Source organism: Rathayibacter sp. AY1E3 (genome assembly GCF_002932235.1).
GTDB lineage: Bacteria > Actinomycetota > Actinomycetes > Actinomycetales > Microbacteriaceae > Rathayibacter.
This window is the reverse complement of the sequence record NZ_PSVN01000001.1, coordinates 54,906-166,854: the sequence shown is the minus strand read 5'-3', so window position 1 is coordinate 166,854 and position 111,949 is coordinate 54,906. Positions and strand designations below refer to the sequence as shown.

The window sequence follows — 111,949 nt, the reverse complement described above, 5'->3', positions numbered from 1 at the left end:
CGCGCTTCTCCTCCAGCTTGGCCACCTTGATGCCCAGCCCGCCTCGTCCCTGGAGGCGGTACTGGTCGACCGCGGTGCGCTTGGCGTAGCCGCCCTCGGTGACCACGAACACGAAGCCCTCGTCGCTGACGACGTTGGCGTCGAGGAGGCGGTCCTCCCCGCGGAACGACATGCCGCGGACTCCGGAGGTCGAGCGGCCCATCGGGCGCAGCGCCTCGTCGGACGCGGTGAAGCGGATCGACATGCCCTTGCGGGAGACCAGCAGCACGTCGCTGTCCTCCTCGACCAGGAGCGCCGAGACGAGCTCGTCGCCGTCGCGCAGCTTGATCGCGATGATGCCGCCGGAGCGGTTCGTGTCGTACTCCGAGAGGGCCGTCTTCTTCACGAGGCCGTCGCGCGTGGCGAGCACCAGGTAGCGGGCCGCCTCGTAGTCGCGGATGTCGAGGATCTGCGCGATCTGCTCCCCCGGCTCGAGCGCGAGCAGGTTCGCGATGTGCTGGCCCTTGGCGTCGCGGCCGGCCTCCTGCAGCTCGTAGGTCTTGGCGCGGTACACGCGGCCGGTGTTCGTGAAGAACAGCAGCCAGTGGTGCGTGGTGGTGACGAAGAAGTGCTCGACGATGTCGTCGGCCTTCAGCTGCGCGCCGCGCACGCCGCGGCCGCCGCGGTGCTGGGCCCGGTAGGAGTCGCTCCGGGTGCGCTTGAGGTAGCCGCCTCGGGTGACGGTGACGACCATCTCCTCCTCGGGGATCAGGTCCTCGACGCTCATGTCGCCATCGAACCCGAAGAGGATCTCGGTGCGGCGGTCGTCGCCGAAGCGGTCGACGATCTCGTCGAGCTCGTCCGAGATGATCGTGCGCTGGCGCTCGGGGCTCGCGAGGATCGACTTGTAGTCCTCGATCTCGGCCTGGATCCGGTCGTGCTCGTCGATGATCTTCTGGCGCTCGAGGGCCGCGAGGCGGCGCAGCTGCATGTCGAGGATGGCGCGGGACTGCACCTCGTCGATGTCGAGCAGTTCCATCAGGCCGTCGCGCGCCTCCTCCACGGTGGGGGAGCGGCGGATGAGGGCGATGACCTCGTCGAGCGCGTCGAGCGCCTTGAGGTAGCCGCGCAGGATGTGGATCCGCGCCTCCGCCTCGTCGAGGAGGTACTGGGTTCGGCGCACGATGACCTCGACCTGGTGGTCGACCCACGCGCGGATGAAGCCGTCGAGCGAGAGCGTGCGCGGGATGCCGTCGACGATCGCGAGCATGTTCGCGCCGAAGTTCTCCTGCAGCGGGGTGTGCTTGTAGAGGTTGTTCAGCACCACCTTCGCCACGGCGTCGCGCTTGAGGACGACGACGAGGCGCTGGCCGGTGCGACCGGAGGTCTCGTCGCGGATGTCGGCGATGCCCGAGACGCGCCCGTCCTTGACCAGCTCGGCGATCTTGATCGCCAGGTTGTCCGGGTTCACCTGGTACGGCAGCTCGGTGACCACGAGGCAGGTGCGGCCCTGGATCTCCTCGATGGAGACGACGGCGCGCATCGTGATCGAGCCGCGGCCGGTGCGGTACGCGTCCTGGATGCCGCGGACGCCGAGGATCTGCGCACCGGTGGGGAAGTCGGGTCCCTTGATCCGCTGCAGCAGCGCCTCGAGGAGCTCCTCGCGCGTCGCGTCGGGGTTCTCGAGCGCCCACTTGGCGCCGGCGGCGACCTCGCGCAGGTTGTGCGGCGGGATGTTGGTCGCCATGCCGACCGCGATGCCGACGGAGCCGTTGACGAGCAGGTTCGGGAACCGCGCCGGCAGGATCGCCGGCTCTCGGGTGCGGCCGTCGTAGTTGTCCTGGAAGTCGACGGTGTTCTTGTCGATGTCGCGGACCATCTCGAGCGCGAGCGGCGCCATCTTGGTCTCGGTGTACCGGGGGGCGGCCGCGCCGTCGTTGCCGGGGGAGCCGAAGTTGCCCTGCCCGAGCGCGAGCGGGTAGCGGAGGCTCCACGGCTGCACCAGGCGGACCAGCGCGTCGTAGATCGCGGAGTCGCCGTGCGGGTGGAACTGGCCCATCACGTCGCCGACGACGCGCGAGCACTTCGAGAACGCCTTGTCGGGGCGGTAGCCGCCGTCGTACATGGCGTAGATCACGCGGCGGTGCACGGGCTTCAGGCCGTCGCGCACCTCCGGCAGGGCTCGCCCGACGATGACGCTCATCGCGTAGTCGAGGTAGGAGCGCTGCATCTCGAGCTGCAGGTCGACCGGCTCGATCTTGTCGTGACCGTGGATCACCACACCGGTCTCGGTGACGATGTCGTCGCTCTCGTCCGGGCCGGTGGGGGTGGTGGGTTCTTCTGCCATGATCTCTGGTCTCTCAGGTGGGTCCGTGCCCCGGAGAAGCGGGGGCGGCGGTCGCGCTGGGTGTCAGGTGTGTCGTCGGTGGGCGGGCCGGTGAGGGCCTCTGTCGTGTTCTGGTCGAGGATGCGGCCCATCGAGGGCCGCCGTCACGTGTTCGAGGTGGTCGCGAGGACGGTCCACTGGACCGCCCGGCCGCCGTCTTTCGAAGGACGTCCGCTTCCTCGACCACTAGATGTCGAGGAAGCGCACGTCCTTCGCATTCTTCTGGATGAAGGAACGGCGGGACTCGACGTCCTCGCCCATGAGAGTGGAGAAGATCTCGTCGGCCGCGGCCGCGTCGTCGAGCGTGACCTGGAGGAGGGTCCGCGTGGCGGGGTCCATCGTGGTCTCCCACAGCTCCTTGTAGTCCATCTCGCCGAGGCCCTTGTAGCGCTGGATGCCGTTCTCCTTGGGCATGCGCTTGTTGGTCGCCGAGCCGTGCGCGATCAGGGCGTCGCGCTCGCGGTCGCTGTAGACGTACTCGTGCGGGGAGTTCGACCACTTGAGGCGGTACAGCGGCGGCTGCGCGAGGTACACGTAGCCGAGGTCGATCAGCGGGCGCATGTAGCGGAAGAGGAGCGTCAGCAGCAGCGTCGTGATGTGCTGGCCGTCGACGTCGGCGTCGGCCATCAGGATGATCTTGTGGTACCGCGCCTTGTCGGGGTTGAAGTCCTCGCCGATGCCGGCGCCGAACGCCGTGATCATCGCCTGGACCTCGTTGTTGCCGAGAGCGCGGTCGAGCCGCGCCTTCTCGACGTTGAGGATCTTGCCGCGGAGGGGGAGGATCGCCTGCGTCTCGGGATTGCGGCCCTGCACCGCGGATCCTCCCGCCGAGTCGCCCTCGACGATGAAGATCTCGGAGATCGACGGGTCCTTGGACTGGCAGTCCTTGAGCTTGCCCGGCATGCCGCCGCCCTCGAGCAGGCCCTTGCGGCGGGCGGTCTCGCGCGCCTTGCGCGCCGCCATGCGGGCGGAGGCCGCCTGGATCGCCTTGCGGATGATGTCCTTGGCCTGGCTCGGGTTGCGGTCGAACCAGTCGGCCAGCTGCTCGCCGGCCACGCGCTGCACGAATGCCTTCGCCTCGGTGTTGCCGAGCTTCGTCTTGGTCTGGCCCTCGAACTGCGGCTCGCCGAGCTTGATCGACACGACGGCGGTGAGGCCCTCGCGGATGTCGTCGCCCGAGAGGTTCTCGTCCTTCTCCTTGAGCAGGTTGTTCGCGCGCGCGTAGCGGTTGACCAGAGTGGTCAGCGCGGCGCGGAAGCCCTCCTCGTGGGTGCCGCCCTCGTGGGTGTTGATGGTGTTCGCGTAGGTGTGGACGCTCTCGGTGTAGGCCGTGGTCCACTGCATGGCGACCTCGAGCGAGATGCGGCGCTCGGTGTCCTCGGACTCGAAGTCGATGATCTCGGAGTGCACGAGGTCCGACTTCTTCAGCGAGTTGATGTACTCGACGTAGTCGACGAGGCCCTTCTCGTAGTGGAAGACGTCGGTCCGGTCGCCCTCGGTCTCGTTCTCGCCCTCCCCCTCGAACTCGACCTCGTTCTGGTCGGTCAGCGCGATGCGCAGGCCCTTGTTGAGGAACGCCATCTGCTGGAAGCGCGCGCGCAGGGTCTCGTAGTCGAACTCGACCGTCTCGAAGATGCCGGCGTTGGGCCAGAAGGTGATCGTCGTGCCGGTCTCGTCGCTGGCCTCGCCCTTCTCGAGCGGGGCGTCCGGCACTCCGTCGGTGAAGCTCATCCGGTACACGGCGCCCTGGCGCTTGACCTCGACGTCGAGTCGCGTCGACAGCGCGTTGACCACGGAGGAGCCGACGCCGTGCAGGCCGCCGGAGACCGCGTAGCCGCCGCCGCCGAACTTGCCGCCGGCGTGCAGCACGGTGAGGACCAGCTCGACCGTGGAGATGCCCTCGGTCGGGTGCATGTCGACCGGGATGCCGCGGCCGTTGTCGGAGACGGTGACGCCTCCGTCGGCTCGCATCAGGATCTCGATGTTGTCGCAGTAGCCCGCGAGCGCCTCGTCGACGGCGTTGTCGACGATCTCGTAGACCAGGTGATGCAGACCGCGCGGACCCGTGGATCCGATGTACATGCCGGGGCGCTTGCGGACCGCCTCGAGGCCCTCGAGGACCTGGATCTGGTTCGCGCCGTAGTCACCGGACGACTTGGTCGACATGCTCTCGTGCGGAGCGGAGGGGGCTGCTGAGCCGTTCGCGTCCAGGTCGTTCGCTGCGGGTGACGTGGAGTCGTTCGGCTCGTGAGTCATAGCTGTGGAGTTCTCCTCTGACGGTCCGTCGCGACGCGCACGGTGATCTGGAGATCGCCCGCGCGGCGGCGTCACTGCGGTTCGGCGGCCCTCCATTCTACCGCGTGCCGGGTCGATCCGAAGCGCTGGACGGCGATCTGAGGCGCGAAAGATCGGCGGTCGACCGAAAATGCGTCCTCAGCCGTAGGTGTCGCGCGGACCACGCCCTGGAATCGACCTGGGACCCTTTTTCCAGTTCGGGACGTCCGGGCCCTGGAAACGGATCGACGCGATGCCCGCGTCGGGGAAGTTCACGGCGATGTGGTTCATGATCTCGATCCGCATCAGCCGGAGCTGCGTCGACCACGCCGTGGACTCGCACGCGACCGTCAGCACGCCGTCGACGACGCCCACCGGAGTCGAGTGCTTCGCGGTCTCCTCGCCGGCGATCGCCGTCCACGACGACATCAGGTCGCCCTGCGCCAGCGGCGCCGTCCAGCCGAGCTTCACGGTGAGGGAGTCGAGGACGTCGCCGAGGTCGTGCGGGTCGCGGCCCTTGCCGAACGGGATCGCGTCGCCCTTGGGCTCGGCGCGCTCGACGGTCTTCCGGATGCGGCGCGGGCCGTCGGCGCCGAACACCTCCTTGAGGTGGCGGTAGACGCGGGCGGCCTCGGAGTCGGGTGCGGGGGCTCCGCGGCGGGGGGAGTCAGCCATCGGCCGGCTCCGACGGGGCGGGCGGCTCCGGGGACGCGGGATCTGTGGACGCCGGCGCTGGGGACGCGGGCTCCGAGGAGGAGGCCGCGGCGGAGGAGACGGCACCAGGAGAAGGGGAATCGGCCGAGACCGGATCGGGAGGAGCGGAGTCGGAGGACACCGGGTCGGACGAGGCGGAGTCGGGTGCGGTCGGCTCCGGCACGGCGATCGGCGCGGCGGCGGCGCCCGTGCCGACGATCCGGCCGGCCTCGATCCGCACGGTGTGCGCGGCCAGCGCCTCCGGGACGTCGTCGAAGACGGCCGCGGTGATCAGGACCTGCTCGTAGTCGGCGACCACCGAGGCGAGGCGCTCGCGCCGGCGCGCGTCCAGCTCGGCGAAGACGTCGTCGAGCATCAGCACCGGATCGCCCATGGGGGAGTCGCGCCGGAGCAGCTCCGCGGCGCCCAGCTTCAGCGCCAGGGCGAACGACCAGCTCTCGCCGTGGCTGGCGTAGCCCTTGGCCGGCAGCGCGTTCAGCTCGAACTGCACGTCATCGCGGTGCGGGCCGACGAGGGAGACGCCCCGGTCGAGCTCGCGGCGGCGCACCCCGGCCAGCGCGGACGCGAACGCCTCCGCCAGTCCCTCGCCCGCCGCCGGTGACGCGGCGCCCGGCTGCTCCACGGGCTCGCCGTCGTCGTCGACCGCGCCCTCGATGCTCAGGCGGGAGCGGAGCACCGGACGCTGGTCGGCACCGGCGACCGCCTCGTAGGCGGCGCGCACCGGTCCGCTCAGCTCCTCCACCAGGGTGAGGCGCGACTGCATGATCTCGGTCCCGAGCGCGATCAGGCGCTCGTCCCAGATGTCGAGGGTCCCGAGCTTCGAGGGGTCGCGGACGCCGCTCGCCCGTGCGGACTTGAGCAGCGAGTTGCGCTGGCGCAGCACCCGCTCGTAGTCGGCCTGGACGGCGCTCATCCGCGGGGAGCGGAGGATCACCAGCTGGTCGAGGAAGCGGCGGCGGGCCGACGGGTCGCCGCGGATGAGGAGGAGGTCCTCCGGCGCGAAGAGGACGCTGGAGAAGAAGCGGGGGAGCTCGCGCGGTTTGATCCCGCCGCGGTTGATCTGCGCGCGGTTGGGGGAGGAGCGGTTGATCTGCACCTCGGCCAGCAGGTCGCGCTCGCCGTTGCGGAGGCGGGCGCGCACCACGGCGCTGTCCCGGCCGGCGCGGATGAGCGCCTGGTCGCTCGACACGCGGTGCGAGCCCAGGGTGGAGAGGTAGCCGAGAGATTCGACGAGGTTCGTCTTGCCCTGGCCGTTGCGGCCGACGAAGAGGTTCGGTCCGGGCACGAGCTCGACATCGACCGACTCGTAGTTCCGGAAGTCGCTGAGCGCCAGCTGCGTCACCTGCACGTCGCGCTCCTCTCCTCCACCCGTCGTCGCGGGCCTTCACTGCACCCCTGCGGGCTCCTGGCCCGTCTCGCTCGGCCGATCCACCCGCTCCGGCGCCTGCGGCCCGCTGTCCCACGGTCGGCCAGGCCTTCGCCCCCGGTCTCGACACACCCCTGCGGGCTACTCGACCAGCACGGCGGCGGAACCGTCCGGGACGCGGATCCCGATACGCCCGTCCGGGGCCACTACTCGCTCACCATGATCGGCCGAGCCCCGTCCCCGCCCGTGAAGGCGGCCGAAGGCTCGCCGCCCGACGTCGGTAGCGAGGTGGAGGCGGCCGGAGGCCCGCCGCCCCCGTGAGAGCATCCCTGCCTCACGGGGGCGGCGGGCCGCAGTCCGCCGTCCGTCACCGGCCCTGCGGAACGCGCCCCCCTCCGGAAGCGGACCGCCGTGAGGACTGCCGGAGGCAGTCCTCACCAGCCGACTCAGTCGACGGCTTTGACGGAGTGCCCGCCGAACTGGTTGCGGAGCGCTGCGACGGCCTTCATCGCGGGGGAGTCCTCCTGGCGGGAGACGAAGCGGGCGAAGATCGAGGCGCTGATCGTGGGCACCGGGACGGCGTTGTTGATGGCCTCCTCGATGGTCCAGCGGCCCTCGCCCGAGTCCTGCACGTAGCCCTCGATGTTCTTGAAGTCCGGGTCCTGCTCGAGGGCGCGGACGAGGAGCTCGAGCAGCCAGGAGCGCACGACCGTGCCGCGCTGCCACGCCTTGAAGGTGCCGGTGACGTCCTTGATGATGTCGCTGCGGGTCTCGAGCAGCTCGTAGCCCTCGGCGAACGCCTGCATCAGGGCGTACTCGATGCCGTTGTGGACCATCTTCGCGTAGTGGCCGGCGCCGACCTCGCCGACGTGGACGAAGCCCTCCTCGCGGGGGCCCTCCGGGCGCAGCGCGTCGAAGACGGGCATGGCGTACTCGACGAGCTCCTTCGGGCCGCCGACCATCAGGCCGTAGCCGTTCTGGAGTCCCCAGACGCCGCCGGAGACTCCCGCGTCGATGTAGTGGATGCCCTTGGGCTTCAGCAGCGCGTCGTGCTTGAAGTCCTCGGTGAAGCGGGAGTTGCCGCCGTCGATGACGAGGTCGCCCTCGCTGAGCTTCTCCGACAGGTCCTTGACGACCGCGTCGGTGATCTCGCCGGCCGGCACCATCACCCAGACGATGCGGGGCGAGGGGAGTGCGGCGATCATCTCGTCGAGAGAGGCCGCGTCCGAGACGTCGGGATTGCGGTCGTAGCCGGTGACCTCGAGCCCCTTGGAGCGGAGGCGGGAGCGCATGTTGTCGCCCATCTTGCCGAGGCCGACGAGTCCGATGTGCATGGTGAACCTTCCTGGATTCGTTGTCCGGCGGGCGGGCGCTCGTCGGGAGCGGGGCGGTCGCGGCTCTGCGATCCGGCGAGTGGTCAGCGCAGCAGCAGGTTGGGCTGGAGCAGGTAGCGGTAGCTGTCGCTGCCGGGCTGCTCCCGCGAGGTCTGCGCGGTGATCAGGACGGGGCCGGGCTTGTTGGGGTTCTCGGTCTTCGTGAACGCGATGCGCACGAACTCCGAGTGGACGGCGGCGAGGCCGTCGAGCAGGAACTGCGGCTTGAGCGAGACGACCACGTCGTCGCCGGTCACGATCGCGTCGATGCTCTCGGACGCCTGCGCCTGCTCGGAGCCGATGGCCTCGAGGGTGAGGCCGTCGCTGCTGAAGCTGAAGCGGAGGGCCGCCTCTCGCTCGAGCACGAGCGAGACGCGGCGGGTGGCCTCGATGAGGTCGCTGGTCGACATGACCGCGTAGTTCTCGACGGAGGCGGGGAAGAGGCGCTTCACGGGCGGGAAGTTGCCCTTGATCAGCAGCGACGTGACGGTCTTGCGGTCCGCGGTGAAGGCGATCAGCTCGCGCTCGTCGCGGTTGGTGATCGCGACGGAGACGGTGCCGGAGTGGCCGAAGGTCTTGCCGACCTCCTGCAGCGTGCGCGCGGGCACGAGGGCGGTGAGCGGCTGGGTGGGCGCGGGGTTGTCCCCGTTGTCCCAGTCGATCTCGCGGACGGCGACGCGGTAGCGGTCCGTCGCGACGAGGCCGATCGTGTTCTCGGTGATCTCGAGCTGCACGCCGGTGATGACGGGGGTCACGTCGTCGCGGGAGGCGGCGACCGCCACCTGCGAGACGGCGGCCGCGAAGGCGTCGGCCGGGACGAGGCCGGTGGAGGCATCGATCTCGGGGATGCTCGGGTACTCCTCCACGGGCATCTGCAGGAGCGTGAAGTGCGCCGAGCCGGCCGAGACCGAGACGCGCGACTCCTCCGTGGCGATGCGCACGGGAGCGTTGGGGAGGCGGTTCGCGATGTCGGCGAGCAGACGGCCCGAGACGAGCACGGTCCCCGCCTCCTCCACGTCGGCCGCGATCTGCGTCTGCGCGGACACCTCGTAGTCGAAGGAGGACAGCGTCAGACCCTCGGAGGTCGCCTCGATGAGGACTCCGGAGAGGATCGGCAGGGTCGTGCGCTGCGGAAGCAGCTTGACCGCGAAGGACACCGCCTCGCTGAAGACATCGCGGTTGGCTTGGAACCTCACGAGTACACCCCTGACGAGTCGCGGACGAAGACCGTCGCCCATCGTACCCGCCGGGCTCGACGAGCTCGGAAGGGGGTGGACCGCCGAGCACTCCCGAGCCGCTGTGGAGAGGTTGCCGGTCGAGGCTTCATTAAAGAGAGAACTGCGTTAACAGTGTTAACACGTGTGGAAACTGTGGAAAACGCTTCGGACCCCTACTCCTGGGTGGGATCGGAGGGACCCGCCCCTGTGGAGGGAGTGTGAGCGGGCCCGTGGACGCCCTGTGGAGGGATCCGAGCCGACCGGTCGCCCTCCACAGGCGGGCTCTCCCGGCGCACAGTCCCGAGGCGGTTGTCCACAGTTATCCACAGGTTCCTCACACTGTGGAAATCGGCCCTCCGGGATGCGCGAGGCGGCGTGTCCGAGGCGCGCGCGGAAGGTCCGAGGAGTCCGTCGACGACTTCTCCGGTCACGACGGAGACCGTCGAGGGCAGCTGCCGCCGTCCGAGCGGCCCGGAAGACAGTGCGCGCTCCCTCTCCCCCGCGTTGCCCTCCGGGCCGCCGCACGGCGGATCGACACCGTCCGATCGCACGCCGGCCGCTCAGCCGCTCACCCGGACCCCTTGAGCACGTGCGGTTCATGCTGGTCGAGTAGCCGCAGCGCCGCGTATCGAGACCCCCGCCGGCTCCTTCGCCCGATCTCGACGCGCGCCGACACCGACGTCCTGCTGCTCGCGCCGCGACCCCCGTCGCCTCCGCCTCCCCTCACGCGAGGAAGGAGAGCGACTACCCGACCACCGGGCACGTACGCCGATGGACCCCGGGGCACGCCACTCGCGACAGGCGGTCCCGGGGACCGCACGACTGCCGGCTAGCGGTTCGTCTTGATGCGGGTGGTCAGCTCGGTGACCTGGTTGTAGATGCTGCGGCGCTCCTTCATGAGCTCCGAGATCTTCTTGTTCGCGTACATGACCGTGGTGTGGTCGCGGTTGCCGAACAGCTGGCCGATCTTGGGCAGCGAGAGGTTCGTCAGCTCGCGGCACAGGTACATGGCGATCTGGCGCGCCGTGGCGACGGCCTGCGAGCGGGACGAGCCGTAGAGGTCGTCGACCGTGAGCTTGAAGTAGTCCGCGGTGTGGTTGATGATGTCGACCGGCGAGATGACGTTGTCCTCGTCGAGCGTGATCAGGTCCTTCAGCACCGTCTGCACGAGCGACATGTCGACCGGCGTGCGGTTCAGGCTCGCGAACGCGGTGACGCGGATGAGCGTCCCCTCGAGCTCGCGGATGTTGCTCGACACCTTCGACGCCATGAACTCGAGGATGTCGTCGGGCACGAGCAGCTTCTCGCTGACCGCCTTCTTGCGGAGGATCGCGATGCGGGTCTCGAGGTCGGGAGCCTGCACATCGGTGATGAGGCCCCACTCGAAGCGCGAGCGCATCCGGTCCTCGAAGCCCGTCAGGGCCTTCGGCGGCAGATCGGACGTGATCACGACCTGCTTGTTGTGGTCGTGCAGCTGGTTGAAGGTGTGGAAGAACGCCTCCTGCGTCTCCGCCTTCCCCTGCAGGAACTGGATGTCGTCGATCAGGAGGATGTCGACGTTGCGGTAGCGGCCGTGGAAGGCGTTGCCCCGGTTGTTCGCGATCGAGTTGATGAAGTCGTTCGTGAACTCCTCGCTCGAGACGTACCGCACGCGGATCCCCGGGTAGAGGCTCATCGCGTAGTGGCCGATGGCGTGGAGGAGGTGCGTCTTGCCGAGCCCGGAGTCGCCGTAGACGAAGAGCGGGTTGTAGGCCTTGGCGGGAGCCTCGGCGACGGCGACGGCCGCGGCGTGCGCGAACCGGTTGGAGCCTCCGATGACGAAGTTGTCGAAGCTGTACTTCGGGTTCAGCCGGGTGTCGGTCGCCGGCACGGTCCGCAGCTCCTCGACCCCGCGGGTCGGCGCGACCGTCGCCGAGGAGGCGGTGATCGGCTCGAACGGGTTCATCGACTCCTGCGACGACGGGGAGCTGAGGGGCTCGTGCTCGATGTCGGGGTTCACCACGAAGGCGAACGTCGTGACGCCGAAGGAGTCGTCGAGTGTCCCGATCGCGCTGAGCAGGGGCACGCGCACGCGCTGCTCGAGCATCCCGCGGGTGAACTCGTTCGGGACCTCCAGGTAGAAGGTGCCCGCCATGATGCCCTTGGGCTCCACGAGCGAGACGAACCCGTAGAGGGGAGCGGTGATCCGCTCGTCCTGGGACAGTGCGCCGAGGATCACGTTCCACGCGTCGACCATCGACGTGTCGTCTGCCATCTGTCTCCGGTCCTGGGTGCTGTCGCTGTGAAGTCGCTGCGGGATCGCCGTCTCCGCCGGACCCGTCACCGCCCGCTGCAGGGGCGTCGCGGACCGGGCGCGGAGCCGGGTCTCGGGTGCCGCTTTCTCCACAGGGTTGTCCACCGGCCTCGAGCGATGCCTGTGCGGGCGCGGGAGGACGCGGATCCCACCTGTGGATAACTGCGGCTCAACACCGTAACGAACGGAGCCGACGGGAGACAAATCCACCACAGCGACACCCGCGTGTCAATGCGCGGAACCCCGTGTCGCGTGTGCATGATCGAGGTTTCGCGCCGTCCACATTTGACCGGTGGCGGAACAGGCCGTAGTTTAAATCAGTTGACGCCTGCCCGGTGTCGTCCGTGCGGCCCTCGCAGGCCGAGCGGATTCCGCAGCCGGGCACCCCTTCTTCCCGGAGGATCCGAGTCTCCGCCCGAGCGGGTGGTGCCGGTTCGCGCCGCGGAACACGTACGTGGAGATCTGATTATGAGCAAGCGAACCTTCCAGCCGAACAACCGTCGTCGCGCCAAGGTGCACGGCTTCCGTCTGCGCATGCGCACCCGTGCCGGCCGCGGCATCCTCAGCGCGCGCCGCGCCAAGGGGCGCACCGAGCTCTCCGCCTAGCAGCGAGCGGTACCGACCAGCGGTGCTGGCCAGAGCCAATCGCATCGTCCACGGAGGCGAGTACCGGACAGTCGTCCGTCGCGGTGTGCGGTCCACCGGACCGCACACCGTCACGTATGTCCGCCGGTCCTCCGCGGGCGATCCGGCGCGGTTCGGGTTCATCGTCGCCAAGACGGTCGGCACCGCGGTGACGCGCAACACCGTCCGCCGCCGGCTCAAGGCCGTGGCGTTCGAGCTCGTCCCCGAGATCGACCCCGGCACCCAGGTCGTCGTCCGCGCGCTGCCCGGCAGCGCCGACGCCCCCTGGTCGGAGCTGCGCTCCGAGGTGTGGTCCGCGATGGCGCGAGCCGCGCGGAAGAGCGGGGCGTCCTCGTGACCGCCGTGCTCCCCCGCCGCGAGGCGCCGCTCGCCCGGCTCGGGTGGGCGATCCTCCTGCTGCCGCGGAACATCGGCGTCCTGCTCCTGATCGTCTACCGGGCGGTCGTGTCCCCTCTCTACGGGGACGTCTGCCGTTACTACCCCTCGTGCTCCGCGTACGCGCTCCAGGCGGTCCAGCTCCACGGGCTCGTCCTCGGCTCCGTCCTCGCGGCCCGCCGTCTGCTCCGCTGCCACCCGTGGGCGGCCGGCGGCATCGACGACGTCCCGACCTCGATCCCCCTGCACCGACCGGCTTCCGGCCGGACCCGCTTCGCCGTGACGCGAGCCGGGTTCGTCGTGGGCCCTCGAAAGGACTGACCCCACTCCATGGACCTCCTCGGCACGATCCTCTGGCCCCTCAAGTGGGTGGTCGAGCTGCTCCTCGTCGCCTTCCACCAGCTGCTGACCTTCACCGGCATGGAGGCGGCCGCGGGAATCACCTGGGTCCTCTCGATCGTCGGCCTGGTCATCGTCATCCGCGCCGCGCTCATCCCGATCTTCGTCAAGCAGATCAAGAGCCAGCGCCGGATGCTCGAGGTCGCACCCCAGCTCAAGAAGATCCAGGACAAGTACAAGGGCAAGCGCGACCAGCTGTCCCGCGAGGCGATGTCCCGCGAGACCATGGAGCTCTACAAGAAGACGGGCACCAACCCGCTCGCCTCCTGCCTGCCCCTGCTGATCCAGATGCCGATCTTCTTCAGCCTGTTCTCGGTGCTGAACGCGGCGCAGCACAGCCAGAAGGGCGTGGGCCCGCTCGACGAGACGCTCGCCCGCCAGTTCGGCGAGGCGAACCTCTTCGGCGTCGCACCGCTGCACCAGTCGATCCAGGGCGCACTCGCCGAGGGCGGCCAGGAGCCGGTCATCATCATCGCGGTGATCATGGTCGTCCTGATGACCGCGTCGCAGTTCATCACGCAGCTGCAGATCGTCTCGAAGAACATGTCGCCCGAGGCGAAGGCCTCGCCGACGTTCAAGCAGCAGCGGATCCTGCTCTACATCCTCCCCCTGGTCTTCGCCTTCTCGGGCTTCGCCTTCCCCCTCGGCGTCATGTTCTACTGGCTGACCTCGAACATCTGGACGATGATCCAGCAGTTCATCGTCATCCGGAACATGCCGACCCCGGGCAGCGAGGCCGCCAAGGCCCGCGAGGAGCGCCTGCGCCGCAAGGGCAAGCTGGTCGAGGAGACCACGGCCGCCGGCGACGTCACCCTCGTCGAGAAGAAGGCCGTGCAGCGCACGCAGCCCGTGAGCAAGAACCGCTCCAAGAAGCAAGCCGGAAAGAAGTAGAGCCGCCATGACCGATCCGATGCAGACCATCACCGACGACGCGTCCGCACCCGTGGACGTGGACGCGTCCGCCGTCGACGAGGCGCCCGAGTCCACGCTCTCTCAGCTCGAGGACGAGGGGGACGTCGCCGCCGACTACATCGAGGAGTTCCTCGACATCTGCGACCTCGACGGCGACATCGACATCGAGGTCCGCAACGGCCGCGCCTACCTCTCGGTCACCGCCTCCGGCGACACGAACCTCCGGGTGCTCTCCCGCCCCGACGCCGTCCAGGCACTGCAGGAGCTGACGCGACTCGCGGTCCAGACGAAGACCGGCGCGTTCTCCCGCCTCATCCTCGACATCGGCGGCTCCCGCGACGCCCGCGAGGCGGAGCTGGCCCAGCTGGTCGACCGCGCGATCGAGCGGATCGAGGACGGCGCGACGTCGGCCTCGCTCCCGCCCATGTCGTCGTACGAGCGCAAGCTGGTCCACGACATGGTGGGCGAGCGCGGCTTCGTGTCGGAGTCGCGCGGCGAGGCGCGCGAGCGCCACACCGTCATCACCCGCGGCTGAGCGGCGTGGAGTCGACCCTCGAGGCCGAGCCCTCAGCCGCTGCGGCGATCGCCGGCGACCGCCTGCCCCTTCTGCGGCGCTTCACGGAGGCTCTCGCCGACCAGGGTGAGGAGCGCGGCCTGATCGGTCCCTTGGAGCTCCCCCGGCTCTGGACGCGGCACGTGCTCAACAGCGCCCTGGTGGCCCCTCTCCTGCGTCCGGGACTAGTGGGTGATGTCGGCAGTGGCGCGGGCCTTCCCGGGCTCGTCCTGGCCATCGTGCGGCCGGATGTCCGCTTCGTGCTCATCGAGCCGATGGAGCGTCGCGTCGTCTGGCTTCAGGAGCAGGTGGACGGACTCGGACTCGAGAATGTCTCAGTTCTTCGTGCCCGTGCTGAAGAGGCGGAGCTCCCGGAGCCTCTCGACCAGGTGACCGCTCGGGCGGTCAGCGCCCTCTCGAAGCTGATCCCGCTGACCGCGCCGCTGCTGCGGCCTGGAGGCGAGGTGGTCCTGCTGAAGGGCATCAACGCCGAGAAGGAGATCGAGGCGGCGGCCAGGCAGATCCGTCGTTTCCGGCTCTCCCCACCCGAGGTCGTCGTGCTCGGCGACGGCGTGCTCTCCGAGGTGACGAGGGTCGTCCGGGCTACAGTGGGTTGATCGCCACGACGCCGCAGTGAGCCCCCGACTCCTCGTCCGTCGACTCCTCGGTGCTGCTGTCCGTCCCACTCGCTGAGCGAAGGTTTCACGTGAAACAAACCGATTCCGCCGGTCTGACCGGAGGCTTCGATTCCTCGACTCCCCTGGCCCGGGAGATCGCGGACATGACCCGCCGGCGCGCACTGCTGAACGCCCAGCCGCTGCCCAAGCCCGAGTCGACGCGCGTCATCACGATCTCGAACCAGAAGGGCGGCGTCGGCAAGACGACGACGACCGTCAACCTCGCCGCCGGGCTCGCCCGCGGTGAGGCGAAGGTGCTCGTCATCGACCTCGATCCGCAGGGCAACGCGTCGACGGCCCTGGGCATCGAGCACCGCGCCGAGACGGCCAGCGTGTACGACGTGATCGTCAACGACACTCCCCTCGCGGACGTCGTGCAGAAGAGCCCGGAGTTCGCCTCGCTCTACGGTGTGCCGGCGACCATCCACCTGGCCGGCGCCGAGATCGAGCTGGTCTCGCTCGTCGCACGCGAGCAGCGTCTCCGCCGTGCGCTCGACCGCATGCTCGACACCATGGACGAGCCGTTCGACTACGTCTTCATCGACTGCCCGCCGTCGCTCGGTCTGCTGACCATCAACGCGTTCGTCGCCGCTCGCGAGGTGCTCATCCCGATCCAGTGCGAGTACTACGCGCTCGAGGGGCTCAGCCAGCTGCTCAAGAACATCGACCTGATCGAGCGGCACCTCAATCCGAACCTCGGTGTCTCGACGATCCTCCTGACGATGTACGACGGCCGCACCAACCTCTCCCAGCAGGTGGCAGCGGATGTCCGAGAGCACTTCCCGAAGGAGGTGCTGCGCGCGGTGATCCCGCGCAACGTGAGGATCTCGGAGGCGCCGAGCTACGGACAGAGCGTGATCAGCTACGACCCGCAGTCGTCCGGTTCGCTGGCGTATCTGGAGGCGGCCGCCGAGATCGCACGACGCGGAGCCCGGAAGACACCCGAGACGGCACACGAAGGAGAGGCACGCTGATGGCGACCAAGCGCACGGGACTCGGCCGGGGGATCGGCTCGCTCATCCCGACCAGCGACGAGTCGCGCTCCCGGCCCGTCGACGTCTTCTTCCCTGATCAGGTCGGCGATTCGGCCCGTGCCGAGGAGCTCCTCGAGGTCCCCGGAGCGCGCTTGGCGCGACTCCCCCTCGCCGACATCGCCCCGAACACGGCGCAGCCGCGGTCGGTGTTCGACGAGGACGACCTCGCGGAACTCGTCCACAGCATCCGCGAGTTCGGAGTGCTGCAGCCGATCGTCGTCCGGCCCGTGACAGCTCGGGGCGGAGCGAAGTACGAGCTCGTCATGGGTGAGCGCCGGTTCCGCGCCTCGAAGGCCGCGGGACTGACCACCATCCCCGCGGTCGTCAAGGACACGGCCGATGAGAACATGCTCCGCGACGCGCTGCTCGAGAATCTGCACCGCGCCGACCTCAACCCGCTCGAGGAGGCGTCCGCCTACCAGCAGCTCCTCAGCGACTTCGGGATCACCCAGGAGGCCCTGGCCACGCGGCTCGGACGGTCGCGGCCGCAGATCTCGAACACACTCCGTCTTCTGCGCCTCCCGGCTGACGTGCAGGCCCGTGTCGCTGCCGGCGTCCTGACCGCGGGACACGCGCGTGCGGTTCTGTCGCTCGACGACGTCGAGATGATGCGCCGCCTGGCCGACAAGATCGTCAACGAGGACCTGTCCGTCCGCGCCGCCGAGGCTGCCGCCGCGCAGATGAAGGCGCCGCGGACGACCACGCGTCCCGTGGTGGAGGAGCAGGGCGGGCACTCCGGACACCTCTTGTCGATCGCGGATCACCTCGGCGACCGGTTGAACACGCGCGTCAAGGTCACCCTGGGCGCACGTAAGGGCCAGATGGTCATCGACTTCGCCACCATCCAGGACTTGAACCGCATCCTCGCCGAGATCGGGGAGCCGACCGAGGTGTCGCTCGCTCCGTAGAGGGTCGGCCTAGTGGCCGCCACTGATTCGCCGTGCGGCTGGCGTGCGCGGCCTCGCGCTGCGTTCTTGGCCGCAATCGCCGATGTGGCGGTATCCGCTCCCCCCGTCGGCACCGCGATCGCAGATCAGCACGCTTGGGGCGATCTTCGAGATGCCTTGTGAGCTGAGGATTCTCGGTTGTCGTCCTCTCTCTGATTGATAGGCCCTTCTGACCGGTACAGTCCGATGAAGTGGTTCCGGGTTCTGCGGGGCCCTGTTTACTCCGGTCCTGGTCGAGAATATGGCTGGTATTGCCGAACGGTGACGATCGCCGGGTATCTGGGGCATTGATCTCTGGATAGAGCAGCTCACGATGCGCCTATATGGCGGTTGAGTAGGCGTGGAGCGCCGGATCTAGGGTTGGCTGAGTTCAGACCTCGTGGACCTCCGGAGTTCATGTCGCTTTCGGTGACTCGCTGGCGGGCGCAGGACGGGTGCCTGGGCGGGACGTACTCGGTGGCGCTCTCCGCTGCCCAGGGCGACGTCATGGTCGCCGATAGTCGCGTGCGCAATGTTTCACGTGAAACATTCCTACGTTGGCCGCTGAGATGAGGATCACCTCGGCTGTCCGCGCATCCCAAGTCGCCGGCGAGGAGTGCTTCTTGGACCTCCAGAAATTGGCCGGCGGGGGGCAAGCTTAGACGAAATGCAGTATCGCTTCGTTTTCGCGGATCGATGCAGATGTGATGAGTGGGTTCGCGGAGGTTTGACGGAGGACCCCGTCGGCGGTCGCCCCCAGAGAGCACTGAAAGAGACGATGGAAAGGCCGTTTCACGTGAAACGGTCCGCTCTAGGGCGGCCTAGTCATTGAAGAGCTACGAGCTTGTCATGTAGGAGAGGAGGCCCTCGTCGGCTCGACTCGCTCCGACGGGCGCAACATTTCGAATCGAAGTTGCTCAACGGCTGCGGAAGCGTTTCACGTGAAACGCCCCTGCCGAGAACATTGGACGCCCATGCGGATCATCGTGGGACCGACTTCGACCGCAATGCTCGAAAGAGATTGCTCGCCTGACCAGCGGAATAGAGACACCACGTCCCCGAGGCGAAGTTGAGGTCGGAGAATCAAGCTAAAGGGGTCCCTTCGGGCCGTGGGTCTCGGTACGTCGCGTAGTGGCTACTCGACCAGCATGGCGACGGGTGCCTGGTGTCGATCAGCGAAGATCGACCATGTTGTGTCTCCCCAGAGATGGCGCGGGTGGCGATCGTGGTGAGCCTCGATTCGACGCACTACTGCTCTTCACCGGTATGTCTGCGGATATGGCCAGACAGTGGGCGTGGATACATTGCTCCAGGCAACGCCCGCCAGGTACCCACTGGGGGTGGCCGGGTCTCGATACGCGGCAATGCGTCTACTCGACCAGCATGACGACGAGAACCAGGTGGCGATGGATGCCCGTGGGCCTGGTGAAAAGGTGGCGGCGGGGGCGGGATGTACCACGCTGATATGCGGATAATCGGCCGGCGCGGCGACAGATGTCTAACGTTGGTGGGAGTCGATACGCGGCCTCGGGTTCTTCCCCGAGTTGGCACTACTGGTCTGCTGATGAAGACGTGGACCCGTTATTGAGCGGCTACTCGACCCGCATTGTAGGGAGAAGGCGGCGATAGAGGGTCCTAATCGGCCGCGACGCAACTACTCGTCTGGCATGGATTCGAGCACTCGTTCAGAACTCAGCAGCCATGTGATCAGGAGCGTACGCGCAGCGGACCGTTTCACGTGAAACGGCATGGAGTCAGGAGGCGGCGAGCTTCGCGAGGGTGGAGTAGACGTCGCCGAGGTAGCGGCCGGATGCCTCGATGGCCTGGGGAACGAGTGAGGTCTCGGTCATTCCGGGAAGGACGTTCGCGTCGAAGAACCAGGGGAGTCCGGCGTCGTCGATGATGAAGTCGAGCCGCGACAGGTGGCGGAGTCCCAGCAGTTCGTGGATCGCAACGGCCACGCGGGACACCTCCTCCGTGATCTCCGGCGAGATCCGTGCCGGCGTGTAGAAGTGCGTCTCCCCCGCGTTGTAGCGAGCCTCGAAGGTGTACTGGCCCGCGACGGGTGCGATCTCGACAGGCGGCAGGGCGAAGGGACCGTCACCGAGATCGAGAACGCCGACGGAGACCTCGGTCCCCTTTATCTGCTGTTCGATGAGCACGACGTCGCCGTAGGTGTACGCCTCGACCATCGCTCGCGGGAGCTGCGACGACTCCGTCACGACGCTGACGCCCTGGGCCGAACCGCCCTGAGCGGGCTTCACCACGAGGGAGCCGGGCAGGTGCGCTTCGACCTGCTCCAGGATCCCGGTGGCTCCGAGCTCGCGGAAGGTCTCGCGGGGGAGGGTGACGGAGCGCGGGGTCGAGAAGCCCGCGCGAGCGACGAGCGTCTTCGCGGTCGGCTTGAACCAGGCCAGGCGCGCCGCGTCCGTCCGCGAGCCGACGTAGGCGAAGCCCGCCGCCTCGAGGAGCCCGAGGAGCGCACCGTCCTCACCGCTCGCCCCGTGCACCGCGGGCCAGACGACGTCGGGACGCTTCTGCAGGAGCGTCGAGAGGAGGCCGGCGTCCGGTTCGTGCAGGGAGACGCGGTGGCCCATGGCGGACAGACGGTCCGCCACGCGACGGCCCGACCGCAGGGAGACGTCGCGCTCGTGGCTGATGCCACCGCTGATGACGACGATGTCGAGTGTACGGTCGAGCACAGAGAAATCGGTCATGACCAGGGCTTTCTTATCGAAGGAGCGGTGTCAGGAGACGTTCGGCGGCAGGACGGCGTCACGCTTGCTCGCGTCGGCGTTGCTCAGTCGGCCCGTGCCCGCGAAGGTCGACAGCAGATCGAGCTCTCCGTTGATGACCGTGGCGAGGCGGCGGATGCCGTCACCGATGCGCTCCGGCGTCGGGTAGCAGAACGAGAGGCGGATGTTCTGACGTCCGTCTCCGTTGCCGTAGAACGCGGTACCCGGCGTGTACGCGACGAGCTCCTTCACTGCGCGCGGCAGCATCGCCTTGGAGTCGAGCTCCTCGGGCAGCGTGACCCAGACGTAGAAGCCGCCGTTCGGGTTCGTCCAGCTGAGGCCGGGCAGATGGGTCTGCAGGCCCTTCAGCATCGCCTCTTTCCGCTCGCGGTAGACGCCCCGGAAGGTGTCGATCTGTCCGCGCCAGTCGGCCGTCTCGAGGTACTTCGAGATGACCAGCTGGCTGAAGGACGACGGACTGAGGACGGCCGCCTCGTTGGCGAGGATCAGCCGCTCGCGGATCGCATGCGGAGCGAGAGCCCAGCCCACTCGGAAGCCGGGAGCGAGCGTCTTCGAGAACGTGCCGAGGTAGATCACCCCGTCCTCCTCCAGCGAGCGCATCGCCTTCGGCGGGACGTCCTCGAAGTAGAGGAGGCCGTACGGGTTGTCCTCGAGCACGAGGATTCCCTCGGACTTGCAGATCTCGAGGATCTCGACGCGGCGCTCCCAGCTGAGGGTCACGCCCGCGGGGTTGTGGAAGGTGGGGATCGTGTACAGGAACTTGATCGTCTTGCCGGCGGCGCGCACGCGGGCGATGTGCTCGCGGAGGGCGGCGGGGATGAGCCCGTGCTCGTCCATCGGGACGTGCTCGACCTCGGCCTGGTACGACCGGAAGATGACCATCGCCGTGACGTAGCTGGGGCCCTCGGAGAGGACGACGTCCCCCGGGTCCAGGAACAGCTTCGAAACGAGCTCCAGGGCGTGCTGAGAGCCCGTGGTGACCACGATGTCGTCCGCGCTGGCGGAGATGCCCTCAAGAGCCATGACGTCGAGGATCTGCTCGCGCAGGACGGGGACGCCCTGCCCCGACCCGTACTGCAGCGCGACGGGTCCCTGCTCCCGCATCACGGTGTCGATGGCGCCGGTCACCAGGTCCTGGGGGAGCGCGGACACGAACGGCATGCCGCCGGCGAGCGAGACCACTTCGGGGCGTGACGCGACGGCGAACAGGGCTCGGACCTCGCTGGCGGCCAGACCGGCCGTGCGCTCCGCGTAGGAGTTGTACCAGGGGTCGAGGTTGGTGCCGCGGTTGGTCACGATGGTTCCGCTTCGCTCGGTGGACAGGGTCTCTCCGGCCGGAGCCGGGTGGATCCACAGTACCGGCCGGTCCTGTGCTGCGGCGGGGCGGTCGGGCGCCACTGCAGGGATCGTGGCCTGCGCCAAAGCAGGGCTGTTTCACGTGAAACAGCCCTGCACGAGGAGAGCCCCCGTCACGACGTGACAGGGGCTCTCGGAGACCGCAGGGCGGTCAGGAGTGCGAACTCAGAGGAACGCGGCCAGGTCGGCCTCGAGGGCCGGCTTCGGCTTGGCGCCGATGACGGTCTTCACGACCTCACCCTTCTGGTACACCTTCATCGCCGGGATCGACGTGATCTGGTACTTCGCGGCGGTCTGCGGGTTCTCGTCGACGTTCAGCTTGACGATCTCGATCTTGTCGCCGTGCTCGGCCGAGATCTGGTCGAGGATCGGCGCGACCATGCGGCAGGGGCCGCACCACTCGGCCCAGAAGTCGACCAGGACGGTCTTCTCGGAGTCGAGGACGTCGGACTGGAACGATGCGTCGGTGACGCTCTTCGCGGTGGACATGGTGTTCTCTCCTTCACGAGTCGGCGGGCTGCCGGCTCCGATGTGCGATGACCGGACGGTCAGCGGGTGATGAGCTCGGCCCGGGGTGAGCCTTCGGTGTGGGCGGTGCCATCGGCGAGCGAAGCGAGGTAGTGCTCCGCGTCGAGGGCGGCGACCGTTCCGGATGCCGCGGCGGTGACGGCCTGACGGTAGGTCGGGTCGATCACGTCGCCGGCGGCGAAGACGCCGGGAACGGAGGTCTGGGAGGAGCGGCCGACCACCGAGATGGTGCCCTCGGTGGTGAGGTCGAGCTTGCCGTGCACGACGTGCGTGCGCGGGTCGTTGCCGATCGCGATGAACAGGCCGTCGAGGTCGAGGTGGGACTCGGTGCCGTCGACCGTGTCGCGCAGCTTCACGCCGTCGACGTGGTTCTCGCCGGTGATGCCGGTGACCTCGGCGTTCCAGATGAACTCGATCCTGTCGTTGTCGAAGGCGCGCTTCTGCATGACCTTCGAGGCGCGGAGCGAGTCCTTGCGGTGGATCACATAGACCTTCGCGGCGTGCTTCGTGAGGAAGGTCGCCTCCTCCATGGCGGAGTCGCCCCCGCCGACGACGGCGATGGTCTTGCCCTTGAAGAAGAAGCCGTCGCAGGTGGCGCACCACGAGACACCATGTCCCGACAGGCGGTCCTCATCGTGGAGGCCCAGCTTGCGGTAAGCGGATCCGGTCGCGACGACGACGGTCTTCGCCTCGATGCTCTCGCCGGAGCCGAGGTGGACGGTCTTGACCTCGCCCTCGAGATCGAGGGAGGTGACGTCGTCGTAGAAGGTCTCGGCGCCGAACTTCTCGGCCTGCGCCTGCATCGAGGTCATCAGCTCGGGGCCGAGGACGCCGTTGGGGAAGCCGGGGAAGTTCTCGACGTCCGTCGTGTTCATCAGGTCGCCGCCGATCTCGACCGACGAGGCCACGACCACCGGGTGCAGTTCGGCGCGCGCCGCGTAGATGGCGGCGGTCCAGCCGGCGGGGCCGGATCCGATGATGACGATGTCGCGCACGGCAACTCCTCGGGGTCTGTACGAGCGGTGACGGGTGGGGCGGGAGCCGAGCACCCGGAGCCGGTCGCTCGAATCGTTCCGCGGCTCCGTGGGCTACAACACATCCTAGGCGGGCACTATTCCGCGAGCCCGGGAGTGCCGGTCGCGCCACGCGCCGCTCGATGCAGCAGCCCAGGAAATGCGATCTGACCTGGCTTTTACCGGAGCAGCATCAGCGGCCGAGTCGGCGGATCACCGGAGCGAGGACGGCGCGCAGCTCCGGTACCCGGAGGAACCAGAGGACCGCGAAGTAGACGAGCGCCATCACGGTGCCGATCGCGGCCATCGAGAGCAGCGGCTCCACGTAGTTCGAGACGGCGAAACCGCCCGCGCGCGTGCCGCCGAGGGCGACCAGGACGCCGTAGCCGGCGGCGGCGGAGGGCACCGCGGCGAGGACGAACTGCGCGAGCCTGACGAGGATCCGCCTGCCTCCGCGGCCGCCGAGCCGGCGGCGCAGGAGGAGGGCCGCCACGAGGGCCTGCACGCAGATGCCGAGCGAGGTCGCAGCGGCGATGCCGACAGCGGTGCGGTCAGCCGGGAGCCGGAGCACGATCAGGTACCCGGCGACCGCCACGACGACCTGCACCAGGGTGAACAGGAACGGCCGCGCTCCGTCGCTCAGGGCGTAGAACGCGCGCTGCATGATGGCGATCGAGGAGAACAGCGGCAGGGCGATCACGTACGCCACGGCGATCGCTCCGATGGCCTGCGCGTCCGCGAACGAGTCGGTGAAGACGGAGCCGAACGGCACCGCGACCACGACGATCGCGGCGGCGGCGAAGACGAGCATCATCAGCACCAGGCGGAGCGAGGCGGAGACGTCCGAGCGGAACTCCTTCATCTCCCCCCGTGCGGTGTGGCCGCTCATCTTGGTGAAGTACGCCATGGCGATCGAGATCGCGATGACCGAGTGGGGCAGCATGAAGATCAGCCACGCCTTCTGCAGCGCCGCGGCCGAGGGCCCCTCGCCGGACGCGGTGGAGGAGACCTGGCTCTCGACGATGCCGGCGACGATGGTCAGCAGCACCGTGGCGAACGACCACAGCGACATCCGCCCGGCCGTGCCGAGGCCGACGCCCCGGAAGCGGAAGTCGGGGCGGTAGCTGAGGCCGACCCTCCGCCAGAAGAGCATCAGGAACAGCGACTGGACGACGATGCCCAGCGTCGCGCTCCCGCCGAGGAGGGTGACCATCGCCGGGGACCACGAGTCGACCGGCCGGTTCCCCTCCGGATCGGCGCCGAACAGCACCATGAAGGCGACGAGCCCGGCGATCACCACGACGTTGTTCAGCACGGGCGCCCAGGTGAAGGGGCCGAACGAGCCGCGGGCGTTGAGCACCTCGCCGAGGATCGTGAACAGGCCGTAGAAGAAGACCTGCGGCAGGCACCAGAACGCGAAGGCGACGGCCAGCTGGTACTGCTCCGGTCCGTAGCCGGGCGCGTAGAGGCGCACGAGCAGGGGAGCGAGGACCGTGGCGGCGATCGTGGTCACCAGGAGCAGGCCGAGCGCCAGGGTCAGCAGGCGGTTGATGTAGCCGCGGCCGCCGTCGGCGTCGAGGCCCGCCCGCACGATCTGCGGGACGAGGACGGCGTTCAGAGCGCCGCCCGCGATGATCGAGTAGATCGTGTTGGGCAGCAGGTTCGCCGTCGTGAAGGCGTCCGCGCCCGGCGCGACCGCGGCTCCGATCGTGTTCGCCATGACGATCGACATGATGAAGCCGAGGATCCGCGAGACCATCGTGCCGGAGGCGAGGACGGCGCTCGCGCGTCCGAGGGAGAAGCTAGCCACGCGGGTCCGATCGCTGGTCGTCGAGATCGGGCTGGACCTCGAGCACGGCGTTCGGGTCCTCCTCGTCCTCAGGGGTGTCGCCTCGACGGCGACGGCGGATGTTGCGGAGGATGCCGGCTCCGAAGACGACGACGAGCGCGATCCCGATGACCAGGGTGCCGACGGTCTCCCAGTCGGCGCGGACGCTGGTCGTCATGCCCGTGGGGGTGCCGATGGGGACGCCCTGCGCCGAGGTCAGCTGCAGGCCGAGGCTCGTCTCGCCGTTGCCGACCCGGGCCTTCACGGGGATGAGGACGCGGCCCTGCGAGCGGGCGTCGATCTCGGTGGTCTCGATCGCCTCCTCGTCGATGTCGAGGACGGCGTTCGAGGTCGAGGCCTGGATGCGGACGGCGATCGGCCAGGGGAGCTCGTTGCGGACGTACACGGGGATGCTCGAGTCGCGGGAGACCTGCAGGATGCTGCCGGTCGCGTCGATCGACACCAGCGAGAGCGTCCGGTCGGCCTCGGTCATGGCCGCGCCGACGGCGTCGCCCCAGCCGCTGCCGTCTCCGCGCCAGGTCACCGAGAGCAGCGCCAGCACGTCGTTGCGGCTCTTGCCCGACAGCAGCTCCGGCTCCTGCAGCACGGAGGAGAACGCCTCGACCTCGGAGCCGGCGTCGAGCAGGTCGCGCACCCGGTCGAGCCGCGACTCCGACTCCGGCGAGTCGACGACGCTCGCGCCCTCGGTCGAGGGGACGGCGAGGGCGGTGGAGAGGGCGACTCCGCGGGCCCAGGGCAGCGACTCGATCGCGTCGAGGGTCTCGGAGAGGCGCGCGGCGCCGATCGCCGAGCCGCGGCCGAGGGTGAGCACGACGTCCGGCGCGGTCCCCTCCTCCTGCACCTCGGCGAGATCGGTGGCGATCTCGGACATGCGGGCGCGCCACTCGGTGTCGTCGGTGGCGGTGGCGGCCGCGTCGAACGCCTCGGTGAGGCGCGAGTCGGCCACGACCAGGTCCGAGTCGCCGACGGTGGCGCGCGAGGTCGTGGTCACCTCCTCCGGCAGCAGGAGACCGGAGGAGGGGACGACCGTGCGGTTCACGCCGCTGGCCGCGTAGACGTCGAGGTCCGACCCGCGGAGGGTGCCCTCGTCGGGCCAGGCGACGCTGCCGAGGGAGGTGCTCCAGTCGGAGGCGAGCAGCGACTCGGTGCTCGGACGCGCCGGCAGGTCCTCGGCCGGCTGGTCGGAGTCGACGGCGACCGTGGGCGCCGGGCTGGCGGTGCCGGGGACCGCGGCGAAGCGGGTGTCGTCGATCGCGTACTCGAAGGAGGTGGGAGAGAGGAGCGCGGAGAGCCCGGCCTGCGCCTGGGCCGAGACGTCGGCGTCGGCGTACGGCAGGGCGAAGCGCTCGTTCGGCACGGACTGCAGCCGGTCGAGCCAGTCGAGGGCCGACTCCGGAGCGGCGCTGCCGAGGATCCGGATCGAGGCGAGGATGCGCGGGTCGACCCCGATCGTGACGCCCTTCCCCGCGACCGCGTCGAGCTGCCGGGTGAGGGTCCCCGTGCCGTCGGTGTAGTCGGCGAGGGCCTCGGCCGAGAGCAGGCCGTCGGCCGTGTCCGGGACGGTGAGCGGAACGAGGACGCTGACCCCGGTCTCTCGCTTCGGGACCGCCGCGTCGTCGGTCAGCTCGACGGCCGTGCGGGCGGTCGAGACGACACCACCCGGACCGGTGACCGTGACGAGGACGGCGTGGGTGCCGAGCGCGGTCCGGTCGTTGGAGAAGGGGATCTGGTCGACCGGCACGGTGAGGCCGGCCTCGGCGGTGCTGGAGGGCAGCAGGCGCAGCTGGGCGGTCGCACGGACCGGGTCGGTGTCGTTGTCGGCCTCGGCGTCGAGCCAGTCGTGCAGCTCCGCGCGGGTGTCGAGGGTGGCGTAGGAGAGGGCGACCGTCACGTCGGCGCTGTCGATCGCCTCGGTGGTGCCGTTGCGCACGGCGATCGAGAGCTCGAGGTCCTGGCCGGGCCGCAGGACGCCGTCACTGCCGGCCCCGGCGGTCGTGGTGACGGTGCCGGGAGCGGGCGTCGAGGTCGCCGTCGCGGCGGTGACCGGGGCCGCGAGGGCGGGGGAGGCCACGCCGGTCAGGCCGAGCGCGAGGGCGGCAGCACCTGCCGAGCGGAGCAGGAGGAGGGCCGCCCGCGAGCGGCGGGAGCGGAGGGAGGGGTCGCGCCGATGCATCGGACTCACTCGGCCTCCATGCGGGTGATTCTACGGGCAGCCCTCCTCGGGGCAGGCGGTGCGTCCGCTGTGCAGGCGGTTCCCCCGCGTAACCCCCTGGCACGGTCACCCGCTGCCGGGACACCCCCCGCCACTAGGATCGTGCGAATGCACAGCGTCCAGACCGCTCTCGAGACCCTCCGCGCGCTCGCGGGGACGCCCACGGTGGCGCGGCTGGCGGAGGCGTTCGCAGCCCAGGGCCACGAGCTCGCGCTGGTCGGCGGCCCGGTCCGCGACGCCTTCCTCGGCCACGGCGTGCACGACCTCGACTTCACCACCTCCGCACGCCCCGACGACATCGTGCGGATCGTCGCTCCGATCGCCGAGGCGCACTGGGACATCGGCCGGGCCTTCGGCACGATCGGCGCTCGCGTGGCCGGCGAGACGGTCGAGATCACGACCTACCGCAGCGACAGCTACGACGGGGTGAGCCGCAAGCCCGAGGTCGAGTTCGGCGACTCGCTCGAGGGCGACCTGGTGCGGCGCGACTTCACGGTCAACGCGATGGCGCTGCGGCTCCCGGAGGTCGTCCTCGTCGATCCCTCGGGAGGAGTGGAGGACCTGCTCGCCGGCCGGCTGCGCACCCCCTCCCCCGCCGACCTCTCCTTCGGCGACGATCCGCTCCGGATGCTCCGCGGCGCGCGCTTCACCTCGCAGCTCGGCTTCCGCACCACCGACGAGGTCGAGTGGGCGATGGCCGAGCTCGCCGGCCGGATCGACGACGTCTCGGCGGAGCGCGTGCAGGAGGAGCTGCGGAAGCTCCTCGCGACCGCCTCGCCCCGAGCCGGCCTGGAGCTGCTCGTCGACACCGGTCTGGCCGGTCGCTTCCTCCCGGAGCTGCCCGCGCTGCGCCTGGAGCAGGACGAGCACCACCACCACAAGGACGTCTACACCCACAGCCTCACCGTGCTGGAGCAGGCGATCGCGCTGGAGGAGTCGCGGCACCCCGGAGCCGCGCCCGACGTCGTGCTGCGGCTCGCCGCCCTCCTGCACGACATCGGCAAGCCGGCCACGCGGCGGCTCGAGCCGGCCGGAGCGGTGAGCTTCCACCACCACGACCTGGTCGGCTCCAAGCTCGCGATCAAGCGGATGCGCGCCCTGAAGTTCGACAACCAGACGACGAAGGACGTGGCCCGCCTCATCGAGCTGCACCTGCGCTTCTTCGGGTACACGGACGGCGCGTGGACCGACTCCGCGGTGCGCCGCTACGTGACCGACGCCGGGCCCCTGCTCGAGCGGCTGCACATCCTCACCCGGGCCGACGTGACCACGCGCAACCGTCGCAAAGCCGACCGGCTCGCGCACGCCTACGACGACCTCGAGGCGCGCATCGCGGAGCTCGCCGAGAAGGAGGAGCTCGCCTCCAAGCGCCCCGACCTCGACGGCACGCGGATCATGGAGATCCTCGGCCTCGCCCCGGGCCCCGAGGTCGGGCAGGCGTACCGGTTCCTGCTGGAGCTGCGGCTCGAGGAGGGTCCGCTCGGCGAGGAGGTCGCGACGCAGCGGCTCCGCGAATGGTGGGCGTCGCGCTGAGGCGCTGAGCCGGGCCCCGTGCTCGCCCCGCCCTGCGCCCGGGATGGTGCGCCTCGAGCGGATCCGTCCGGCGCGTCGCGGCGGTCCTGTTGTAGTCTGTACAGGTTGTCCACGACCAGACGCACTCGCGTCCGCGGGAGTGGGCAGATGCTACATACCCTCCTGTCACGGAAATACCGTGGCCGTTCAGTCCGAAGGAGGTGGGTTAGTGACGCATCAGTACGAGATCATGGTCATCCTGGACCCCGAGATCGATGAGCGCACCGTCGCTCCGAGTCTCGACAAGTTCCTCAACGTCATCCGCACCGATGGTGGATCCATCGACAAGGTCGACGTCTGGGGCCGCCGTCGTCTGGCGTACGAGATCAACAAGAAGTCCGAGGGCATCTACGCCGTCGTCGACTTCACGTCGACCTCCGCCGCAGCGAACGAGCTCGACCGTCAGCTGAAGCTGTCCGAGGCCGTCATGCGCACCAAGGTGCTGCGGGCCGAAGAGGGCATCGCCCAGGTCGCGGCCGCCGCGAAGCTCGCCGACGAGAAGGCCGCCCGCAAGGCCGCCAAGGCCTCGGCCGCTCCCAAGGCGTAGCGCTCATGGCCGGCGAGACGATCATCACCGTGGTGGGGAACCTCACCGCCGACCCCGAGCTGCGCTACACGCAGGGCGGGCTCGCGGTCGCGAACTTCACCATCGCCTCCACGCCGCGCACCTTCGACCGTCAGGCGAACGACTGGAAGGACGGCGAAGCGCTGTTCCTCCGCGCCTCCGTCTGGCGCGAGTTCGCCGAGAACGTCGCAGGAACGCTGACCAAGGGCAGCCGCGTCATCGCGACCGGCCGCCTGAAGCAGCGCTCCTACGAGACGAAGGAAGGCGAGAAGCGCACCAGCATCGAGCTCGAGATCGACGAGATCGGGCCCTCGCTGCGCTACGCGACCGCGCAGGTCACGCGCGCCTCCGGTGGAGGCGGACGCGGCCAGGCCGGTGGCGGCCAGGGCAACGGCGGTCAGATCGGCGGCGGCCAGGGCGGCTTCGGCGGCGGCGGTCAGGGGGGCTCCGGCAACGCCGGCGGCAACCGTGGCGGTCAGGCCGAGGAGCCGTGGGCGCCGAGCGCTCCCGCCGGTGGCGACGTGTGGAGCACGCCGGGCAGCTACAACGACGAGACGCCGTTCTGAGCCTCGGCTCGGACGCTCTCCTCACCTGAATCACGCCTCCCCCGCACCGCAATCGCTCGCGGCGGGGCAGGGGCGAACCAGAATCTAAGGAAACCACTATGGCTGGAAAGAGCAGCGGCGACCGCCGCAAGCCGATCCGCGGCAAGGGCGCGAAGAACGCGGCCCCCGCGAAGTCGGTCCGCGTGGGTGTCATCGACTACAAGGACGTCGCGACCCTCCGCAAGTTCATCTCGGAGCGCGGGAAGATCCGCGCCCGTCGTATCACCGGCGTCTCCGTTCAGGAGCAGCGCCTCATCGCCCGTGCCGTCAAGAACGCCCGCGAGATGGCGCTCCTGCCCTACGCCGGCAGCGGAAGGTAGGTAACGGTATGTCCAAGGTCATCCTGACCCACGAGGTCGACGGACTCGGCTCGGCCGGCGACGTCGTCGACGTGAAGAACGGGTTCGCCCGCAACTACCTCATCCCGCAGGGCTTCGGTGTCGCGTGGACCCGCGGTGGCGAGAAGCAGGTCGAGCAGATCAAGTCGGCGCGAGCCGCTCGTGAGCACAAGACCATCGAAGAGGCCCAGCACACCAAGCAGGTCCTCGAGGCGAACCGCGTGAAGCTGACGGTCAAGGCCGGCAAGGACGGCCGCCTGTTCGGCTCGGTGAAGACCTCCGACATCGCGAACGCGGTGGCGGCGGCCGGATTCGGCGAGCTCGACAAGCGCAAGATCGTCATCTCGAACGCGATCAAGCACGTCGGCGAGCACGAGGCCGTGGTGCGTCTGCGCGACGACATCCAGGCCACTGTGAAGCTGCAGGTGGTCGCGGCCAAGTAAGGCCGCGAGAACGCCGCGGAGGGCGGTGCGACGGGACTTCCGAGTCCCCTCGCACCGCCCTTCGTCGTTCCCGTTCTCCACAGCTCCATCCACATACACCCTCCGGCGGGACCAACCTTCACTGTGGTCTTGAGACTCTTTTCCCCACACACCTGTGGAAAGCAGGAAATGCCTGGTCAAGAGCCGAAAAAAACTTGCTGAGGGCCGCTGATCCCACAGGGTTGTCCACACGTTGCCCACAGTGGGCCCGGCGTTTCCCCTCGGTTCTGCACAGCTCTCTCCACAGGGCTGTTTGCGTGCCGCGGGCGGCGGTCCGTAGGGTGGCGCAGCGCCCCGCGAGGGGTGCGGGCAGGCGCCCGTGCGCCGCTGTCGGAGGTCGCTGGTAGACCGGATCCCGGCACCGGCTCGACCGGACGCGCAGCACCCGACAGGAGGAGGCGAAGGCATGACGATCGCGCACCTGGCGGTACCCGGCTCGGACGGACGGGACGGTCGCGGAGACCGCGGCGAGTCGCGCGGGAACGAGCGGACCCCTCCGCACGACCTCCTCGCCGAGCAGTCGGCGCTGGGCGGCATGCTGCTCTCGAAGGACGCGGTCGCCGATGTCGTCGAGAGCGTCAAGGGCACCGACTTCTACATCCCCAAGCACGAGATCGTCTTCGACGCGATCCTCGCTCTCTACTCGCACGGCGAGCCGACCGACGTCATCGCGGTCACCGACGAGCTCACGAAGCAGGGCGAGCTGCAGCGGGCCGGCGGCGCCGACTACCTGCACACGCTCACCTCGATGGTCCCCACCGCGGCCAACGCCGGCTACTACGCCTCCATCGTCGCCGAGCGCGCTCTGCTGCGCCGCCTCGTCGAGGCGGGCACCCGCATCGCGCAGATGGGCTACCAGGGCGAGGGCGAGGTGCTCGACCTGGTCAACACGGCGCAGGCCGAGATCTACAACGTCACCGGCTCCGAGACGGCGGAGGACTACGTCCCGCTGACCGACGCGGTGACCGTCGCGATCGACGAGATCGAGGCGGCCGCTCACAAGGACGGCAGCTTCACCGGCGTCCCCACCGGCTTCGCCGACCTCGACGACCTGACCAACGGCTTCCACGCCGGGCAGATGATCATCGTCGCCGCGCGCCCCGCGCTCGGAAAGTCGACGCTGGCGCTCGATTTCGCCCGCGCCGCCGCGATCAAGCACAACATGGCCACGATCTTCTTCTCCCTCGAGATGGGGCGCAGCGAGATCGCGATGCGCCTCCTCTCGGCCGAGGCGTCCGTGCCGCTGCAGCACATGCGCAAGGGCACGGTCGACCAGCGCGACTGGACGACCATCGCCTCCACCCGTGGCCGGATCAACGACGCGCCGCTCTACATCGACGACTCGCCCAACATGACCCTCGTCGAGATCCGGGCGAAGTGCCGCCGGCTCAAGCAGCGGGTCGGGCTCAAGATGGTCGTCATCGACTACCTGCAGCTGATGACCTCCGGCAAGAAGGTCGAGAGCCGCCAGCAGGAGGTCTCGGAGTTCTCGCGTGCCCTCAAGCTCCTCGCGAAGGAGCTGCAGGTGCCGGTCATCGCGCTCTCGCAGCTGAACCGAGGCCCCGAGCAGCGCGCCGACAAGCTCCCCGCCATCTCGGACCTCCGCGAGTCCGGCTCGATCGAGCAGGACGCCGACATGGTGATCCTCCTGCACCGCGAGAGCGCCTACGAGAAGGACAACCCGCGCGCGGGCGAGGCCGACCTCATCGTCGCCAAGCACCGCAACGGCCCGACCCGCACGGTGACCGTGGGCTTCCACGGCCACTTCTCGCGCTTCGCCGACATCCCGGCGGTCTGACGTGTGCTACCGACAGGGGCGAATCCCGGTCATGATCTTCCCAATTTGACCTACTCAGTGCGAGGTGCATGTAAGGGCACCGAGGCAAGACCGAACTGCGGCTGGAACCGTACTGTTCAGCGTTCCGTGCAATAGCATCGATGACGGCAGACTGCTTCCGATCGCGTCCGAATACAATCGGCGTCGGATCGATCTCGGCCACTCCCCACACTTGCCGGTGAGCCAATTGCCGAAGCGCTCTCCTTGCATCGAAATTGTTGGCGCTCCTCAGCGGGAATGCCATCATCGGACACGCCGCCTCACCGGAACAGCAGGTGAACGCCAGCCGCGCCGTGCTCTGAACGGATCCGAACCGGTTGTCGAGAATCCGAGATGTCGCGTCACTCGATCAATAGGTCAAGGGTGCTCCTGGCAACATCGATGAACTTTGATCGATAGAGCTCCAGTGGGTCACCGGGTTGTTCGGATACGCCCAGGGCAACCACGGAATAAACGGCACCGTCGCTCCCCACGGCAACCAGCGTGACCGCCACGACGCCCGGCGAGCTTCCGATCTTCTCCGAGAGTGTCACCAACCCGCGTTCTACAAACGGCGAAGAAGACGCGATCTCGGGTGACCGGAGGATCTGCGACATGCAAACCAAACATGTACGGTGCTTTGTTTCTAGGCGCGAAAATTGGCGCGACGACCGACGGCGCGAACGACGATATACAACCGTGCATGTATGTTTGGTTCATGGTCTTCGGAGTGCTCGTCCTCGTGTTCGCTGCTGCTGCCGTCGTCGCAGCCGTCGAATGCGCCGCCCGAGGGCGACTCGGCCCGAACAACCTGGTCGGGATCAGAGCAGCCTCGGTCATGGCTTCCGATGAAGCCTGGCAGCGGGGCCATCAGGCAGCCCGACCCTGCGTGTGGATCGGCGCATTCTTGGCAGTCACGGGGGGCTCGCTCAGCCTCGTGGTCGACCCCACGCACTCGAACGCGTTCGTGCTCGCAGGCCTGTCGGCGTTTCTGATCTTCGTGCTGCTCGGAAGCGCGATCGCCGTGCGCGCGGCACGCCAGGTCCCCCCGCCGGGCGTCGACGACGACCGGCGAGCAGCGCCCCTCCCCTAGCGTCCAGCACGATGCACTCCGGGAGAGCACCATCCCTGTCGATCCGGTGACACCTTGGCTGATCTACGGCACGGGCTCGGTTGCAGCGGAACTCGCGATGCAGGCAAGGCGCCGGGGCATGCCGTTCCTCCTCGCCGGGCGCGACGGCGCGAGTCTCGACATGCTGGCTGACCGGTACGGCGTCGCGAGGATGCAGCTCGACCTCCGGCAGCGTGCGAGCTCCCTGACGCAACACCTCGACGGCGTCAGCGGGGTGATCAACGCAGCCGGACCATAGTCCTCCACCGCGCAGCCGCTCATGGAGGCCAGCGCGGAAGGTTGCGTCTCCTACGCTGACCTGTCGAATGAGGGCCGCACACACGAGTACGCGTGGAAACGGGATGCCCACTGGCGAGAATGCGGCATCGCCGTGGTACCCGGCGCGGGGTTCGGCACGTATCTGGCCGAAGTGCTCGCCGAGCATGCGCTCCGAACGATAGACCAGCCGCAGAAGGTCAGCCTGACGGGCCTCGCGAGTGGCAGGACTTCGAAGTCACCAGGCGTCACAGCTTCGTCGCAGGCAGTTCTCGCTTCAGGAAGCTGGCGCTTCCGGTCCGGGACGCTGGTCAGGCTGAGAGGTGGAAGAGCAGTTGAGACCTCTGAGACGAGCTCTCACCTGACACTGCACACCGGCGACCTGTTCGCTCTGCGGAGGACGACGGCGGCGACCGACATCCAGGTGTTCGCCGAGCTCGGGTTGCCTCGCGGCCAGCTCCTCCTGCTCCTCCCGCTCCTGCGAGTGCTGTCTTCGCTGCACCGAGTTCGCCCTCTCAGGCTTCCATCACATCGGCGAACGCGGCCTCGGATGCTCACGTCGACCGCGAGCACCATCATCAAGCCTCGTCTCCGAGTCACCGTGGAAGGCAGCGCCGGCGATCGTGCATCGTTCGTTCTGACTGCTGGGTCTGGAACAGCCTTTGCGGCTGCGATCTGCCTGGAAGTACCGGCAGCCCTCGCAGCCGAGGCACGGTCCGGGTGCATGACGCCGCTCGAGATCCTGGGATCGAATCCGGCGAGACACCTTCCAGGCGTGCACATACCACCAGACCGATCAGAAGATCCGAAGGGACGAGATGCACCACTTTGATGGGCGGCCTTTAAAGGAGATACTCGGCAAGGAGTCCGGCCGATACTTCGGTTCGGGTCATCGACACATCAGGCATACCGTCAGCCGGGTGGCCGAACACGTCGACGGTGACAGGATCCGACTTTCGGCGGTTAAGCAGGCGATCTATCCGCCCCGCTGGTCGCTGGACGCGGCAGGAGATCCCCGCGAGGTGCATCTCAGTTCTATCGATGCGATCAGCCTGGCGCTGAAGACCATCAGCCTGTGTGAGAACACGAATCGCGGCGCTTGGTGGGAAGGGCCGTTCGATGTCACAGGGTTCTCAGTCGTCGCCGGACGTGTGGCGACGACTGATGTGGGCTCTGTCCCCATCGGCATCACGACCGATCACGGCGGACCGCTCGTCAGCACCAAGTCATTGCGGGCTCGTATCGGCGGACTGAACGTCGACTTGGAGTGCGCCCCGAGCCGAGCCCGACCGGGCGCAGCCGAGGCGGCACCCGGCCTCACCCATGCGGCAGCAGGCGACTCGATCCAGATGTCGTCCCACGTCGATCGCGTGGACCTCGTCGATGGACACCTCGAGACGTCCCATTCCGTCACATCATCCCAGGCAGGGTACTCAGCCGCCCCGCCCCGCCTTGACGCCGTCGATGAACTCGTCATGTTCGGTCAGTTGGCGCAAGTCCTCATCGACGCCGTCAATGACACCAGCCGCTCCGCTGTACCGAACCTCTGGCTCAGGCGCGCCTCCGTCTCTCGGACGCCCGCTCCGTCCGGCGGCCAGGCTCGATTCTCCGCTCGCACGTCCGTGCGCAGGAACGCCGAGGTCGTCATCGGCGGCCGAACCCTCCGCGACGTGAGGTTGGTCTCGACATCCGAGCACGGTGCGAGCGCCAGCGCGGCGTTCGGCTACTCAGCGTGAACCCTCCCGAACGGGGACCAGACGGCAGAGACGCTGAACCATGGGCCGATAGAGTGGCTTTGGGATCAGTCGGAGGTGCGCGTGGCACAACAGGAACGCGGGATCGCCACACGAGAGGCGATTGTTCTCGGTGGGGCGAAGGTGTTTGCGCGCCTGCACTACTCGACCGCTCGCGTCGCCGATATCCTAGAAGCAGCATCCGTCACGCAGGGTGGTTTCTACTTTCATTTCCGCAGGGGCAAGATCGAGGTGGCGGAGGAGATCATCCGCCGCCAGGACCAGGGCTTCATCCTCCTCCGGGATTCGATTCTGGAGTCGGGCGACGACGGCCTCGCTTCACTGCTCACGCTGTCCCGGTCCCTCGCGAGAGCAGTGCAGCACGATCCAACGGCGCAAGCAGGCCTGCGTCTCGTCGCACAAGCCTCATCTGAATTCCCCGGCGTTGCGAAGTTGCCGGATCCAGTCTGGCTCGACGCGATAGCGTTGTTTCTCGAACAGGCACGAGCTGAAGGCAATCTTCGCGCCGAGGTCGATATCCCGACTGCCGCTCGAGCCGTCGTCTATATGTTCACCGGCGCGCAGACGAGCTCGTTCGTCTCGAACGGTTGGCGACACCTGGAGGCGAGCCTCGAGGCGACACATTGGTTCTCCATGCAAGCGCTCGCCACGCCGGAGTACCTGGCGACCACGAAGAACGCCCTCTAGTGCTTCGCCCGCAGGCATGCATGCGAAACAGCCGCACCGACATCGCCCTGACGCCTCGCTTGTTGCGGCTTTTCCGGCAGCCAGCCCGTTCGAGCAGGCCGCGCAGGGCGGCAGCTCCGACGCCGACCGCGACGCCGAGGAAGGCTTCGTGGAGACTGAACCCGAAGTCTGTGCCAACCCGACCTCGTATGGCCGCCGGGCACTTCCTGCGCGGCGAGGGGCCACCGAATGACCCCATCGAGGCCTCAGATCCGCGGAATCACGCGGGCATGTTCGGAGCGACACGTTGTGCTGGAAACTGCGGCGACACTTACGTGGGAAACCCGCTGATCCAGGGGGCCTGCGGCGACATTTCGCGGGCGCGTTCACAGACGTGAAGGGCGCTGCTGCCGTCCCCGAGCCCGTCGACGTCCCGCTGGGCGGCAGGTCGATCCGCCTGGGCCAGTTCCTCAAGTTCGCGGGGATCCTCTCGGGCGGCGAGGCCAAGGAGGCGGTCGCCGAGGGGATGGTGACCGTCAATGGCGAAGTCGATCTGCGCCGCGGGCGCCAGCTCGCCGTCGGCGACGTCGTCGGGTTCGACCGGAACCGCTTCCGCGTCTGCGAGTGAGCGCGGCCGCGCCTCGACGGGTGCGATCGGCCGAGACGCCGCGGAACGGATGAGACGCCGCTCAGAGGCGGGCGCGTCGGCGTGTTGAGCGGTGGCTCGGCGCACACTGGCTCCTGGACATCCCGGGACGACAGGAGACGCGCGTGCAGCTCGGCATTCACTTCATGAACTTCACTCTGCCCGGGGGGAGCGCGCAGATCGCGCCGATCCTCGGAGCGACCGCGCGGACGGCCGAGGACGTCGGCTGCGCCTGGTTCACGCTGATGGACCACTACTTCCAGATGGAGCACTTCGCGACGAGCGAGGATCCGATGCTCGAGGGCTACACCTCGCTCGGCTTCGTCGCCGGCCGGACGGAGCGGATGCGGCTGGGTCTCCTCGTCACCGGCGTGACGTACCGCCATCCGGGACTGCTCGCGAAGATCGTCACCACCCTCGACGTGCTCTCCGCCGGACGCGCGATGCTCGGCATCGGGGCCGCCTGGTACGAGCGCGAGCACCTCGGGCTCGGCGTGCCGTACCCGCCGCTGAAGGAGCGGTTCGAGCGGCTGGAGGAGACGCTGCGGATCTGCCGTCAGATGTGGAGCGACGACGACGGGCCGTTCGAGGGGACGCACTACCGGCTCGCCGAGACGCTGAACCACCCGGCGCCGATCCAGCAGCCCGGCCCGCCCATCCTCATCGGCGGCGGCGGCGAGAGGAAGACGCTGCGGCTGGTCGCGCAGTACGGCGACGCCTGCAACCTGTTCGGCACCGGCGCGGACGACGTGGCGCACAAGCTCGACGTGCTGAAGCGGCACTGCGACGACCTCGGGCGCGACTACGCGACGATCACGAAGACGATCACCGGGGGCGGCGATCCGATCGGCGACCCCGACGGCTTCGTCCGCGCGATGGAGGAGTACGCGGCGCTGGGGATCGACCACGTGCAGCTGGCCCCGGCCGGGGCGGATCCGGAGGGGTACGTGGCCCGGCTGGGCGAGGGCGTGATCGAGCGGGTGGCGGCTCTCGGCTGAGGGCTCCCGGGCAGCCGCGCGGCACTCCGACCGGTTCGGGTGCCGCGGGCGTCACCGCTGATCCGCTCCGCCGGCCGGGTCCGCCGTCACCGGCGCGAGGACTCCGGTGGCGAGGATGTCCCGGGTCGGGGGACGTCGTCGGCGGATCCTGCCCCCCGTCAGGGTCGCGGCATAGACGCGGGCGAGGAGCGCGACCTACGGTTCGAGCCTCCCACCTCGGGTTATTGAGCTCACGCTGACGTGGGCAGATCGCTGGCCTCGTGCCGCACGTGTCCTCTCGCACCTCGCTCCGCCGTCATCGGCAGAACCGCAGAAGAGGGGCGATCGGGACGGGTGTCGTCCTCGCCGTCGTCGGCGCCGCGCTCTTCGCCGGCGTCTCGGCGCAGGCGGCCACTGCTCCCGACCTCGGCACGGCGGAGGACTACTCGGTCCTGGCCGCGTCGACCGTGACGAACACGGGGTCGAGCGTCCTGGACCAGAGCATCGGGGTCAGCCCGCTGACCGCCGTCACCGGGCTCCCGCCCGGACGTACGGACGGAGTGATCCACCGCGGAGACGCGGAGACGCGGAGGCGGCTCAGGCCCAGGCCGACGTGGGCACCGCCTACGGACAGCTCGCCTCGCAGGCGACGACCGCGCAGATCGACGCCGAGATCGGCGGCAGGACGCTGAAGCCCGGGGTCTACACCGCGGCCGGACCGGTCGGAGTGATGGGGACGCTCACGCTCGACGCCGAGGGCGTCAACGAGGCGGTCTTCGTGATCCGCGCCGCGTCGACGCTGACGACGGCCTCGTCGAGCACGGTGGCCCTGATCAACGGAGCGCAGGCCTGCAACGTCTACTGGCAGATCGGCAGCTCCGCGACGCTCGGCACCGAATCGGACTTCGTGGGCTCCGTGCTCGCCTCGGCATCGATCACGGTGACGACGGGCGTCTCCGTCGAGGGCCGCGCACTGGCCCGCACGGGAGCGGTCACGCTCGACTCCAACGACTTCACCGAGCCGGGCTGCGAGCCCTCCGACGGCGGACCGTCGCCGACGGCTACGCCGACCATCACGCCGACCGTGACGCCGACCGTGACGCCGACGGTCACGCCGACCGTGACGCCGACGGTCACGCCGACCGTGACGCCGACCGTGACGCCGACGGTCACGCCGACCGTGACCCCGACGGTCACGCCGACCGTAACGCCGACCGTGACCCCGACGGTCACGCCGACCGTGACGCCGACCGTGACCCCGACGGTCACGCCCACCGTGACGCCGACGGTCACGCCGACAGTCACGCCGACCGTGACCCCCACGGTCACGCCGACCGTGACGCCCACGGTCACGCCGACGGTGACCCCGACCATCACTCCGACCGTGACCCCGACGGTGACCCCCACCGTCACGCCGACCGTGACCCTCACCGTCACGCCGACCGTGACGCCGACGGTCACACCCACTGTCACGCCGACCGTGACTCCCACCGTCACCCCGACGGTGACTCCCACCGTCGTGCCGACGGTGACTCCGACGGTGACTCCCACCGTCGTGCCGACGGTGACTCCGACGATCGCGCCCACCGTCACTCCGACGGTGACTCCGACGATCGCGCCCACCGTGGCTCCGACGGTCACGCCGACGACCACGCCGACGGCGACCCCGACCGTGGCTCCGACGGCGACCCCCACCCCCACGCCGACCGCGACGCCCACGGCCTCGCCCACTCCGACCGCGACCACAGCGCCGCGACCGGCGCCCTCCCACGCCGCGGTCGTTCCCGTGTCCGGGTCGAACGGTCCCCGCGGTCCGGCTCTCGCCTCGACCGGAGTGGACGCCGCAGCGACGGCGACCGCCGGAGTGCTGGGCCTGCTCGCCCTGCTCGGCGGCGGTCTGATGCTCCTCACCCTCCGACGCCGCGGTGAGCGCACCGGGAGCTGATCCCGGCTGATCACCGGAAGCTGATCACCGCCAGGCCGTGCGCCGGACTCCCGAGGGGTCCGGCGCACGTCTGCGCCCTCGATTGCGCTCCGCCCGTCCCTCCGGTGTCCTCGCCGATGCGCGCTGGCCCGCTCGTGCGTCGAGACGCCGCTCCGAGCGTCGGGACACCGCTGAGCAGGCGGTGTCCTCCGCGTTCTCGCGGAGGGCGGGGGCGTCAGCCGGAGGACTCCCGCGGCACGAGACGGACGGGCATGGCCTGCACGCCCGCGGTCGGACGTCCGTGGATCGCGTTCGAGAGCTCCTCCGCGGCGGCGCGGCCGAGCGTGTCGAGCATCATGTCGATGCTCGAGAGCGGCGGGCGGGCGGCCTCGACGAGGAGGTCCCAGTTGTCGAAGCCGACGACGGCCACGTCCTGCGGCACCCGCCGGCCGGTCTCGCGCAGGTGGTCGAGGGTGCCGCGGGCGATCTGGTCGCTCGCGCAGATGATCGCGTCGAGGTCCGGATGCGCGCGCAGCAGCGTCTCGGCGCACTGGCGGCCCCAGCTCTCGGACCACTGCCCGAAGAGGACGCCGCCGCCGACCAGCGGGAGCCCCGCCTCCGTCAGCGCCTGCTCGACGCCCCGGGCGCGGTCGTGCGCGGCGGTGTAGCTCGGCTCGCCGTTGACGAGGGCGATCCTCGTCCGTCCGCGCTCGATCAGGTGGCGGGCGGCGAGGACGCCGGCCTGCACGTTGTCGGGCGTGAAGGAGGAGTCGCGCGGATCCTCCGAGGGCGCATAGGCGTAGACGACCGGCACCGGGATGGTGCGGGTGATCGAAGGGCGCGGGTTCGTCGTCCGGCCGAGCACCACGATCCCGTCGACGCGCTTGGCGAGCAGGTTCTTGATGTGGTGCTGCTCGCGGATCGAGTCGCCGCGGGCGTCGCAGAGGAGCACCGACGTCGATCCGGCGCCGAACGCGTCCTCGGCGCCGAGCAGCACGGGGAGCACGAAACGGTTGTCGAGGTCGTTCGTGAGCATCCCGATAGTGCCCGTGCGCCGGGAGTTGAGGGCCTGCGCGAACGGGTTCGGGGTGAAGGAGAGGGCCTCGGCGGCGTCCAGCACGCGCTGGCGGGTCTCGGCGCGCACCTGGTCGCGGCCGTTGAGCGCCTTGGAGGCTGTGGCGATCGAGACGCCGGCGGCGGCCGCCACGTCGGTGAGCGTGATGGTGCCGGTGGGCTTGCGTGGTGGCACCGCGCCTCCGTTCCGGGCCCGGCGGGCCGCCGCGTCGATCCTCGCACGACTCCGGCGAAAAACCGAAAAGACCGAAAAGGTCGCATCTCTTGACGCGCTGACAGCCCCTGCTTAGGTTTACCCGACAGAAAGTAGTTTCGGCCCGGCGTAGACGATCGGGACGACTGCCGAGGAATCCATCAACGACGAAGGGATCATCCGTGAAGACGAGGAAGCACGCTCGGGGCCTCGCCGCCGCCGTCCTGCTGGGGACGGCCGCCGCCGCACTGACCGGCTGCGCGAGCGGCTCCGGGGGAGACTCCGGCTCCGCCGCGGGAGGCAGCTACACGTTCTGGGACCCGTACCCCCAGTTCGACGAGTCGTCCGACTGGGCGAAGCTCATCGACTCCTGCGGGACCGAGGCCGGCGTCACCGTCGAGCGCACCGGCTACGACACCACCGACCTGACCAACAAGGCGCTGCTCGCCGGCCAGCAGGGCAACTCGCCCGACCTCCTGCTCGTCGACAACCCCGTGGTCTCGACGCTCGCGGAGTCGGGCATCCTGACCACGACCGCCGAGTCCGGGCTCTCCACCGACGGGATCGACGCGAACATCCTCGCGGCCGGCCAGACCGGCAGCGACACCTTCGGCGTGCCGATCGGCGCCAACACGCTCGCGCTGTACTACAACAAGGCCGTGCTCGAGAAGGCTGGCGTGGACGCCGCCTCCATCACCGACTGGGCCGGGCTGACCGACGCGCTCGAGAAGGTCACCGCCTCCGGTGGCAAGGGCATCACGTTCTCCGGCATCGGCACGGAGGAGGGGACCTTCCAGTTCCTGCCGTGGTTCTGGGGCTCCGGCGCCGAGCTGACCGACCTCGACTCGCCCGCCGCGGTCGACGCCGTCTCGCTCTGGAGCGACTGGCTGGAGAAGGGCTACGCGCCCAACTCCGTGATCGGCAACACGCAGACCACGAGCTGGCAGGAGTTCGAGACCGGCGAGTACGCGTTCGGCGAGAACGGCACCTGGCAGCTGGCCAACGCGAAGGCCTCGGGCATCGACTACGGCGTCCTGACCATCCCGTCGAAGGACGGCGGTGCGGCCCCCGCACCGACCGGAGGCGAGTTCCTCACCCTCCCGGTGCAGTCGGACACGGCGCGCTACGAGACCTCGAAGAAGATCGCCGAGTGCCTGACCTCGACGGAGAGCCTGGTCACGACCGACAACACGCTCTCGTACATCGCGCCGACGGCCGAGGCGCAGCAGGAGCAGGTCGCCGGCAACGCCGACCTCGAGCCGTGGGTCACCGCCGTGCAGGCCGCGAAGGGCCGCACCTCGGACGACCTCGGCACGAAGTACCCGAAGATCTCGGAGCAGCTGTGGGGCGCGGTGCAGACCGTGCTCAGCGGCTCGCAGTCTCCCGAGGACGCCCTGAAGGCCGCCCAGTCGGCCGCCGAATCCGCCACGAAGTAGGACGACCGGGGGCTCCCGCTCCCCGAACGAGGTCCCCCCGGCCGGTGCTCCGCGCACCGGCCGGGGGGACGGGAGAGACCATGACCACTGCCACCGAGACCGCCCGCCTCCTGCGGCGCGGCACCGAGCCGCCGGCCCCGCCCGCCCCGGCCGCCGAGAGCCGTCGGCGCCGCCGGCGCCCCGAGGGCGGCCGTCTGGTCGCGTGGGCGTTCCTCGCCCCGCTCGTCGCCTACCTGCTCGTCTTCTACGCGTTCCCGCTGTACCGCAACCTCGAGCTGAGCCTGAAGGACTACACGGTCCGCTCGTTCGTGCAGGGGAACGCACCCTTCGTCTGGTTCGACAACTACGTCCAGGTGTTCCAGGACGCGACCTTCGGCCCGGCGCTGCTGCACACGGCGGTCTTCACCGGCGTCTCGCTCCTCTTCCAGTTCACGCTGGGGCTGGCGCTCGCCGTGTTCTTCTACCGCCGCTTCCCGCTGGCGAGCACGCTCCGGGCGCTGTTCCTGGTGCCGTGGCTCCTGCCGCTGATCGTCTCGGCGTCGACCTGGTCGTGGATGCTCAACAGCGACTCCGGCATCGTGAACGCGTTCCTGGAGTCGTTCGGGATCGGCCAGATCAACTGGCTCACCTCGCCGACCACCTCGCTGATCGCGGTCCTGATCGCGAACATCTGGATCGGCATCCCGTTCAACCTGGTGATCCTCTACTCCGGCCTGCAGAACATCTCGCAGGACCTCTACGAGGCGGCCTCGCTCGACGGCGCGACCGGCGCCCAGCAGTTCTGGCGGATCACGCTGCCGCTGCTGCGGCCGGTGTCGGCGATCACGATCCTGCTCGGCCTCGTCTACACGCTGAAGGTGTTCGACATCATCTGGATCATGACGAAGGGCGGCCCCGCCGACTCCTCGACCACGCTCGCCACCTGGACGTACCAGCTCGGCTTCGGCTCGATGCTGCCCGACTTCGGACCGGCCGCGGCCGTCGGCAACCTGCTGATCATCCTGGCCCTCGTCTTCGGCCTCGTGTACATCCGGGTCCAGCGGAAGCAGGCCGACTCGTGACCGCCCGCCGCCCCTGGTACCTGACGGTGGTCGGGATCGCCCTCACGGCGGTCATGCTGTTCCCCGTCTACTGGATGATCAACGTCTCCCTCACTCCGACCGGCTCGATGCGGAAGGATCCGCCGGACTGGTTCCCGTTCTCTCCCACGTTCACCGGCTACCAGGCGGTGCTGAGCGAGCAGCTGCCCTACCTGGGCACCAGCCTCGTCGTCGGCCTGGGCACGGTGCTGCTGACCGTGGCGATCGCCGCTCCCGCCGCCTACTCGCTGGCGAAGCTGCGGCCCCGCGGCGGTCAGGCCCTCTCGTTCGTGCTGCTGATCGCGCAGATGATCCCGGCGATCATCATGGCGATGGGCTTCTACGCCATCTACCTCAACCTGGGGCTGCTCAACTCGATCCCGGGCCTGATCGTGGCCGACTCCACCATCGCGGTGCCGTTCGGCGTGCTGATCTTCACGGCCTTCATGTCGGGGATCCCCGACGAGCTCACCCAGGCGGCGCGGATGGACGGAGCGAGCGCCTGGCGCACCTTCACCTCGGTGATCATGCCGATCAGCCGCAACTCCGTCGTCACCGTCTCGCTGTTCGCGTTCCTCTGGGCCTGGTCGGACTTCATCTTCGCCTCGACGCTCGACAGCGGCGGGAAGCTCCAGCCGATCACCCTCGGCATCTACAAGTACATCGGCAACAACAACCAGGAGTGGAACTCGATCATGGCGACCGCCGTGGTCGCCTCGCTCCCGGCCGCCGTCCTCCTCGTCGTCGCCCAGCGGTACGTCTCGGCGGGAGTCACCGCCGGCGCCGTCAAGGACTGACCCGTCCCTCCAAGGAGACACCGTGACCCTCACCGCCCCCACCGCCACCGCCCTCGGCGGCCCGGTCGCCCCCTCGCGGAGCGTGCTCCGGCCGCTGCGCCAGGACGAGATCCGCCTCACCGGCGGCTTCTGGAAGCACTACCAGGACCTCAACTCCTCCGCCGTCATCGAGCACTGCCGCTCGTGGATCGAGCGCGTCGGCTGGGCCGGCAACTTCGACCGCGCGGCCGACGGCTCGATCTCGTCCGCCGAGAGCGGCGACGCGCACGCGGGCATCGAGTTCGTGGACTCCGAGGTCTACAAGCTCCTCGAGGCCATGGCCTGGGAGCTCGGCCGGAGCGACGACGCCGGGCTGCAGGAGCGGTACGACGACCTCGTCGCGCGGGTCGCCTCCGCCCAGGACCCGGACGGGTACCTGCACACGAGCTTCGGCCGGCCCGGCCAGCGTGCGCGCTACTCCGACCTGGAGTGGGGCCACGAGCTGTACAGCTTCGGGCACCTGATCCAGGCCGCCGTGGCGCGGCTCCGCACCGGGCACGACGACCTCCTGCCGCAGGTCGCCCGGCGCCTCGCCGACCACGTGCACCGCGAGTTCGGGCCCGAGGGGAGGGGCGCCGTGTGCGGCCACCCCGAGATCGAGCCGGCGCTCGCCGAGCTGGCGCGGGCGACGGGGGAGGAGCGCTACCTCGAGCTGGCCCGCCTCTTCGTGGAGCGGCGCGGGACGGGGACGCTGAAGCCGATCGCGTTCGGCGCCGAGTACTTCCAGGACGACGTGCCCGTGCGCGACGCGGAGGTGCTGCGCGGCCACGCGGTGCGGGCCCTCTACCTCGCCTCCGGGGCTCTCGATGTCGCGGTCGAGACCGGCGACGCCGAGCTGGAGGAGGCGGTCCGCCGCCAGTGGGAGGCGACCGTCGAGCGGCGCACCTACGTCACGGGCGGGATGGGCTCGCACCACCAGGACGAGGCGTTCGGCGCCGACTACGAGCTGCCGCCGGACCGCGCCTACGCCGAGACCTGCGCGGCGATCGGCTCCACGATGCTCAGCTGGCGGCTCCTGCTCGGCTCGAACGAGCACCGCTACGCGGACCTGATGGAGCGGACGCTGCTGAACGCGGTGCTCCCCGCCACCCGCGACGACGGCCGCGCCTTCTTCTACACGAACACGCTGCAGCAGCGCGTCGACGGAGTGGCGCCGGACGAGTCGCGCGAGACCGACCGCGCGCAGTCCAGCCTCCGCGCGCCGTGGTTCTGGGTCTCGTGCTGCCCGACCAACACCGCCCGTACCCTGGCGAGCGTCGAGCTCGGCTTCGCGACCGCCACCGACGAGGGCGTGCAGCTCCACCAGTACGGCGCGTACGAGGTGCGCACCGGAGGCGTCGCGCTGCGCGTCGAGACGGAGTACCCGGCCGACGGCGAGATCGTCGTGCGGATCCTCGAGGACGCGGAGTTCGCGCTGACGCTGCGGGTCCCTCCGTTCGCGCGGGGCTCGGCGCTCCTCGACGGCGAGCCGGTCTCGACGCCGACCGTCACCGTCCGCCGGGCGTTCTCCGCCGGCGACACCGTGCGGCTCTCGCTGCCGATGACGGCCCGCTTCGTCGCTCCGCATCCCCGGATCGACGCGGTGCGCGGCCAGGTCGCCCTCGAGCGCGGGCCGTTCGTGCTCGCGATCGAGTCGCTCGACCTGCCCGAGGGCCTGGACACCGAGCACATCGCGGTCGACGCGTCGGTGCCGCCCGTCGTGACGGCGGAGGGAGCGCGCGTGTCCCTCGTGGCGCGGGAGGCGGCTCCCGGCTGGCCCTACGGTTCCGTGCCGGTGGAGGAGGGGCGCCGCTTCGAGGCGGAGTTCCGGCCGTACCACCGCTGGGCGAACCGGGGACCGTCGACGATGCGGATCTGGACGCCGACGGCCTGACGGGCACCGCTCGCGAGAACGCAGAAGTCGTCGCACTCGAGCGTGAGTGCGACGACTCCTGCGGAGTGGCTGCCGTTGCGGCGCCTGCGCTCAGATCCAGCCGCGCTCGCGGGCCTCGATGACCGCGCGCTGGCGGGTGTCGACGTCGAGCTTGCGCAGGATCGACGAGACGTGGTTGCGGACGGTGCCGGAGGAGAGGTGCAGCGCCGCGCCGATCTCGCCGATCGTCTCGCCGCGGGAGCCGGCGCTGAGCACGTCGAGCTCGCGGTCGGTCAGCGGGCTGCGCGTGCTCGCCAGGGCGTCGGCGGCGATCTCCGGATCGACGTAGCGGCGTCCGCTCGCGACCTGGCGGATCACCTCGGCGACGTCCTCGACCCGGCGCGACTTCGGCAGGAAACCGCTGACGCCCGCTCCGAGCGCTCGCCGCAGGACCCCCGGCCGCGCGTGCCGGGTGACGACCACGACGCGCGTCGCCGAGACCCGGCGCAGCCGCTCCGCCGCCTCGATCCCGTCGAGCCCGGGCATCTCGACGTCGAAGAGGCACACGTCGGGCTGCAGGCGCAGCGCCTCCGCGACCGCCTGCTCGCCGTCGCGGCACTCGCCCACGATCTCGAGGTCCTCCTCGAGGCGGAGGAGCGCGGCCAGCGCCGTGCGGATCATGTCCTCGTCGTCGGCGATCAGCACCCGGATCACGAGTCGCTCCCCACCGGCAGGCGCGCGTCCAGCTCGAAGGAGCGGCGGACCGCCCCGGCGCGCAGCGTCCCGCCCGCGCGCTCGACCCGCTCCGCCATGCCGAGGACGCCCGAGCCGGTCCCGTCCGCCTCCTCCGCGTCCGGTGCCAGGTCGTTCACCGCCTCGAACCGCCACTCGTCCTGCTCCCGCGCGAGCCGCAGCCGCGCGCTGGAGCCGCCGCCGTGCTTGAGGATGTTCGTCGTCGTCTCGCGGACCACCGGCCCGAGCGTCTCGGCCGGCGCGTGAGCCGCCGCCGGGTCGACCTCGAGCTCGACGCGGAGCCCGGCCGAGCGGAGCAGGTCGGCGGCGTTGGCCAGCTCGTCGACGAGCGGGACGCTGCGGAAGCGCGTCGCGAGCTCGCGAGTGCCGGTGCGGGCGCCGTCGACCGAGCGCTGGGCGGCGCGCAGCTGCTCGAGAGCGGCCTCCGGGTCGCTGCCGAGGAGGCGCTCCGCGAGCTCGAGCTGCAGCGCGATGACCTGGAGGTGGTGGCCCTGGAGGTCGTGCACGTCGCCGGCGAGCAGCAGGCGCTCCTGGGCGGCGGCGAGTCGGCCCTCGGCGGCGCGCGCCCGGTCGAGCTCGCGGACGATGTCCCACCACCACAGCGCGCTGACGACCGTCAGGGGCAGCAGCGTCGCGAAAAGCAGGAGGGTCGAGAGCGCGGCCGACGCGTCCGGCGCCGCTCGCGTCTGCTCGAGCACCGCCGCGACCGCGAGGACGATCGTGCAGAGCACCATCACCCGGAGCCGCACCCCGCTCTGCCAGGGCAGCACGGCGACCAGGGTCGCGGCGAGCGAGAGCCCGAGCGCGAGGCTCCCGGCGGCCGTGCCGGTGAGCGCGGCGGCCGCCACTCCGAGGCAGAAGACCAGGGTCGGCGCAGCCCGGAGGCGCACCGGGCCCTCGCGGTCGGCGCGCCGGTACGCGAGCGCGGTCGGCGAGAACACCGCGACCCAGGCGGCCGCGCCCAGGAAGTAGGCGCCCTTCCGCCACTCCTCGGCCTCGGCGCTCAGCACCGCCACGGACCAGACGGCCAGGACGATCACCACGAAGGAGGCGGCCGACGCGAGCGTGTACCACCAGGTCACGGCGACGCCGCGGCCCGCGCGCACGGGCGGATCCGGCTCGGTCGAGTTCACCATGCGGCCCAGGCTACGACCATGACACTTGTCACCCCTCGGGCCGTCGATCCTCCCGGGACGCGGTGACCCGGCGGCACTGCCGCAGCGGGCGCGGACACGGTCGGATGGAGGAGTCCCGAGAGCCGGGGCCACGTACCGGAAGGCACGACCATGACGATCATCAGCGACGCGATCCTCGGATTCCAGGACCTGATCGGCCGCGTTCCCGAGCTCGTGCAGCCCCTCGTCGTCGCCGCGGCCGGGGCCGTCCCCTTCATCGAGGGCGAGGGAGCGGCGAGCATCGGGATCATCGGCGGCATCCACCCGGTCGTCGCCGGGCTTGCGGGGGCGATCGGCAACTTCGTCTGCGTGGCGCTGCTCGTGCTGCTGGGCACCGGCGTCCGCTCGGCGATCACGGGCCGCTCGGAGGCGAAGCGGACGACTCCGCGGCGCGAGAAGTTCCAGCGGGCCTTCACCCGCTACGGCGTCCCGGGCGTGAGCCTGCTGGGGCCGCTGCTGCTCCCGACGCACTTCACCGCGGTGATGCTGGCGGGCGCCGGAGTCGGCCGCGGGCGGATCCTGCTCTGGCAGGGCGTCGCGATCGCGCTGTGGACGACGGTGCTGACGGTGATCGTCGGGCTCGCGGTCTCGGGCGCGACGCAGGCGGGCTGAGCGGGCCGGACACGGTCCGGAAGCGTGCGACCCCGGTGGTGCAGAGGCGTCCGCGCCACCGGTCAGTGCCGGATGCGCCGTCCCGGTCCGCCGTCCGGGTCCGCCGGGCCGGCGGACTGCAGGTGGGTGTGCAGGCGGATGAGGGTGTCGCGCAGCCGGGTCTTGACGGTGCCGAGCGGGATCGACAGCTCCTCCGCGATCTCGGAGTGGCTGTACCCGCGGACGTAGGCGAGGTAGAGGACGTCGTGGTGGATGGCGGCGAGCTGCCGGATCGCGCCGGCCGCGGGCGCCAGGGCCAGCCGGACGTCCGAGCGCTCCCACTCGTGATCGCGGGGCCGGTCGAGGACCGTGTACTGCAGCTCCCGGCGCCGCGCCGACCGGTCCGCCCGGGCGCGGTCCACGGCACGGCGGTGCGCGACCTGGGCCAGGAAGGCGAGCACGGGACGGCCCGGGTCGAGCGAGCGCGCGGTGCGCCAGAGCTCGAGGTAGACCTCCTGCGCGACCTCCTCGGCTGCGGCGCGGTCGTCGAGCACGGCGTCCGCGACGGAGACGACCCGGCCCGCGGTGAGCGAGTAGAGCTGCCGGAAGGCGGTCCGGTCGCCCGCGCAGACCCGCAGCAGCAGGGCCGCTGACCGCGCAGGGCCGTCCCCGGGCTCACGCCGCTTGCCCGTCATCGTCGACACAGGGCTCAGCCTGGCACCGCGGACGCGCTCCTCCCGGGGTTACTCCCTGTGAGGTGGCCCCCGTTAGAGGCTCACTTTCACAGGAGTCCGCCGATGCGCGCCGCACGCCCGCCGATGCGCGGCCCCGGTCGCGCACGGGGCCCGTGCGGCGGCGTCGACGGACTCGGCCGCCCGTCAGGCGGCGACGCGCGCGTTCGACTGCGCGAGGAGCGCGACCGAGCGCAGGCGCGCCTCCGTCTGCAGCGACGCGTGAGCGACGATGACCTCGTCGGCGTCGGCGGAGCGGGCGAAGTCGGCGGCGTAGTCGGCCACCTGGTCGCCGGTGCCGACACCGGTGTAGGTGGTCATGCTCGCGACGTGGGCGCCGATCGGCGCGCTGAGCAGGGCGTCGAGCTCCTCGTCGTCGAAGGTCTGGCCGACGGGGATCTGCCCGCTCTGGCGCAGCAGCATCATCAGGCGGGCGCGCTTCATCTGCGCGAACTGCTCCTGCGCGTCCTCCTCGGTGTCGGCGGCGATGGCGTTCATCCCGGCGATCACGTAGGGGGCGTCGAGCTGCTCGGAGGGGCGGAAGCCGCGCCGGTACTCCGCGACGGCCTGGTGGAGCGCGTCCGGAGCGAAGTGCGAGGCGAACGCGTACGGCAGGCCCAGCGCGGCCGCGAGCTGCGCGCCGAAGAGCGAGGAGCCGAGGATGTAGAGGGGGACGCGGGTGCCGGCACCGGGCGTCGCGCTCACTCCGGGGATGCGGGACTCGCCGGCGAGGAAGGCCTGCAGCTCCAGCACGTCCTGCGGGAAGCGCTCGGAGGAGTCGGGGTCGCGGCGGAGCGCGCGGAAGGTCGCCTGGTCGCTGCCGGGGGCGCGGCCGAGTCCGAGGTCGATCCGTCCCGGGTGCAGTGTCTCGAGGGTGCCGAACTGCTCGGCGATGGTGAGCGGGGAGTGGTTCGGCAGCATGACGCCGCCGGAGCCGAGGCGGATCGTGGAGGTCTGCGAGGCGACGTGCGCGATGAGCACCGAGGTCGCGCTGGAGGCGATGCTCGCCATGTTGTGGTGCTCGGCGTACCAGACGCGGCGGTAGCCGTTCCGCTCGGCCTCCTGGGCCAGGGCGACGGAGGCGGCGAAGCTGTCGCGAGCGGTCTCACCGGGGGCGATGGGGGCGAGGTCGAGGATGGAGAGGGGAACGCTCATGGTGAGGGCAACGCCCGCGACGGCTCCGGTGTTCCCGTCGCGGGCGCCTTCCTCACGCCTCGGGGATGTCGCGGCCGTACGCCTCCAGCGTCACGGCCTCGGGCTCCGGTCCGCCGCGCACGCCGGCCTCGAGGGCGTCGATCCTTGCGAGCTCCGAGCCGGAGAGCGCGAAGTCGAACACGTCGATGTTCTCGGCGATGCGCTCGGGGCGGGTCGACTTCGGGATGACCTGGCGGCCCTCCTGCAGGTGCCAGCGGAGCATCACCTGCGCGGCCGTCTTCCCGTACTTGGCGCCGAGCTCGAGGAGCACCGGGTCGTCGAAGCTGCGGCGCGGGGAGTCGCGGTAGGCGGTGATGCCGCCGATCGGCGACCAGGCCTGGGTGAGGATGTCGTTCTCGCAGCCGAAGCGCTCGACCCGCCGCTGCTGGAAGTACGGGTGCACCTCGAGCTGGTTCACCGCGGGGACGACGTCGGTCTCGGCGAGCAGGCGGGTGAGGTGCTCGACCATGAAGTTGCTCACGCCGATCGCCCGCACCCTCCCGTCGGCGAGCAGCCGCTCGAGCGCCCGATAGGCGTCGAGGGTGCGGTCGAAGGCCTCGGGCAGGGCCTGGTGCAGGATCAGCAGGTCGATCCGCTCGACGCCGAGCTTGCCCGCGCTCTTGTCGAAGGCGTGCAGCGTCTCGTCGTAGCCGTAGTCGCTGATCCACACCTTCGTCTCGAGGAAGACGTCGTCGCGGCCGGCGATCGCCTCGCCCACCTCGCGCTCGTTGCCGTAGGCCGCCGCCGTGTCGATGTGCCGGTACCCCGCGTCGAGCGCGGCGGCGACGGCGGCGCGGGTCTCGTCGGGCGGAGTCTGGAAGACGCCGAGTCCGAGGGCGGGGATCTCGACACCGTTGTGGAGAGTGAACGTGTTCATGAGCCCACGCTACGTCCGCAGACGCCGAGTCGCCCGAGAAGCCGCGCGCGACTCCTCAGGCGACCCCGTCGCTCCGGCCCTGCTCAGCCGTCGATCGGCAGCAGGATCCCCTTCACCGTCTCGTCCGTGGCGAGGAACTCCTGCACGGCCGGGTCCTGGAAGGCCTGGACGAGCTTCTTCACGTTCTCGGTGTCGCGGTACTTCGAGCCGATGGTGAGCTGCCCGGCGAAGTCGTCGGGGGCCTGCGGGGCGAAGATCTGCTGCTCGATCGGGATGCCGGCGGCGAGGTAGTACTCGGTGTAGCCGACGGCCGCGTCGAGGTCCGGCAGCGCGCGCGACTGGGCGGCGAAGTCGAGCAGGGTGAACTGCAGGTTCTTCGGGTTCTCGGCGATGTCGTCCTGGGTCGCGGTGCCCGGCTCCGTGCCCGGCTTCAGCGTGATCAGGCCGGCGTTCTGCAGCAGCCAGAGGCCCTGCGCCTCGTTGGCGGGGTCGGAGTAGAGCGAGACCGTGCCGCCGTCGGGGATCTGGGAGACGTCGGAGTACTTGTCGCTCCAGAGCCCGAAGCCCCAGCGGAAGACGGGGGTGGCCGCCTCCTCCTCGAAGTCGGGGTTGGCCTCGAGCACCTGTCCCAGCCAGAGCTTGTGCTGGTACACCGTGGCCGCGACCTCGCCCTCGCTCACCGCGCGGTTGATGGTGTTGCTGTCCGAGAGCCCCTTGAAGGCGACGGTGATGCCGTAGCGCGGCGCCACCTCCTTCGCGACGAAGTCGACCAGGGCCTGCTCGGAGGCGTTGCCCTCGGCGGTCGCGACGTAGAGCGTCGCTCCCTCCTGCTCGTTGGCCGAGACGGCGGGGGAGAGGAGCGGGACGGCGATCGCGGAGGCGACGCCGACCACGACGACGGCCGCTCCGGCGATCCAGGGCCAGCGGCGCTTCTTCTTGAGATCGAATCCGAGGTCGTCGGGAGTGGACATGGCGGTGCCTTTCGAAGAGGGGGTGCGCGGGCGCGCGGGAGGGGCGCCCGAGGTCGCAGGAGGAGGAGTGGTGGTTCTAGACGGCGGCCGCGACCCGCGGCGCTCGCCGCGAGCGGGAGGCGCCGGGCGTGGTCGCGCGGACGAGGGCGTCGCCGGTGAGCTGCACGGTCGCGACGGTGGCGACCAGGATCACGATGGTGGCGAGCATGACGGTGGTGTCGAAGCGCTGGTAGCCGTAGGTCACCGCGACGTAGCCGATGCCGCCGGCGCCGATCGTGCCGGCGATCGCCGAGTACTCGATCATCGCGATCGTGTTGATCGTCAGGCCGCCGATGATCTGCGGCACCGCCTCGCTCAGCTGGGCGGTCCGCACCACCTGCAGCCGCGACGCTCCGGAGGCGCGGGCGACGCGGGTGAGCGAGAGCGGCACGCTGCGCAGCGCGTTCTCGACGATGCGGGTGAAGAAGGCGATCCCCGCGATCGACATCGGCACGACGGCCGCCGCGATCCCGATGTTGGTGCCGGTGATCAGGCGCGTGAACGGCATGATCGACGCCATCAGGATGAGGAACGGCAGCGAGCGGCCGACGCTGATCACGGCGCTGAGCACCTGGTGCGCGGCCCGGTTCTCGGCCAGGCCGCCCGGAGCGAGGTTGTGCACGAGAGCGCCCAGCGGCACGCCGACCAGCACCACGATCGCCATGACGATGCCGACCATGATCAGCGTCTCGCCGAGCGCCGGCAGCACCAGCGCGGGGATCTGCTCGAGCGGGACCTTGTTGTCGAGGTGGAGGATCACGCCGCCACCTCCTCGGCGAGGACGCGCACGCCGGCGGGCCGGACCGACAGGCCGAGCTCGGCCGCCGCACGGGTGAGCCGCGCCTCGTCGACTGGGCCGAGCCCGATCGTCGCGTGGCCGACCGCCTGCCCGTCCACCGTCTCGATCGCCGCGCCGAGCAGCGCGACCGGGCCGACCGCCTCCGCGAGCCGGGTGACCCAGTCGGTCGGCACTCCGGAGCGGGAGTAGCCCACCACCCATTCGCCCAGGCCCGGGCCCGGCGCGACGGCGGGGCGCACCGGGTTGAGGGCGAGGCCGAGCGGGGACGCGGGGTCGCGCAGCAGGTCGACGAGACGGCCCGACTCCACGATGCGGCCGTGGTCGAGGCGGGCGACGGAGTCGGCCACCTGGCGCACCGTCTCCATCTCGTGGGTGATGAAGAGGATCGAGAGGCCCAGGTCGTCGCGCAGCTCCTTCAGGAGCGTGGTGATCGCGGTGGTCGAGGCGGGGTCGAGGCCCGAGGTGGCCTCGTCCGAGAGCAGCACCGAGGGGCGGAGGGCGAGCGCGCGGGCGATGCCGACGCGCTGGCGCTGACCGCCGGAGAGCTGGTGCGGGTAGTAGCGGGCGCGGTCCGAGAGGCCGACGCGCTCGAGCAGCTCCGCGACGCGGCGCTTCGTCTCGGCGGCGGTGACGCCGAGGTACTCCAGCGGAAGGGCCACGTTCTGCTCGGCCGTGCGGCGGCTGAAGAGTCCGTCGGACTGGAAGACGGTGCCGATGCGGCGGCGGGCGACGCGCAGCCGCTCCTCCGAGAGCTGCGAGAGCGCCTCCCCGTTGACGACGACCGTGCCCGAGGTGGGCCGTTCCAGGAGGTTCACGCAGGCGGCGAGCGTGCTCTTGCCCGCACCGCTCGGGCCGACGACGGCGAAGATCTCGCCGGTCGCGACCGAGAAGTCGAGGCGGTCGAGCACGGTCGCCGGACCGTACGACTTGCTGAGCTGCTCGAGCCGGATCATCGCGTTCCTTCGGACGGGTCGGGCGGCCGCGGCCTCTCCGCGTCGTCCCGGACACGATGATGGAGCACCGCGGGCCCGCCCGTCCCGGCCCGCGTCGCCCGGCGTAACCCTTCGTCGCCGGGCGTAACAGTGCGCGGGGCGGAGGGGGTCGCGGCCGCGAGACGCGACAGGACCGCCGCGGCCGGCAGCACGCGGGCTACCGTGACCGGATGCAGCCGAAGTGGGAGTCGACGACCATCGAGCGCGCCTTCGACGAGGGGTGGTCGGACGAGCCGATGGGGACGAAGGAGAAGTTCTGGCTCGTCGCCGACGGCGATCTGTGGCTCTAAAAGTTCGCCCGCCAGCGAGGAGACGAGACCCGCGGTGAGGACTGGGCGGAGTGGGTGTCGTTCCATCTCGCGCGGATGCTCGACGTCCCGTGCGCGGAGGTCCGACCTGCGACGGTGGGCGGTCGGCGCGGAATCATGTCGAGGAACGTCATCGAGCGCGAGCAGATCCAGAGCCTCGAGATCGGGAACAGCCTGCTGCGCCACTCCGATCGCCACTACGACCACGCTCGGAGGCGGCCCAACGACCGCTACACCGTCGATGCGGTGAGACGTGCTCTCGACGGCGTCGACGCTCCTGCAGGCTTCGACGCCGTCGCCGGACTGAGCGGTTTCGACGTGTGGGCGGGCTACCTGCTGTTCGATGCCTGGGTAGCTGGACGGGATCGACACGACGAGAACTGGGCCGTCATCGCCGGACGCGGTCATCGGACCCTCTCGCCCTCGTTCGATCACGGCAACGCCCTCGGATTCCAGGAGACCGAGGAGAAGCGCGCCGCCTGCCTCGCCGATGAGGCTCTCTTCGACCGGTGGGTGCGGAGAGGAAGGAGTCACCATTTCGCCGGAAGACCGCCGCTGGTCGACCTCGCAGCGGAGGCCCTCGCGGCGGCCTCTCCGGAGGCGCAGGCGTTCTGGCCTGCTCGGCTCCGAGCGGTCGATCCCTCTGCGGTCCGCGAGGTCCTCGCGGCGGTTCCTCCGACCCTGATGTCGGAGACGTGCGCTAGTTTCACGGAAGGACTGCTGGCAGCGACACGGAGGAGGATCCTCGATGACTCTCCTCGTTGATCGACCGGCGCCGCGTCCGACCCCTGGTGTCCGCGAGCTGCTGCTCGTCTGGCAGAACCCTCGTACTCGCCGGTTCCTCCGCGCGGCGGTGCTGTCCGTCGGGGTCGACGGCTTCCTCTTCCGGTACGAGCCGGCGGCTGTCGCCGACGAGGACTTCTTCCCGCTCGCGGAGTTCCCCCGTGTGGACGCGGAGTACCGGAGCTCGTCCCTTCCGCCGTTCTTCGCCAACAGGGTGATGTCGTCCGAGCGCGGCTCGTACGAGGAGTACCTGGGGTGGCTCGGTCTCGAGGCGGCGTCCCCCGACCTCCCCGTCGAGATCATGGTCCGGACCGGCGCGGCGCGAGCGACCGACACCTTCCATGTCGTGGAGAAGCCTCTCCGCACCGCGCAGACCCTCATCAGTCGTTTCTTCGTGTCGGGAGTCCGCCATCGGGCCGAGCTCCCGCTTCCGGTGCTGCCTCTCGAGCAGGGCGACGGGCTGGTCCTCGTGCCCGACGCCTCGAACCTCCGCAACCCGGAGGCCTACGAGGTGGCCTCGGTGTCCGGCGAGCGGATCGGATGGGTGCCGGACTGGCTGTGCGGTGAGGTCGCCGCGCTCATGGCGTCCGGATGGGAGGTCGAGGCGGTCGCCGAGAAGGTGAACCCCGAGGCCCCGTCCCACGTCCAGGTGCTCTGCCGGATCACCGCGACCCTGCGTCACTGAACCCGCTCCCGTTCAGCTCGCGGCGGCCGCCGCGCGGGGGCTCTCGGCGCCCGCCTCGCGGTCGAAGCGCTCGCGGCTGAAGACCTGGTCGGCTGTCGTCAGGGCGAGGCCGATCACGCCGGCCAGCTCGCCCAGGTCCGACGTGTGGATGGTCAGGTGCCGCGTGGCGAGCGGGTGGGTGCGCAGGTAGACGCGCTCGCGCAGGCCCGACATCAGCACCTCGCCGCAGTCGCCGAGCTGGCCCGAGATCACGATGGTCCGCGGGTTGAGGATGTTGACGAGGTCGGCGACCGCCTCGCCGAGGACGCGGCCGGCCTGGCGCACCGCCTGGGTGGCGCGCATGTCGCCGCGGAGCACGCGGGCCGTGACGTCGGCGACGTGCTTGATCGAGGGGTCGTCGGCCGAGAGGTCGCGGACGAGGGCCCAGCCGCTCGCGTACGCCTCCACGCAGCCGGCGTTGCCGCAGCGGCAGGGCAGCGGATCCGCGTCGACCGTGCCCGTGACCGCGCGGGTGTGGCCGATGTCGCCGGCCGCGCCGACGGCTCCGCGGATCGTCGCTCCGTTGAAGACGAGGCCCGAGCCGATGCCGGTGCCGAGCTTCAGGCTGATCAGGTTGTCGGAGCCGTGGTGGCGCGACTCGGCGAGGGCGCGGGCGTTCGCGTCGTTCTCGATGACGACCTGCACGCCCTCGTACGGCTCGGCGAAGTAGCCGGCGATGTCGAAGTCGTCCCAGCCGGTCATGATCGGCGGGTTGCGCACGCGCCCGGCGGCGAACTCGACCGGCCCCGGGACTCCGACGCCGATGCCGGCGACCGCGTCGCCCTGCTGCAGCCGCTCGAACGCGGCGAGCACCAGCGAGAGCACGGCGTCCGGTCCCTCCCAGACGTCGACGACGCCGCTCTCGTGCCGGAGGGGGGTGCCGCGCAGGTCGCAGGCGGCGGCGACGAATCCGCTCGCCCCGATGTCGGCGGTGAGGAACACCGTGCCGACCAGGTTCATCGCGAACATGCTCGAGGGGCGCCCGCCGGTCGACTCGCCGCCGGTGGTGGGGGCGATCAGGCCGAGCTCCACGAGGGTCGCGAGGCGCTGGTTGACGGTGGAGCGGGAGAGCCCCGTCTGCTCCATCACCGCGTTGCGCGAGATCTCGCCCTGCTCGCGGAACAGCGCGAGGACGTCGGCCACGTGCGAACCGGCCTCGCCGGTGGAGTACCCCGTCATCGCTCCCCCTCTTGTCACGGTCAGCGTACATGCCTGCCGACGGGAAACCTGAAGTCTCCCGACTTTCGTATTGCGGTAACGCAAAAGCCCGGGTAGTTTTCACACATCGGCACGCAGTGGTGCCACTGATCCTCAAGGATGACGATGAACCGCACAGCACGCCGCCTCCTCCCGGTTCTCGCACCGGTCGGCGCCCTCGCACTCCTCCTCACCGGCTGCGCCTCGGGTGGCGACACGGCCGCCGGCGGCTCCGGATCGACCAAGGTCGCCGCGGTCATCAAGGGCCTCGACAACCCCTTCTTCCAGGCGATGGAGAACGGCATCGAGGACACCGCGCAGGACGACTCCGTGGACGTCTCGGTGCAGGCCGCCGCCGACATCGGCGACACCACCGGCCAGGCCGACAAGCTCACCACCGTCGCCGGCCAGGACTTCGGCTGCCTGATCGTCAACCCGATCAGCGGCACGAACCTGGTGCAGGCCCTCGCCTCCGCCACCGGCAAGACGATCGTCATCATCGACAGCCCGCTCGACCCCGACGCGGTCGAGGCCGCGAACCTCGACGTGACCACCTACATCGGCACCGACAACGAGGCCGCGGGCGGCAAGGCCGGCGACTTCCTCCTGCAGCGGCTGCCCGCCGGCTCCGAGGTCGCCGTCATCGGCGGAGTCTCGGGAGACGTCACCAGCGCCGCCCGCGTCGACGGCTTCACCGCCGCGATCGGCTCCGACCTCACCGTCGTCCAGGAGGCCGCGGCCGACTGGAAGCGCGAGGTCGCGCTGACCAAGGCGACCGACATCCTCGCCGCGAACCCCGACGTGAAGGCGTTCTTCGCCGCGAACGACGACATGGGCCTCGGCATCGTCAAGGCCGTCGAGAACGCGGGCCTCACCGGCTCCGTCCAGGTGGTCAGCGTCGACGGCAACGAGGACGCGCTGCAGTCGGTGAAGGACGGCGGCCTCACCGCCACCGTCGCCCAGTACCCCTACGCGATCGGCCAGCTCGGCGTGCAGGCGTGCGAGGCCGTCGGCGCCGGCGAGGAGATCCCCGCCGAGATCGAGTCGCCCACCGCACTCGTGACCTCCGAGACCGCGGAGCAGGCCCTCGGCGCCTTCCCCCAGCCGTTCGAGGAGTTCGACAACCCGCTCGCCGCGCTCGTCCCCGGCAAGTAGGACCTCCCGCCCATGGCAACCCAGGAAGCGACCATGACCTCAGTCACCGCCCGACCCCCGGCCAGCGCCTCCCCGCTGCTGGCGAACCTCCGTCAGCTCAGCTTCTGGGCTGAGAACGCCGCACCGATCGGGCTCGTCGCCCTGGTGATCGTGTTCTCGATCGCGACGCCGACGTTCCTCAGCCTCGGCAACATCAAGGCGATGCTCGTCGCCGCCGCGATCCTGGTCATCCTCTCGATCGGCCAGTCCTTCGTCATCACCACCGGCGGCATCGACCTCTCGATCTCGGCGACGATGACCGTCGGAGCGGTCGGCTTCGGCATCGGCTGGAGCGCCGGCTGGGGCTTCTGGCTCTCGGCGCTCGCGGCCCTGCTCTTCGCGGGGCTGATCGGAGTGATCAACGGCTTCCTGATCGCGAAGGGCAAGGTCACCGACTTCATCGCGACACTGGGCACGCTCTCGGTGGCGACAGGCCTCGCGCTGATCGTCTCCGACGGCAAGCCGATCACGGTCGGCAGCCCCGAGCTGCTCCGCCTCACCACCGGCTCGATCGGGATCATCGGCTACCCGATCATCCTGGCCGCGGTCATCGGAGTCGTCGCCTGGGTCGTCATGTTCCGCACCCGCTTCGGCCTGCACGTGCAGGCGGTCGGCGGCAACGAGGAGAGCGCGGTCGCCAACGGCATCAAGGCCGGACGCGTGCGCATCGCGGTGTACATCATCGCCGCCGTCCTCGCCGGAGTCGGCTCGCTCCTCCTCGTCGCCCGCGTCGGCGCCGCGGAGCCGGCCATCAACACGCAGTACCTGCTCAACTCCATCGCGGCCGTCGTACTCGGCGGAGTGAGCCTCACCGGCGGCAAGGCCAAGATCGTCGGCCCGATCATCGGAGCGTTCCTCCTGACCGCGCTGACCAACGGCCTGACCCTGCTCGGCGTCTCGCAGTTCTACCAGCCCCTCGCCGTCGGCCTGGTGGTCGTGCTCGCCGCCCTCATCACCCGCTACCAGAAGAAGTGAGCCCAGCCATGACCAGCGACATCCTGCTCGAAGCGCGGGACATCAAGAAGTCCTTCGGCGGCGTCCACGCTCTCAAGGGAGCGTCGATGTCGATGCGCCGCGGCGAGATCACCGCCCTGATCGGCGACAACGGCGCGGGCAAGTCCACCCTCGTCCGCTGCCTCTCCGGGGTGCACCCCGCCGACTCCGGCACCATCACCCTCGACGGCGACGTGGTGCACTTCACCACTCCGCTCGGCGCCCGGGACGGCGGCATCGAGACGGTGCACCAGACCCTCGCCCTGGTCGAGGACCTGACCGTGTGGCAGAACTTCTTCCTCGGCCGCGAGCTCACCAAGGGCGTGCCCGGGGTGCGGTTCCTCGACCGGACGCAGATGAAGAAGACGGCCCAGGAGCTGCTCGGCGACCTCGCCGTGAACGTCCCGCCGGTCACCAGCAAGGTCCGACGCCTCTCGGGCGGCCAGCGCCAGGCGGTCGCGATCGCCCGGGCCGCGGGCTGGGGCAGCAAGATCGTGATCATGGACGAGCCGACCGCGGCGCTCGGCGTCCAGGAGACGGCGCGCGTCGAGAAGATCATCCTCAAGCTGCGCGACGCCGGAGTGGCCGTGCTGCTGATCAGCCACAACTTCGACCAGGTGATGCGCCTGAGCGACCAGGTGTGGGTGATGCGCGCGGGCCTCGCCGTCGCCGGCCGCCGCACCGCCGAGACCAGCGGCGACGAGCTCGTCTCGCTGATCACGGGCGCGAAGGCCGCCTGATGCACCCCGAGTTCCTGCACCGCGGGAGCACGGAGCGCTCGTCGCCGATCGGGGTCCACGCGGGCCTGCTCGTCGGAGACTGGACGCCGGAGTCGGGACGCCGCGCGATCGGCGCCGCCGCCTCGATCGGCTTCGACCTGATCGAGATCCCGGCGCCCGACGACCCCGACGCCTCCGCGTGGACCGCCGACCTGCTCGACGAGCACAGGATCGACGCGGTCGTCTCGCTCGCGCTGGACGCCGACTCCGACATCACCGACCAGGCCACGGCCGGCCGCGGCGAGGAGCGGCTCCTGGCGGCCGTGCGGTTCGCCGAGGCGATCAGCGCGCGGTACGTCGGCGGAGTCACCTACTCGGCCATGCGCAAGTACGAGCACGCGGCCGACATGGCTGCCCGCTCGCGCTCGCTCGACGTGCTGCGGAGGGTCGCCGCGGCCGCCGCTCCCGCCGGCGTCGTCGTCGGAGCGGAGTAAGTGAACCGCTACGAGAGCAACCTGCTGAACACGGCCGCCCAGACCGCCGCGTTCCTCCGCGAGCTCGACGCGCCGAACGTGCTCCTGCATCTCGACACGTTCCACGCCCACCTCGAGGAGGTCGACCTCGCGAGCGCCGTCCGCGACGCCGGCGACCTGCTCGGCTACCTCCACGCCTCCGAGAACCACCGCGGAGAGCTGGGCACCGGGAGCACCGACTGGACCGGGCTCGCGGCGGCGCTCGCCGACTCCGGCTACCGCGGACCGCTGACCCTCGAGAGCTTCTCGCCCGCCGTCCAGCCCCCGGCCTCGGCCGAGGGCATGGGCCTCTGGCGCGAGCTCTGGCACGACCCCGTCGCCCTCGCGACCTCCGGCCACGCGTTCCTCGCGGACCTGCTCGACACCGACCCCGCGGCCCGACGCCGCCCCTGAACCTCTCGAACCAAGGAGCACAACCATGACCACGAACCCTCTCGGAGTGCACGCCCTCGTCTTCGCCGGCGGCACCACCCCCGACGAAGTGACCGCGACGATCGAGCAGACCAAGGCGGCCGGATTCGACCTGCTGGAGCTCTCGCTGCACGACGTGCAGAACCTCGACACCGCCTCCGCCCGCGCCGCACTCGAGGCGAACGACCTCGGCATCGTCTGCTCGCGCGGCCTCGCCTTCTCGGCCGACGTCTCCAGCGACGACCCGGAGGTGGTGGCCCGCGGCGCGAAGCTGCTCGCCGACTCCCTCGAGACCACCCACGCGCTCGGCGGCACCCACTTCACCGGCGCCCTCTACAGCGCGCTCGGGAAGTACAGCGCGCCCCTCTCGGCCGCGGGCCGCGCGAACGTCGTCTCGGTGCTGACCGACCTCGCCGCGGAGGCCGCGACGAAGGGCATGACCCTCGGCCTCGAGATCTGCAACCGCTACGAGACCAACGTCATCAACACCGCCGCGGACGCCCTGCGCCTCGCCGACGACATCGGCGCCGACAACGTCCTGATCCACCTGGACACGTACCACATGAACATCGAGGAGGACGACTTCTTCCGCCCGGTGCTGCTGGTCGGGGATCGTCTCGGGTATGTCCACATCGGCGAGAACCACCGCGGCTACCTCGGCAGCGGCCACCTCGACTTCACGACGTTCTTCCACGCCCTCGCCGCGATCGACTACCGCGGACCCATCACCTTCGAGTCGTTCTCGTCGGCCGTCGTCTCGCCGACCCTCTCGAACGACCTGGCCGTGTGGCGGAACCTCTGGAACGACGGCCCCGCGCTCGCCCGCCACGCCCACGGCTTCCTGGTGAACGCGCTGGAGAGCAGCCGTGGCGAGGCCTGAGACCGAGGTCGCGCCCGACGCGGCGCGGCCGGGCCTCGACGAGCTGACCGGGCGCGCGCTCGCGCTGACCTCGCCGGGCCGCCGCGCGATCGTCGCGATCGCCGGCAGCCCCGGGGCAGGCAAGACCACGCTCGCCCGGGCCGTGGTCGCCCGCGCGAACGAGCTCGCGGGGGAGGGGACCGCTGCCTTCGTGCCGATGGACGGCTTCCACCTCGCCAACGCCACGCTCGACGAGCTCGGCCGCCACGACCGCAAGGGCGCCCTCGACACGTTCGACGGCTGGGGCTTCCTCGCCCTGGTACGGAGGCTGCGCGCCGAGACCGACCACGTCGTCTACGCGCCCACCTTCGAGCGCACCGTCGACGAGGGAGTGGCCGGCGCGCTGGCCGTGCGCCCCTCCGCCTCGCTCGTCGTGCTGGAGGGCAACTACCTCCTCGTCGACGAGGGCCCGTGGGCGCTGCTGCGCGCCGAGTTCGACGAGGCCTGGTTCTGCGCGACTCCCGAGACCGAGCGCTTCGAGCGCCTGGTCGACCGCCACGTCTCCTTCGGCCGCGCCCCCGAGGCGGCCTCCGCCTGGGCCTCCGAGGTCGACGGGCGGAACGCGCTGCTGATCGAGGCCACTCGCGACCGCGCCGACCTGATCGTGTCGGGGACGGCGGCGGGGGTGGTCTGACGCCCGATGTGGCGGAGGAGCGGTCCGCTTCGGGGCGCGACCTCGGCTCTCGGGCGGGTCCGGCCGGTCGATCGGTCGGACGACGGAGGACCCGTCGCCCGGCGGATGCGGTCTCGACGGGTCGGGCGCCAGGCTCGAGGGATGGACGACTCGACACGGAACTCCACGGAACAGCCCTCTCCCACCACCCCGCCGGCCGTTGCGCGCCCCGGAGCCGGGCAGCCGCCCCTCCCCGTCGCTCTCCTCCTCCTGCTGCGGCGGAGCGACGGGCGGCCCGCGGCTTCGTCGGGCGCTCTCGACACCGTCCTGGCCGCTTCCGTCCTCGCGGAGCTCTCCCTCCAGCGGCGCGTCGAGGTGGACGCCGGAGTCGTCGCCCTCGGGCCGGAGCGGTCCGCGCTCGGGGACGCCGTGCTCGACGGGGCCCTCGGGTGGATCGAAGCGGAGCGAGCACCGCGCAGCGCCTCCTGGTGGATCGCCCGCCTCACTCGGAGGGAGCTGCATGCCGCCCTCCTCGAGCGGGTCGCCGCCGTGGAGCCGGCGGAGGACGAGCGGCTGCGGATCCGGGTCGCCGAGGTCCTCGCGGCTCGGACGGCGCTTCTTCCGTCGGACTCGGCGCTCATCGGCCTGCTCGACGCGGCCGGAGCGCTCTCGCCGAGGCCCGGCATCCCGGACCGGCAGGCGATCCGGTCGCTCGCGGCGCAGCACTGGGCAGGGCCGGCGGCCGCCGCCGTCCTCGCGGGAACCGCCGCGAGCGTCACGGGAGCCGCGGTGATCGCGGCGGCGACGACGGTCACGATCACCGGCATGTGATCCGACGCGTGCGGCTCGCTGAAGCCGCGCGCCCCTACTCCGCCGGGTAGTCGGGCGCGACGAAGACGCAGAACGGGTGGCCGGCCGGATCGGCGAGGACGTGGAGCGCCTCCTCCGGGTCGTCGCTCCTGTCCTCGATCAGCTCGGCGCCGAGGGCGAGCGCCCGGGTCTTCTGCCGGTCGAGCTCGTCCGCGTCCGCGACCATGAAGTCGAGGTGCAGCTGCTGCGGGACGGGCCCCTCCGGCCAGGTCGCGCGCGGCAGGGCGGCCACCCGCTGGAACGTGAGCTTCGCGCCGTCGGCGGTGACGATCGCGACCCACTCCGCCTCGTCGTCCGAGCCGTCCGCGGGCGGCTCGTCGCCGGGGCGGTACTCGCCGCCGAGCAGGGCGAGGTAGAAGGCGGAGAGGGCGCGAGCGTCCTCCGTGTCGAGGACGACCTGGCGCAGGCGCATGCGGGCAGGGTACCGCCGGACGGCACCGGAGAGGGATGACGTGCTGTGCGGGACGGCTGCGGCGGGCCGGGCGTCGTGGGTCGCGGCCCGACGTCGGCTGAGAAGGGGGGTCCCTGCCCCGACACGGCGGGCCGCGTCTCAGCGGAGGTTGTCCAGCTCTCTCGCTCCCGACCGCGCCGCCCTGCCACTCCGCGCCCGCTTCCTCAACCCCTCCCGGCTCCCGGCCTCGCGCCAGGGCCCGGCGCGTACTGTTGCCGCTGACTCACGACGGCTACGAGGGAGACACCATGACGGAGCAGATCGGAATCCCCGAGGCCGCGGCGCTGGGGAGCGAGCAGCGGAGCATCGCGATCCTCGGAGCGGGCGGCGACCTCACCGAGCGGCTGCTGCTGCCGGGCCTGGGCCGGGTGGCCGAGCTCGCGCGCGACCTCGAGCTCACGCTGATCGGGGCGGCGCGCACCCCGCAGACCGACGAGGAGTGGCAGGGCCTCGTCCGCCGCAGCCTCGAGGCGGCCGGAGTCGCCGCGCACACGGTCGAGGCCCTCGCGTCGCGCGCGCGCTTCGTCGCCACCGACGCCTCCGACCCGGAGCAGCTGAAGGCCCTCCTCGACGCCTGCCCGTCGACCCCGGTGCTCTACGTCGCCCTGCCGCCGGCGATGGGGCACAAGGTCGCCGCCTCGCTCGCCGAGCTCGACCTGCCCGAGGAGCTGGTCGTCGCCATCGAGAAGCCGTTCGGCGAGGACCTCGACGACGCGATCGCCCTCAACGCGGCGTTCGCGAAGGTCCTCCCCGAGAGCCGCCTCTGGCGCATCGACCACTTCCTCGGCAACGCGACCGTGCTGGGGATGCTGGGCCTGCGCTTCGGCAACAGCATGCTCGAGGCGAGCTGGAGCGCCGAGTGGATCGAGAAGGTCGAGATCGTCTACGACGAGACGCTCGGCATCGAGGGCCGCGCGGCCTTCTACGAGAAGACCGGCGCGCTGCGCGACATGCTGCAGAGCCACCTCCTGATGGTGCTCGCGCTGACCACGATGGAGCGGCCCGACGAGGTCGCGCCCGACGAGGTCCACGCGCGCATGGCCGAGGTGCTCGGCGCCGTGCGGCTCTGGCGCGACGACCCCTCCTCCGCCCGCCGCGCCCGCTACACCGAGGGCCGCGTCGACGGCCGCTTCTTCCCCTCCTACGTCGACGAGCCCGACGTCGACCCCGAGACCGGCACCGAGACCCTCGCGCAGCTGCTGCTCCAGGTCGACACTCCGCGCTGGGCGGGCGTCCCCTTCGTCCTCCGCTCCGGCAAGGCGATCGGCGACCCGCGCCGGGAGGTGGCGATCCACTTCCGCGCCGCCACGCCCCCGCGCGGCCTGCAGGCGGCCGAGGGCGACGCCGGGACGGTCCTCCGGATCGGCCTCAAGGGCGGCGACGTCAGCCTCGACCTGGTCGTGAACAGCGCCGACGAGCTGACCGACCTCGAGCGCACCACCCTGACGGCGCAGCCCGGCGCGGCCACGCTCGACCCCTACGCGCAGGTCCTCGCCGGGATCCTGCAGGGCGACACCCTGCTCTCGGTCCCGGGCGACGTGGCCGAGCAGTGCTGGCGCGTCATCACTCCGGTGCTCTCCGCCTGGGCCGCGGGCGACGCTCCACTGGACGAGTACGAGGCGGGGAGCGCGGGGCCCGAGGGCTGGTGAGCTCGCGGTGAGGCGCGCGGGCTGAAGCGCGAGAGCTGAAGCGTCGGCGTGAGGCCGTGTCGGCTCCGCCGGCGCCGGACACGTTGCCGCCCGCCCGGCTCCGGTCGCTCCGCTGCTGCCCGCTCCGCTGCTGTCCGTCCCGCGTCGGCACCCCCGCCCGTTGACCCTCCCGCCTGTTGACCCTCCCGCCGGGGGAGACGGGATGCTGGAGGCATGTTGGGCATCGGGGAGTACGCAGGCATCACGGGTCTGAGCGTGAAGGCGCTCCGGCACTACGACGAGAAGGGCGTGCTGGTCCCGGCGGAGGTCGACGAGCGGTCGTCGTACCGCCGGTACGCCGACGCCCAGGTCCGGGCCGGAGTCGTGATCAGCGCCCTCCGGAGCGCGGGGGTGCCGCTGCCCGAGGTCGCAGCGGCGACTCGAGCCGGCACCGCGGCGGAGGCGCTGCAGGCGCACAGGGAGCGCGTGCTCGCGGAGCGGGAGCAGGAGGACCGGGCGTTCGGGGCCGCCGAGGTGACGCTGCGGGCGCTCGCCGTGCCGGTCGAGGTCGCCGAGCGGACGATGCCGGCGCAGCCGTACGTCGGCCAGGTCCTCACGATCGCCCTGGACGATGCCGACGGGCCGGGCGACGACGAGGCGAACGAGATCTTCGGCGCGCTCGCCACCCGAGTGCACGCGGCAGGGCTCGGGCCGACGGGACGTTTCTGGACGGCGCTCCGGGCGGGCGAGCCGGGTTCGGCGGAGCTCGTCTGCTGCTGGCCGACGTCGGCGGAGGCGGAGGGCGACCTCGCCGATCTCGCCGCGATCCTCCCGGCGCGCACCGAGCTGGTCGCCACCTGGCGCCCCCGCGACGGGGAGGAACTGCCCGAGGGGACCCTGCATCCGGCGATCGTCGCGCTCTTCGACGCCGCCGGAGACCGCGGTCTGCGGCTCGACGGGGTCGAGGTGCGGCAGACGGTGCTGGGGGAGGGGCCGGAGGACGTGGCGGTCGAGGTGTCGCTGACGGTCGCGGGGTGAGCGCAGGGCGGGAGGCGGGGCGACCGCAGTCGCCCCCGTCTCCCGGTCCCGGTGCTGCTCAGTAGGCGAACTGCCACATGTAGCGGCGTCCCTCCAGCGCGCAGCCCCGGGCCGCGGCCCAGTGGGCGGCGAGCCGGGAGACCAGCGTCGAGTACACGAGCGGTGCGACGAAGGCGCGCTGGGGCGCCGCGATGCCGGGCAGCTCGAGGTCGCGGGAGTCGACGTAGTGGGTCGTCCCGCTGTACTGGTCGAGGAAGCTCCGGGCGCGCTCGCCCATCGGCCGCGTCGCGTCCTCGGCGAGGAGGACGAGGCTCTGCGTCTCGCCGTCGAAGACCTCGAAGGGGCCCTGGAAGAACTCGTCCGCGTTGATCGTCGCGGCGTGCATCCACTGCATCTCCTGCAGGTAGCAGGAGGTGAAGGTCTGACCGGGGCCCATGAGCGACCCGGAGGTGACGAGGTAGGTCACGGGGACGTCCTTCATCGCGGCGGCCAGCTCCTCGGCCCTCGGCTCGAAGGCGGCGACCGTGGCGACCATCGCGGACGGCAGGGCGCGCAGCGCCTCGAGCCGATCCGTCACGTCCACCCCGTCGCGGCGCAGGACCGCGAGCGCGAGCAGCTGCAGCACGAGCTGCGTGCCCTGACCGGTCTGCGCGACGAAGGCGGTGTCGAGGGCGAGCGCGAGCGGTCCCTCCTGCTTGAGGGTCACTCCGACCACGGCGGCGCCGCGCTCCTGCGCCCACTCGCCGGCCCGCACGGTCTCGGGGGTCTCGCCGGTGCCCGAGAGCACGACGACGAGGGCGCCGGGGCCGACCGAGGCGGGCGCGCGGAAGAAGAACTCGTCCGAGTTGTAGGAGGCGGCGGGCGTGATCGCGGCCGTGTCGAGCAGGTACTGAGCGGCCTGGACGCCCATCAGCGATCCGCCCGCGCCGACCAGGAAGACGCGGTCGACCGCGGGGAGGGAGGCGACGTGGTCGTCGATCCGGCTCCACCCCTGCCGGCCATCGGCACGGCGGACGTCGCCGGGGAGCGGAACCTCTGCGCCACTGACCGCGTCGGGGCGACCGGATGGATCGCCGGCTGCGCGGGAGTGTCGCGGCGCTCTCGGTGCCGAGGTCAGACGGGGCTCGGCTCGACCGCGCCGACGTCGCGGTCGTATGGCGCCACTCCGGGCATACCTGTATGCTGTCACGCATGATAGATGGAGTCGGGGCACAGCTTCGAAAGGGCGTAGCCGAGTTCTGCATCCTGGGGCTGCTCGACACCGTTCCCATGTACGGGTGGGAGCTGTCCACGCGCTTGCAGGAGGTCGGTGTGATCGGGAGCATCGGCACCCTGTACCCGCTCCTGGGTCGGCTGCGGGACCGAGGCTCGATCACCGCAGTCGTCGTCCCGAGTGCGCAGGGTCCGGCTCGGAAGTACTACTCGTTGACCGACGTGGGGAAGGTCGAGCTCGGGCGGTTCAGGGCGGAGTGGCCGTCCTTCGTCGGGCAGGTGAACGAGACGATCGGAAGGGGAACGTCATGAGCACGACGACATCGCCGGCGGCGGCGCGCTACCTCGAGGAGCTGAGGATCGCATTGTCCGGCGTGCCCGCCGACCTCCGGAGTGAGATCTGGAGCGGGATCGCGGAAGAGCTGGACGGCCTCGACGACGATGCCGCCCGTGAGCGGATCGATGAACTGGGAAGTCCCTCTCGGATCGCGCAGGCCGCCGGCGGATCGCTCGCTGGGGGCGGCGGGTCGATCTTCGACCGCCCCTGGTTCGCCGTCGTCGCCTCGCTGGTCTTCGCCTTCGGCTGGCTGGTGATTCCCGGATTCGGCTGGCTCCTCGGCGCCGTCGCGATTCTCCTCTGCTCGTCCTGGACCGTCTCGCAGAAGAGGAGGGCGCTGGTGATCCCCGTCGTCGCTGCCGTGGTGGTCGGCGGGGCGATCGGGCTGTACTACTGGCTGTCGGCGATGCCGAGTTCCGGTATGACGACGTGGACGGTCCTGGCTGGTGCGTGGCTGGTCGGGGGTGGCACCAGCCTTGTTCTCGGGACGCGACTGTGCGCCCGCTTCGTGAGGACGCGGCGGGCGCACAGCGCGTTGGAGTGAGCCGGATGAGCTCTGCTCGTCAGCTCCAGCTCACCGTCGCGGCTCCTCCGGAGACCGTCAGGCGCAACTCGAAGGTCGTGTTGTAGGGGACGCCGCACATCTGCGCGTTGATGAGCATCTGCGCGCGGTTGGCGAGCGGTCGGCCGAGGTAGTTGAGCGACGAGCCACAGGCTCCCCCGATCGTCCAGGCCGGGCCCCACGGGTTGGCGGTCACCGTGTTGCTCGACAGGTTGTAGGAGGTGTAGAAGCTCATGCTCACCAGTCCGACCCAGGTGTCGATCTTGCAGCCGTTCCGCGCGGACCCGCTCACGGAGCACTCGCTGATGCCGCGCGTCTTCACGTCGGCGCCTTCTCCTCCGATGCGGACGACACTGACGGATCCGTCCTCATAGGTGGAGATCGTGTAATCGCCATCAGGACGCTTCTCCTCGACCACCTTCCTTACCGTTATTTCCGTGGATCCGGGGCAGTTGTAGGCTCCGGAACGCGCCAGGGGTCCCGGGTATGGCTGACCGCCTTCAGCCGACTGATGGCACGCCGTGATTAGCCGCCCGGGACCCCGCAACGGCAGGACCGCTCATTGAGAAACGCGACCAGATCGCCCCGTAAGGACATGCCGGCAAGGTCGTTCACGGCGCACCGCACCCTCAACGGAAGGACCCTGCGTGCCCCAACTCTGGGCCGGTATCGACGCCGGCAAGACCGAACACCACTGCGTCGTCATCGACGCCAACGGAACCAAGCTGCTCTCCCAACGGTTCAAGAACCGAGAAACGGCGATCCTGACCCTGATGGGAGACGTCGCCTCCCTGCCAGGCGGCACCGACGTCGCCTGGGCAACGGACCTCAACCACGGCGGGACAGGGCTGCTGCAGACGCTCCTGCACTCGCATGCGCAGCCGCTGTTCTACATCTCAGGCCGCGTCGTGCATCACGCCTCGGGCGCCTACCGCGGCGAAGCCAAAACAGACGCGAAGGACGCGGTCATCATCGCCGACCAAGCGCGGACCCGGCGAGACGTGACGCTGATGCGCCAGGCCGACGAGGTCACGGCGGAACTGCGCCTGCTCTCGGCGCGACGAGAAGACCTGGTGCACGATCGCACCCGCGCCGTGAATCGCCTGCGCGCCATCCTGGTCCACTACTTTCCGTCGCTCGAGGGGGCATTCAACTACGCGACGACCAGGGGACCTCTGGTGCTGCTCACCCGGTACGCGACCCCCGGTGCGATCCGGCGCATGGGGGAGAGCCGGCTGGCGGCGTGGTTGAAGGGACAGGGCTGCTGGAAATCCGCGGCGGTCGCGAAGACGGCGGTGGAAGCCGCGCGCGAGCAGACATCGGTCGTCGTGGGGGAGGGGGCAGCGGCTCGGCTGGTGAGCCGGTCCGCGCGTGATCTCCTCCGCATCCGCGACGAGGTCGCCGAGCTCGACGGGGAGATCGAAGCCGCTTTGCAGGACAGCAGATCCGCGGATCTTCTGGTGTCGATTCCTGGGTTCGGGCGCAGGCTCGCCGCGGATTTCCTTGCCGCGACCGGTACTGACCTCGCCGCGTTCGAGACGCCCGACCGGTTGGCCAGCTTCGCGGGTCTCGCTCCCGTGCCGCGGGACTCCGGGAAGATCTCCGGCAACCATCACCGGCCACGTCGCTATGACCGGCGGCTGTTGAACGCCTGCTTCCAGGCGGCGTTCATCGCGTCGAGGAACTGCCCGGTCTCGCGCTCGTTCTACGATCGGAAACGCCAGGAGGGGAAGTCGCACAAGCAGGCTCTGATCGCTCTCGCCCGGCGCCGTATGAACGTCATCTGGGCGATCTTCCGTGACCAGACGACCTTCAACCCCACCCCGCCCCGGCCGAACGATCCCGTCACCCCGCTTCTGCAGCACGGTCCAGAGTCGCCATCGAGGAGCAGACCCACCATCGCCCTTGCGGCCGCCTGACGCGTCTAGGTGAGGAGTTCGGTCTGGATCCGGGCGGCGACGGCCTCGCGGAGGGGGCGGACGTTCTCGGTGCTCCAGTCGGTCGGGTCGGGGAACTTCCACTCCAGGAATCGGCCGGTCGGCGTTGCGGGGAGGGTGAGGCCGGGCTTCATGGTGATGACGATGTCCGCGTTCTCGAGGTCCTCGACGGTGACGGCGCGGGGGATGTGGTTCCTGATGTCGAGGCCGAGCTCGGCGACGGTCGCAGCGATCGCGGGGTTCACCGTCTCGGCGGGGGAGAGACCGGCGGAGGTGGCGGTGTAGCGGTCGCCGGCGAGGACTTCGAGCAGGCCTGCGCCGAGTTGGGAGCGGCCGGCGTTGTGCTGGCAGAGGAAGAGGACGGTGGGCTTCTCGGTCATGCGGGGATGCTGCTTCCGGTGGTGGTGCGGGTCCAGGTCTGGGTGGCGATCTGCACGGCGTCCCAGGGGGAGCCGAGCGGGGGTGTGTAGGAGAGGTCGAGGTCGGAGACCTGCTCGACGGTGAGCCCGGCGAACAGGGCGGTCGCGTACGTGTCGACGCGCTTGGCGGTCTCGGTGCCGAGGCGTCCGACGAGCTGCGCGCCGAGCAGACGTCCGTCGCGGGTGTCGCCGGTGATGCGGATCGTGATGGGCTGCGCGCCCGGGTAGTAGCGCTTGTGGTCGTCCGCGACCGCGCTCGTCGTCGCCGGCGCGAAGCCCGCGGCGAGGGCCTCGTGCTCGCGAAGGCCGGTGCGGGAGGCGACGAGGTCGAAGACCTTCACGACCTGCGTGCCGACCGAGCCGGCGAACCGGGCATCGCCGCCGAGAGCGTTCTCGCCGGCCACCCGTCCCTGCTTGTGGGCCGTGGTGCCCAGCGGCAGGTAGGTGCTGCCGAGCAGACGGTGGTGCGTGGTCACTCCGTCGCCTGCCGCGAACACGTGCGGCAGGCCCGTGCGCATCGCCTCGTCGACGACGACCGCGCGGCCGGCGCCGAGAGACGCTCCGGCGCGGGCGAGCAGGTCGGTGTTCGGCTTCACGCCGACGACGAGGAGGACGACGTCAGCGGTGCGGGTGAGAGGTGTGCCGTCGTGGTCGGCGTGCACGGCGAGGCCGGTGGCGGTCTTCTCGATCGAGGCGACGGTGGTGCGGGTGAGAACCTCGACGCCGCGCTCGGTCAGTTCGGTGTGGACGAGGGCGCCGAGTTCGGGGTCGAGGGTGGAGAGCACTTCCGGGCCGCGCTGGAGCTGGGTGACTCGGAGGCCGCGGACGGTGAGGGCTTCGGCCATCTCGAGGCCGACGTAGCCGGCGCCGACGATGATCGCGGTCTGCGGGTCTCGACTGTCGAGGAACCGCTCGAGCGCGAAGGTGTCGCCCATCGAGTGCAGCACGTGCACTCCGTCCTCCGGCCCCAGTGCGTCCACTCCCGCGATGCCGGCGGAGGAGGCGAGGGCGCCGGTGCCGACGATCAGCTCGTCGTACCCGATCCGGTCGAGCGAGCAGTCGGGGGTGCGGACGGTGAGCTGCTGCCCGGCGACGTCGATGTCCGTCGCGAAGGTGTCCAGGCGCAGGGTCATGCCGGTAGCTTCGAGATCGGCGTGGCTGCGGTGCGCAAGCGACTGCCATGGCTGCACCTCGCGGGAGAAGTAGTACGGGATCCCGCAGATGGAGAAGTTCGGGTACGAGTCGGCGACGACGACGGTCACGTCGACGGACGGGTCGAGCTCGCGGGCGCGCAGCGCGGCGGAGATCCCCGCGTCGCTGCCGCCGATAGCGACGAGATGCATCAGATGGGCCTTTCGAATCAGACGTGTGAAGAGGTCGAGGTGGCCGGGACCACAAGGTCCCCGGCGGCCCGGGCGGCGCCCGGGAAGAGGAACACGGCGATGCCGACGCCGATCGCGGCGCCGACGAGCTGCGCAGCGACGAACGGCAGGACGGAGGCGGGGGCGATGCCGGCGAAGGTGTCGGTGAAGACGCGGCCGAGAGTCACGGCGGGATTCGCGAACGAGGTCGAGGACGTGAACCAGTACGCGGCACCGATGTACGCGCCGACCGCGGCCGCCGCGAGCGGGCCTCGGTGCGTACGGGCGAGGGAGAGGATCACGAGGACCAGGCCCGCGGTGGCGACGACCTCCCCGAGCAGGTGCCCGGCAGTGACCCGCTCCGTCGTCGCGATCGAGGACGGGATTTCGAACATCGCATTCGCGAGGACCGCGCCGCCGATGCCTCCGAGCAGCTGCGCGCCCACGAACACCGCCAGCTCCCGCCCCAGCAGGCCGGTGCGGTCGCGACGACCGAGGACCGCGTCCACGGCGGAGACGAGCGGATTGAAGTGCGCCCCCGACACCGGGCCGAGAGTGAGGATCAGCACCGCCAGCCCCAGCGCGGTCGCGAGGGAGTTCTCCAGCAGTTGCAGACCGACGTCGTCCGGGGAGAGCGTCTGAGCGGCGATGCCGGAGCCGACGACGATCGCCACGAGCAGACCGGTGCCGAGGAACTCGGCCACGGCCCGACGAGCGAGCGGAGGAGGGGAAGTGGTGTCCATGTCGTCGGCCATCTTGACCGCTCACGATCACTCAGTCAAGATTGAGTCAATGAACACCGAGCGAACCGAACTCGAAGCGCGCGCCGCCCGGCACGCCGCCCTCAGCGACCCCGCGCGCCTGCGGATCACCGACCTGCTCACCCTCGGAGACCTCGCGCCGCGGGAGCTGCAGGACCGTCTTGGGATGCCCTCGAACCTCGTCGCGCACCACCTCGCCGTCCTCGAGCGCGAAGGCATGATCCTCCGTCGCCGCTCGGAGGCGGACCGGCGCCGCAGCTACGTCCATCTGATCCCCGGGGCGTTCGACCAGCTCGGGCCCTCGACCACCGCCGCAGCGCGGCGAGTGCTGTTCGTGTGCACCGCGAACTCCGCCCGCTCCAAGCTCGCCGCGCAGCTCTGGGCGCAGCGCAGCCCCATCCCCGTCGCCTCCGCCGGCACCCACCCGGCCGCCGCGGTGGCCGCCGGAGCGATTGCGACCGCCGAACGCCACGGCCTCCCGCTACCCGAAGGAGCCCCGCAGCAGCTCGCGGACGTCGCCGCCGACACAGACCTCGTGATCACCGTCTGCGACGCCGCGCACGAGGAACTCGGCTCGGACGCGCTGCACTGGTCGATCCCCGACCCGGTACCTGCCGGCACGGATGCCGCGTTCGATGCGGCCTACGACGAGCTCGCCGCGCGCGTCGACGCTCTCGCGGCGAGGGTCACGGCCGCCTGATCAGACGCGGGTGAGCATCCCGGCGAGGGAGTCGAGCGCGCCGGGGACGAGGGAGAAGTACGCCCACGTGCCGCGCTTCTCGCGGGCCAGGATCCCGGCGTCCACGAGGATCTTCAAGTGGTGCGACACGGTCGGCTGACTCAGCCCGACCGGCTCCGTGAAGTCGCACACGCACACCTCGCCCGAGCTGCTCGACGCCACGATCGACACCAGGCGGAGCCTCGCCGGATCCGCCATCGCCTTCAACGCTCGCGCCAGCAGCTCCGCGCCCTCGGCGCTCAGCGGCTCGCGCGCGAGCGGCGCGCAGCACGCGGCCGCCGCCGCGGTGAGAGTCAGCTCGGTCGTCGCCATGCCTCCACCCTCCCACACATTGACAGCCATCGATATGCCGGGGCAGACTCGATCCATCGATGACCGTCGATGTTGAGGAGTGCACCTGATGACCCTGCTGCTGACCGTCCCGCCCCGCACCGACGAGCGCCGCCTCACCGGCCTGCCCGTCGCCGTCATCGGCGCCGGCCCCGTGGGTCTCGCCGCCGCCGCGCAGCTGCTCGAGCGCGGCCTCGACGTCATCGTCTACGAGGCGGGTGAGAGCGCAGGTGCCGCTGTGCAGCAGTGGGGTCACACTCGCTTGTTCTCCCCGTGGGAGTTCCTGGTCGACGCGGCCGCCGGGCGCCTGCTCGACGCCGCCGGCTGGGAGGCCCCCGCAGCGAAGAAGCTGCCCACCGGGCACGAGTTCGTCCGCGACTACCTCGCTCCTCTCGCCGCGACCCCGGAGCTCGCCCCGGTCATCCGCTACCGCTCCCGTGTCACCGCCGTCTCTCGTGAGGGCATGGATCGCACCCGCTCCACCGGCCGCGCTGCGACCCCGTTCCTGCTGCGCCTGGACACTCCGGAGGGCGCCGTCGACGTCACCGCGCGCGCGGTCATCGACACCTCCGGCACCTACTCCACGCCCAACGCGCTCGCCTCCGCGGGCCTTGACCCAATCGGTGTCCTTGATGTCGCGGAGCACCTCAGCCACGCACTGCCGGACGTGCTCGGTGCGGACCGTGCCCGGTTCGCCGGGAAAAGCGTCCTCGTCGTCGGCGCCGGCCACTCCGCCGCGAACACCCTGATCAAGCTCGCTCGACTCGCCCGCGAGGAACCGGAGACGAGGATCACGTGGGCGATCCGCGGCACGAGCCCGGTGCGCGTCTTCGGCTCCGGCGACGACGAGCTCGAGGAGCGCGGCAAGCTCGGCGGCACCGTCCACCAGCTCGTCCGCGACGGCGCGATCACCCTCCTGGACCGCTTCGAAATCGACCGCCTCGAGAAGACCCCCTCCGGCGGCGTCACGGTGATGGGGCGCCGCCGGAAGGAGCGCGAGAGCGTGGAAGTCGATGTCGTGGTGCAGGCCACCGGGTTCCGGCCCGACCTCGACATGCTGCGCGAGATCCGCGTCTCCCTGGACGAGATCGTGGAAGCACCCCGCGCCCTCGCCTCGCTCATCGACCCGAACCTGCACTCCTGCGGCACCGTCGACCCCCACGGCGTCGCGGAACTCGCCCACCCCGAGCCGAACTTCTTCATCGCCGGGATGAAGTCGTACGGCCGTGCGCCGACCTTCCTGCTCGCCACCGGCTACGAGCAGGTCCGCTCCATCGCGGACGAACTCGCCGGCGATCACGCCGCCGCCCGGCGCGTCCAGCTCGTGCTCCCCGAAACCGGCGTCTGCTCCACCGACATCGGATCCGCCGGAGGGAGCTGCTGCTCATGACCGCGATCCGGCCGATGACCCCCGGAGACTGGGCGGCGGTCGAGACGATCTACCGCGAGGGGATCGCGACCGGGCACGCCACCTTCGAGGCCGAACCGCCCACGCGGGAGGCGTTCGACGCGGGGAAGCTCGACGTCGGGCGCCTGGTCGCCGTCGACGGAGAACAGATCCTCGGCTGGGCCGCGTTGTCGAAGGTCTCGGCCCGCCCCGTCTACCGGGGCGTGGTCGAGCACTCCGTCTACATCGCCGCCGCTGCACGTGGCCGCGGCGTCGGATCGAGGCTGCTGGCCGCGCTCATCGCCGCGGCGGACGACGCGGACCTGTGGACGATCCAGTCGAGCATCTTCCCCGAGAACACCGCCAGTCTCGCCCTCCACGACCGCGCTGGATTCCGGCGTGTGGGCATCCGGGAGCGCATCGCGCAGATGACGTACGGGCCGGAGGCTGGCCGCTGGCGCGACACGATCCTCATCGAGCGGCGGCGCCCGTGACGCCGTGACTCGTCCAGGATCCGCGTGTATCGTGATCGTCACAACGGGCCGGTTCCCGGAACGTTGCCAGCCGAAGACCCCGCCTAGCGGGGTCTTCGTTTTTAAGGCGTCCAGATCCGGTCGTGCGACGTCGACGCGTCGATCAGAGCGCCCAGGCGCGTCATCGTCGCCGCGGACTTCGGGTGCGTCTCCGTCACCGTCTGCCGACGCCGGTGCAGGTAGATCGCGAGGTCGGCCGCCTGCACCCCGGCGGCGTTCCTCGAGGACGCGAACTGGATCGGGGAGGAAATCAGGTTAAGGCGGCTCGTCAGGTAGCCCGGCGTGCCCAGTGACCGGTAGCTCTCGAACTGCCGCCGGTGCTCCTCCTGCGTCGCGATCTCGTCGGCGACGACGATCACCTCCTCGGTATCGAAGGAGAAGACGTCACGGCGGTACTCGTTCACCCGCTCGAGCAGGTGCTGCAGCACGATCTTGTGCGGCTGCTCCGGGTACCGGTACCGGGCGTTCAGGCGCTTCACGTCCACGCCCCGGAACAGGTAGCGGACTTCTGCCTCCTGCGCGATGCGCAGCGCGGCCGCGTAGATGCCCGCCGCCTCACGATGCTTCCCGCGCAGAGGAGCCCACTCGCCGGCGCCGCCCATCAGCTCGTGCCCGTGAAACTCGACATCCGCCGGCACCCCGTGATCCGCGGCGATCTGCTCCCGGAGAGCGGCGTAGCCGTGCTCGAGCTGCTCCCACTTCTCCTGTGTCGTCACGGCAGCGCCGATGAAGTAGAAGTCCTGTGTGTAGGACTCGTCCAGGTACGCGATCAGCACCCCGTCATCATGTCAGCGACCCCCGCCACCACTGGCGGCAGAACAGCCCGGACGGGCCGCTCCGGACAGCTCAAAGGCGCGAGCATGTCGCAGGAACACACATGCTCGGGGTGCATGGAGAGCACCCGATCGATCGGCTGTCACCGCTTGCGCGCGTCGGCGTCGAGGGTCTGCTGGAGAAGTCGGAGAGCCTTAGGTCCTACCCCATGGAGGGTCGCGAGGTGGTCCAGGCCCACCCGCCGCAGGTCGTCCGCATCGTGCACGCCCGCTTCCTCGAGCGCGCGGGAGGCCGGGGCGCCGATGGCGGGTAGCTGTCGAGACGGTTCCATAAGTCCGACCCTACGAACCGAACTGCTGCCCCGATAGCCGATGTCATCGCTCACCTCGGCACGCCTGCGCCAGGCTGCGGCGCTACTGCGGTCGTGTTCGTTCGCCTCATCCCACGGATCGCAGCGGATCGAACTGCCGTGAAGCCGTCGAAGGACAAGCGGGAACGCTTAGCCAGGGCGCCGGTATCCCGCTGCGTCGAGGACCGCCGGCGTCATTCAGGGCGGGTTGCGCACTTGAACGTCAGGAGCGGACGAGCCGCGCGATGGCGTCGGAGGCTTCTTGCAGCTTGATCTTCGCTTCGTCGCCGCCGGCTGCGGCGGCCTCGAGGACGCAGTGGTTCAGGTGGTCGTTCAGGAGACCGAGCGCGACGGACTCGAGGGCGCTGGTCATCGCGGAGATCTGGGTGAGGATCTTGATGCAGTACTGCTCGTCTTCAACCATGTTCTGCAGGCCGCGAGCCTGCCCCTCGATGCGGCGAAGGCGGCGGAGGTACTGGTCCTTGTCGGAGATGTAGCCGTGGGCGCCGGTGATGTCGGTCTGCTCGCTCGTCTGCTCGGTCACGGTGTCCTCATCCCCCGGGTGCTGGTGCAGCTCGTCCGCTGCTGCGCGGGGCGGACGGGTACGGAGGGGGTTTTCAGCCGCTCCGGCTGCTTTCTGCATACTCTAGGGGGGTATGCATGGGCGTCCCTTCTGATGCCCTCGGACGAGTGACGAGCAGTGTCGGAGGTGTGGATCATGAGCGACAGCGTCGTTTCTAAGCTGTCCGCGCCGCTGATGCGCGCGGTGGTCGTGGTGCTGACGTTGGCGGCTCTGCTGCTGGGCGTGTTCGCGATGCACTCGATGATGGGCAGCCATTCCGACGCGTCTGTGTCCGCAGGACACACGCATGCGCAGACCGATGCTCACGCCGACCCGGTAGCTGCGTCGACAGGCGGGATGGCTCTCGTGGCTGGCGCCGATCAGGGCGCGGTCGTGCCGATGGTGCCGTGTGATGACAGTTGCGCGATGGGGTGCGCTCTGATGGCGGCGACGTGCGTCATCGTCTTCTTCCTCGCGTCCCTGATCCTCCTGGCCCGGGTGCCGGCGCTGTTCGCGCGCGTGCTCGACGCGGGTCCGCGTCTTCTGCTGCTCGTTCCGCGCGCGAAGTTCCATGTGTATCTGCCGTCGTTGACGGTGTTGTCGATCAGTCGCACCTGATTCGCCTGTCGTCGCAGCGTCCGCTGCGACCTCATCACCCCGCCCGCAGGGCGCGGTTCCGGCGATTCCTGCTACCGACTGAACGGATACGACACTCATGAACAACAAGCGCACTCTTCTCGCCTCGACTCTCGCTCTGGCGACCGCAATTACTCTGGCCGCCTGCTCGGACAGCTCCGGCACGGGCGGCATGGAGGGGATGGACCACAGCAGCTCCTCCTCGTCCGCGTCCGCGTCGCCGTCTTCGACTGCTGCGGCGGAGGCGGACTTCAACGATCAGGACGTGATGTTCGCGCAGATGATGAAGCCCCACCACGAGCAGGCGGTGGAGATGGCCGACATGATCCTCGCGAAGGACGGCATCAGCACCGACGTCACCGACCTCGCGACCCAGATCAAGGAAGCGCAGGGTCCGGAGATCGCGCAGCTCGAGGAGTGGATCAGCGCGTGGGGCGCTGAGGACTCGATGTCGGGCATGGATCACAGCATGGACGGGATGATGTCCGACGAGGACATGTCCTCGCTGGAGAGCGCGACCGGCGCCGAGGCGGAGACGCTGTTCCTCGAGCAGATGATGATGCACCACGAGGGCGCCGTGGAGATGGCGCAGACCGAGGTCGACGAGGGCCAGAACGCGGACGCCATCGACATGGCGAACACGATCGTGCAGACCCAGACCGAGGAGATCGCAACCATGCAGGATCTCCTCGCGTCCCGCTGACCCGTCTTTCTGACGCCCCTTCCCCCTCCTGGGCAGGCGGAGCGCTGCTGCGTCGCGCCCGTGCGCGCTACCGCCGCGCCCCGGTGGGGGTCGCCGTACCTGGCGATCCCCACCCTCTACTTCTTCGCGCCCTCTGAGGGCGCTCGAACCAGAAACGTCCCCCTATGCACCGCCTTCCTCTTCACCCCCGTCCGCTTCGCTCGGGAGTCGCCCGGTGAGCGCCGCGTCGACGCCGACGAGCGACCCGCGCCGCCGCGACGTGCACCGCACCCGAACCCGCACCCGCGATGCCTCCCCGCGGCAGGCTGCGCTCACGCTCGGACGCCGGGTGACGTACACGGCGCCCTCGCGAGCCGACGCGCAGGCGTTGCAGCACGCCGCCCGCGTCGCGGCCCGCCCGCGCCCGGCCCCGCCGGGCACGGCCACGATGCGGCCGCGCCTGGCTGGGATGTCCGCGATGACTCTCGTCACGATGATCGCGGTGACCTCCTCCATGCCCGCGTTCGCCGTCGACGGCACCCCGACCAAGACCACGACCCTGGCCGTCAGCGAGGCGCAGCCGCAGACGTTCGTCGCGGCCGGCGCGGTGCAGCTCACCGTCACCCGGGACACGTTCGGCGCGGAAGCCAAACCCGAGGTGCTGGTGACCGCCGCCGTCGCCACGGAACTCGTGGACGACGCATCAGAAGAGTCCGCCGCATCCACTGAGGACAGCGAGGTCGCGTCCGCTACCTGGCGGGTGCCGGTCGCGGGGCGCATCTCGAGCACGTTCGGTCCTCGCCCGGATGCCCCGGTCGCGGGCGTGAGCGCGTTCCACAAGGGCACCGACCTCGCCGCCCCCTGCGGAACCCCGGTGGTCGCAGCGACTGGCGGCACGGTCGAGGAAGCCGGCTACGCCGGCAGCTACGGCAACTGGATCCTGCTGGCGAGCAGCGACGGCATCGAGACCGGCTACGCGCACAACAGCGACCTGCTCGTGGACGTGGGTGACACGGTCGCCGCCGGCGACCTGATCGCTCTCGTGGGCTCCACCGGCGCCTCCTCCGGCTGTCACCTGCACTTTGAAACGCGCGTGGACGGGAGCCCCGTGGACCCGGAAGGCTTCATGAGCGATCTGGGTGTCGGCCTTGGCTGAGCATTGCGGGCACCGCTCGCGCCGCACGCGGCGTCTCGCCGTCATCGTCGGCGCCGCCGTGACGGTGGCGCTGCTCACCGGCTGCGTTTCGTCAGGCCGCGTGGAGACGGGCGCGCTCGTGGCCGCGCCGGCAGGGTTGGAGCACGTGCACGGGCTGGGCTGGGATCCGGTGACCGGGCTCACCTACGCGGCTGCGCACTCGGGAGTGTGGGTGATCCCCACCGACACCCTCCCGGACACCTACCCGGCCAGCCCCACCCCGACCGACGACGAAGCGGGCGGAGGGCCGGTCGCCGGCCGGGCGCAGGACACGATGGGGTTCACGATCACCCCGGAGGGAGTGTTCTACGCCTCCGGGCATCCCGACCCCGCCGACAGGTCCGCGCCAGGACCCAACCTGGGTCTGATCCGCAGCATCGATGCGGCCGCGACCTGGGAGCCGGTGTCCCTGAGTGGGGAGACGGATTTCCACGACCTCGCGACCGTCGCTCTCACCGATGCGGCGACCCGCGTGTACGGGTACGACGCGAGCCGCGGCGTCATCCTCCGCAGCGACGACTCCGGCGCCGCATGGACCCCGTCTGCGCAACTGCCGCTGCGCGATCTGACCGTGGACCCCGAGCGTCCCGACCGGGTGTTCGCGACGACCGAGACGGGCTTACAGGTCAGCGAGGACGCCGCGGTCACGTTCCGGCCCGTCTCCGGCGCGCCCGCCCTGTTCCTCGTGGACGGCAGTGCCGGCGGGCAGCTGGTCGGTGTCGACGTCGACGGGACGTTGTGGACGGGAACTCTCGAGGGCTCCTGGCAGAGCCACGGAACCCTCGAGGGGCAGCCGGAGGCGTTCGCGCTCGTCGACGGCGAAGAACAGTGGGTCCTTGCCGCCGACGAGCGCGGAGTGGTCGCCTCCGGCGACTACGGGCGCACCTGGACGGTACTGCGGCCCTCCTCGTGACGGACTGGGCTGGTGTCGCGTTCGCGCGCGGCGCGGGTGCTGGCCTGCGGGGACAGCTCCAGGCGGCGCAGCAGCTGCGCGTTCACGGCGACGACGACCGTGGACGCGGACATCAGCAGAGCCCCGACCGACATCGGCAGCACGAACCCGATCGGCGCGAGCACTCCCGCGGCCAGGGGGACGGAGAGGAGGTTGTAGCCGGCCGCCCACCACAGGTTCTGCTTCATCTTCCGGTAGCTGGCCCGGGACAGCTCGATCACGGACAGCACCGACCGGGGGTCATCGGAGGCCAGGATCACCCCGGCGGATGCGATCGCGACATCGGTGCCTGCGCCGATCGCGATTCCCACGTCGGCCTGCGCGAGAGCGGGAGCGTCGTTGACGCCGTCACCGACCATCGCGACCCGTCGGCCCTCGCGCTGCAACTCGATGACCTTCGCGGCCTTGTCCTCCGGCTTCACGCCGGCGAACACCCGGTCGATGCCGAGCTCCTCGCCCACGGTGCGGGCGACCGCTTCCGCGTCGCCGGTGATCATGACCACCTGCACGCCGATCGCGTGCAGCGCGTCGACAGCCTGCCGGGACTCCTCCCGCACCTCATCCGCGAGCCCGAGAGCCCCGATGACCCGACCGCCGGCGAGGACGTGGAGGATGATCATCCCCTCCGCCTCCCACGCGCGCGTCTGCTCGAGCGCCGCAGCGTCGTGCGCGCGCAGCATCGACGGACCGCCCACGCTCACCGCACGCCCCTCGACCTGCGCCGTGACGCCGACAGCGGTCGACGCCTGGAAACCGGTCGCTGCCGGCACCCGCACGCCGCGGCTGTTCGCGGCTGCCACGATCGCCCGAGCGAGAGGGTGCTCACTGTCCGCCTCGACCGCCGCAGCGACCGCGAGCAGCTGCTCCTCGTTCACCCCGTCGACAGTGTGCACGGCGGCGAGCGTCGGCTCGCCCTTGGTCAGGGTGCCCGTCTTGTCGAACAGGACCGTGGTCACCGTGCGCATGCTCTCCAACGCGAGACGGTCCTTGACGAGGACGCCGCCCTTCGCGGCCCGCTCGGTCGCGATGGACACCACCAGCGGGATCGCGAGTCCCAGCGCGTGCGGGCACGCGATGACCAGAACCGTGATGGTGCGGATCACCGCCTCGTCGGGACTGCCCAGCAGCGACCACACGATCGCGGTGATCACTCCCGCGCCCAACGCGAACCAGAACAACCACCCGGCGGCAACATCAGCGATGCGCTGCGCCCGGGAGGACGAGTTCTGCGCCTCCGTGACCAGGCGCTGGATGCCGGCGAGAGCGGTGTCGTCGCCGACGGCCGTCACCTCCACCCGCAACGCCGTGTCCGTGGCGACCGTGCCGGCCACGACCATCGATCCCGGGCCGCGACTGACCGGGCGGGACTCCCCGGTGATCATCGACTCATCCACGTCCGCGGTGCCCTCCAGCACCCGGCCGTCCGCCGGCACCCGGCCGCCGGGACGCACGACCACGACATCCCCCTGCACCAGGTCCGCGGGAGACACCTTCTCCACCTCACCCTCGCGCACCCGCTCCGCCTCATCCGGCAGCAGCGCCGCGAGAGAGTCCAGCGCCGAGGACGTCTGCGCGAGAGAGCGCATCTCGATCCAGTGCCCGAGCAGCATGATCACGATCAGCAGCGCCAGCTCCCACCAGAAGTCCAGCTCGTGATCCAGCAGCCCCGCGCTCGCACCCCACGACGCGAGGAACGCGACCGTGATCGCCAGAGCGATCAGCAGCATCATCCCCGGCGTCCTCGAGCGCAGCTCCGACACCGCCCCCTGCAGGAAGGGCCGGCCGCCCCAGACGTACATCACCGTCCCGAGCACCGGCGAGATCCAGCCGACCCCCGCAACGTCGGGGAGGGAGTAGCCCAGGATCATCGAGAACATGCCGCTGAACACGACCACCGGCACCGCGAACACCAGCATGATCCAGAACAACCGCCGGAACTGGCCGACATGATCGCCGTGGCCGCCGTGGCCGCCGTGGCCGCCGTGGCCGCCGTGGCCGGCAGCGCCCGCCGTCATGTTGTGGCCTGCGTGAGGATCAGGCGCTCCGCGCATCTGGTGCCCGGCGTGCCCGTCAGGGGCCGTACTCACGTGATGACCTGTCCTTCCCGCGTCGACGTCGCGTGCTTCGACGGTGCGGTGAGCACTCTCGTGCTCGTCATCGTGCAGGTGGTGCTGCGCCATCATGACTCCTTCCGGCCGCTTCCGGCCTGATCCGACGGTATACCCCCCGGGGGTATCAGACAACGGGGTGATCGGGCGGAAGATTCCCGACTTGACCGAAGATGTCGGGGCAGGGGCAACGCACCACATCGATACGGGATGGGTTGGGCGGGTGCCTAGGCTGAGCGCATGAGTGACTCCAACCCGTCTGGCACGCCGTCGCCGTCCCGGAGCGCCCCCGCTGGGTGAAGGTGTTCATGGTCGTCGTCGTCGTCCTCGCGATCGGCTTCATCGTCGTGCACCTGCTCACCGGCGGCGGGGCGCAGATGATGAATCACTGATGATGCTCGGCCCGCGAGCTCGCCGAGTCGCCCTCACCGTCCACGTCCTGGTGTCCGTGGGCTGGTTCGGCGCGGTGGGCGCGTTCCTCGCGATCGCGCTCGTCGGAGCGACCAGCAGCGACCCCTTCACGGTCCGAAGCGCCTACTTGGCGTTGGACCCGCTGGGGACGTTCGTCATCATCCCGTTCGCCCTCGCCTCCCTCGCCACCGGAATCCTGCAAGGCCTCGGAACGCACTGGGGACTGGTGCGCCACTACTGGGTGGCGATCAAGCTGTGGCTGAGTGTCTTCGCAACCGCAGTCCTCCTGCTGCACACGCGCCTCATCGAGACGATGTCCCTCGCCGCCCGCCACGGGCTCATCCCCTCCACGCTCGAGGGAACCCGCACGCAACTGGTCGTCGCGACCGCCGGCGGCGCCGTCGTTCTCGTGGTTATCACCGCCCTGTCCGTCCTCAAGCCTCGCGGCCGCACCCGGCTCGGGCTGAGAGCAACCCGAACGACCTGACCGGCGTTGAGTTCCGGCGTGTCAGCGCCGAGACAATGAGGAGGCGCGGGGGTGATCGCTGCCCGGGCGCAGCGCTATCCAGAGCCCGCACCGCCGGCACACGTACGCGGCGCCATCGTTGAGTGCGTGAACCTGACGTCGACGGCGGGCCCGTCCGCAGCAGGAACAGGTGACGGAGGAATCAGGGTTCACGGGCAGCGATCGCTTCCACGAGCTGCTCCGTCGTCGGAAGACCCGCCAGCCCGCTCGGCGTGAAGTAGATCCGACAGGCAAGATCCGTGGTCCGCCCGCCCGACGGGAACAGGTCTTCCCCGTCGAGGGTGATCGTCGGGGAACCCGCGAAAGCGACGCCGGCGGCGTCCTCCGGTGTCGCCAGAAGCCGGTAGGTGACGGGGATGTCGGAGTGGCCGGTGGACTTCAGCGCCTGGTCCAGGCGAGGGCCGACGTCCTTCCAGTTCGGGCAGTCGTCGATGTGAAGAACCTCGATCATCATTCTCCGATCATCCTCCCGCCGTGCGCGTCGCACCCGAGGAGAGCACTTCTGAGGTTGAGGGTGTCTGCCCCGGAACATCGATCGTCAGCCCGCTCGTGGCTCGCCTGTCGGCGCCCGCTCTAGTCATCGTCATCGTCGTCTTCTACGAGCTCGCCTTCCCAGGCCTCGCGTCCCTCGTGAATGGCGAAGAGAGCGATGACGAACCCTGCAACCGGGTCAAGCCACGCGGCTCCAGTGAGGGCGTAGAGGACGAGCCCGACGAGGGTGGAGACGCTCAACAGCACGCAGATCCGAGTCTCCGCTGCGTCCGCGAGGATCAGGGGGTCTCCGAGCCTCTTCCCGACACGCGTTTTCACCGCCGCAAGGACCGGCATGACGATGATCGAGAGGATCAGGAGCACGATGCTGACCGGGGAGGACTCGGGAGCGTCACCCGCGATCAGGCTGCGGATGCCCTCGATGCTCACGTAGGCGGCGAGGAGGAAGAACGTCACGGCGACGAACTTCAACGTGCGCCGCTCCTTCGCTTCGTCCGCCTCACCATGCCGCAGCCGCGCCGCCAGGCGCAGCCCTACCAGCACGGCGGCGATCGACTCGATGCCGGAGTCGATGCCGAACCCGATCACGGACACGAGTCCCGCGGCGATACCGGCCGCGATCGCGACGATGCCCTCGATGACGTTGTAGGCGACGGTGAACTGCGCCAGGCGCAGCCCGCGTCGGGTCAGCTGTTCGGTCTCGGCGGGGGTGAGTGCGCTCATTCGGTGGTCCTCTCGGGGCGGGGGTGACGGGTCAGATGGGGAGGACGAATCCGTTGATCAGGTTCTGGAGGCGGTAGATCAACTGGGTCCACAGGCCGCTGACCATGGCGGTGCCGATGAGGATGAGTAGCCCTCCGCCGAGGAGGTTGATGGTGCGGATGTGGCGTTTGAGGAAGCTGGTCGCGGTGGCGGCCCAGGAGAATCCGAGGGCGATCAGCAGGAACGGCAGTCCCAGGCCCAGGCAGTACAGCAGGCCGAGGAACGCGCCGCGGCCGGCGGAGGCGCCGTCCAGGCTCAGCGCGGAGATCGCGGCGAGGGTGGGCCCGAAGCAGGGTGTCCAGCCGAGCCCGAACACCACACCGAGCAGGGGTGCTCCGGCGAGTCCGGTCGCGGGTTTCCAGCGGGGGCGGATGGTGCGTTGCAGGAACCGGACCTGCCCGATGAACACGACGCCCATGAGGATCACGAGCACTCCGAGGATGCGGGTGACGGTGTCCTGCCATTCGAGCAGCCATGTCCCGAGGGCGCCGAACGCGGCGCCGTAGGCGATGAAGACGACGGCGAAACCGGCGATGAACAGGCCCACTCCGGCGACGAGGCGGCGCCGGCTGCCTGTGGCGAGGTCGGGGTTTCCGCCGATGTAGGCGAGGTAGCCGGGGACGAGGGGGAGCACGCACGGGGACGCGAACGAGACGAGGCCGGCGAGGACCGCGATGGGCGCGGCGAGCAGGAGTTGGCCGCTGAACACAGCCTCTCCCCAGTTCACGAGGCCGCCTCCGCGATGGTGTCCGCGATGAGGGTGTCGAGGATGGAGCGGGCGGTGACCCGGCCGAGGATCCGCGCGGCGGGTCGGCCGTCGACGTCGAGCACGAGGGTGGTAGGGACGGCGTTCGCGGCGAACTTCCCAGAGAACGCGAGGGCCACGGCGGCGTCGGTATCGATGATCGAGGGGTAGGTGATGCCGTAGGTGTTCGCGAACGAGGTGGCGGTGTCGGCTTGGTCGCGAACGTTGACACCGAGAAACGCCGCTCCGTTCCCGTCGTACTGCTCGTGCAGCGCTTGCAGGTCGGGTGCTTCGGCGCGGCAGGGGGCGCAGGCGGCGTACCAGAAGTTCACGACGAGCACCTGCCCGCGGTAATCCTCGGAGCTGATCGCGTCGCCCGTTTCGCTCGTTCCGGCGAAGTCGACCGGCTCGCCGCGGCTGCCGACAGGCCATTCGATGACGGTGCCGTCACCGGCGACGTAGTTCTTGTTCGACCCGCCGCGGTACTGCTCCGCGAGGTCGTCCCGCGCGCATCCGCTGGTCCCGATGCCGATCATCGCGAGCGGGGGAAGGGCCAGCAGGGCGCGGCGGCTGAGGGCGCTCACGAGGCGAGAGCGGCGTCGAGAGCGGCCTGGATGTCTTCGAGGCGTTCGAGCTGGATCGCCTCGTCGTTGACGAAGATCGTCGGCGTGCCCTGCACCCCCAGGTCCTTGCCCGCCTCGAAATCAAAGCGCACCCGCTCGAGCGTCGACGGGTCGGCCACATCCGCGTCGTACTGCTCCAGGTCGAGGCCGATCTCCTCCGCGAAGCCGCGGAACACGTCGGCCTTGGAGTCTTGGCTCTCGCCCCAGCTCGCCTGCGTCTGGAACATCCGGTCGTACATCTCCTCGAACCGGTCCTGCCGCGCTGCTGCCTCGACGGCGAGAGCGGCATTCTCGGAGTTGCGATGCGAGGGAATCGGGAAGTAGCGGGTCGCGAAGGTGACCCGGCCTGCGTACTCCTCACGCAGCTGCTCGATGGTCGGGTAGACGGCCGCGCAGACCTCGCACTCGAAGTCGAGGAACTCGACCAGCGTCACCTTCCCGTCCTCCGCCTGATCGAGCATGTGGGTGTTCTGCTCGAGGACGGGCGTCGCGGCGGCGACCTCTTCGCGGGAGGCGGAGAAGGGCCGGAAGATCGCGATCGCGGCGATGACCGCGACGACGAAGACAGCCGCGGCGATGGCGATCAGGTTGACCTTGGTGCTGGTTTTCACGGGTGGTGCTTTCTGTCAGGCCGGTGGTCGGCAGAAACAAGGGGACGGCGCCGTGATCCGGCGAACGGTGAGGCTCAGGGCTGCGCCTCGATCAGGTTTCGCTCGTCTGTGGTTGGGGCGCGTCCGCTCTGCCGAAGACCTGCAGGAGGGCCCAGCCGGCGATGCCGCAGGTGGTGAAGATGTCGGCGACGTTGAAGATCGCGAACCAGTCGACCGCGATGAAGTCGACGACCTCTCCGCCCAGCGGCGTGTCCGCGGCTCGGCTGATGCGGTCCCAGATGTTCCCTGCGCCACCGCCGGCGGCGAGAGCGAGAAGTGCCGGTCCACCCAGCGGAGCCCCGCGGATGGTCCGCACGAACACCCACACCGTGAGGGTCACAAGAATGACGATCAGTCCGACCGCCAGTGCAGGTCCCAGCTCGGAGCCCATCCCGAAGGCGACGCCGGGGTTGAAGATCAACTCGAACCGCGCTCCGAGAGCGAGCTCGATCGTGCGTCCGTCTTCCAGCGCTGTCAGGGCCCAGCTCTTCGTGAGCTGATCAAGACCGAACGCGGCCGCAATCAGCGCAGCGATGAAAGCCACTCGGAGGACGAGCCTGCGCGTGGCGGGCATCAGAACAGCTCGAGGAGTCGAGGCAGAACACCCGACTCGATCAGGATGAACAGACCCAGGCCGATGAATACGGCAGGCACGAGCCAGTGCTCGACCCTCTCCAACAGCTCGGTCACCGTCTTGTTCGTGCCGACGACGCGAGCGATCAGGCACCACACCGCGACGAGGAGGAAGAACACGATGATCGTGACCACCGTGTCCGCGATCGGGCTCGTGCGGAATACGGGCGTGTAGAGGGAGATGTTGTCCGCGCCGTTCGCGATCGTGATCCCCGCAACGCCCAGCAGCCCGACCGCACTGATCGAACTCTCGTCATCGTCGTCGTCATCATCGCCCCTGCTGCGCAGGGTGCGGATGAGCCCGTACAGACCGATCGCCAGCGGGATCAGGCCCAAAAGCCCCACCCACTCATCCGGGATGATCGTCAACCCGGCGGCGGCAACGACGCTGATCGCGACGAGAGTCGCGAAGCCGAGGTACTGCCCCGCCACAACCTTCCAGCCCGGCAGCGAGCCACGGGCGGACGCGAGGAACAGCACCGTCAGAACCACGATGTCATCGATGTTCGTCGCAGCGAACAGTCCGATTGCCGCCGCGATAGTGCCGATCACGGCGCCACTTCCACGCCCCGACGGACCTCCGATGCGGCAGCGTCCACGTCACGTGCGCTCCGTGCTTCCGCCCCGAACGTGCCGCACAGATCCGCTTGGAACCCCGTCGCCTCCAAAAGTGCCTCAGCGGACTCGAGAAGATCGATCAGCTCCGGACGGGCCAACGAGTAGAACACCTGCCGTCCCTCTGCACGCCCCACGACCAGGCCGCACTCGCGCAGGCAGCTCATGTGCTCAGAAGCCGTCGACTGCGCCACGCCCAGCTCCGCCACTAGATCACTGACCCGAGCCTCACCATGCTGAAGTCGCCGCACGATCTGGAGACGCTTCGGGTCGGCCAAAGAGTGAAAGAGGGAGACGGCGGCAGAGGTGCCCCGCACGTGATCAATCGGCATGCACCGATGTTATCGACAGAAATCGATTTGAGCGACCACTGCCGAGGTGTTCGCGAACGATCGTTTACGAGACGGTCGAGCAGCGCGGCGGTCCAATCGGCGCGCCGTGTTCCACGGCCCGTGTCCGAGAGCTATGACCCGCAACCTACGTTCGCAGTACAGTCAGGCCTATGGCTTCGATCGGATACGCGCGCGTCTCGACCAGAGACCAGAACCCCGACGCTCAGACCGATGCGCTCACGGCAGCCGGCTGCGAGAAGGTGTTCGTCGAGCACGCCTCCGGAGTACTCGCGAAGCGTCCCGCGCTCGAGGACGCTCTCGACTACCTCCGCGAGGGTGACTCCCTCGTCGTGACGAAGCTCGATCGCCTCGGCCGGTCCGTGCGGAACTTGAAAGAGGTAGCCGACGGCCTCCAGCAGCGCGGCGTCGGACTGAAGGCGCTGTCTCAGGGCATCGACACCACCACTCCGGGCGGCCGGCTGTTCTTCCACATGCTCGCCGCGATCGCGGAGTTCGAGCACGACCTCATCGTGGAGCGAACCCACGACGGCCTTGCCGCCGCTCGAGCTCGCGGACGTAAGGGCGGCGGGCGCTTCAAGATGACGCCGACGAAGGCGAAACAGGCGCGTGCGATGTACGACGAGAAGACCTACACGGTCCAGCAGATCGCCGACACCTTCGGCGTGTCTCGCGGCACCATCTACCGCCACCTCACCGAAGACCACTGAGAGCCGCCGCGACGAGCGTCGCGGTTCACAGACCCGAGCGAACACCGGCCTCTGGCCGGCGGCGGTGTTGAGCGCTGTGCGCATTTTTGCCTGGAAGCCTTCGGCAGCGTACGGGCCTCCAGTGTCCGCGCAAGCCGCTGCGCGGCCGGCTCCTCCGAGGTTCTCGGCACGCGGTCGCTGCGCTCCCTCACATCGCGCCGACAACCTCTCCTCCTCCGCCCTCCGGGTTGCGCTCCCGCCCCCGACCCTGCTCGGCACTACGTGCCTTCCAGGCAAAAAAACGCTGGGAGAGAAGGAAGAACAGGCGAGCCAAACCATCCCCGCTGGCTTGACAAATCTGATTGAGAATCACGGTCGGGTTAGCGCTCGACAGCGAGTCCCACGCCTCGCCGGCGAGGTACGCCTCGACCAGGTCGTCCTGCGTCTCGGAGGGAACGCCGTACTCCGAGAGGAACTCGCGGGCGATGACGACCTCCGAGTGCTCGGCTTCCGTGCTCGCGCTCGCAGGCGCGGCTCCGGTGAGAGCGAGTGCGAGGACGGCGATCCCCGCCATCAGCTTGGATCTGAATCCAGACATGAGTGTCTCCGTTTCTTGTTCCGGGTGGAACATTGCGTGACAAGGTACTGATGGCGTGCACAGGTGGCCAAGGCTTCGGAGTACGGTGGCGCGTTCGCTGCGCCACAGACGCGATTCTCGCCGCGCCGTGTGCCGGTGCGCGGGGGCCCTGCGCCAGTTCGTGCCGCGGTCCCGTCCGTCTCCGTAGGCTCCGACGCATGTCAGATCAGGTCCAGGCCGGAGTTCAGCACGGAAATGTGCGGGGGATTCTCGCCCGTCGGTGGTTCGCGGTCGCGGCCTCCCTGGTCTTCGCCTTCGGCTGGCTGCTGATCCCCGGAATCGGCTGGCCGATCGGCGCCGTTCTGGTCCTGTGGAGCTCGTCGTGGACCGCCGCCGAGAAGAGCTCGGCGCTCACGATCCCACTGGTCGCGGCCGCGCTGGTCGGCAGCGGAGCGGGGCTCGTATTCGGGCTGCACGCCGTGCCGAGTTCGAGCATGACGATCTGGACCGCGGTGTGTGCCGGGCTGCTGGCGGGAGGCGTGACGAGCGTCGTTCTGGGGGTCCGGCTGTGCGCCCGGGCACTCCGCAGGCCTGCAGCGTCGGGCGACCGCTCGCTGTCCGGGGCGGCCCCTGCGCCTCGCGCCCACGACGTCAGCTGACGGGAGGGGGCGTCGGCTCCTGAGGGAGGCCGCCCTGTCTCAGCCGAGGTCGTGCGCACCCCGGCGGAGGCGAGCGCCTCGACGGCTCGAAGGGCGCAGGTCCGCCGGCGTTCTCGCGCGTCGGCAGGTCCCGCTCAGCGCCCGCCGACCCCGCTCGCGTCGTAGCGGAGCCGCACCAGCTCAGAGCCCGGCAGAACCGTCGCGTCGAGGAGGCGCAGGCCGTGCTGCGGCGCCCCGGAGTAGAGCGGCGTCCCGCCGCCCGCGAGTCCGGCGCCGACGAGGACGATCAGCTCGTCCACCAGGCCCTGCTCGAGGAGCGGATTCCAGGTGGTGCCGCTGCCGGACATCAGCAGGTCACCCCCGTCGCCCTGCTTGAGCAGCTCGATCTCGGCCGGACCCTGCTTCCGCGGCACGATCCGGGTGGTGGCGGCCCACGGCGCCTCCGGATCGAAAGCCAGGGAGTCGCTGATCACCAGCGCGTCGAGCGACGTGACCAGCCGCGCGGTCTCGTGCTCCCGCTCGCCCGCCGTCCCGTCCGCGGCGACGGCGCTCCAGCTGTCCCAGTTGTCGCGGAACCAGCGGCCGCCGTAGACGAGCGTGCCCGCGCGGCGCAGCAGCTCGAGGTTGTGGTCGTTGAACGCGTCCTCGAACGGCAGCGCCGAGAGGTCGTGCCCGGGCCCCTCGAAGCGGCCGTCGAGCGAGGTGAGGACGGAGACGACGAGCCTGCTCATGCGGGGGATGCTACTCAGGCGGGGGTGCCGGGTGAAGGGGCGCGGAGGGCCGCGAGCCGGAGGAACAGCGGCGGGGGCAACTCGCCCGGCAGGGGTGTCCGAGAAGCGTTGGCAGCGGTGTTCCCGATCACCTTTCGATACGCGGCTGGATAGTGTCGAGCCGGGAAAAGGCGTCTACGGGGAACAGGTACGGGTGATGGTCGAGCGACCGGAGTTGGACAGGGCGAAGGAGAGAGTCGCACGAGCTGCCGGCGATCTGAGCAAGCGGGCGCGGAGCGCTACGACGCAGGTGATGGAGCAGGCCGGCGATCTCCGCGAAGCAGCCGCCGAGAAGTTCGGCCCGAGGAGCCTCCAGTCGTACGAGGAGGTCACGGCCGAGTACAACCGCGCCTTCACGGCGATGAGCGACGACGGGCTCTCCCTCCTCCGGCAACGCGAGCGCTCCACCGACCTGATCGCTCTCGTCGAGCTCGTGGTGAACAGCATCGCCAACACGCCCAAGTCCTTCAGCGGGGACTTCGAGCAGATCGAGCTCGACAGAGCCCGGTTCCTGGACGCCGAGGAGATCGCCCGCGCTGATCTGGTCGCTGCACGGAAGTCCGCGGCGGGAGCGGGCGCCGGTGTCACCGCCGGAGCGGCGATCGCGAGCGTCGCGCCGACCGCCGCCATGTGGGTCGCCACCACGTTCGGCACCGCGTCGACCGGGACCGCGATCTCGACCCTGTCCGGTGCCGCTGCGAGCCAGGCCGCCCTGGCATGGCTCGGCGGCGGGGCCGTCGCTGCCGGTGGCGGAGGGACCGTCGCGGGAGGAGCGCTGCTCGCGCTGGCAGGCCCGGTCGGCTGGAGCCTCGCAGGCGCCGCCGTCCTCACCTCGGTCGTCCTGTTCACGAAGAAGAAGTTCGAGAACCGCGAGACGAAGCACGAGATGCTCACCGCCGTCATGCGGAACATCGCGCAGGTGCAGGCGATGGACGCGCAGATCGACGACCTCCTCCAGCGCACCGCCTCTACTCGAGAGCTGCTTCTGAAGGTCTACGGCGAGGCGCTGCCGCTCTTCGGGGCGGACTTCGCGACCCTGGCTCCCGCCCAGCAATCGCAGCTCGCCGCGCTGGTGAACGTCGCGAAAGCGAGTGCGGCACTGCTGAGCGCCCGTGTGGAGCAGGCCGCCGACGATGCCTGATCTCGCCGACGTCGCCAGATGCACTCACGAGCAGGCCGTCGCCGCCTGGGTGGGCTACCTGAACCAGGTGCGCGTCGATCGACTCATGGGCGCCCTGAGCAGGCAGGACCGGAACCTCTCGACGGCTCTCGACCATCTGGATACAGCCCTCCTGCACATAGGCGACGTGGTCTCGTCGAACCGCGGTGGGGTGAAGGGCGCGCATGGATTCATCGCCGAGGTCGCCGAGGTCGGCATCGGCAACGCCCGTGCCGCTGTGCTCGGGACGACCGGCGGCAACTCCTGGGTGAACGACAACGGCCCCGTCGATCTGATGCGGAACGGCCTGCTGATCCAGCAGAAGTTCTCCGCCGCCGGCGGGCGGTTCGGCCTCGGCGCGATCACGGAGCACCTCGAGAGGTACCCGGACTTCGTGAGGAACGGCGGCAGGTACCAGATCCCGAGCGACCACTTCGAGGTCATCCAGAAGCTGCACGCGATGTCCGCCGAGGATGCGGCGAAGGTCCTCTCCCGGAGCGGGGACGGTCCGTCCCTCCGCGACTGGAACCGGGTGAAGACGTTTTTCTCGAGCGAGACGATCGACATCGCGGCACTCGAGCCCTCCCGGCTGGAGTACCGCGACGTGCAGCTCGGTGCGTACACCGACACGTTCGCGGCGGAGGAGGGAAGGATCACGGCGACCGACGAGGCCGCCCGCACGGCTGCCGTTCGGGAGAACCGGGCGACGGTGCGCCAGGGCGCTCAGGTCACCGTCGCCGCCGCCGGGATCGAGGGTGGGACCGCGTTCGTCTCCGCGGTCCTCGCCAAGCGCCGCGAAGGCACGAAGCTCAAGGAGTTCTCGGCCGACGACTGGAAGGACATCGCGAACGCCTCCGGTCTCGGCGCGGTGAAGGGCGGTATCCGCGGTCTCACGATCTACTCACTCACCAATCTCACTGCGACGTCGGCCGCCACGGCGAACACGGTCACGACCGCCGCGCTGGGGATCGCGGGCCAGGCGAGCAGGCTGCGAGCGGGCGACATCTCCGAGATCGAGTTCATCGAGAACTCCGAGATCCTCTGCCTCCAGGCCGGCATCAGCGCGCTGTCCTCGGTCGTCGGGCAGGTGCTCATCCCGGTCCCCGTCCTCGGCGCCGTCATCGGCAACACCGTCGGCTCCGTCATGTTCAGCGTCGCGTCGTCCTCGCTCTCCGCCCGGGAAGAAGCGCTCATCGCCGGATATCTCGAGGACCAGCGCTCACTCGATCAACAGCTGGCCGCCGACTACGCCGATCTCCTGGCGAAGCTCGAGACGAGAATGCTGCACTTCATCGACATCCTCGACCGGGCGTTCTCTCCCGACATCGAGGTCGCGCTTCTCGGGGCGATCGACCTCGCGGCCCGAGTCGGGGTGCCCTCGGAGGAGATCCTGGACACCGACGAGAAGGTGAACGCGTACTTCCTCGACTAGGTGCCCGCGGGGCGGGGCCGGACGTCGTTCGTTGCTGGGGCGTTGTGCCGGCCTGGCCCCACGTGTTCCGGATGGTGCTGCCGGCACCCCCGCCGCGCACCCCTCCTCACATCGCCGCCGCCAGCGCGTCCCGCAGCGTCGCCCGCGCCCGCGCGTGGCGGCTCCGCACGGTCGCGGCGCGGAGGGACAGGATCTCGGCCGCCTCGGCGAGGGAGAAGCCGTCCCAGTAGACGAGGGTGATGATCTCCTGGTCGACGGGCTTCAGCTGCGCGATCGCGGCGCGGACGTCCTCCGCCGCGTCGTCGGCGGGTGCGGGCGGAGTGATGCGGAGCTCCTCCGCCAGCCGCTCGACGAGCGCGCTCCTCCGGGTAGCGGTGCGGCGCTGGCCCGAGAGCACCCGCCGTGCGACGCCGAACGCCCACATCCGCGCGTGCGTCTCGTCCTCGGGGATCGACCGCTCCTTCCGCCAGAGGATCAGGAGGGTGTCGCTGAGGAGGTCCGCGGCGTCCTCGGGGCTCGCCGTCCGCCGCGCGAAGTAGCGGAGCAGGTCCGGCGCCTCCCGCTCGACCAGGGCCGTGATCTCGGCCTCCCGGTCGCGCGCGGGGGAGCGGACGACGCTGCGCGCCATGGACGGCGCCGCCTCGCCGGCGCTCATCACAGCTCTCCCGCGCAGTCGGTGCTGCCGCCCAGGCCGCCGTCGCCCTCGACGATCACGCCCTCGGGGATCGTGTCGAGGATGTGGTCGTCCGCCGCGGTGATCCAGGCGCGCCAGCGGATCGTCTCCTCCGAGAGGCCGGGGCCGTCGCTGTTCATGTCCGAGGCCAGCCAGGCGGGGTCGGTCGTGTAGGCGAGCGCGTCGTCGTGGATCCGCTGGCCGATGCCGTTCCAGTCCTGCGCGCGCAGGTAGTCGGTCGCGGAGGTGGTGACCTCGCGGTAGTCGATCTCGCCGTTGAAGTAGTCGATCGAGCACGACACCGCTGAGCCGGAGTCGGTGGTGTAGGTGATCGGGATCGTGAAGTCGGGGACCGAGCGGACGTCGGTGCCGGCGCTGGTCGCCAGCACGAGACCCGGGACGAGGAGGACGGGAGCCGCCAGCCACCACGCCCTCGACCGCGAGGGACGGCGGGGCGCGCGCTCGCGGGTCTCGGCGATCACGGCGCGGAGGGCGGTGCGGACGCCGGGCGCCCGGTCGTCGGTCGCGGGGTCGCTGCGGGAGAGCAGGTCGTCGAGTGTGCGTCGCGTCATCGGGTCCATCCTTCGTCGGTCGGGCGTCTACCGAGTACGTGGCCGGGTGGGGCCCGAGCGTTGCACGGGACCTGACGGGAGGAGTGAGCCGAGCCGGTCGCGCGTGCTCACTTCGGGGACTCCTTCGCGAGGACCCGTCAAAAGGCGCCATATTCGGCTTCACCCCGGTCCTTTTCTCATCGGTTATGGCCCCGACAAGGGGGGCTCACTTCTCTATGGCGAGAGGGAGGCCGACCTATACGTTCATCTTCGGAAGCCCGCGCGGAATGCGTGCTCCCCTCCGGAGTCTGGGGCCTCCGCACTCGCTGCGACATCCGTGTCGTTCGTCGTGTCGACGTTTCGCTCATCTCCACGATCGACAACACGACTGAGAAGCAGAACCATGGCTTTCACGATCCGGCGGCGCCGCCACTCACGGCACCGAGCGCCGTCGCGCCTCGGAATGCGGGCCGTCGTCTTCGCGACGATCGGCGCTCTCCTCGTCGGCTCGTGGGGGCTCGGCGACGTCTCCGCCTCGTCTCCCGCTCAGGCCGCGAACCAGGCGGATCCGGTCGCCGGCGACGCCCCCGCTCCTCTCCCGACGCCCGTCGCACCGACACCGCCGGCAGCCCCCGAGGCCGATCCGGCACCCGCCCCCTCCGCATCTGCCACCTCGGCACCCACTCCGTCAGCGTCCGCCCCGTCGGCACCCGCCGAGGCCGCGGAGTCGCCGAGTGCGACGGCGGAGGAGCCCGCTCAGGACGAGCCCGATCCCGCAGCACCCCGCGGCGCCGCGCAGCCGGAGCAGCCCGTCGAGCCGGCGCCCGCCGGGTCGGCGCCCGCTCCCACTGCGGCCTCGGACGACGACCAGGAGTCGGACCGCGGCCCGCCCGCGACGGCGCGAGCAGCGGGAGGCTTCTCCACACTCGCCGCCGGCGTCGCCGAGGCCCCGCGTCAGGTGTGGACGGAGACCTTCGAGCAGGGTCTGACGACCGCACCGAGCGCGCTCACCGCCTACGCGAACGGCCGCTACACGGCAGCCACCGGCTGGTCGACCGCCACGAACTGCACCGGCGTCCTGGTCAACTACACGGCGCCCTACCCCAACTCCGCCTTCTGCCCGACCCGGCCCCTCCTCACCGTCGGCACGGGATCGTCGGCCGCACGCGAGACCCGCCGCATGGCGGACGTCCTCGGCCAGGTGGCGGCCGGAGTGCCGGGGTCCACCTCCAGCACCGCGCCGGCCAACGGCTCGAACACCGGCACGCAGGCGAACCACGCCCTGGTCGAGTACCCGTACGCCGCCGTCACCGGCGGCGCGACCGTCGCCCAGAGCGCCGCAGGGATCGGCGTCTCCGCGCCCGCCGCCCGCTACTACGCCGTCGGCATGAACGCCGCCGGCGGGCAGTGCGGGACGAACAACGCGTCCCTCTCTCTCAACCTGGTCTCGGGCGGATCCACGGTCCTCACCGGATTCGCGGCACCGGTCGTGCCCTGCGCCGCGACCGGCGGCGTGTTCTACACGTCCCCGACCCTCCCGCTGGTCGGCGGCCTCGGCGCGCTCGTCGATCCCGCGCTCCCCGCCTCCGCCCGCGCCGTCGCCTACACCGGCACGAGCACCGCGCTCCTCACTCCGGCGCAGATCGCCGCAGCCCAGGTGCAGCTCGTGAACACGGTCACCGGCACGGGAAGCGCCTTCGCCGTCGACGACCTCCGCGTGCTGGACGTCACCCCCGCTCTCGACGCGGCCTTCACGCAGGCCGTGCCGACCGCGACGGTGCCGACCACGCTGACCTACACCGTCACCAACACCAGCGATCTCCTCGCGAAGGCGGACTGGCGCTTCTCGACCGCTCTCCCGGCCGGCCTCGTCGTGGCCCCGACGCCTGCCGTCGGAGGGTCCTGCACCGACGTCACCGGAACGGCGTTCGCCGTGACCGCGGCCGCCGGATCCTCCACCGTCTCGACGGTCGGCGGCGACCTCGCCGCGGGCGCGACCTCCTGCACGATCTCGGTGGACGTGGTGGCCGCCGCCGCCGGGACGTACAGCACCGGGACCACGACTCCCACCGGCCTCATCGCCTCCGCCCCCACGTCCGTGACGATCCAGGCCGCGACCACCCTCACCGTCCGGAAGAACCTGCCGGTGCGCAGCGCCACGGGCGACCAGTTCACGCTCTCGGTGCGCAGCGGCACGACGGTCCTCGCGTCGGCGACCACCACGGGCACCGCCACCGGGATCCAGGCCGCGCAGATCAGCCGCCTCACCGTGCAGTCCGGAGCGACGTACACGATCGCCGAGGCGCAGACCGCGGGCGCAGGCCTGGGGTACTCCAACAGCTACGAGTGCTCGCGCGGCGGCACGGTCATCGCCTCCGGAGCCTCCGCCGCGGGGTCGATCACGATCCCCAGCGAGGCGGGGGCGGAGGTGCTCTGCACCTTCACGAACACCGTGCAGACGCCGCGCCTGTTCTGCGACACCGGCCGCTTCTACTCCCTCACGGCGGCCGGCGCCCTGCAGCAGGCCGACATCGTCACGGGATCCCTGACCTCGATCGGCAGCTGGTCGGGGACCGCCGAGGCGAACGCGCTCGGCGTCGGCGCGAACGGCGCCTTCGCCTACGCGCTGGACCGCTCGTCCGACGCGACGGACGTCGACGCCGTCCTCAAGTGGACGCCGGACGCCGGCTTCCAGAGGATCGCGAACAGCGCGTACACGACCGTGGCCGGCGGAGCGCAGGTGGCCGGCAGCATCGTCGCCGGCGCGGTCGACCTCCGGACGGGCCGGTACCTGTTCGGCAGCTTCGCGAGCGGCCAGTTCTACATCTGGAGCTTCACCGAGGCGAACCCCGTCGCCACCCGGTTCGCCCTCGTCGGCTCCTTCCCCACCTCCGGAACCCCCAACGGCAACGGCGACATGGCGTTCGACGCTCGCGGCAACCTCTACGTCGTCGGCGCGGGCTCGGTCAACAACGCCAGCAGCGCCGCGATCTTCACCGTGCCGGCCGACGCCCTGGCCGCGGCGACCGGCGGCACCCTCCCGGTGAACACCTCGATCGCGAAGGCCGTGACGGGGACCGACGCCGCCTTCGCCAACATCAACGGCATCGCCTTCTCGCCGCGCGGAACCGTCTACCTCGCCAACGGCGACGTCGCCGCCGCAAACGGCGTCCCCGCCATCCCCGGCAGCGCCTACGAGTTCGACGCCACCACGTGGACCCGCGTCAGCGGCACGCCGCGCGTGAGCGTCAACGCCGTCGACCTCTCCGGCTGCTCCTCGCCGGCCACGATCACCGTGCAGAAGAGCGTGGTGGGCCGCCTGGCCGCGGCGGACCAGTTCCAGCTCACGGCCGCCGCCGGCTCCCCGGCGTCGCCGTTCGCCACGGCCACCACCACCGGCGCCACCACCGGCCGCCAGACCGCGCAGATCGGCCCCTTCCCCACTCCGATCAACAGCACGGTGACGGTCTCGGAGGCGATGGCCGCGGGCTCCGCCTCCCCGATCACCGCCTACACGAGCATCTACGAGTGCTACGCGGACGGCGTGCGGGTGAGCACGGGCTCGAACCCGACCGGCACGGTCACCCTCCCGAACCGGCTCGGCGTCAACGTCACCTGCACCTTCTTCAACTCCCCGCGCCCCGCCTCCACGGTGCGCATCACCAAGACGATCCGGGACGCCTCCGGCACGACCCGCCCCGGCGTGGACTGGACGGTGGGCACGACGGCGACGGCTACCGCGGGCACCGTCGCCCTGCTGCCGGAGCAGTCGCCCCGCCAGCAGACGGACGCGGCGGGTCAGGCCGCCTGGACCGTCCTGTTCGGCACGGAGGCGTCGCGGGCGACGCTCACCGTCTCGGAGGTGCAGCAGACGGGCTTCGCGTTCGTCAGCGGCGCCTGCACGGTCAACGGCGCCGCACGGGCGACCACGTTCTCGCAGTCGGGGACCGTCATCAGCGCGAGCCTCACCGGCATCGCCTCCGCGGCGGTCGTCGAGTGCTCGATCGTGAACCGGCCCACGGCCTCCCTCACGCTCGTGAAGACGGTGAGCTCCGGCAGCGCGCTGCCCAGCGACTTCACGCTCAGCGCCACCGGCCCGACCGGCGCCCTGCCCGGCCCGACCGGCCGCGCAGGCTCCGCGGGCGTGTCGGCGATCCCCGTCACCCCGGGTGCCGCCTACCGGCTCGCCGAGACCGGGGGCCCCGCCACCTCCGTGCAGACCGGCCCCTGGCAGTGCCGCACCGACACCGGCGCCGCCCTCACCGTGAGCGCGGCCGGAGACGTGACCCCGACGAACGGTGCCGCCGTTACCTGCACCGTGGACAACGCCAGCGCGACGATCACCCTGGTCAAGCAGGTCCTGCGCCCCCAGACCGGCTTCCAGGCCGCCGACTGGCGCGTCACCGCGACGCCCGCCGCACTGGCCGGAGCGACGCTCCCGACGGAGACCCGGGCCGGCGCGGAGTACGTCGCCGCGGGCAACCCGGCGAGCACCTTCGAGGTGCGACCGGGTCACGGCTACACGCTGTCCGAGGCGGCGACGGATCCGACCCGCCGCCTCGCCTACCAGGAACTGCGTCTCGAGCGCCTGACCGGGACGACGTGGTCCCCGGTCGCCTCGCGGACGATCACGGCCCCCACCGCCGGTCAGACGGCGGTCTACCGCTTCGTCAACGCCCCCGTGGACCCCACACGCCTGCCGCTGACCGGCGGCGCCAGCACCGACGCGTTCCTCCTGGGCGGGGGGTCGGTGCTCACTCTCGCACTCGGCCTCCTCCTCTGGGAGCGGCGCCGGAGGCTGCGAGGCCCCTCCCGGTGACGCCCCGACCGAGAGCCCCGGCGCTCTCCCGCAGACCCCTTCCCGCACACCTTCGACTCCACGACACCAGCACTCACGACCTCAGTAGGAGAGATCACATGTCCCGCTCACTCACCAGGCGGCTCGCCGCCGCAGCCGGCGTCCTCGCGCTGAGCGCTGCGGCGGTCTTCACCGCCGTCGCGCCGGCGTCAGCGGTCACGCTGCCCGGCAACATCGACCCCACCATCAGCCGCACCCTCACCGTGCACAAGCTCGCGCTGGGCTCCAACAACGGCCAGGCGATCGGCACCGGCCAGGAGATCACGGTCCCCGGGGACGCGCTGCCCGGCGCCGTGTTCACCGCCGCGCGCGTCCAGGGCGTCGACCTCACCACGCCCGACGGCTGGAACCAGGTCGCGAACCTGACCCCGGGCACCGCCGCGACCCGTGTCACCGCCGCCGACACCTTCACCGCCACCAGCGGCACGGACGGCGAGGCCGTGTTCAACAACGGCGCGAGCATGCCGCTCGGCCTCTATCTCGTGACCGAGACCCAGCTCCCCGCCGGAGCGACCAACGGCGCGGCGCCGTTCCTCGTCACCCTGCCGTTCCCGACGGGCCCGACCGGTGCGCCGGCGAACCAGTGGATCTACGACGTCCACGTCTACCCCAAGAACGCGGTCACGGAGCTCACCAAGACGCGCGTCCCCGCGGCGGCGAACTCGGTCGAGGCGCGCAACCCCGACCTCATCCGCTGGGCCATCGCCTCGGACGTGCCGGTGCTCGCCGCCGGTGACGCGCTGGAGGCATTCACCCTCACCGACACGCTCCCCGCCGAGCTGACCTACCTGCCGACCGGCCCGGCCGGCGTCGCGCCCACCGGCATCACGGTGACCAGCGCCGCGGGCACCGCGCCCGCACCGGCGTTCATCGCGAACACCGACTACACGCTCGGCTACGACGCCGCGACCCGGAACGTGACGCTGAACTTCTTGCAGTCCGGCCTCACCAAGCTCCAGGGTCTTCAGGGCGGCGTCGTCACCCTCACGGTGCTCACCCGCGCCACCGCCATCCCGGCCAACGGCATCATCACCAACTCGGCGACGAGCGTCGTGAACGGGGCCACGGAGACGGTCACCGGCAGCACCCCGATCGGTCAGCTGACCGTGTACGCCTACCAGAACAACGGCGCCAACCGCGTGCCGCTCGCGGGTGCGGTCTACCAGGTGTTCCTCACCGAGAACGACGCCAACCTCGGCCAGAACCCGGTGTTCATCAACGGCAACCAGAACTGGACGACCGGAGCGAACGGCATCGTCGAGATCCCGATCATCACGCCGGGCAACTACTACGTCCGCGAGCTGACCCCGCCCGCCGGATTCCGTCTGCCCACCCCGGCCCAGGTGCTGACGCAGGTCGTCGCCGGACCGAGCTCGGCCACCGCGCCGATCCAGAACTACGTCGAGTTCCTCCACACCCAGGTGCCCGCGTTCGCCCTGCCCCTCACCGGTGGCGGCGCGCAGTGGTTCACCCTCGGTGGAGGCGCGCTCCTCGCCCTCGCGATCGGTTCGGGCCTGATCGCCTCGCGCCGCCGCACCGCGCTGGCTGCTCAGACCGCCGAGTAACGTCAGACCATGACGAAGTCGAATGCGGGGCACCCGTCGGGTGCCCCGCATTCCTCTGTCTCCAGCCCTTTTCCTCCGCGGAGGCGGATCCACCGCCGACCGCGCTGGCGGCTCCCGGTCGCCCCGCTGGTCATCGCGCTCATCAGCATCTCGGGAGTGGCGCTGCTGGTGTACCCCGTCGCCGCCAGCTGGCTCAGCGCCGTCGAGCAGGCGCGCGAGATCGACTCCCTCACGCAGGACATCACCGACCTCGGCGCCGAGACCCTCCGGCAGAATCTCGTCGAGGCCCGCGCCTACAACCAGAGCCTCAGCGGAGGCGGCGCGGCTGTCGCCGCGAACGAGCGCCTCCCCCTCGCCGACGACGAGCAGGTCGCCGACCGCGAGCGCTACTCCTCCCTCCTGCGCGGCGACGCCGAGGGACTGATGGCCCGGATCAGGATCCCCGCCATCGACGTGGACCTGCCGATCTTCCACGGCACGAGCGACGCCGTCCTCGAGCGCGGCGTCGGCCACCTCGAGGGCACCGCCCTGCCGGTCGGCGGCCCCTCCACCCACTCGGTGCTCACCGGCCACCGCGGCCTCGCCTCGGCCGAGCTCTTCACCCACCTCGACCGCGTCGACGTCGGCGACACCTTCACCATCGAGGTCTACGGCGAGGTGGTCACCTACCGCGTGCGCGAGACGCTGGTCGTCGAGCCCGAGGACACGCAGAGCCTCCTCGTGCAGCCCGGCCAGGACCTCCTGACCCTCGTCACCTGCACCCCGCTCGGGATCAACACCCACCGCATCCTCGTCACCGGCGAACGGGTGATCCCGACGCCGCAGTCGGACGTGGACGCCGCGGGGGAGTCGCCCGACGTCGCCGGGTTCCCGTGGTGGGCGGTCGCGGCCGGAGGCGCTGTGGTCGCTGCCGGGGTGTACGTGTGGTGGGCGGGGCGGCCGGCGCGGGGTGCGTGGGTGCCGGTGGTGGTCGCCGAGGGAGAGCGCGACAGGGTTCCTGCGGATCTATGAGGCGAGGGGGTGCGGATCTCCGCAGTCCTGCTTTGGTCGCCTCAGCGCAGTGCTGTCTCCGTCGCCGTGATCGCGGCTGTGCCGGGCCGGTCAGGCGGGGCGCCACTCCTCGAGGAACTCGGCGACCGTCTTCGTCTCGAGGTCGAGCTCGACCTGCCCGAGGAGATAGTGGGGATCGGTGAGATCGGCCTTCACGCGGATGATCTCGGCCCCGGTGTCGAGGCGTCGAGGCCGAGAGCGCGCGCGGCGGCACCGTCGTCACGCCCGAATCGTCCTGGACGGGGGAGGCCGGCTGGAGCGGCTCGTACCTCTCGCTGACCGACCCGCGCCGCGCGGTGTCGATCCCGATCGGTCCGTCCACGCAGGACCGCGTGGTGGAGGCCGTCATCGACCAGCCGCAGCGCGGCACGGAGCGCACACCCCTGAGCGTCTGGACGTCGGGCACGCGCCCGCTCGACCTGCTCCGCTCGACCGTCGGGTCGCAGGGGGTCACCGAGGCGTCGGGCGCGCTGCTCCCGGAGAAGCTCCGCCGCACCGTGCCGGCCGGCTCGTCGAGCGTCGAGGTCCGCCCGTTGAGCGGCCGGACGCGCCTCGATGCGCTGCTGGTGCGCCCGCTGGTCACGCGCCTCGTGGTCGGAGGAGAGGGCGGCCGCACCGAGCTGATCCGCAACTCCACCGACGGCGTGCGCACCACGGCGATCGGCGTCTCGGGCGGCTCAGGCACGCTGCGCGTCTACTCGCAGGACGGCGCGCTCGTGAGCGAGACGTCGCCGTCCGGAGCCGTCTCCGTGCAGCTGCCCGCGCAGGGCTTCGCGGTGCTGGTGGGCTGAGGGCGTCCCTGCTGGTCGAGTAGCCGCTACTCGATCGGCAGGGGGCGGTGAGTCCTCGGAAGTCGCGGTACTCGCGTTCGAGTACCGCGACTTCTGCGTTCTCGCGGGGGCGAGGGCGGCGGGGAGGCGCGCGGCTGGGCGCGGACCATCAATTCGATGAGAGCGCTCTCTCGAAAACGCTTGACCTCTCCGCGGGGGCGTGCGTAAGCTCGCCGCACACCTCGTGAGAGCGCTCTCACATACGCGGAACAGCACGCGTGAGAGCGCTCCCAGGGGTGCCCCACCACCATCACGAAGGAGTGACCGTGCCCTATTCACGACGCACCAGGATCGCCGCGGCGATCGCCGGCGCCTCGGCCCTCGCCCTGATCGTCACCGGATGCTCGTCGGGATCCGACGCCTCCGAGGGCGGCGAGATCGAGCTGACCGTCACCACGTTCAACGCCATGGGCTTCGACGAGCTCTACGGCGAGTACGAGGACGCCAACCCGGGGATCACCATCGTCCCGAACAACATCGACACCGGCGGCAACGCGCGGACCGACGCGTTCACGAAGCTCGCCGCCGGGTCCGGACTCGCCGACGTCGTCGCCATCGAGGAGGGCTGGCTCGGCTCCGTCATGGAGGTCTCGGACCAGTTCGTCGACCTGCGCGACCACGGCATCGAGGACCGCAAGGCCGACTGGGTCGACTGGAAGTACGAGCAGGCGACCGACCCCGAGGGACGCGTCATCGGCTACGGCACCGACATCGGACCCGAGGGCCTCTGCTACAACACGGCCGCCTTCGAGGCCGCCGGCATGCCCACCGACCGCGCCGCCGTCGCAGAGATGCTCGGCGGACCGGACGCGACCTGGGACGACTACTTCGCCGCCGGCCAGAAGTACCACGACGCCACCGGCAAGGCGTGGTTCGACCACTCCGGATTCGTCTGGAACGCCATGGTCAACCAGCTGCCCGAGGGGTACTACACCTCCGACGGCGAGCTGAACGTCGAGGGCAACCCGGAGCTCGAGGAGCGCTGGGGCCAGCTGACCGACGCCACCGCCTCCGGCCTGTCGGCCGCGCAGAAGGCGTGGGACTGGAACAAGGGCAAGTCGTTCACCGACCAGACCTTCGCCACCTTCGTCTGCCCGGGCTGGATGTTCGGCACGCTGAAGAGCAACGTCGAGGCCGGCGGCGGGAACGCCGAGGCCACCGGCTGGGACTTCGCCGACGTCTTCCCCGGCGGCCCCGCCAACTGGGGCGGCTCGTTCCTCTCCGTCCCGACCCAGTCGAAGCACCCCGCCGAGGCCGCCGCGCTGGCGTCGTGGCTCAGCGAGCCGGAGCAGCAGCTGAAGGCGTTCGAGGCGGCCGGACCGTTCCCGAGCACCCTCGACGCGCAGAAGGAGCTCGCCTCGGCGGCCGCTCCCGACCCCGGCATGAACGACTCCCCGACCGGCGCGATCCTCGCGCAGCGCGCCGAGGGCGTCGTCGCCCAGTACAAGGGCCCGGACGACTCGCTGATCCAGGAGAACGTCTTCGGACCGGTCCTGCAGAAGGTCGACCGCGGCGAGATCGACGGCAAGGAGGGCTGGAACGAGGCGCTCCAGCTCCTCGGTGAGCTCGTCGACTGATCCGGTCGGGCCGACGCCCGGGGGCTGACGCCTCCGGGACGCGGCCCCACCATCACGGGAGGTCCGGCCGTCACCGGACCTCCCGGTCCCCGTGCGGCCGGGCCGCCCGCATCCCGGGCCGCCTCGCCGCACGGGAGAAACGCTGCCGCCCGCCGGCCCGAGGCCTCTCCGGCCCCGCCGCCCGCGACTCCTCCCGGCCGGCCCCGCCGCACGAGAGACTCCGGCCCCGCCGCATCCCCTCCGACTCCGACTCGACCTCGAAGAGAGCGCCATGACGAGCACACTCACCCCGCCGGCCACGGCGACGCCCCCCGCGGGGAAGCGGCGCCCGGCGCCCCGACTCCCGCTGACCTTCCGCCAGCGCGCGAGCCGCTTCGACGTGAAGGCCTCGCCCTACCTCTACATCTCGCCGTTCTTCCTGCTCTTCGCGCTCACCGGAGCGTTCCCGCTGGTCTACACGCTCGTCGTGTCGCTCTACGACTGGCAGCTGCTGCAGGGCCAGGGCGACTTCGTCGGGTTCGCGAACTTCGCGGCCGTGCTCGGCGACCGCTTCTTCTGGAACTCGATCGTCAACACGCTGAGCATCTTCCTGCTCTCCACGATCCCGCAGCTCGCCGTCGCGCTGCTGCTCGCAGCCGCCCTCGACCAGGCGCTGCGGGCCAGCACCTTCTGGCGGATGAGCGTCCTGCTGCCGTACATCGTCTCGCCGGTCGCGGTCGCGCTGATCTTCTCGAGCGTGTTCAGCGACCAGGAGGGCCTGATCAACAACCTGATCGGCCTGGTGGGCATCAGCCCGATCGAGTGGACGAACGACCGCCTCGCCAGCCACGTCGCGATCGCGACGATGGTCAACTGGCGCTGGACCGGCTACAACGCCCTCATCCTCCTCGCCGCCATGCAGGCCGTGCCGCGCGAGCTGCACGAGTCGGCCGCGATCGACGGAGCGAACGCGTTCCGCCGCTTCCGCTCGATCACGATCCCCAGCATCCGGCCGACCCTGATCTTCGTGATCATCACCGCCACCATCGGCGGCCTGCAGATCTTCGCGGAGCCGCGCCTGTTCGACGTGTCGAACGCGGGCGGTATCGGCGGCTCGGACCGGCAGTTCCAGACCACCGTCCTCTACCTCTGGGAGATGGCGTTCTTCCGCCAGAACTTCGGAGAGGCGGCCGCGATCGCGTGGCTGCTGTTCCTCCTGATCGTGCTGATCGGCCTGCTGAACTTCGCGATCTCGCGGCGGATCGCCTCCGTCGAGAACCGGATCTCGCAGCGCTCGAAGCGCCGCTCCGCCCGCCCCGCGACCGCGGACGAGATCGCCGCCGCGGACCCCCTGCTCACCACCACCGGCCTCGGCCAGAACGAGAGCGAGCGATGACCGCCTCCGCCACCTCCGCCGCCTTCCCGGTGCGCCGCGTCCGCGCCTCCCGCGCCGGCCGCGTCGACCGGCCCGGCTTCCTCACGTACGGGCTGCTGAGCGCCTTCATCCTCGGCTCGACCTACCCGCTGTGGTGGTCGTTCGTCGTGGCGAGCGGCTCGAACGCGACCCGCAGCGAGACCCTGCCGCTCGTCCCGGGCGGTAACTTCCTCGCCAACGCCTCGCAGGTGCTGACGGCGATCCCGTTCTGGACGGCGCTGCTGAACAGCGTCATCGTCTCGGGGATCATCACGCTGTCGGTCGTGTCGTTCTCGACGCTCGCCGGCTACGCCTTCGCGAAGCTGCGGTTCCGCGGGCGCGACGGCCTGATGATCGGAGTGGTCGCGACCATGGCGATCCCGACGCAGCTGGGCATCATCCCGCTGTTCATCCTGATGCGGCAGCTCGGCTGGACCGGCTCGCTCGGCGCCGTGATCGTGCCGACGCTGGTCACCGCGTTCGGCGTGTTCTTCATGCGGCAGTACCTGGTCGACGTGATCCCGGACGAGCTGATCGAGGCGGCGCGCGTGGACGGAGCGAACCAGTTCCGGACGTTCCTCACCGTCGCCGTCCCGGCGGCGCGACCGGCGATGGCGATCCTCGGGCTCTTCACGTTCATGATGGCGTGGACCGACTTCCTCTGGCCGCTGATCGTCCTCAGCCCCACGAATCCGACCCTGCAGACGGCGCTCGCGCAGCTGCAGTCGGGCTACTACGTCGACTACTCGATCGTGCTGGCCGGCGCCGTGCTCTCGGTGATCCCGCTGCTGGTGCTGTTCCTGCTCGCCGGACGCCAGCTCATCGCGGGCATCATGAGCGGAGCGGTGAAGGGCTGACGCCCGGAGACTCCCGCGGGACCGGGTCGGGGGACATCGGACCGCGGGACGGGGGCCTCGGGCCCGGGGCCGTGGTGCTCCGGGTCCGGGGGTGGGGGCTGCGGTGAGGGATCGGGCAGTGCACTGGGCGGCCGGTGGGTTCGCGACCCAGCCGGTCGTCGTGCTCGGCTCATCCCGACCACTGCCGCGCAGGATCCCGCCGATCACGCCCCGTCCGGGCCTCCTGGCCCGACCTGCCGCCGCCTAGGCTGGCGCGGAGGAGGCGACATGGAGCCGAAGGACCCGCGCGACGAGGACCCCTCGAGCGGGTCGGCGCAGCCGCGTCCGGAGGACGGGCCGACGCCGTCGGAGCAGGCGCTACGCGCCATCCGCGACGTCGCGAACGGGGCGGATCCGACGAGCGAGGCGTTCCGGCTGTCGAACGACTTCACCGACCGGCAGGCCGAGCGGCTCCGGAGCCTCCTCGCGCGCTTCCGCCGCGGGCGCTGACGGGCGCGAGGGCGGCCTGCCGCCGGCGGCGGGCGATCGATCGCTGCGCGCCGGTCGTGTCGGCCATCGCCGAGGCGGCGCCCCCGATCGCCCGGCGCCACCCCGAACGGCCTCGATCCGCGCCCTCGCAGGCCGCGGACTCACTCCGCCGGCCCGCTCCGCCGCCCCGCATCACCCCCGAATGGCCGCGATCCGCGCCCCTTCACGCCGCGGACGCCCCGCACGAGCCCACTCCTCCGGCGCTCGGCTAGCCTCGGAGGCACCCGCGAGGAAGGCCTGCATGACCCACGACACCGCCTCGGCCGCCCCGACCCTCGAAGCCGTCGCCGCGCTGGCCGGAGTCTCCCGCGCGACGGTCAGCCGGGTCGTCAACGACTCCCCGCGCGTGAAGGACGGCGCCCGGACGGCCGTGCTCGCCGCGATCGAGCAGCTCGGCTACGTGCCCAACCGCGCCGCGCGCTCCCTCGCCAGCCGCCGCACGCAGACCGTCGCGCTCGTGGTGCCGGAGTCGGCGGCGAAGGTGTTCGCGGATCCGTTCCTCGCCTCGGTCGTGCAGGGGGCCGCGATGGCCTTCGCCGGCACCGAGTACACGCTCACCATCGTGATCGCGTCGGAGGCGGCGCCCGAGAAGACGCGGCGCTACCTGCTCGGCGGCAACGTCGACGGCGCGCTCGTCGTCTCGCACCACAGCGGCGACCACTCCTACGCGCAGCTCGGCGCCTCCCTCCCCGTGGTCTTCGGCGGGCGGCCGCTGACGGAGGAGGGCGGCAGCTACTTCGTCGACGTCGACAACACCGGAGCGGCGCGCACGGTCACCGAGCACCTCCTGGGCCTCGGCCGCACGGCCCCCGCGATGATCGCGAGCCGCCAGGACATGCCTGCCGCGATCGACCGCCTGTCCGGCTGGCGCTCGGCCGTCACCGCCGCGGGCCTCGACGACTCGCTCGTCGAGTACGGCGACTACTCGCCCGAGGACGGCGCGACCGCGATGCGCCGCCTGCTCGACTCCGGCCGGCCGATCGACGCGGTCTTCGCCTCCAACGACCAGATGGCGTCGGGCGCCCTGACGGCGCTGCGCGAGCGCGGCCTCACGGTGCCGGGCGACATCGCGCTCGCGGGCTTCGACGGCGACTACTTCGCCGAGGCGAGCGAGCCGCGCCTCACCACGGTGCGCCAGCCCTCCACGGGCCTCGGCGAGGCGATGGCGGACGTGCTGGTGCGCCTCCTGGCCGGCGAGGAGGTGCAGCGCGTGACACTGCTGCCGACCGAGCTGCTGGTGCGCGGCTCCACGGTCGCGGGCGCGTGACCCCGCGCTGAGTGCGCTGACCCGTTCGCTGAGTCGCCCGGATCGGCTCCCCGCTGCGGTGTGTCGCGAGCCGATCCGGGCGACTCAGCGCGGGACGGGCTCGTCGGGGATCTCGAGCAGGTGGAAGGGGCCCCGGGGGAGCGGACCTGTGCTCCACAGCGCGACGACGGCCCAGCCGAGGTCGGCGTGCGCGACGGCGCCCTCGGGCAGGGTCCGGGTGAAGAGCGCGTAGTCGATCCCGTCGAGGGGGAGGGGGCTCACGTCCCACGCGGGCCGGTCGGCGGCCAGCTCCTGAGCCCGCGCCTCCGCCGCCACCATCGCCGCTCGCGTCCGGTCCCCGGGCAGGCCGGCGGGGATCACCGAGAGGAGGAGCGAGGCGATCGCGAGCGCGGCCGTCGCGACCGGGTCGGTGACCACTCCGTGCACCGAGCCGCGCGGCCCGAGGCGGACACCGGTCAGCCGCAGCGTCCGGACCGAGTACGAGCCGCCGTCCCGCTCGGCGCGGACCGAGAGGTCGTCGACGGGCCCGTCGTCCGTCCGCCCGCTCCCGTCGACGGACCACGGATCGGAGACGGGGACCAGCGCGCGCACGCCCTCATCCGACTCCCTGCGGCGCCCCCGGTCAAGAGGCGCAGCTGGAATACGGCCCCGGCGGGCCGGCCGGTCGGTCGGGACGCGTCAGGCTCGGAGCGCTCGCAGGACCCGCTCGACGTGCCCCTCGATCCACGCGCCGGTGAAGAGGCCGCTCCGGAGGAGCCATCGGTGGAGGATCGGGCCGAGCAGGAGCTCCGCCGCGCCGGAGGGGTCGGCCGCTCCTCCACTCGCGAGACGCGCGGCGATCGCGCTCAGCTGGGGCTCGAGCAGCAGGGTGCGGTACTGCGTGGCGAGCTCGGTGTCGGTCTGGATCGCAGCGGTCACCGCGCGCAGGAGCGGCTCGGCCACTGGGTCGCTCAGCTCGGCGGCAGTGCCGGTGACCAGGAGGAGCAGGTCGGCGCGCAGATCTCCGGAGTCCGGGACGGCGATCACCCCGTCAGGAGTCAGGCTCCGCGCGAGGAGCGCGTCGAAGAGGATCGCACCGGTGGAGGGCCAGCTGCGGTAGAGGGTCTGCTTCCCGACTCCGGCGCGGGCGGCGACGCCCTCCATCGTCAGGCGCGGAAGCCCCTCGGTCCCGACGAGGTCGAGCACGGCGGCGTGCACGCGCTGCCGTGTCCTGCTGGTGGCCATTCTCCGATCCTACCGCGAAACGAGGCGGAGCGTCTTGTTCGGAGTAGCGTGCAGGCATGACCACTCGACAGACCTGGCTGATCACCGGAGCCTCCCGCGGGCTGGGGCGTGCGCTCGTCCTCGCGGCGCTCGCCGAGGGCCACTGCGTCCTGGCCGCGGTCCGGGGCGCGCACTCCCTGCCCGAGCACGAACGGCTGCAGGTCCACCGGCTCGACGTCGCGGACTCCTCCGCAGCCGCCGGCGCCGTCGACGCGGCCACGGCGATCGAGGGGCGCCTCGACGTCCTCGTCGACAACGCGGGCTACGGGCTCATCGGCATGGCGGAGGAGGTGGGCGAGGACGAGGTGAGGGAGCTGCTGGACGTCGACCTGCTCGGTCCGCTCTGGCTCTGCCGGGCCGCGCTGCCTGTGATGCGGCGGCAGGGGTCCGGACACATCGTGCAGATCTCGACCGTCGGCGCGGTGGGGACGATGCCGACGCTCGGGGTCTACAACGCGGCGAAGTGGGGCCTCGAGGGCTGGACGGAGGCGATGGCCGCAGAGGTCGCCCCCTTCGGCGTCCGCGTGACGCTCGTGCAGCCCGGGGAGATCGCCACCGACTGGGCCGGCGGCAGCATGCGGTTCGCGGCGCCGATGCCGGAGTACGACGACCTGCGGCGGGAGCTCTTCGGAGCGGCCGAGGTCCCCTGGCCGACCGACGGTCCGCAGAGAGGCACGCCTCCGGCCGAGGTGGCGGCCGAGATCCTCGCGCACGTCGCTGATCGGAGCGACGCCCGATTCCGTCTGCTCGTGGGCGACGACGCTCCCGGTCAGGTGCGCGCCGCGCTCGAGAAGCGCCTCGCGGACTACGCCCTCGACCCGCGCTGGGCTGCGTCCGCGCTCTGAGGGACCGCCGCTGAGGTGCCCGGATCGGCTGGCAGTTCCGGCGTGTCGCGAGCAGATCCAGGCACCTCAGTGCGGAGGCGTGAAGGCCCGCAGGCGCGGCTCAGAACTCCTCGTAGTTGTAGGGCTCCGGGTCCTCGTCGATCACGGGGCGCGCGATCGTGGCGCGGTTGCTCTTGATGCGGGAGCGGATGTCCTCGACGGCGGCCTCGACGGCGCCGGTG

General features: G+C 70.6%; 113 protein-coding genes (2 of these 113 only partly in view). 64 read left to right on the top strand and 49 right to left on the bottom strand.

The window, feature by feature from the left end:
• From gyrA to dnaA, 7 genes are all read right to left on the bottom strand, one after another.
• A protein-coding gene (gyrA, locus tag C5C53_RS00835; RefSeq protein ID WP_104222674.1) for a DNA gyrase subunit A crosses the window boundary here: on the bottom strand, positions 1–2,326 show its 5' portion. It extends 275 nt beyond the left edge of the window; the window shows 2,326 of its 2,601 coding nt (coding positions 1–2,326); the start codon lies at positions 2,324–2,326; its stop codon lies off the left edge, out of view.
• Between the two features lie 225 nt (positions 2,327–2,551).
• A complete protein-coding gene (gene gyrB, locus C5C53_RS00830) occupies positions 2,552–4,531 on the bottom strand; it encodes a DNA topoisomerase (ATP-hydrolyzing) subunit B (RefSeq protein WP_208543372.1) in 1,980 nt (659 codons plus the stop codon).
• Positions 4,532–4,798: 267 nt separating this feature from the next.
• The gene (locus C5C53_RS00825) at positions 4,799–5,314 is read right to left on the bottom strand and encodes a DUF721 domain-containing protein (RefSeq protein WP_104237766.1); all 516 of its coding nucleotides are present in this window, start codon (positions 5,312–5,314) and stop codon (positions 4,799–4,801) included.
• Positions 5,307–6,701 (bottom strand): DNA replication/repair protein RecF, encoded by a 1,395-nt coding sequence (gene recF, locus C5C53_RS00820; RefSeq protein WP_104266566.1) that lies wholly within the window; start codon positions 6,699–6,701, stop codon positions 5,307–5,309. Before recF ends, C5C53_RS00825 begins: the two co-directional genes overlap by 8 nt.
• A 464-nt stretch (positions 6,702–7,165) precedes the next feature.
• Positions 7,166–8,053: a phosphogluconate dehydrogenase (NAD(+)-dependent, decarboxylating) gene (gene gnd / locus C5C53_RS00815; RefSeq protein ID WP_104222677.1), complete on the bottom strand. Its 888-nt coding sequence runs from the start codon at positions 8,051–8,053 to the stop codon at positions 7,166–7,168.
• A gap of 83 nt (positions 8,054–8,136) precedes the next feature.
• Positions 8,137–9,288, bottom strand: coding sequence for a DNA polymerase III subunit beta (gene dnaN, locus C5C53_RS00810; RefSeq protein WP_104266565.1), 1,152 nt, complete (start codon positions 9,286–9,288; stop codon positions 8,137–8,139).
• A gap of 850 nt (positions 9,289–10,138) precedes the next feature.
• Positions 10,139–11,443, bottom strand: a complete 1,305-nt coding sequence (gene dnaA, locus C5C53_RS00805; protein ID WP_374952921.1) for a chromosomal replication initiator protein DnaA — start codon at positions 11,441–11,443, stop codon at positions 10,139–10,141.
• Positions 11,444–12,070: 627 nt separating this feature from the next.
• On the opposite strand from dnaA, the gene rpmH reads away from it, so the two are divergent.
• The 8 genes from rpmH to C5C53_RS00765 all read left to right on the top strand — a co-directional run bounded on the left by rpmH (position 12,071) and on the right by C5C53_RS00765 (position 17,105).
• Positions 12,071–12,208: a 50S ribosomal protein L34 gene (rpmH, locus tag C5C53_RS00800; RefSeq protein WP_055784512.1), complete on the top strand. Its 138-nt coding sequence runs from the start codon at positions 12,071–12,073 to the stop codon at positions 12,206–12,208.
• Positions 12,209–12,230: 22 nt separating this feature from the next.
• Positions 12,231–12,584, top strand: a complete 354-nt coding sequence (rnpA, locus tag C5C53_RS00795; RefSeq protein WP_104222680.1) for a ribonuclease P protein component — start codon at positions 12,231–12,233, stop codon at positions 12,582–12,584.
• 5 nt (positions 12,585–12,589) lie between these two features.
• Positions 12,590–12,943, top strand: a complete 354-nt coding sequence (gene yidD, locus C5C53_RS00790) for a membrane protein insertion efficiency factor YidD (protein ID WP_244229684.1) — start codon at positions 12,590–12,592, stop codon at positions 12,941–12,943.
• 9 nt (positions 12,944–12,952) lie between these two features.
• Positions 12,953–13,912 carry a membrane protein insertase YidC gene (gene yidC / locus C5C53_RS00785; protein WP_104222681.1) on the top strand — a complete coding sequence of 320 codons (960 nt, stop codon included), beginning with the start codon at positions 12,953–12,955 and terminating at the stop codon, positions 13,910–13,912.
• A gap of 7 nt (positions 13,913–13,919) precedes the next feature.
• Positions 13,920–14,468: a R3H domain-containing nucleic acid-binding protein gene (locus tag C5C53_RS00780; RefSeq protein WP_258062514.1), complete on the top strand. Its 549-nt coding sequence runs from the start codon at positions 13,920–13,922 to the stop codon at positions 14,466–14,468.
• A gap of 5 nt (positions 14,469–14,473) precedes the next feature.
• Positions 14,474–15,103 (top strand): 16S rRNA (guanine(527)-N(7))-methyltransferase RsmG, encoded by a 630-nt coding sequence (gene rsmG, locus C5C53_RS00775; protein WP_104266564.1) that lies wholly within the window; start codon positions 14,474–14,476, stop codon positions 15,101–15,103.
• Between the two features lie 164 nt (positions 15,104–15,267).
• The gene (locus tag C5C53_RS00770; RefSeq protein ID WP_104247021.1) at positions 15,268–16,137 is read left to right on the top strand and encodes a ParA family protein; all 870 of its coding nucleotides are present in this window, start codon (positions 15,268–15,270) and stop codon (positions 16,135–16,137) included.
• Positions 16,137–17,105 (top strand): ParB/RepB/Spo0J family partition protein, encoded by a 969-nt coding sequence (locus C5C53_RS00765; protein ID WP_104266563.1) that lies wholly within the window; start codon positions 16,137–16,139, stop codon positions 17,103–17,105. The genes C5C53_RS00770 and C5C53_RS00765 overlap by 1 nt, the downstream gene beginning before the upstream one ends.
• 1,772 nt (positions 17,106–18,877) lie before the next feature.
• On the opposite strand, the gene C5C53_RS00760 is transcribed toward C5C53_RS00765, so the two are convergent.
• From C5C53_RS00760 to C5C53_RS00735, 6 genes are all read right to left on the bottom strand, one after another.
• On the bottom strand, positions 18,878–19,840 hold the full coding sequence (locus tag C5C53_RS00760; protein ID WP_104266562.1) for an ATP-grasp domain-containing protein: 963 nt from the start codon (positions 19,838–19,840) through the stop codon (positions 18,878–18,880).
• Between the two features lie 30 nt (positions 19,841–19,870).
• On the bottom strand, positions 19,871–21,175 hold the full coding sequence (locus C5C53_RS00755) for a PLP-dependent aminotransferase family protein (RefSeq protein ID WP_104233029.1): 1,305 nt from the start codon (positions 21,173–21,175) through the stop codon (positions 19,871–19,873).
• Between the two features lie 225 nt (positions 21,176–21,400).
• The gene (trxA, locus tag C5C53_RS00750) at positions 21,401–21,724 is read right to left on the bottom strand and encodes a thioredoxin (protein WP_104222687.1); all 324 of its coding nucleotides are present in this window, start codon (positions 21,722–21,724) and stop codon (positions 21,401–21,403) included.
• Between the two features lie 59 nt (positions 21,725–21,783).
• Positions 21,784–22,758 (bottom strand): thioredoxin-disulfide reductase, encoded by a 975-nt coding sequence (gene trxB / locus C5C53_RS00745; protein ID WP_104266561.1) that lies wholly within the window; start codon positions 22,756–22,758, stop codon positions 21,784–21,786.
• 211 nt (positions 22,759–22,969) lie between these two features.
• Entirely contained in the window at positions 22,970–24,586 is a 1,617-nt protein-coding gene (gene murJ / locus C5C53_RS00740) for a murein biosynthesis integral membrane protein MurJ (protein ID WP_258075335.1), read from the bottom strand.
• The gene (locus C5C53_RS00735; protein ID WP_104266560.1) at positions 24,579–26,798 is read right to left on the bottom strand and encodes a DUF6049 family protein; all 2,220 of its coding nucleotides are present in this window, start codon (positions 26,796–26,798) and stop codon (positions 24,579–24,581) included. Before C5C53_RS00735 ends, murJ begins: the two co-directional genes overlap by 8 nt.
• 147 nt (positions 26,799–26,945) lie before the next feature.
• Between C5C53_RS00735 and C5C53_RS00730 the strand changes: the two genes are divergently transcribed.
• The 6 genes from C5C53_RS00730 to dnaB all read left to right on the top strand — a co-directional run bounded on the left by C5C53_RS00730 (position 26,946) and on the right by dnaB (position 32,197).
• Complete coding sequence (locus C5C53_RS00730; protein ID WP_104225796.1) at positions 26,946–28,370, top strand: CCA tRNA nucleotidyltransferase; 1,425 nt, start codon at positions 26,946–26,948, stop codon at positions 28,368–28,370.
• A gap of 208 nt (positions 28,371–28,578) precedes the next feature.
• Positions 28,579–28,956, top strand: a complete 378-nt coding sequence (rpsF, locus tag C5C53_RS00725; RefSeq protein WP_068207796.1) for a 30S ribosomal protein S6 — start codon at positions 28,579–28,581, stop codon at positions 28,954–28,956.
• Positions 28,957–28,961: 5 nt separating this feature from the next.
• On the top strand, positions 28,962–29,540 hold the full coding sequence (locus C5C53_RS00720; RefSeq protein ID WP_104222691.1) for a single-stranded DNA-binding protein: 579 nt from the start codon (positions 28,962–28,964) through the stop codon (positions 29,538–29,540).
• A 98-nt stretch (positions 29,541–29,638) separates the two neighbouring features.
• Positions 29,639–29,899, top strand: coding sequence for a 30S ribosomal protein S18 (rpsR, locus tag C5C53_RS00715; RefSeq protein WP_055784551.1), 261 nt, complete (start codon positions 29,639–29,641; stop codon positions 29,897–29,899).
• Positions 29,900–29,907: 8 nt separating this feature from the next.
• Positions 29,908–30,360, top strand: coding sequence for a 50S ribosomal protein L9 (gene rplI / locus C5C53_RS00710; RefSeq protein WP_104222692.1), 453 nt, complete (start codon positions 29,908–29,910; stop codon positions 30,358–30,360).
• Between the two features lie 445 nt (positions 30,361–30,805).
• Positions 30,806–32,197, top strand: coding sequence for a replicative DNA helicase (gene dnaB, locus C5C53_RS00705; RefSeq protein WP_104225797.1), 1,392 nt, complete (start codon positions 30,806–30,808; stop codon positions 32,195–32,197).
• Positions 32,198–32,577: 380 nt separating this feature from the next.
• On the opposite strand, the gene C5C53_RS16735 is transcribed toward dnaB, so the two are convergent.
• On the bottom strand, positions 32,578–32,832 hold the full coding sequence (locus C5C53_RS16735) for a hypothetical protein (protein ID WP_146084621.1): 255 nt from the start codon (positions 32,830–32,832) through the stop codon (positions 32,578–32,580).
• A gap of 86 nt (positions 32,833–32,918) precedes the next feature.
• Here C5C53_RS16735 and C5C53_RS00700 point away from each other — a divergent pair, with 86 nt between their 5' ends.
• From C5C53_RS00700 to C5C53_RS17270, 7 genes are all read left to right on the top strand, one after another.
• On the top strand, positions 32,919–33,308 hold the full coding sequence (locus C5C53_RS00700) for an SdpI family protein (RefSeq protein WP_181074516.1): 390 nt from the start codon (positions 32,919–32,921) through the stop codon (positions 33,306–33,308).
• A gap of 46 nt (positions 33,309–33,354) precedes the next feature.
• A complete protein-coding gene (locus C5C53_RS16930; protein ID WP_146078803.1) occupies positions 33,355–33,585 on the top strand; it encodes a hypothetical protein in 231 nt (76 codons plus the stop codon).
• An 835-nt stretch (positions 33,586–34,420) separates the two neighbouring features.
• Positions 34,421–35,338: an AvrD family protein gene (locus C5C53_RS00690; RefSeq protein ID WP_146084620.1), complete on the top strand. Its 918-nt coding sequence runs from the start codon at positions 34,421–34,423 to the stop codon at positions 35,336–35,338.
• A gap of 81 nt (positions 35,339–35,419) precedes the next feature.
• Complete coding sequence (locus tag C5C53_RS00685; RefSeq protein ID WP_104266558.1) at positions 35,420–36,043, top strand: TetR family transcriptional regulator; 624 nt, start codon at positions 35,420–35,422, stop codon at positions 36,041–36,043.
• A 373-nt stretch (positions 36,044–36,416) separates the two neighbouring features.
• Positions 36,417–36,650, top strand: coding sequence for an RNA-binding S4 domain-containing protein (locus C5C53_RS00680; RefSeq protein WP_104266557.1), 234 nt, complete (start codon positions 36,417–36,419; stop codon positions 36,648–36,650).
• A gap of 143 nt (positions 36,651–36,793) precedes the next feature.
• A complete protein-coding gene (locus tag C5C53_RS00675) occupies positions 36,794–37,666 on the top strand; it encodes an LLM class F420-dependent oxidoreductase (RefSeq protein WP_258075334.1) in 873 nt (290 codons plus the stop codon).
• A 223-nt stretch (positions 37,667–37,889) separates the two neighbouring features.
• Positions 37,890–39,590 (top strand): ice-binding family protein, encoded by a 1,701-nt coding sequence (locus C5C53_RS17270; protein ID WP_308470974.1) that lies wholly within the window; start codon positions 37,890–37,892, stop codon positions 39,588–39,590.
• 214 nt (positions 39,591–39,804) lie between these two features.
• Here the strand turns inward: C5C53_RS17270 and C5C53_RS00665 are convergent, their stop codons facing one another.
• A complete protein-coding gene (locus C5C53_RS00665; protein WP_104225800.1) occupies positions 39,805–40,818 on the bottom strand; it encodes a LacI family DNA-binding transcriptional regulator in 1,014 nt (337 codons plus the stop codon).
• 200 nt (positions 40,819–41,018) lie between these two features.
• On the opposite strand from C5C53_RS00665, the gene C5C53_RS00660 reads away from it, so the two are divergent.
• From C5C53_RS00660 to C5C53_RS00645, 4 genes are all read left to right on the top strand, one after another.
• Positions 41,019–42,272, top strand: coding sequence for an extracellular solute-binding protein (locus C5C53_RS00660; protein ID WP_104266556.1), 1,254 nt, complete (start codon positions 41,019–41,021; stop codon positions 42,270–42,272).
• Between the two features lie 80 nt (positions 42,273–42,352).
• Positions 42,353–43,333, top strand: a complete 981-nt coding sequence (locus C5C53_RS00655; RefSeq protein ID WP_104247032.1) for a carbohydrate ABC transporter permease — start codon at positions 42,353–42,355, stop codon at positions 43,331–43,333.
• A complete protein-coding gene (locus C5C53_RS00650) occupies positions 43,330–44,148 on the top strand; it encodes a carbohydrate ABC transporter permease (protein ID WP_104222699.1) in 819 nt (272 codons plus the stop codon). Before C5C53_RS00655 ends, C5C53_RS00650 begins: the two co-directional genes overlap by 4 nt.
• A gap of 22 nt (positions 44,149–44,170) precedes the next feature.
• Positions 44,171–46,060: a glycoside hydrolase family 127 protein gene (locus C5C53_RS00645; RefSeq protein WP_104266555.1), complete on the top strand. Its 1,890-nt coding sequence runs from the start codon at positions 44,171–44,173 to the stop codon at positions 46,058–46,060.
• A 90-nt stretch (positions 46,061–46,150) separates the two neighbouring features.
• Here the strand turns inward: C5C53_RS00645 and C5C53_RS00640 are convergent, their stop codons facing one another.
• Entirely contained in the window at positions 46,151–46,753 is a 603-nt protein-coding gene (locus C5C53_RS00640) for a response regulator transcription factor (protein ID WP_104222701.1), read from the bottom strand.
• On the bottom strand, positions 46,750–47,928 hold the full coding sequence (locus tag C5C53_RS00635; RefSeq protein ID WP_104266554.1) for a sensor histidine kinase: 1,179 nt from the start codon (positions 47,926–47,928) through the stop codon (positions 46,750–46,752). Before C5C53_RS00635 ends, C5C53_RS00640 begins: the two co-directional genes overlap by 4 nt.
• Before the next feature lie 150 nt (positions 47,929–48,078).
• Here C5C53_RS00635 and C5C53_RS00630 point away from each other — a divergent pair, with 150 nt between their 5' ends.
• Positions 48,079–48,579 (top strand): small multidrug efflux protein, encoded by a 501-nt coding sequence (locus tag C5C53_RS00630; protein ID WP_104225805.1) that lies wholly within the window; start codon positions 48,079–48,081, stop codon positions 48,577–48,579.
• Between the two features lie 62 nt (positions 48,580–48,641).
• Here C5C53_RS00630 and C5C53_RS00625 read toward each other — a convergent pair whose 3' ends face one another.
• From C5C53_RS00625 to C5C53_RS00600, 6 genes are all read right to left on the bottom strand, one after another.
• Complete coding sequence (locus C5C53_RS00625; RefSeq protein ID WP_258063255.1) at positions 48,642–49,253, bottom strand: sigma-70 family RNA polymerase sigma factor; 612 nt, start codon at positions 49,251–49,253, stop codon at positions 48,642–48,644.
• Positions 49,254–49,436: 183 nt separating this feature from the next.
• Complete coding sequence (locus C5C53_RS00620; protein WP_104232972.1) at positions 49,437–50,444, bottom strand: LLM class flavin-dependent oxidoreductase; 1,008 nt, start codon at positions 50,442–50,444, stop codon at positions 49,437–49,439.
• 52 nt (positions 50,445–50,496) lie between these two features.
• Positions 50,497–51,360, bottom strand: coding sequence for an aldo/keto reductase (locus C5C53_RS00615; protein WP_104222706.1), 864 nt, complete (start codon positions 51,358–51,360; stop codon positions 50,497–50,499).
• A gap of 83 nt (positions 51,361–51,443) precedes the next feature.
• Positions 51,444–52,331: a MetQ/NlpA family ABC transporter substrate-binding protein gene (locus C5C53_RS00610; protein WP_104257783.1), complete on the bottom strand. Its 888-nt coding sequence runs from the start codon at positions 52,329–52,331 to the stop codon at positions 51,444–51,446.
• Positions 52,332–52,407: 76 nt separating this feature from the next.
• On the bottom strand, positions 52,408–53,130 hold the full coding sequence (locus C5C53_RS00605) for a methionine ABC transporter permease (protein ID WP_104222708.1): 723 nt from the start codon (positions 53,128–53,130) through the stop codon (positions 52,408–52,410).
• Positions 53,127–54,122, bottom strand: a complete 996-nt coding sequence (locus tag C5C53_RS00600) for a methionine ABC transporter ATP-binding protein (RefSeq protein ID WP_104266552.1) — start codon at positions 54,120–54,122, stop codon at positions 53,127–53,129. Before C5C53_RS00600 ends, C5C53_RS00605 begins: the two co-directional genes overlap by 4 nt.
• A gap of 464 nt (positions 54,123–54,586) precedes the next feature.
• Here C5C53_RS00600 and C5C53_RS00595 point away from each other — a divergent pair, with 464 nt between their 5' ends.
• Entirely contained in the window at positions 54,587–55,234 is a 648-nt protein-coding gene (locus tag C5C53_RS00595) for a hypothetical protein (RefSeq protein ID WP_146084619.1), read from the top strand.
• Positions 55,218–55,937 (top strand): HIRAN domain-containing protein, encoded by a 720-nt coding sequence (locus tag C5C53_RS00590; RefSeq protein ID WP_146079261.1) that lies wholly within the window; start codon positions 55,218–55,220, stop codon positions 55,935–55,937. Before C5C53_RS00595 ends, C5C53_RS00590 begins: the two co-directional genes overlap by 17 nt.
• A gap of 12 nt (positions 55,938–55,949) precedes the next feature.
• Here the strand turns inward: C5C53_RS00590 and C5C53_RS00585 are convergent, their stop codons facing one another.
• Positions 55,950–57,155 (bottom strand): ROK family transcriptional regulator, encoded by a 1,206-nt coding sequence (locus C5C53_RS00585; protein WP_104266550.1) that lies wholly within the window; start codon positions 57,153–57,155, stop codon positions 55,950–55,952.
• 144 nt (positions 57,156–57,299) lie between these two features.
• Between C5C53_RS00585 and C5C53_RS00580 the strand changes: the two genes are divergently transcribed.
• From C5C53_RS00580 to C5C53_RS00545, 8 genes are all read left to right on the top strand, one after another.
• Positions 57,300–58,328 (top strand): substrate-binding domain-containing protein, encoded by a 1,029-nt coding sequence (locus C5C53_RS00580; RefSeq protein ID WP_104266549.1) that lies wholly within the window; start codon positions 57,300–57,302, stop codon positions 58,326–58,328.
• 33 nt (positions 58,329–58,361) lie between these two features.
• Complete coding sequence (locus tag C5C53_RS00575) at positions 58,362–59,342, top strand: ABC transporter permease (protein WP_104222714.1); 981 nt, start codon at positions 58,362–58,364, stop codon at positions 59,340–59,342.
• 8 nt (positions 59,343–59,350) lie between these two features.
• Complete coding sequence (locus C5C53_RS00570; protein WP_104222715.1) at positions 59,351–60,100, top strand: ATP-binding cassette domain-containing protein; 750 nt, start codon at positions 59,351–59,353, stop codon at positions 60,098–60,100.
• Positions 60,100–60,573 carry a hypothetical protein gene (locus C5C53_RS00565; protein ID WP_104266548.1) on the top strand — a complete coding sequence of 158 codons (474 nt, stop codon included), beginning with the start codon at positions 60,100–60,102 and terminating at the stop codon, positions 60,571–60,573. Before C5C53_RS00570 ends, C5C53_RS00565 begins: the two co-directional genes overlap by 1 nt.
• Positions 60,574–61,005: a sugar phosphate isomerase/epimerase gene (locus C5C53_RS00560; protein ID WP_104266547.1), complete on the top strand. Its 432-nt coding sequence runs from the start codon at positions 60,574–60,576 to the stop codon at positions 61,003–61,005.
• A gap of 25 nt (positions 61,006–61,030) precedes the next feature.
• Complete coding sequence (locus C5C53_RS00555) at positions 61,031–61,903, top strand: sugar phosphate isomerase/epimerase (RefSeq protein ID WP_104222717.1); 873 nt, start codon at positions 61,031–61,033, stop codon at positions 61,901–61,903.
• Entirely contained in the window at positions 61,890–62,576 is a 687-nt protein-coding gene (locus tag C5C53_RS00550) for a nucleoside/nucleotide kinase family protein (RefSeq protein ID WP_104266546.1), read from the top strand. The genes C5C53_RS00555 and C5C53_RS00550 overlap by 14 nt, the downstream gene beginning before the upstream one ends.
• A 141-nt stretch (positions 62,577–62,717) precedes the next feature.
• Positions 62,718–63,386, top strand: coding sequence for a GPP34 family phosphoprotein (locus C5C53_RS00545; RefSeq protein ID WP_181127686.1), 669 nt, complete (start codon positions 62,718–62,720; stop codon positions 63,384–63,386).
• A 34-nt stretch (positions 63,387–63,420) separates the two neighbouring features.
• Here C5C53_RS00545 and C5C53_RS00540 read toward each other — a convergent pair whose 3' ends face one another.
• Positions 63,421–63,837 (bottom strand): VOC family protein, encoded by a 417-nt coding sequence (locus C5C53_RS00540; RefSeq protein WP_104262559.1) that lies wholly within the window; start codon positions 63,835–63,837, stop codon positions 63,421–63,423.
• Positions 63,838–64,124: 287 nt separating this feature from the next.
• Here C5C53_RS00540 and C5C53_RS00535 point away from each other — a divergent pair, with 287 nt between their 5' ends.
• Positions 64,125–65,525 carry a glucose-6-phosphate dehydrogenase gene (locus C5C53_RS00535; RefSeq protein ID WP_104266544.1) on the top strand — a complete coding sequence of 467 codons (1,401 nt, stop codon included), beginning with the start codon at positions 64,125–64,127 and terminating at the stop codon, positions 65,523–65,525.
• A gap of 213 nt (positions 65,526–65,738) precedes the next feature.
• Positions 65,739–66,542 (top strand): MerR family transcriptional regulator, encoded by an 804-nt coding sequence (locus C5C53_RS00530; RefSeq protein ID WP_104266543.1) that lies wholly within the window; start codon positions 65,739–65,741, stop codon positions 66,540–66,542.
• A gap of 58 nt (positions 66,543–66,600) precedes the next feature.
• On the opposite strand, the gene C5C53_RS00525 is transcribed toward C5C53_RS00530, so the two are convergent.
• Entirely contained in the window at positions 66,601–67,731 is a 1,131-nt protein-coding gene (locus C5C53_RS00525; protein ID WP_258068135.1) for an SIS domain-containing protein, read from the bottom strand.
• 2 nt (positions 67,732–67,733) lie between these two features.
• Between C5C53_RS00525 and C5C53_RS00520 the strand changes: the two genes are divergently transcribed.
• Complete coding sequence (locus C5C53_RS00520; protein WP_104250299.1) at positions 67,734–68,066, top strand: PadR family transcriptional regulator; 333 nt, start codon at positions 67,734–67,736, stop codon at positions 68,064–68,066.
• A complete protein-coding gene (locus C5C53_RS00515; RefSeq protein WP_104266541.1) occupies positions 68,063–68,635 on the top strand; it encodes a hypothetical protein in 573 nt (190 codons plus the stop codon). The genes C5C53_RS00520 and C5C53_RS00515 overlap by 4 nt, the downstream gene beginning before the upstream one ends.
• Positions 68,636–68,654: 19 nt before the next feature.
• On the opposite strand, the gene C5C53_RS00510 is transcribed toward C5C53_RS00515, so the two are convergent.
• The gene (locus tag C5C53_RS00510) at positions 68,655–69,071 is read right to left on the bottom strand and encodes a hypothetical protein (RefSeq protein ID WP_104257773.1); all 417 of its coding nucleotides are present in this window, start codon (positions 69,069–69,071) and stop codon (positions 68,655–68,657) included.
• Positions 69,072–69,300: 229 nt separating this feature from the next.
• Here C5C53_RS00510 and C5C53_RS00505 point away from each other — a divergent pair, with 229 nt between their 5' ends.
• Positions 69,301–70,572: an IS110 family transposase gene (locus tag C5C53_RS00505; protein WP_235577278.1), complete on the top strand. Its 1,272-nt coding sequence runs from the start codon at positions 69,301–69,303 to the stop codon at positions 70,570–70,572.
• Positions 70,573–70,577: 5 nt separating this feature from the next.
• Here C5C53_RS00505 and C5C53_RS00500 read toward each other — a convergent pair whose 3' ends face one another.
• Genes C5C53_RS00500 through C5C53_RS00490 form a run of 3 tightly spaced genes read right to left on the bottom strand, consistent with a single transcriptional unit; the run spans position 70,578 to position 73,113 of the window.
• Positions 70,578–70,970 carry a low molecular weight phosphatase family protein gene (locus C5C53_RS00500; RefSeq protein ID WP_055794495.1) on the bottom strand — a complete coding sequence of 131 codons (393 nt, stop codon included), beginning with the start codon at positions 70,968–70,970 and terminating at the stop codon, positions 70,578–70,580.
• A complete protein-coding gene (locus C5C53_RS00495) occupies positions 70,967–72,352 on the bottom strand; it encodes an FAD-dependent oxidoreductase (RefSeq protein WP_055794493.1) in 1,386 nt (461 codons plus the stop codon). Before C5C53_RS00495 ends, C5C53_RS00500 begins: the two co-directional genes overlap by 4 nt.
• A gap of 17 nt (positions 72,353–72,369) precedes the next feature.
• Positions 72,370–73,113: an MIP/aquaporin family protein gene (locus C5C53_RS00490; protein ID WP_181028834.1), complete on the bottom strand. Its 744-nt coding sequence runs from the start codon at positions 73,111–73,113 to the stop codon at positions 72,370–72,372.
• 49 nt (positions 73,114–73,162) lie between these two features.
• On the opposite strand from C5C53_RS00490, the gene C5C53_RS00485 reads away from it, so the two are divergent.
• Complete coding sequence (locus tag C5C53_RS00485) at positions 73,163–73,831, top strand: helix-turn-helix domain-containing protein (RefSeq protein WP_055794490.1); 669 nt, start codon at positions 73,163–73,165, stop codon at positions 73,829–73,831.
• Here the strand turns inward: C5C53_RS00485 and C5C53_RS00480 are convergent, their stop codons facing one another.
• On the bottom strand, positions 73,832–74,182 hold the full coding sequence (locus tag C5C53_RS00480) for a helix-turn-helix transcriptional regulator (RefSeq protein ID WP_055794488.1): 351 nt from the start codon (positions 74,180–74,182) through the stop codon (positions 73,832–73,834).
• Positions 74,183–74,270: 88 nt separating this feature from the next.
• Between C5C53_RS00480 and C5C53_RS00475 the strand changes: the two genes are divergently transcribed.
• The gene (locus C5C53_RS00475) at positions 74,271–75,590 is read left to right on the top strand and encodes an FAD-dependent oxidoreductase (RefSeq protein ID WP_055794485.1); all 1,320 of its coding nucleotides are present in this window, start codon (positions 74,271–74,273) and stop codon (positions 75,588–75,590) included.
• A complete protein-coding gene (locus C5C53_RS00470; protein WP_055794483.1) occupies positions 75,587–76,081 on the top strand; it encodes a GNAT family N-acetyltransferase in 495 nt (164 codons plus the stop codon). The genes C5C53_RS00475 and C5C53_RS00470 overlap by 4 nt, the downstream gene beginning before the upstream one ends.
• A 101-nt stretch (positions 76,082–76,182) precedes the next feature.
• On the opposite strand, the gene C5C53_RS00465 is transcribed toward C5C53_RS00470, so the two are convergent.
• Together C5C53_RS00465 and C5C53_RS00455 are read right to left on the bottom strand one after the other, a co-directional pair.
• Positions 76,183–76,896, bottom strand: a complete 714-nt coding sequence (locus tag C5C53_RS00465) for a DUF3800 domain-containing protein (RefSeq protein ID WP_055794482.1) — start codon at positions 76,894–76,896, stop codon at positions 76,183–76,185.
• A 570-nt stretch (positions 76,897–77,466) separates the two neighbouring features.
• The gene (locus C5C53_RS00455; protein WP_055794478.1) at positions 77,467–77,787 is read right to left on the bottom strand and encodes a metal-sensitive transcriptional regulator; all 321 of its coding nucleotides are present in this window, start codon (positions 77,785–77,787) and stop codon (positions 77,467–77,469) included.
• A 174-nt stretch (positions 77,788–77,961) separates the two neighbouring features.
• Here C5C53_RS00455 and C5C53_RS00450 point away from each other — a divergent pair, with 174 nt between their 5' ends.
• The 4 genes from C5C53_RS00450 to C5C53_RS00435 all read left to right on the top strand — a co-directional run bounded on the left by C5C53_RS00450 (position 77,962) and on the right by C5C53_RS00435 (position 81,231).
• Positions 77,962–78,423 carry a hypothetical protein gene (locus tag C5C53_RS00450; protein ID WP_146078443.1) on the top strand — a complete coding sequence of 154 codons (462 nt, stop codon included), beginning with the start codon at positions 77,962–77,964 and terminating at the stop codon, positions 78,421–78,423.
• Positions 78,424–78,520: 97 nt separating this feature from the next.
• Positions 78,521–79,144: a DUF305 domain-containing protein gene (locus C5C53_RS00445; protein ID WP_104257772.1), complete on the top strand. Its 624-nt coding sequence runs from the start codon at positions 78,521–78,523 to the stop codon at positions 79,142–79,144.
• A 457-nt stretch (positions 79,145–79,601) separates the two neighbouring features.
• A complete protein-coding gene (locus tag C5C53_RS00440; RefSeq protein WP_146083184.1) occupies positions 79,602–80,279 on the top strand; it encodes a M23 family metallopeptidase in 678 nt (225 codons plus the stop codon).
• Positions 80,272–81,231 carry a F510_1955 family glycosylhydrolase gene (locus C5C53_RS00435; protein WP_146078441.1) on the top strand — a complete coding sequence of 320 codons (960 nt, stop codon included), beginning with the start codon at positions 80,272–80,274 and terminating at the stop codon, positions 81,229–81,231. The genes C5C53_RS00440 and C5C53_RS00435 overlap by 8 nt, the downstream gene beginning before the upstream one ends.
• On the opposite strand, the gene C5C53_RS00430 is transcribed toward C5C53_RS00435, so the two are convergent.
• Positions 81,192–83,198 carry a heavy metal translocating P-type ATPase gene (locus tag C5C53_RS00430; protein ID WP_374954329.1) on the bottom strand — a complete coding sequence of 669 codons (2,007 nt, stop codon included), beginning with the start codon at positions 83,196–83,198 and terminating at the stop codon, positions 81,192–81,194. The two genes, C5C53_RS00435 and C5C53_RS00430, sit on opposite strands and share 40 nt — an antisense overlap.
• Positions 83,199–83,216: 18 nt before the next feature.
• On the opposite strand from C5C53_RS00430, the gene C5C53_RS17350 reads away from it, so the two are divergent.
• Both C5C53_RS17350 and C5C53_RS00425 read left to right on the top strand, forming a co-directional pair.
• A complete protein-coding gene (locus C5C53_RS17350) occupies positions 83,217–83,480 on the top strand; it encodes a hypothetical protein (RefSeq protein WP_258075346.1) in 264 nt (87 codons plus the stop codon).
• A gap of 289 nt (positions 83,481–83,769) precedes the next feature.
• Positions 83,770–84,276, top strand: coding sequence for a DUF2269 domain-containing protein (locus tag C5C53_RS00425; RefSeq protein ID WP_219812359.1), 507 nt, complete (start codon positions 83,770–83,772; stop codon positions 84,274–84,276).
• Positions 84,277–84,457: 181 nt separating this feature from the next.
• Here the strand turns inward: C5C53_RS00425 and C5C53_RS00420 are convergent, their stop codons facing one another.
• From C5C53_RS00420 to C5C53_RS00385, 8 genes are all read right to left on the bottom strand, one after another.
• A complete protein-coding gene (locus C5C53_RS00420; RefSeq protein WP_055794463.1) occupies positions 84,458–84,769 on the bottom strand; it encodes a hypothetical protein in 312 nt (103 codons plus the stop codon).
• Between the two features lie 119 nt (positions 84,770–84,888).
• A complete protein-coding gene (locus C5C53_RS00415; protein ID WP_055794460.1) occupies positions 84,889–85,530 on the bottom strand; it encodes a cation diffusion facilitator family transporter in 642 nt (213 codons plus the stop codon).
• Between the two features lie 31 nt (positions 85,531–85,561).
• Positions 85,562–86,278 carry a cytochrome c biogenesis CcdA family protein gene (locus C5C53_RS00410; RefSeq protein WP_374952936.1) on the bottom strand — a complete coding sequence of 239 codons (717 nt, stop codon included), beginning with the start codon at positions 86,276–86,278 and terminating at the stop codon, positions 85,562–85,564.
• Positions 86,279–86,292: 14 nt separating this feature from the next.
• On the bottom strand, positions 86,293–86,898 hold the full coding sequence (locus C5C53_RS00405; protein WP_104233615.1) for a TlpA disulfide reductase family protein: 606 nt from the start codon (positions 86,896–86,898) through the stop codon (positions 86,293–86,295).
• A complete protein-coding gene (locus C5C53_RS00400; protein WP_082481720.1) occupies positions 86,895–87,548 on the bottom strand; it encodes a thioredoxin domain-containing protein in 654 nt (217 codons plus the stop codon). Before C5C53_RS00400 ends, C5C53_RS00405 begins: the two co-directional genes overlap by 4 nt.
• Positions 87,549–87,639: 91 nt before the next feature.
• Positions 87,640–88,161, bottom strand: coding sequence for a signal peptidase II (locus C5C53_RS00395; RefSeq protein ID WP_055794457.1), 522 nt, complete (start codon positions 88,159–88,161; stop codon positions 87,640–87,642).
• A complete protein-coding gene (locus tag C5C53_RS00390; protein ID WP_055794455.1) occupies positions 88,161–88,772 on the bottom strand; it encodes a cadmium resistance transporter in 612 nt (203 codons plus the stop codon). Before C5C53_RS00390 ends, C5C53_RS00395 begins: the two co-directional genes overlap by 1 nt.
• Complete coding sequence (locus tag C5C53_RS00385; RefSeq protein ID WP_055794452.1) at positions 88,769–89,167, bottom strand: helix-turn-helix transcriptional regulator; 399 nt, start codon at positions 89,165–89,167, stop codon at positions 88,769–88,771. Before C5C53_RS00385 ends, C5C53_RS00390 begins: the two co-directional genes overlap by 4 nt.
• 170 nt (positions 89,168–89,337) lie before the next feature.
• Here C5C53_RS00385 and C5C53_RS00380 point away from each other — a divergent pair, with 170 nt between their 5' ends.
• On the top strand, positions 89,338–89,895 hold the full coding sequence (locus tag C5C53_RS00380; protein WP_104256092.1) for a recombinase family protein: 558 nt from the start codon (positions 89,338–89,340) through the stop codon (positions 89,893–89,895).
• Between the two features lie 187 nt (positions 89,896–90,082).
• Here the strand turns inward: C5C53_RS00380 and C5C53_RS00375 are convergent, their stop codons facing one another.
• Positions 90,083–90,472: a hypothetical protein gene (locus C5C53_RS00375; protein WP_104257770.1), complete on the bottom strand. Its 390-nt coding sequence runs from the start codon at positions 90,470–90,472 to the stop codon at positions 90,083–90,085.
• Between the two features lie 197 nt (positions 90,473–90,669).
• On the opposite strand from C5C53_RS00375, the gene C5C53_RS00370 reads away from it, so the two are divergent.
• The gene (locus C5C53_RS00370) at positions 90,670–91,110 is read left to right on the top strand and encodes a hypothetical protein (RefSeq protein WP_146084617.1); all 441 of its coding nucleotides are present in this window, start codon (positions 90,670–90,672) and stop codon (positions 91,108–91,110) included.
• 134 nt (positions 91,111–91,244) lie between these two features.
• On the opposite strand, the gene C5C53_RS00365 is transcribed toward C5C53_RS00370, so the two are convergent.
• The gene (locus tag C5C53_RS00365; RefSeq protein WP_104266537.1) at positions 91,245–91,841 is read right to left on the bottom strand and encodes a dihydrofolate reductase family protein; all 597 of its coding nucleotides are present in this window, start codon (positions 91,839–91,841) and stop codon (positions 91,245–91,247) included.
• Between the two features lie 292 nt (positions 91,842–92,133).
• Here C5C53_RS00365 and C5C53_RS00360 point away from each other — a divergent pair, with 292 nt between their 5' ends.
• Both C5C53_RS00360 and C5C53_RS00355 read left to right on the top strand, forming a co-directional pair.
• A complete protein-coding gene (locus C5C53_RS00360) occupies positions 92,134–93,021 on the top strand; it encodes a hypothetical protein (protein ID WP_219813947.1) in 888 nt (295 codons plus the stop codon).
• The gene (locus C5C53_RS00355; protein WP_104266535.1) at positions 93,014–94,471 is read left to right on the top strand and encodes a hypothetical protein; all 1,458 of its coding nucleotides are present in this window, start codon (positions 93,014–93,016) and stop codon (positions 94,469–94,471) included. Before C5C53_RS00360 ends, C5C53_RS00355 begins: the two co-directional genes overlap by 8 nt.
• A gap of 106 nt (positions 94,472–94,577) precedes the next feature.
• Here the strand turns inward: C5C53_RS00355 and C5C53_RS00350 are convergent, their stop codons facing one another.
• Together C5C53_RS00350 and C5C53_RS00345 are read right to left on the bottom strand one after the other, a co-directional pair.
• On the bottom strand, positions 94,578–95,126 hold the full coding sequence (locus C5C53_RS00350) for an RNA polymerase sigma factor (RefSeq protein WP_219813946.1): 549 nt from the start codon (positions 95,124–95,126) through the stop codon (positions 94,578–94,580).
• Entirely contained in the window at positions 95,126–95,716 is a 591-nt protein-coding gene (locus tag C5C53_RS00345; protein ID WP_104266534.1) for a hypothetical protein, read from the bottom strand. The genes C5C53_RS00350 and C5C53_RS00345 overlap by 1 nt, the downstream gene beginning before the upstream one ends.
• Before the next feature lie 382 nt (positions 95,717–96,098).
• Between C5C53_RS00345 and C5C53_RS16920 the strand changes: the two genes are divergently transcribed.
• From C5C53_RS16920 to C5C53_RS00300, 9 genes are all read left to right on the top strand, one after another.
• Positions 96,099–100,514: an LPXTG cell wall anchor domain-containing protein gene (locus C5C53_RS16920; protein WP_181127685.1), complete on the top strand. Its 4,416-nt coding sequence runs from the start codon at positions 96,099–96,101 to the stop codon at positions 100,512–100,514.
• A 98-nt stretch (positions 100,515–100,612) separates the two neighbouring features.
• Positions 100,613–102,118 (top strand): SpaH/EbpB family LPXTG-anchored major pilin, encoded by a 1,506-nt coding sequence (locus tag C5C53_RS00335; RefSeq protein WP_104261673.1) that lies wholly within the window; start codon positions 100,613–100,615, stop codon positions 102,116–102,118.
• Between the two features lie 9 nt (positions 102,119–102,127).
• Entirely contained in the window at positions 102,128–103,129 is a 1,002-nt protein-coding gene (locus C5C53_RS00330) for a class C sortase (RefSeq protein WP_104266532.1), read from the top strand.
• 335 nt (positions 103,130–103,464) lie between these two features.
• Positions 103,465–103,959 (top strand): hypothetical protein, encoded by a 495-nt coding sequence (locus tag C5C53_RS00325; RefSeq protein ID WP_104266531.1) that lies wholly within the window; start codon positions 103,465–103,467, stop codon positions 103,957–103,959.
• 305 nt (positions 103,960–104,264) lie between these two features.
• Positions 104,265–105,575: an ABC transporter substrate-binding protein gene (locus tag C5C53_RS00320; RefSeq protein ID WP_104224001.1), complete on the top strand. Its 1,311-nt coding sequence runs from the start codon at positions 104,265–104,267 to the stop codon at positions 105,573–105,575.
• A 271-nt stretch (positions 105,576–105,846) separates the two neighbouring features.
• The gene (locus C5C53_RS00315; protein WP_104225835.1) at positions 105,847–106,950 is read left to right on the top strand and encodes a carbohydrate ABC transporter permease; all 1,104 of its coding nucleotides are present in this window, start codon (positions 105,847–105,849) and stop codon (positions 106,948–106,950) included.
• On the top strand, positions 106,947–107,825 hold the full coding sequence (locus C5C53_RS00310) for a carbohydrate ABC transporter permease (protein ID WP_104266530.1): 879 nt from the start codon (positions 106,947–106,949) through the stop codon (positions 107,823–107,825). Before C5C53_RS00315 ends, C5C53_RS00310 begins: the two co-directional genes overlap by 4 nt.
• Before the next feature lie 267 nt (positions 107,826–108,092).
• Positions 108,093–108,314, top strand: coding sequence for a hypothetical protein (locus C5C53_RS00305; RefSeq protein WP_104266529.1), 222 nt, complete (start codon positions 108,093–108,095; stop codon positions 108,312–108,314).
• Positions 108,315–108,594: 280 nt separating this feature from the next.
• Positions 108,595–109,620, top strand: coding sequence for a LacI family DNA-binding transcriptional regulator (locus tag C5C53_RS00300; RefSeq protein WP_104250504.1), 1,026 nt, complete (start codon positions 108,595–108,597; stop codon positions 109,618–109,620).
• 84 nt (positions 109,621–109,704) lie between these two features.
• On the opposite strand, the gene C5C53_RS00295 is transcribed toward C5C53_RS00300, so the two are convergent.
• Together C5C53_RS00295 and C5C53_RS00290 are read right to left on the bottom strand one after the other, a co-directional pair.
• Positions 109,705–110,211 (bottom strand): hypothetical protein, encoded by a 507-nt coding sequence (locus C5C53_RS00295; RefSeq protein WP_104266528.1) that lies wholly within the window; start codon positions 110,209–110,211, stop codon positions 109,705–109,707.
• 87 nt (positions 110,212–110,298) lie between these two features.
• Positions 110,299–110,844: a TetR/AcrR family transcriptional regulator gene (locus C5C53_RS00290; RefSeq protein ID WP_104266527.1), complete on the bottom strand. Its 546-nt coding sequence runs from the start codon at positions 110,842–110,844 to the stop codon at positions 110,299–110,301.
• Between the two features lie 56 nt (positions 110,845–110,900).
• Here C5C53_RS00290 and C5C53_RS00285 point away from each other — a divergent pair, with 56 nt between their 5' ends.
• A complete protein-coding gene (locus tag C5C53_RS00285) occupies positions 110,901–111,728 on the top strand; it encodes an SDR family NAD(P)-dependent oxidoreductase (RefSeq protein ID WP_258075333.1) in 828 nt (275 codons plus the stop codon).
• Between the two features lie 100 nt (positions 111,729–111,828).
• Here C5C53_RS00285 and C5C53_RS00280 read toward each other — a convergent pair whose 3' ends face one another.
• Positions 111,829–111,949 carry the 3' portion of a hypothetical protein gene (locus C5C53_RS00280; protein WP_104223965.1) on the bottom strand. Its footprint extends 227 nt past the window's final position, so only the last 121 of its 348 coding nucleotides appear in the window; its start codon lies off the right edge, out of view; it ends in the stop codon at positions 111,829–111,831.

Bases quoted from the DNA above. Each gene is read 5' to 3' on its own strand.
- C5C53_RS00615 (WP_104222706.1), bottom strand. From the start codon at position 51,360: ATGAACACGTTCACTCTCCACAACGGTGTCGAGATCCCCGCCCTCGGA.
- C5C53_RS00555 (WP_104222717.1), top strand. From the start codon at position 61,031: ATGACCACGAACCCTCTCGGAGTGCACGCCCTCGTCTTCGCCGGCGGC.
- C5C53_RS00625 (WP_258063255.1), bottom strand. From the start codon at position 49,253: ATGACGGGCAAGCGGCGTGAGCCCGGGGACGGCCCTGCGCGGTCAGCG.
- C5C53_RS00700 (WP_181074516.1), top strand. From the start codon at position 32,919: ATGTATGTTTGGTTCATGGTCTTCGGAGTGCTCGTCCTCGTGTTCGCT.
- C5C53_RS00495 (WP_055794493.1), bottom strand. From the start codon at position 72,352: ATGCATCTCGTCGCTATCGGCGGCAGCGACGCGGGGATCTCCGCCGCG.
- C5C53_RS00595 (WP_146084619.1), top strand. From the start codon at position 54,587: ATGTCGAGGAACGTCATCGAGCGCGAGCAGATCCAGAGCCTCGAGATC.
- yidC (WP_104222681.1), top strand. From the start codon at position 12,953: ATGGACCTCCTCGGCACGATCCTCTGGCCCCTCAAGTGGGTGGTCGAG.
- C5C53_RS00500 (WP_055794495.1), bottom strand. From the start codon at position 70,970: ATGACCGAGAAGCCCACCGTCCTCTTCCTCTGCCAGCACAACGCCGGC.
- C5C53_RS00545 (WP_181127686.1), top strand. From the start codon at position 62,718: ATGGACGACTCGACACGGAACTCCACGGAACAGCCCTCTCCCACCACC.
- C5C53_RS00540 (WP_104262559.1), bottom strand. From the start codon at position 63,837: ATGCGCCTGCGCCAGGTCGTCCTCGACACGGAGGACGCTCGCGCCCTC.
- C5C53_RS00420 (WP_055794463.1), bottom strand. From the start codon at position 84,769: ATGATGATCGAGGTTCTTCACATCGACGACTGCCCGAACTGGAAGGAC.
- C5C53_RS00440 (WP_146083184.1), top strand. From the start codon at position 79,602: ATGACTCTCGTCACGATGATCGCGGTGACCTCCTCCATGCCCGCGTTC.
- C5C53_RS00780 (WP_258062514.1), top strand. From the start codon at position 13,920: ATGACCGATCCGATGCAGACCATCACCGACGACGCGTCCGCACCCGTG.
- C5C53_RS00330 (WP_104266532.1), top strand. From the start codon at position 102,128: ATGACGAAGTCGAATGCGGGGCACCCGTCGGGTGCCCCGCATTCCTCT.
- C5C53_RS00290 (WP_104266527.1), bottom strand. From the start codon at position 110,844: ATGGCCACCAGCAGGACACGGCAGCGCGTGCACGCCGCCGTGCTCGAC.
- gyrB (WP_208543372.1), bottom strand. From the start codon at position 4,531: ATGTCGACCAAGTCGTCCGGTGACTACGGCGCGAACCAGATCCAGGTC.
- C5C53_RS00655 (WP_104247032.1), top strand. From the start codon at position 42,353: ATGACCACTGCCACCGAGACCGCCCGCCTCCTGCGGCGCGGCACCGAG.
- C5C53_RS00580 (WP_104266549.1), top strand. From the start codon at position 57,300: ATGAACCGCACAGCACGCCGCCTCCTCCCGGTTCTCGCACCGGTCGGC.
- C5C53_RS00360 (WP_219813947.1), top strand. From the start codon at position 92,134: ATGGAGCAGGCCGGCGATCTCCGCGAAGCAGCCGCCGAGAAGTTCGGC.
- C5C53_RS00415 (WP_055794460.1), bottom strand. From the start codon at position 85,530: ATGAGCGCACTCACCCCCGCCGAGACCGAACAGCTGACCCGACGCGGG.
- C5C53_RS00345 (WP_104266534.1), bottom strand. From the start codon at position 95,716: ATGACGCGACGCACACTCGACGACCTGCTCTCCCGCAGCGACCCCGCG.
- C5C53_RS00450 (WP_146078443.1), top strand. From the start codon at position 77,962: ATGAGCGACAGCGTCGTTTCTAAGCTGTCCGCGCCGCTGATGCGCGCG.
- C5C53_RS00300 (WP_104250504.1), top strand. From the start codon at position 108,595: ATGACCCACGACACCGCCTCGGCCGCCCCGACCCTCGAAGCCGTCGCC.
- C5C53_RS00570 (WP_104222715.1), top strand. From the start codon at position 59,351: ATGACCAGCGACATCCTGCTCGAAGCGCGGGACATCAAGAAGTCCTTC.
- C5C53_RS00610 (WP_104257783.1), bottom strand. From the start codon at position 52,331: ATGTCCACTCCCGACGACCTCGGATTCGATCTCAAGAAGAAGCGCCGC.
- C5C53_RS00370 (WP_146084617.1), top strand. From the start codon at position 90,670: ATGTCAGATCAGGTCCAGGCCGGAGTTCAGCACGGAAATGTGCGGGGG.
- C5C53_RS00825 (WP_104237766.1), bottom strand. From the start codon at position 5,314: ATGGCTGACTCCCCCCGCCGCGGAGCCCCCGCACCCGACTCCGAGGCC.
- C5C53_RS00395 (WP_055794457.1), bottom strand. From the start codon at position 88,161: ATGCCCGCCACGCGCAGGCTCGTCCTCCGAGTGGCTTTCATCGCTGCG.
- C5C53_RS00485 (WP_055794490.1), top strand. From the start codon at position 73,163: ATGAACACCGAGCGAACCGAACTCGAAGCGCGCGCCGCCCGGCACGCC.
- C5C53_RS00600 (WP_104266552.1), bottom strand. From the start codon at position 54,122: ATGATCCGGCTCGAGCAGCTCAGCAAGTCGTACGGTCCGGCGACCGTG.
- C5C53_RS00315 (WP_104225835.1), top strand. From the start codon at position 105,847: ATGACGAGCACACTCACCCCGCCGGCCACGGCGACGCCCCCCGCGGGG.
- C5C53_RS00585 (WP_104266550.1), bottom strand. From the start codon at position 57,155: ATGACGGGGTACTCCACCGGCGAGGCCGGTTCGCACGTGGCCGACGTC.
- C5C53_RS16735 (WP_146084621.1), bottom strand. From the start codon at position 32,832: ATGTCGCAGATCCTCCGGTCACCCGAGATCGCGTCTTCTTCGCCGTTT.
- C5C53_RS00355 (WP_104266535.1), top strand. From the start codon at position 93,014: ATGCCTGATCTCGCCGACGTCGCCAGATGCACTCACGAGCAGGCCGTC.
- dnaB (WP_104225797.1), top strand. From the start codon at position 30,806: ATGACGATCGCGCACCTGGCGGTACCCGGCTCGGACGGACGGGACGGT.
- rplI (WP_104222692.1), top strand. From the start codon at position 29,908: ATGTCCAAGGTCATCCTGACCCACGAGGTCGACGGACTCGGCTCGGCC.
- C5C53_RS00630 (WP_104225805.1), top strand. From the start codon at position 48,079: ATGACGATCATCAGCGACGCGATCCTCGGATTCCAGGACCTGATCGGC.
- C5C53_RS00385 (WP_055794452.1), bottom strand. From the start codon at position 89,167: ATGCCGATTGATCACGTGCGGGGCACCTCTGCCGCCGTCTCCCTCTTT.
- C5C53_RS00530 (WP_104266543.1), top strand. From the start codon at position 65,739: ATGTTGGGCATCGGGGAGTACGCAGGCATCACGGGTCTGAGCGTGAAG.
- C5C53_RS00720 (WP_104222691.1), top strand. From the start codon at position 28,962: ATGGCCGGCGAGACGATCATCACCGTGGTGGGGAACCTCACCGCCGAC.
- C5C53_RS00590 (WP_146079261.1), top strand. From the start codon at position 55,218: ATGACTCTCCTCGTTGATCGACCGGCGCCGCGTCCGACCCCTGGTGTC.
- C5C53_RS00730 (WP_104225796.1), top strand. From the start codon at position 26,946: ATGCACAGCGTCCAGACCGCTCTCGAGACCCTCCGCGCGCTCGCGGGG.
- C5C53_RS00470 (WP_055794483.1), top strand. From the start codon at position 75,587: ATGACCGCGATCCGGCCGATGACCCCCGGAGACTGGGCGGCGGTCGAG.
- C5C53_RS00535 (WP_104266544.1), top strand. From the start codon at position 64,125: ATGACGGAGCAGATCGGAATCCCCGAGGCCGCGGCGCTGGGGAGCGAG.
- C5C53_RS00565 (WP_104266548.1), top strand. From the start codon at position 60,100: ATGCACCCCGAGTTCCTGCACCGCGGGAGCACGGAGCGCTCGTCGCCG.
- C5C53_RS00490 (WP_181028834.1), bottom strand. From the start codon at position 73,113: ATGGACACCACTTCCCCTCCTCCGCTCGCTCGTCGGGCCGTGGCCGAG.
- C5C53_RS00310 (WP_104266530.1), top strand. From the start codon at position 106,947: ATGACCGCCTCCGCCACCTCCGCCGCCTTCCCGGTGCGCCGCGTCCGC.
- C5C53_RS00770 (WP_104247021.1), top strand. From the start codon at position 15,268: ATGACCCGCCGGCGCGCACTGCTGAACGCCCAGCCGCTGCCCAAGCCC.
- C5C53_RS00285 (WP_258075333.1), top strand. From the start codon at position 110,901: ATGACCACTCGACAGACCTGGCTGATCACCGGAGCCTCCCGCGGGCTG.
- C5C53_RS00375 (WP_104257770.1), bottom strand. From the start codon at position 90,472: ATGTCTGGATTCAGATCCAAGCTGATGGCGGGGATCGCCGTCCTCGCA.
- C5C53_RS00760 (WP_104266562.1), bottom strand. From the start codon at position 19,840: ATGACCGATTTCTCTGTGCTCGACCGTACACTCGACATCGTCGTCATC.
- C5C53_RS00635 (WP_104266554.1), bottom strand. From the start codon at position 47,928: ATGGTGAACTCGACCGAGCCGGATCCGCCCGTGCGCGCGGGCCGCGGC.
- C5C53_RS00735 (WP_104266560.1), bottom strand. From the start codon at position 26,798: ATGCATCGGCGCGACCCCTCCCTCCGCTCCCGCCGCTCGCGGGCGGCC.
- C5C53_RS00350 (WP_219813946.1), bottom strand. From the start codon at position 95,126: ATGAGCGCCGGCGAGGCGGCGCCGTCCATGGCGCGCAGCGTCGTCCGC.
- C5C53_RS00480 (WP_055794488.1), bottom strand. From the start codon at position 74,182: ATGGCGACGACCGAGCTGACTCTCACCGCGGCGGCGGCCGCGTGCTGC.
- C5C53_RS00365 (WP_104266537.1), bottom strand. From the start codon at position 91,841: ATGAGCAGGCTCGTCGTCTCCGTCCTCACCTCGCTCGACGGCCGCTTC.
- C5C53_RS00515 (WP_104266541.1), top strand. From the start codon at position 68,063: ATGAGCACGACGACATCGCCGGCGGCGGCGCGCTACCTCGAGGAGCTG.
- C5C53_RS16920 (WP_181127685.1), top strand. From the start codon at position 96,099: ATGGCTTTCACGATCCGGCGGCGCCGCCACTCACGGCACCGAGCGCCG.
- C5C53_RS00445 (WP_104257772.1), top strand. From the start codon at position 78,521: ATGAACAACAAGCGCACTCTTCTCGCCTCGACTCTCGCTCTGGCGACC.
- C5C53_RS00620 (WP_104232972.1), bottom strand. From the start codon at position 50,444: ATGAGCGTTCCCCTCTCCATCCTCGACCTCGCCCCCATCGCCCCCGGT.
- gnd (WP_104222677.1), bottom strand. From the start codon at position 8,053: ATGCACATCGGACTCGTCGGCCTCGGCAAGATGGGCGACAACATGCGC.
- C5C53_RS00575 (WP_104222714.1), top strand. From the start codon at position 58,362: ATGACCTCAGTCACCGCCCGACCCCCGGCCAGCGCCTCCCCGCTGCTG.
- C5C53_RS00765 (WP_104266563.1), top strand. From the start codon at position 16,137: ATGGCGACCAAGCGCACGGGACTCGGCCGGGGGATCGGCTCGCTCATC.
- C5C53_RS00335 (WP_104261673.1), top strand. From the start codon at position 100,613: ATGTCCCGCTCACTCACCAGGCGGCTCGCCGCCGCAGCCGGCGTCCTC.
- rpsR (WP_055784551.1), top strand. From the start codon at position 29,639: ATGGCTGGAAAGAGCAGCGGCGACCGCCGCAAGCCGATCCGCGGCAAG.
- dnaA (WP_374952921.1), bottom strand. From the start codon at position 11,443: ATGGCGGGCACCTTCTACCTGGAGGTCCCGAACGAGTTCACCCGCGGG.
- C5C53_RS00425 (WP_219812359.1), top strand. From the start codon at position 83,770: ATGATGCTCGGCCCGCGAGCTCGCCGAGTCGCCCTCACCGTCCACGTC.
- C5C53_RS00520 (WP_104250299.1), top strand. From the start codon at position 67,734: ATGATAGATGGAGTCGGGGCACAGCTTCGAAAGGGCGTAGCCGAGTTC.
- rpmH (WP_055784512.1), top strand. From the start codon at position 12,071: ATGAGCAAGCGAACCTTCCAGCCGAACAACCGTCGTCGCGCCAAGGTG.
- C5C53_RS17350 (WP_258075346.1), top strand. From the start codon at position 83,217: ATGATCGCCGTGGCCGCCGTGGCCGCCGTGGCCGCCGTGGCCGCCGTG.
- C5C53_RS00380 (WP_104256092.1), top strand. From the start codon at position 89,338: ATGGCTTCGATCGGATACGCGCGCGTCTCGACCAGAGACCAGAACCCC.
- C5C53_RS00305 (WP_104266529.1), top strand. From the start codon at position 108,093: ATGGAGCCGAAGGACCCGCGCGACGAGGACCCCTCGAGCGGGTCGGCG.
- C5C53_RS00475 (WP_055794485.1), top strand. From the start codon at position 74,271: ATGACCCTGCTGCTGACCGTCCCGCCCCGCACCGACGAGCGCCGCCTC.
- C5C53_RS00690 (WP_146084620.1), top strand. From the start codon at position 34,421: ATGCACCACTTTGATGGGCGGCCTTTAAAGGAGATACTCGGCAAGGAG.
- trxA (WP_104222687.1), bottom strand. From the start codon at position 21,724: ATGTCCACCGCGAAGAGCGTCACCGACGCATCGTTCCAGTCCGACGTC.